The organism is Pseudomonas libanensis (genome assembly GCF_001439685.1).
GTDB lineage: Bacteria > Pseudomonadota > Gammaproteobacteria > Pseudomonadales > Pseudomonadaceae > Aquipseudomonas > Aquipseudomonas libanensis.
In genome coordinates this window covers 170,171-284,351 of sequence record NZ_JYLH01000007.1, presented here as the reverse complement: position 1 = coordinate 284,351, position 114,181 = coordinate 170,171, and the positions used below count along the sequence as shown (strand labels likewise).

Genomic DNA, 114,181 nt, shown 5'->3' with positions numbered 1-114,181 from the left:
GACCTTGTGCGGCTCCATCGCCATGGGTGTGGAGTTGCCGTCCAGCAAGGCTTGTAGGGTGATGGGGTAGGGGTAGCGTTCCCAGCCCAGGCCCTGGGTCATGCCGTTGACGGTGTAGTAGCCGGCGTGAGTGGCGGCAATGGCTTGTTGTAACGGCTGCTCCAGGGTCTGCGGGTGCATATTGGCGATCACATAGCGCGCCAGGTCCTGGCTGCTGGTCTTGATGCCGTAGGCTTCGCTGTCCAGGGCGCCGGGGCCGACGTGCACCGGTTTTTGCTGCTTGTCATAGCCTTGGGCATATTGGCTGGCCTTGTCGGTGCGCACGCTGACATAGGTGTTGGTCAACCCTAGCTTGGGCAGCAGGGTCTTCTCCATGGCAACGTTGAACGGCTGGCCCAGGCTTTGCGCGGTCAGGTAGCCGAACAGGCCGATACTGGGGTTGGAGTACAAGCGTTGTTCACCCGCAGCGTAAGTCGGCTTCCAGTGCTGGAAGTAGCCGAGCATGGTCGTTGCACTGTCGGACGCCTGCGGAAATTGCAGCGGCAGGCCGCCGGCGGTATAGGTCGCCAGTTGCAGCAGGCTGATGCGATCGAACGCGCTGCCGGCCAGGGACGGCAAGTACAGGCTGGCCTTGTCCGACAGCTTGAGCTTGCCGATGGCCTGGGCATAACCACCCAGGGTTGCGGTGAAGGTTTTACTCACCGAACCGATTTCGAACAGCGTGTTTTGGCTGACCGCGGCCTGGGTGTCCTTGGCGGCTACGCCGTAGTTAAAGTATTGCACCTTGCCCTGGTTGATCACCGCGACCGAAAGGCCGGGGATGTCTTGCTGTTGCATCAAGGGCTTGACGTTGCTGTCCACGACCTGGCGCATGTCTGTGGCGGCCATGCAACTGCCGGACAAGAGCAGCAACGCTGAAACCAGGTACTTGGGCTGATAGTTCATGGTGAATCGCTTCCATGTAAAGGTGGCAATGATGGGCAGGGCCTGCGCAGGCGTGGCAAATGTAGGTGGATTTCCGGGCGTCGGCAAACGATGATATCTCGCACCTGCCATTAGAAAAATTGGGGTAAGCCTTGCTGCGTTCCCACCTGCCGCTTAATGCCCTGCGTGCCTTCGAAGCGTCGGCGCGCCATTTGAGCTTTACCCGTGCGGCCATTGAGCTGTGCGTGACCCAGGCGGCCGTCAGTCATCAGGTCAAAAGCCTCGAAGCCCAACTCAATGTCACGTTGTTCAAGCGCTTGCCTCGGGGCCTGATGCTCACCAGCGAAGGCGAAACCCTGCTGCCGGTGCTGCGTGATGCCTTTGATCGCATTGCCCTGACGTTGGGCCAGTTCGAAGGCGGGCATTACCGTGAAGTGCTGACGGTGGGGGCGGTCGGCACCTTTGCGGTGGGCTGGCTGTTGCCACGCCTGGCGGACTTTCACAGTCGCTACCCGTTTATCGACCTGCGCCTGTCCACCCACAACAACCGCGTGGATGTGGCCGCCGAAGGCCTGGACTACGCGATACGCTTTGGCGCCGGAGCCTGGCACGGCACCGATGCGTGCCCATTGCTGGAGGCGCCGTTGACGGTGTTGTGCGTACCGCAGATTGCCGAGCAACTGCACAGCCCGGCGGACGTGTTGAAGCACACCTTGCTGCGCTCCTACCGTGTCGATGAGTGGAGCCTGTGGTTCCAGGCCGCCGGCTTGCCCATCGATACGCGGGTGCCGCGCAGTATCGTGTTCGACTCCTCGCTGGCGATGATGGAAGCCGCCCTGCAAGGCAGCGGCGTGGCGCTGGCGCCGGCGCTGATGTTTTCGCGACAGTTGGAGAGCGATGTGTTCCGCCAGCCGTTCGCGGTGGGGATCACCACCGGCAGCTATTGGTTGACGCGTTTGCAGTCGCGCAATGAGACACCGGCGATGTTGGCGTTCAAGGGGTGGTTGCGTGAAGAGGCGAGTGTGCGGTCACTGGGTAGGGGCGGTCACAGGGGACTTTTTTGAAGCTGCCCGCAACGGGTGCGAGCATTTCATAGCTGTGTTCGTCATGTTGCACGCACAGCCAGTAATCACCATAAGCATCGACGTGGTCGATTTTCCATACCAGGCCGCTCTCGAAGAGGAACCGATAGAAACACTGTTCCTGCAGGCTGATCTCGGCGTAAGGCACGCTGGTGATCTGGAGGCCGAAGTTCAGCCAGGTCAGGTTATGACCCTCGGAAAATTGCTCATTGAGCCCCAGACAAATCTCACATGTCATCTCTAGATGCTCTTCAATGCAGGGTGTCAGATCATGGCTGTGCCCGCAGCAAAAGCAAGTAGGGCATTTCTGATCAACTCAGTCCGGATCACACCTCGCGACCATGGGCGGCCGCGGCCAGTTGGCCGGTGTCGACGCGCACGAACACCGAGTCGCCGACGGCGGTGAGCACGCTGCCTGCATACACTTCGCAGACCACCCGGCTTTTGCGGCCGATTTCGCCTTCGACCCGAGCCCGCAGGACCAGGGGCACACCCATGGGCGTGGGCTTGATGAATTTGATCCCCAGATTGCCGGTGACGCAGTCGATGCGCGGCAGGCTGCCGGGTTCACGCTGTTCGGCGCGGTAGTGGTAGGCCATGGCGGTCCAGTTGGAGTGACAGTCCACCAGCATGGCGATCAGGCCACCGTAGACCAGGTCTGGCCAGCCGCTGTATTTAGCCTCGGGTTGATGCTCGGCAATGACGTGCACGCCATCGTCATCCCAGCGGCTCTTGATGTGCAGGCCATGGGGGTTGCTGCTGCCGCAGCCGTAGCAGATGCCTTCCGGCGCCGTGGTGTCCTGGAGAGAAGCGCTGTGCATGCAGAGTCCTTGTTATTTTTTGGGCGACGCTTCTATTTAGCAGGCCAGGGGTTAGCGAGCAAACTTCTTCGCCCCGGCCACGCAACCAATCACTGCCACCGTCACCAGCACCATGCCCAGGCTGACTTGTTCGTGCAGCAAACCCGCCGCCAGCGCCAGGCCGAAGAACGGCTGCAGCAACTGCAACTGGCCGACCGCTGCAATACCGCCCTGGGCCAGGCCGCGATACCAGAACACAAAGCCGATCAGCATGCTGAACAGCGACACGTACCCCAGGCTCAGCCACGCCGGCAGGCTGATGCCATTGAAGGTCGAAGGCGCCAGCAGCAGGCTCAGCGGCGCCACCACCGGCAGCGACGCCGCCAACGCCCAGCAGATCACCTGCCAGCCGCCGAGGCTGCGCGACAGTTTGGCGCCTTCGGCATAACCCAGGCCGCATACCAGCACGGCCAACAGCATCAATAAGTCGCCTGCAGGAGCGGCGCTCAAGCCTTGGGCCAAGGCATAACCCATCACCAACAGGCTGCCCAGGATCGAAAATAACCAGAACACCGGCCTGGGCCGTTCACCGCCACGCAGCACGCCGAACACTGCCGTGGTCAGTGGCAGCAGGCCGATGAAGACGATGGAGTGGGCCGAGGTCACGTATTGCAGGGCCAGGGCAGTCAGCAGTGGAAAGCCGATCACCACGCCAAGCGCGACGATAACCAGCGGTGCCCATTGCTGGCGTGTGGGGCGTTTTTCCTTGAATAACCCCAGCAGGCACAACCCCAGTAGCGCAGCGAGAGTGGCGCGGACCATGGTGAGGAACACCGGGTCGAATTCCATGACCGCCAGGCGCGTGGCCGGCAGCGAGCCGCTGAAAATCACCACGCCGATAAAACCGTTGATCCATCCCTGGGTGCTGCTGTCCAGAGTGGCGAGAGGAGAAGTGCGTTCCATGGGGGACCTGTCCGAAAATGGCAGTTGCGTGCTGGGCATCCTAGGATTGAAGATTAAGACAATCAAAAAATTGTCATGGATACATCCCTATGCCCCGTGCTCGCTACAAGACGCTGGTCGATACCTTCGCCGAGGCCATCCGCAGCGGCCAGATGCTACCTGGCACGCGCCTGCCCACCCATCGGCAATTGGCCGCCGAGCATGGCTTGGCGCTGGTGACTGCCAGCCGAGTGTACAGCGAGTTGGAAGCCATGGGCCTGGTCAGTGGCGAGACCGGTCGCGGTACTTTCGTGCGCGAGATTGCGTTGCCGCCGGGGCAGGGCAGTGGGCAGATGACGGTGGCGGCGGGCCTGCTGGATCTGAACTTCAACTACCCGTCCTTGCCGGGCCAAGCCGAACTGTTGCGCACGGCGTTGCGTCAACTGGCGCTGTCCGGCGACCTGGAGGCGCTGCTGCGTTACCAGCCCCATGCCGGGCGTGTGCATGAGCGCGCCGCTGTGGCGCGACACTTGTTGAACCGGGGGCTGACGGTGGATGCCGAGCAAGTACTGGTGGTCAGCGGCGCGCAGCATGGCTTGGCGGTGACCCTGATGGCGTTGCTCAAGCCTGGGGATGTGATCGCGGTGGATGCGCTGACCTACTCAGGCTTCAAGGTGCTGGCTGAAACCCTGCATCTGGAAATTGTCGCCATCCCGGTCACCGCCAGTGGCCCGGACCTGGACCACCTGCACAACCTGTGTCGCAGGCGCCCGGTACGTGCGGTGTACAGCATGCCGACCCTGCATAACCCGCTGGGCTGGGTGCTGAGCCTGGAACAGCGCGAGCGCTTGGTGGCGATTGCACGGCAGCACAACCTGATGATCATCGAAGATGGCGCCTATGCGTTTCTCGCCGACGATGCGCCCGCGCCGCTGGCGACGCTGGCCCCGGAGCGCACGGTGTATATCGGCGGGTTGTCCAAGAGCGTCGCCACCGGTTTGCGCGTGGGCTTTATCGCTGCGCCTATGGCTTGGGTCAACGGCTTGGAACGCACGATCATGGCCACCACCTGGAACGTGCCGGGCGTGATGAGTGCGATTGCGGTGGGCTGGCTCGAAGACGGTACGGTGGCGCAACTGGAGGCGCAAAAGCGCGCGGATGCCCAGGCTCGCCAGGCGTTGGCGGCACAGGTGCTGAGCGGTGTGAAGACCATCAGCCACCCGTCATCCTACTTTCTGTGGCTGCCGTTGGCGGAAGACGCCCGCGCCGATCAGGTCGCCATGACCTTGCAGCGCGCTGGCATCTCGGTTTCAACCGCCGAACCGTTCGCGGTCTCGGCCCAGGTGCCCCACGCGCTACGCCTGGCCCTGGGTTCGGTGCCCATGGCGGCGTTGCGTGAGGCGCTGGTGAAGGTGCGTAAGGTGGTGGCGTGGTGAGCGAACACCCTGCCACAGGGCTTGATTTGAAATACGGGCAAAATGTGGGAGCTGGCTTGCCCCCTATGGCGCCCGACAGCCGGCACCAATCTACCTGACGCCCCGGGATCCAACTGTGGGAGCTGGCTTGCCTGCGATGGCGGCCTGACAGTCAACACATTTGGATTGTGTACATATCCATTTCTGCGGTAACGGCCACTTAGGGTTCCGCCCTGACGGCGGCTAACCCGGCGTCCTGCCGGGTTACCCTCGAATTCAAGCCTGCGTTCGGCCAGCGTGGTTTAACGGGGCGCCTGAGATCAAGATCACAAGCAGATCAAGATCAAGAGCAGCTCGCTTCGCATCATGGTTACCTGAGGGGCAGCACATTCGACATCTCTGTCGATTGAACGGCCGCCATCGCAGGCCAGCCAGCTCCCACAGATTGACTGTGTTTAGCGGGCTACAAGCGGTGGCGTACGCGGCGGGATCATGCGCTTGTTGCCGGTGGCTTCAAACGCCGCGGCAAAGCGCAACAGTGCCGAATCGTCATAGGCGCGCCCGGCAAACGTCAGCCCCACTGGCATGCCGATATCCGCCATCACGCCCATCGGCACGGTGACGGTGGGCACGCCCAGGTGGCGGATCGCGAGGTTGCCGTTGGCTACCCACACGCCGTTGCTCCAAGCGATGTCGGCAGACGCTTCGTTCACATCGGCATCCGCCGGGCCCACATCGGCTACGGTCGGGAACAGCACGGCGTCGAGGCCGAGGTTGTCCATCCAGTCTTCCAGGTCGATACGCCGGGTTTGCTCGAGGCCACGCAGGCCATCGGGCAGGGTGCTGATCTGGTCCCATGGCGTGATGCCGCGTTGGGCCATGCGCACGTATTCGTCCATGCCGGCGGCCAGGTCGTCTTCACGGTTGGGCAGGGTGCCGGGGTCGTGGGGGAAGATTTTCGGCCCGTCTACATCGGCCAGGCGGTTCAGGCTAGGGTCATCGTTGGCGCGCAGGAAATCATCGAAAGCCCAGGCCGACAGTTCCCACAGTTCGTCGTGGAGGAATTCCTTGGAAACCAGGCCACGGGTAAACACCGTCGGTGCACCGGGGCGGTCGCCTTCGCAGTTGGACACCAGCGGGAAATCCACTTCGATCACTTCGGCACCCGCCGCTTCCAATGCCTGGCGCGCGGCTTGCCACAGTTCGATCACCGTGGCACGGGTGTGGATCTTTTGCCCGGTCGGCCCGCCGATACCCGGGTTTTCGCTGGTGCCAGCATCCGGGTCGGCGTTGATGTACATGCGCGGCACGCCAAAGCGCTTGCCGGCCAGGCTCTCGCTACTGGCTGCCAGCGCAGTGTACGAAGCCGGGCGCACCGAGGTGACGCTGGGGATCGGCACCCAGGGCTGCAGGCGCCACAGGTCGCCGCGCTTGTCAGGGTCTTGGGCCACCACCACATCGAGCACTTCGAGCAGGTCGGCCATGGTGCGCGCATAGGGCACCACGACGTCCATGGTCGGGGTCAACGGCCAATTGCCGCGCACCGAAATCACGCCGCGGGAAGGCGTGTAGGCACACAGGCCATTGTTGGAGGCCGGGCCGCGACCGCTCGACCAGGTTTCCTCGGCCAAGCCAAACGCCGCAAAGCTGGCGGCAGTGGCGGTACCGGCACCATTGGAAGAGCCGGAGGCAAACGGCGCGGTGAGGTAGTCGGCGTTGTAGGGGCTTTCGGCGCGGCCATACACGCCACGCTGCATGCCGCCATTGGCCATCGGCGGCATGTTGGTCTTGCCCAGGCAGATGGCGCCGCCGGCTCGCAGGCGTTCGATGGTGAAGGCGTCACGCTGGGCGACCAGCTTGGCAAACGCGGGGCTGCCGGATGCAGCCGTCAGACCCTTGACCAGATAGCTGTCCTTGGCGGTGTAGGGAATGCCATCCAGCGGCCCCAGGGTCTGGCCCTTGGCACGGCGCGCGTCAGAGGCCTCGGCTTCCTTGAGGGCGTCGGGGTTGCGTACCACGACGGCATTCAATGCGGTGGCGGTGTGCGGGCCATCGTAGGCATCGATCCGCGCCAGGTAGGCCTGGACCAGTTCAACTGCCGTGGTCTGGCCGGCTTCCAGCGCAGCGCGCAATTGGGCAATGGAGACTTCAGTAACTTGCATCACGTTTTTTTCGCCGCCTTCAAGTGGGGGTATGGCGGCAGTCTACGTACAGATATTTCACAAAACCAGCGCGGCATACTTCGTGTAGGCGGCGCGCAGGACATCTGGAGAAAGATGTCAGCAGGATTGCGAGCGGCAGCCTCTTATCGCTAAGGTGGCCGCGCTGATTAACGTTGCACTTCAAGGAAGAGACCATGCAAAAACCTTATATCGCCCTGGCTGCCTTGCTGGGATTTACCGTCTATACCGTGGCGACCATGCTCACGGCCGAACAATCACTGCTGGCATTTGGATGGGAACTGATGTCCAGGCCCGATACGGCGCAGGTGGTGATTGACCTGTATCTGATGGCAGTGCTGGCGTGTGTGTGGATGTACCGGGATGCGCGTGGGCGAGGGCGGTCGATAGGCTCGGTGTTGCCGTACTTTGTGCTGACGGCGGTGTTTGTGTCGGTGGGGCCGCTGCTTTATATCGTCATTAATGGCTTTTCTCGTCGGGCCATGAAGTGAGGTTTGTTGCTCCCGATATAGCTGTGTCGACTGTGAGGCTGCCTTCGCAGGCAAGCCCCACACATTGAGATCGCGGGGTTTCAGGTAGATAGGCGCCGATTCGCCACACATACCTACGACTATCGGCCCCGCAAACCGGTCAAACGCCTTTGGTCGACGGCAGCAGTACCGTCAGGATGCCCACCAGCGGCAGGAACGAGCACAGCTTGTATACGTACTCGATGCCGTGATGATCAGCGAGCATCCCGAGCAGCGCCGCACCAATCCCACTGAAACCAAACATCAGGCCAAAGAATATCCCGGCGATCATGCCCACATTGCCCGGCACCAATTCCTGGGCAAACACCACGATGGCCGAGAACGCCGAGGCGATGATAAAACCGATGACCACGCTGAGTACCGCGGTCCAGAACAGGTCGACGTAGGGCAGGGCCAGGGTGAACGGTGCGGCGCCGAGGATGGAGAACCAGATGACTTTCTTGCGGCCGATCTTGTCGCCGATCGGGCCACCGGCAAAGGTGCCCACGGCCACCGCGCCGAGGAACAGGAACAGGTACATCTGCGAGCTGGCTACCGACAGCTGGAATTTCTCGATCAGGTAGAACGTGAAGTAACTGGTCAGGCTGGTCATGTACCAGTATTTGGAAAACACCAGCACAGCCAATACCACCAGGGCGAAGGTCACGCGGCCTTTGGACAAGCCGTGGGTCGCCTGGCTGCCCTGCTTGAGCTTGAACAGGTTGAGGTGGTGGCGGTACCAGCGGCTCAAGCCGTACAGCACCAGGATGGCGAACACCGCAAACAGGCCGAACCAGGCAATGTGGCTTTGGCCGTAGGGAATAATGATGGCCGCCGCCAGCAACGGGCCGAAGGCGCTGCCGGTGTTGCCGCCGACCTGGAAGGTCGATTGCGCCAGGCCATAGCGGCCACCGGAGGCCAGGCGGGCGACGCGAGAGGTTTCCGGGTGGAAGGTCGATGAGCCAACGCCGACCAACCCTGCCGCGAGCAGAATCGCCGGGAAGCTGCCGACAAACGCCAGCATCAAAATACCGATCAAGGTGCACACCATGCCCGCTGGCAGCAGCCACGGCTTGGGGTGACGGTCGGTGTGATAGCCGATCCAGGGTTGCAACAGGGAAGCGGTCAACTGGAAGGTCAGGGTGATCAGGCCGACCTGGGTAAAGCTCAGGCCGTAGTTGGCCTTGAGCATCGGGTAGACCGACGGCAGCACGGCCTGGATCAGGTCATTGATCATATGCGCCAGGGCACAGGCGCCGAGGACGCGCATGACCAGGGGGCTTATCTGGGGCGTCGTTGTGGCAGCGGCGGGTGTCGCGGTAAGGCTCGACATGCAGGCATTCCATACAAGGCAGCAAACAGGGGCAGACAGGACTTTAGCTGGCAGCCATTTCTAATTGTTTCGAAAGCTATGCTAAATTCGAAGAAAAAGCCTGTCTCGCGCAATTCGGGCGGAAACCATCGCAAAAAGGGCAAAATGATCAGATCACTGGATAAATTTCTTCGGGATATCGATGAGGGCGACTGGGCTGTCATCAGCTCGGCTACCGATTATCCGGAAAACTGGGTGATCCCTGAGCACAGCCACAACAAGCATCAACTGCTGTACGCCATCGGTGGCGTCATGGTGGTGTATTCGGCCCTGCGGCAATGGACGGTACCGCCCAATCGTGGCTTTTGGATGCCCTGTGGTCAAGTTCACTCATTGCGCTGCGTGGGCACGTTGAAGATGCGCAGCGTGTTCGTGCGCCCGGACAGTTTCCCGAACCTGCCGACCGAGCCGAAGACGGTGACGGTTTCCCCGTTGCTGAGCGAGCTGATCAAGGCCTCGGTCAGCCTGAAACCGCCCTATGCCGAGGACTCACGCGATGCCCGGATCATGCACCTGATCCTCGATGAACTGGCCAACCTTCCAGCCTTGCCATTGTCCCTGCCACAGCCTGCCGACCCGCGCCTGAGCCAGATCTGCCTGGCGTTGCAGAACGAACCGGGAGACGCCTCCACCGTTGCGCACTGGAGTGCGCGCCTGGGGCTGGATCAAACCACCATCCAGCGCCTGTTCCGCAAGGAAACCGGCATGACCTTCGGCCAATGGCGCCAGCAGGCGCGGTTGCTGCTGGCGCTGGAGCGCATTGCGGTGGGGGAGAAGATTATCGATGTGGCGTTTGAGCTGGGGTATGAAAGCCCGAGTGCGTTTACCAGTATGTTCAAGAAACAGTTTGGCAGGACGCCGAGTCAGTTTTTCAAGTAGTGCCGTTTGCCATGGGCGCGTGAGCAGGGCGCCGGGATGTCAGGTAAGCCAGCAGCGTGGCGACTACCAGCAAGGCGGCGCTCAACTCGAAGGTGGCCTGATAACCGCTCAAGTCGAATGCCACACCACCGACGGTGGCGCCGGCGGCAATCGCCAACTGGATGATGGCTACCATCAACCCCCCGCCGGCTTCAGCGTCGTCGGGCAAGGTGCGCGCCAGCCATGTCCACCAGCCAACGGGCGCAGCAGTAGCCACCAGGCCCCAGCAGCCCAACAGCACGGTGGTGACAATCGCTGAACCGCCGAACTCCACCAGCGTAAAGGCGATGCCTGCCATGATCAGCGGGATGGCAATCAGCGTCGGGTAGAGATGGTGCTTGAGCAAATGCTCAATCAACACCGTACCCGCCAGGCCGGCCAGGCCGAGCACCAGTAGCATCAACGACAGGGTAGACACCTCGACCCGGGTCACGCCTTCCAGGAACGGCCGCAGGTAAGTGAACAGCATGAACTGGCCCATGAAGAACAGGCTGACGGCGCACATGCCCAAGGCCACCTTGGGTTTTTTCAGCAGGCGCAGTGCATTGCCGGTGTTTGCCGCGCCGCTGTGCTTGAGCGCAGGCAAGCTCAGCCATAGCCAGGCCAGCGCAATCACGGCCACTGGCACCACGCAAAAGAATGCGCCGCGCCAGCCAATCAGGCCGCCGAGAAAGCTGCCCAGCGGCGCCGCGATCACCGTCGCCAGGGCATTGCCACCGTTGACGATGGCCAAGGCCCGTGGCACTTGGGCGGGCTCGACCAGGCGCATTGCCGTGGCCGCCGACAGCGACCAGAAGCCGCCAATCGCCACCCCAATCAATGCGCGCCCGAGCATGAACACCGCGTAATTCGGCGCGAACGCTACCACGCTGCCGGAGACGATCATCAGCAGGGTCAAGGCCATCAGCAGGCGCTTGCGATCCATCCGCGCGGCAACCGCCGCGATGACCAGGCTGGTGAGCAGGGCAAACACCCCGGACACGGAAATACCCTGGCCGGCCTGGCCTTCAGTGATGTGTAAGTCAGCGGCCAGCGGTGTCAGCAGGCTGACCGGCATGAACTCGGAGGCGACCAACGCAAACGCCGCCAGCGACATCGCGAGCACCGCGCCCCAGCGTTGCGGTTGAGGGGTAACGGAACTCACTGCAAGTGGCTCTGGAAGAAGGTGATGAGCGTGTCAAACGGGATCAGTTCGACGCGGTCGTACAGGTCTACATGGCCGGCGTTGGGGATGATCAGCAATTGCTTGGGCTCGGCGGCGCGTTGATAGGCGTCTTCACTGAATTCACGGGAGTGCGCGTAGGCCCCGGTAATCAGCAGCAGTGGGCGCGGCGAGATCGTCTCGATATTGTTGAATGGGTAGAAGTTCATGAACTTGACGTTGCTGGTCAGCGTCGGCCGGGTGGTGGTTTGCGATGAGGCGCCCGCCGGGGTGACTTCGCCGCGAGGGGTGCGGTAGAAGTCGTAGAACTCGTCGCCGACCGGGTCGCCGGTAAGGCTTTGCGGCGTGCCACCGGTGTAGAGGGTCTCGCCGCCCTGGAACTCTACATAGCGCTGGTTGGCGGCCTGGCGCAGGATCTGCTGGCGCTGTTGCAAGGTCATGCCGTGCTTGAGGCCATTGCGGTTGGCCGCGCCCATGTCGTACATGCTGACGGTGGCGATTGCCTTGAGACGCGGATCGATCTTCGCAGCACTGATCACAAAACTGCCGCTGCCGCAAATGCCGATGGCACCGATGCGTTCCCGGTCGACCTGTGGGCGAGTGCCCAGAAAGTCCACGGCGGCGCTGAAGTCTTCCACGTAGAGGTCGGGCAACACCGCGTTGCGTGGTGTGCCGGCGCTTTGGCCCCAGAACGACAGGTCCAGGGACAGGGTCACGAAACCCTGCTCAGCCATTTTGGTGGCGTAAAGGTTGGCGCTTTGCTCTTTTACGGCGCCCATCGGGTGGCCGACGACAAGGGCTGCGTGCTTTGAGCCTGGGGCAAGGTGCTTGGGCACGAACAGCGTGCCTGCGACCTGCATGCCGTATTGATTGTTGAAGGTGACAGGTTCGGCCGTCACTGTGTCGCTGCTGTAGAAGTTATCCGCACCGTTAGACATATCGGCTCCAAATGAAGAAAGAGAAGTCACCAGCAAACCCAGGGCGAGCAAGAGGCGTTTCATAGGGATGTTCCTCGTAAAGTGTCCGCACATTTTCCGGGTGACGGCAGGGCTTCTATAGTGCATTTGAGTGGATTACTTGCCTGATCCTCTGAGTTTCAGTGCCAGATGACGACGCCCGTGGCTTGCGCGAGTAAAGTGCAATGAAGCACTGAGAGGGTCTGTCATGACGTCCACTCCCACCCCATTGAACGCGCTGATCCAATCGATTGGTTCGCGCACGCCGTCGCCCGGCGACTACGCCATGCCGATCCCCGGCCTGGGCTTTTATCGGCGTGAGCAACCCGCTGCGCCGGTGGTGTGCATGGTTGAGCCGTGCATCGTGCTGGTGGCCCAGGGCGAGAAGCAGTTGTGGGTCGGCGGCGAGGGCTACCCCTACGACACTTCCCGGTTCCTGGTGACGTCGCTGGACATTCCGGCCAATTCCGAGGTGCTGGCGGCCAGCCCCGAGCAGCCGTGCCTGGGGCTGACGTTCAAGCTGGACCTGCGCATGCTGGCCGAGCTGATCGCCCAGGGTGGCTTGCCGCCGGTGCGTGAACGCGCAGTCATGAAGGGCGTGGGGATCGGCACGGTCACCGACGGCATGCTGGCCGCATTCGCGCGCCTGGTGGCGTTGCTGGATGAACCCGAAGCGATTCCGGTACTCGCGCCATTGATCCAGCGCGAGATTCATTACCGGCTACTGAAAAGCGACCAGGCCGGCCGACTGCGCCAGATCTGCTCGGTGGACGGGCAGGGCTATCGGATTGCCAAGGCCATCGACTGGCTGAAGTTGAATTTCGACGCGGCCCTGCGTGTGGAAGAGCTGGCAGCGCGGGTGCAAATGAGCGCGGCGACCTTTCACCATCACTTCCGGCAACTGACCGCGATGAGCCCGCTGCAATACCAGAAATGGCTGCGTCTGAATGAAGCACGACGATTAATGTTGAACGAGCACCAGGATGTATCCAGTGCCGCGTTCAAAGTCGGGTATGAGAGCCCGTCGCAATTCAGCCGTGAGTACAGCCGGCTGTTTGGGGTGCCGCCCAAGCGCGATATGGCAACACTGCGGGGCAGGGCGAGTGTCAGTGATCCGCCGGGGTCAGATTAGCGTAGAAGATGCAGCCGATAAGCCGTGCGAACAGGCTCAGGGTTTCCGGCAAGTTGGGGTCATCGAACAGCATCGCCCGCGAGTCCAGCGCACACAGCGCTCCGAACAGACGGCCATCGGGCAGAAAGATCGGCGCGCCGGCATAGCTTTCGATGGCGTATTGCTTGACCACCGGGCGTGACGCAAAGCGGCCGTTCTGGCTGATCTGCGGGATGAACAAGGCTTGGGGGTCGATGCAGAACTCACTGCACAGGGTGGTTTCCAAGTCGAGTACATCGTCGACATTGATGCCCATTTGCAGAGGGTCGTAGGCCGAGCAGACCACCCATTCCAGGTCGGTAAATTTGGCGATGCCGGCAAATCTCATGCCGGTCAAGCGCGTGACCAGCTTGAGGATGTTGGTTGTAGCTTCGATTTCTGCGATAGCGGCGCGTTCGTCTGCGCTGAGTAACAACTGTGCGGTGACGCTTGGAAGCATGTTGAATACTCCAATGGCATGGCCGCTCGCAGCGGCCATGCACAGTCAGGTTTTAGTTAATCCGTGGATGCTGCTGCACCAGGTTTTCACGCTTGGCTTGCAGCGCGGCAATCTCGGCATCGATGTCTTCGATTTTCTGCTCGATATTGTCGTGATGTTCCTGCAGCAGCTCCTTGGCTTCCGCCATGTCGGAAGCCGCAGGTGCCGCACCGCGTAGGGGCTTGTTGGCGGTTTCCTTCATGGTCAGGCCAGTGACCAGGCCGACCACGGCGAACACCATCAGATAATAGGCGGGCATGTACAGGTCGTTGGTGCTTTCCACCAGCCAGGCGACGACGGTTGGCGTGACGCCGGCAATCAGCACCGAGACGTTGAATGCACTGGCCAGGGCGCTGTAGCGCAGGTGAGTGGGGAACATCGCCGGTAAGGTGGAGGCCATCACGCCGATAAAGAAGTTCAGCACAATGGCCAGGATCAGCAGGCCGCTGAAGATCAGCCCGGTCTTGCCGCTGGTGATCAGCATGAACGCCGGGATCGACAGGAACAGCAGGCCAATGCTGCCGGCGATGATGAACGGCTTGCGGCCGATCTTGTCGCTGACAAAGCCAATGAACGGCTGCACGAACAACATGCCGACCATGATCGCGATGATGATCAACACGCCGCTGTTTTCGGCGTAGTGCAGGTTATGGGACAGGTAGCTCGGCATGTAGGTGAGCAGCATGTAGTAGGTCACGTTGGTGGCCGCGACGATACCGATGCAGGTCAACAGGCTGCGCCAGTGCTTGGTGGCGATTTCCTTGAACGACACTCGCGGCCCGTGGGTCAGGCCTTCGCGATCGCCCTGTTCGAGCTTGTCGACGTGTTGCTGGAACGCCGGGGTCTCTTCCAGCGCATGGCGCAGGTACAGGCCGATCATGCCCAGGGGCAGGGCGAGGAAGAACGGCAGGCGCCAGCCCCAGGCTTCGAATTCCGCTTCGCCGAGCACGGTGGAGATCAATACCACCACACCTGCGCCGAGGACAAAACCGGCAATCGAGCCGAAGTCCAGCCAACTGCCGAGAAAGCCGCGCTTGCGGTCAGGGGCGTATTCGGCGACGAAGATCGACGCGCCGGTGTACTCGCCACCCACCGAGAAACCTTGGGCCATTTTGCACAACAGCAACAAAATCGGCGCCCAGATGCCGATAGAGGCATAGCCGGGAATCAAGCCAATGGCGAAGGTGCTCAGGGACATGATCACGATGGTGGCGGCGAGGACTTTTTGCCGCCCGTACTTATCGCCCAGAGCGCCAAAGAACAGGCCGCCCAATGGGCGAATCAGGAAAGGCACGGAGAAGGTGCCCAGTGCAGCGATCATTTGCACGCTGGGGGACGCGTCGGGGAAGAACACCTTGCCCAGCACATAGGCGACAAAGCCATACACGCCAAAGTCGAACCATTCCATGGCATTGCCCAGTGCGGCGGCAGTGATTGCTTTGCGCATCTTGCTGTCGTCGACAATGGTGATGTCGTTCAAACCGATGGGTTTGACGCGTTTTTTCCGTAGTTTCATGCGGGCCACTCTTAAAGCTGAACAGGGGAGGTGCCATCGCTACGATGGCACCACTCTGTCAGTTCAGATACAAGAGGACACGAAATAATTCACCGCTTTGTGTATTTTTTCTCGCATGGGATGAAACGTTGGGTTTTCGAGGCCTATGCATAACTAGCGGCAAAACAGATCAAATGTGGGAGTTGTCGAGCCCCGGCGAGGCTGCGAAGGCGGCGGTAATGTTGGCATTTATGTTGCCTGACCCACCGCCATCGCGGCCTCGCTAAAGCTCGAGCGCTCCCACAGGGGTTGTCATTGTCAGTCAGGCAAAACAGGGAAGTCATTCATATGCCAAGCAGCTATTCACGCCTCACCTACCGCCAACCACGGTCCGCTGATGTTCAGCGATTGCTCGCGATCTTCGGCGACCCGCAGACCAATTTGTTCAACCCCGCCGGGCCCATGCCTGATCTTGCGGCGGCCGAGCGCTTGCTGGCCCATTGGATGGAGCAATGGGCCAGTCACGGCTACGGCTGGTGGGCGATTGCCCGTAGAGAAACGCCCGGACACATCATTGGGTTTGGTGGCATTGCACCGCTCAACTATCTGACACAACGACGCGTCAACCTCGGCTATCGCTTTGCCGTCCAAGCCTGGGGGCAGGGCTACGCCACCGAGGTGGGGCGTGATGCGTTGGTGTTGGCGTTTGAAACCCTCGGTCTGCCGGAAGTCTTCGGCCTGGTACGACCCGACCATGTCGCGTCGATCCGTGTGCTGGAAAAGATCGGTATGCAACCTTTCGGCCTGTTGGACGACGTACCAGGCCAGGCACCTAGCCTGGTGATGCGGGTTTGTCATCCTACAACTGCTCAAGACTGACATTTCTTATACCCGTCTGATTCCTGGATAAACGGCACTTTTTCTGATTGACACTGCGTGGGCGTCCCGATATAAAAGTCGCAGTTGTACGACGACATATGACGTTGCATATGTCCTACCTAACAAAAATAAAAAGTGATGCCATGAATCTGAACGAGCCCATCAGTGCCCATCGTGTCGGCCAGGCAGTCGGCAGCTATCGCTGGACGATCTGCGCGATGCTGTTTTTCGCCACCACGGTCAACTACCTCGACCGCCAGGTGCTCAGCCTGTTGGCACCGCAACTCTCGACACAATTTGGCTGGAGCAACACCGATTACGCCAACATCGCGGCGGTGTTCCAGTTTGTCTATGCCATTTCCATGCTGTTTGCCGGGCGGTTCGTCGACAAGATTGGCACCAAGGCCGCTTACGTGGTGGCGATTGGGATCTGGTCCACCGGGGCGATCATGCATGCTTTCTCGGTGCCGATGGGCGAGGGCATCGCCGCGATCAGCGGGGCAATCGGCCTGGCTGTGATCCCGGTGTCGATTGCCGGTTTCATGCTGTCCCGCGCAGTATTGGCGATTGGTGAAGCAGGCAACTTTCCCATTGCGATCAAGGCGACTGCCGAATATTTCCCCAAGAAAGAACGCTCACTGGCCACCGGTATTTTCAACTCCGGTGCCAACGTCGGTGCGATCCTGGCACCGATCTGCGTGCCACTGATTGCCGGCCTGTGGGGCTGGGAAGCGGCCTTCATGGTCATCGGCATGCTGGGGTTCCTGTGGGTCGCGGTATGGGCCGCGGTATACGAAAAACCGGAACAGCAAAAACGCCTGTCGGCCGAGGAACTGGCCTATATCCGCAGCGATCAGACCGTACAACCTTTCACCCCAGCGCCTACAGGCGCCACCGCAAAGAAAGTCTCCTGGTTCAAGCTGCTGACTTACCGCCAGACCTGGGCGTTCGCCTTCGGCAAATTCATGACCGATGGCGTGTGGTGGTTCTTCCTGTTCTGGCTGCCCACCTACCTGTCGGCACAGTACGGCATGAAAGGCGCCGATATCGTCATGCCGCTGGCGGTGCTGTACAGCATGACCATGGTCGGCAGCATCGGTGGCGGCTGGTTCCCCAGCTACTTCATGGCGCGTGGCGATGCACCCTATGACGGGCGCATGAAAGCCATGCTGGTGATTGCGCTGTTCCCGCTGGTGGTGTTGCTGGCGCAGCCGTTGGGCTACCTGAGCTTCTGGGTGCCGGTGCTGCTCATCGGCGTGGGCGCCTCGGCGCACCAGGCGTGGTCGTGCAATATCTTCACCACCGTGTCCGACATGTTCCCGCAGAAAACCGTGGCCTCGGTGGTCGGCATCGGTGGCATGGCCGGTGGCCTGGGCGGCGTGGTCATGACCAAGATCGGCGGCTGGGTGTTCGACTACTACAAGTCGATCAACGACATCCACACCGGCTACATGATCATGTTTGCCATTTGCGCCCTGGCCTACCTGGTGGCCTGGAGCGTGATGAAGGCCCTGGTGCCGCGCCACAAAGAAATTACTGACTTGTAGTTGGCGCTTCAGGCACCGAAAGATTGGTGGCGGGTTTTGCACCCGCCAAAATGATACGCACCGCCATCACCACGCCGATCAGCACAGCAGCCAAGCCCGCGGTCTCCACGGGCGTCGGCCAGCGCTGATGAAACCAAAGGCCGAGCAGCGTGGCGAACAAGGATTCAAGGGCAATCAATTGACCGCTCAGCACCATGGGCAGGCGCCGCGTCGCTGCGTTCCAGGCCCACGCACCGACGACGGTGGACATCACCGCGATCACCAGGCTCCAGGCATACAATGGCCATGCCTGGCTCCAGCCAGCGCCAAGGGTTGGCAGCTGCAACAAGCCTAGCGCGTATATCCAGGGCAGCAGGCACAGCGCCGCGACGCCTGCACCTACCAGCATCAGGGCGGTCCACAGACCGGTTGCGCCGGCCGGCAGGCGCGCCAGCTGCTTCTGGTTGATCACGCTGAACCCCAGCCATAAGGCCACCGCACCCAACGAAAAGCACAGCCCGGCCAGCCAGGCACCGCTACCCAGCGAGGGCTGGTGCAGGCTGCTGATGTTGGCCAGCAACAGCCCCACCGTGAGGCAAGACAGCGGCAGCACCAACTGGCGCCAATGCAGGGTCTTATGGCTGGCGTTGCCTACCAGCGCCAGTAGCACCGGGACCATGGCAACACAGGCTGGCGTCAATACCGGGCCGCCGAATATCACGCCGGCGGCAATACAGACGCCATAGCCCAGGCAACCCAATGCGCCCAGTACCGCCGCGAACAGACGCTGGCCTGGGCTTAGCACAGGCAGTTGCGCCCGGCACAGGATCATCCAGACGATACCGAGCCCACCGGCTATCAAGAAGCGCACGGCCATCAGGTCGTAGAGGCTGTAGGCACCGGTGACGTAGGGCGCAATAAAATTCAGCGCCCAGCCGAGAGTGGCGACTACCGCGAATATCACGCCGATAGAAACTGAGGTTGGGGAAGTGCTCATCGGGCTGATCCATGAAGTAATGCATCCATGGTGCCCAGCCGCGTGGGTGTGCTACAAACGAGTTCTCGGCCTTGAATGCATAACCTCAGATTATGAATCTACTCGGCAAAACCCTACCGCCCCTTGCCAGTTTGTTGCCGTTTGAAGCGGCGGCGCGCCTGGAGAGTTTCTCCAAGGCGGCCGATGAGCTGTACATCACCCAGGCGGCTGTCAGCCGGCAGATTCGTGGGCTGGAAGACAACCTGGGGGTGAAACTGTTCATCCGGCGCAACCGTGCGGTGTTCCTCACGCAAGAGGGGCGTGAATTGGGGCGGGTGGTCAGCCTTGCGTTGCAAAGCATCAGTGATGGTGCGGCTAACCTGCGCGCCTCCCCGCAACGCAATCGGGTGGTGTTGCTGTGCCAGTTGTGCGAGGCGTTCTATTGGTTGATGCCGCGTTTGTCGACGTTTCACCAGCAATACCCGCAGATTGAAATCCAGGTGGTGACCTGCACGCGGCCTATCACCCAGTTCGATGGACACTTCGATGTGGCCCTGCAAAGTACCCGGCGCGCCAGTGGCGCCCATAGGCTGATGTTCACCGCCTCCGACGAGGTGTTCCCGGTGTGCAGCCCGGTCTACCTTTGCCCGGAACAGCCGTTATCGCTGTCTGAGTTACAGCCCTGCACGTTTTTGCACCACAGCGCCGAACCTCCGCACTTGATGGAGTGGGATGAGTGGCTGCAGGTGTTCGGCCGGGTGTTGGCCAGGGATGCGCGCAGTGCCAACTTCGACAGCTACCCGCTGATGTTGCAGGCCGCGGTGGAGGGGCACGGTATCGCCATGGGCTGGCGTCGTACCGCAAGCCGGCTGATTGACAGTGGGGCGTTGGTCCGGCCCTGTGCTGAGAGCGTGTTTTTGCCTGAGGCAATTTCGGTCTACAAGCAGCAAGGGGTGGGCAGTCGGGGCGAGGTCGAAGCGCTGCTGGCGTGGCTGCAAGCGCAATTGCACAGTGACGGCTGACAGGGGCGTCGCCACCCCTGTCATCTCCGGTTAACGGTTACGGGTGACTCGCCAAACCGTATTGGCCAGGTCATCGGCAATGATCAGCGCGCCTTTGGGGTCCACCGTCACGCCCACCGGGCGCCCACGGGTCTTGCCATCGTCACCGCGAAAACCGGTGGCGAAGTCGATGGGTTCGCCAGCAGGCTTGCCATTGCTGAACGGCACGAAGATCACCTTGTAGCCCACCGGATTGTCGCGGTTCCAGCTGCCGTGTTCGCCGACAAACACGCCATCGGCAAATTTTTCACCCATGGCCGGGATGGAAAAATCCACGCCCAATGCCGCCACATGGGAGCCCAGGCTGTAATCGGGCTTGATCGCCGCGGCCACCTTGGCCGAGTTCTGCGGTTGTGCCCGTGGGTCGACGTTCTGGCCCCAGTAGCTGTACGGCCAGCCGTAGAAGGCGCCTTCTCGCACCGACGTCAGGTAGTCCGGCACCAGGTCGGGGCCGAGTTCATCGCGTTCGTTGACCACCGTCCACAGTTGCCCGGAGCCCGGTTGGATGGTCAGCGCGGTGGGGTTGCGCAAGCCGGTTGCGTAGGGCCTGTGGGCACCGGTGGCCGCGTCGATCTGCCAGACCATGGCGCGGTCAATTTCCACTTCCATGCCGCGCTCGGTGATGTTGCTGTTGGAGCCAATCCCCACATACAGCTGGCGTCCGTCGTCGCTCACGGCCAATGACTTGGTCCAGTGGTGGTTGATCTGCGCCGGCAGGTCGGTGACCTTGACGGGCGGGGCGCTGGCCTTGGTCTGGCCGTCGGCGTAGTCGAAGCGCACCAGTGCGTCCTGGTTAGCCACATAGAGTTTGCCGTCGGCGAACGCCAGGCCATAGGGCGCGTTGAGGTTGTCGGCGAACACCGTCTTGAGCTCATAGGTGCCGTCACCGTCGGCGTCGCGCAACAGGGTAATGCGGTTGCCGCCCTTGACCTTAGTATTGCCCTGAGCCTTGATCACGCTGGCGATTACGTCCTTGGGCTTGAGCTTGGCCGCACTGCCGCCACGGCCTTCGGCCACCAGGATGTCACCGTTGGGCAGCACCAGGGTCTGGCGCGGGATCGCCAGGTCGGTGGCGATGGCGCTCACGCTGTAGCCTTCGGGCACCTTGGGCTTTTGCTCGCCCCACGGGGTGGGCTGCGCGATTTTCATGCTCGGCAACAGGCTGCTTTGTTGTTCAGGCAGTTTAGGGTCAGGGCCGCGGGCCTGGGTCTTGTCGCCTTCGCCACCACAGGCACTGAGCAGCAGGGCTGCGCTGAGCAAGGTCAGTGTATTGAGTGGTTTCATCGGGCAGCTCCTGAGCGCAGGTTGGTCAAGCCGATCCAGGTCGCGATGATCGCCAGCACAGTGACAATCGCTGACAGTATCAAGCCGGTGGGCATCATGGCGTAGGCGTCCTTGGCATGCTGGAACGCATTGACCAGCCCAAGCACCCAGGTGCCCAGCAACAGCAGGAAGTAAGCCACAGGGCGCCCGCCCTTATGCTCGGCGCGCACCAGGTTGACCAGCGCAAACAACAGGGCAAGGCCGCAGAACACCAGCGCCCCGGCGATCAGCCAAGAGGCGAAGTTGGCCCATTGGATCTGGTAGGTCTGGCCGTAGGCGATATCACTGAGCAAGGCCCCGAGAAACAGCGGCACGGTGCCTGCCAGCAAGGTCCCATGCAATGGGCCAGGTCTGACGACGGGGTAAGTGGGGAGGGTAGTCATGGGGTTGGCGGCTCCTTATCGTTCTGCACCCTGGGCTCAGGGCGCGCTGACTTCGCATAGGAAAGGAGCATGGCATTTGTAAGAAAGTTCACTGGGAGGTCGTGTCGAGATGTTTTTCGAACCATGCCGCATAGGGGGTATTGCTGCTGTTGCAGCGGTTGTAATCCGGAGCGCCATCGTGCCACCACGCCGGCCCACGCTCGCCCATGACCACAAAATAGCGGCCGTCCGGTGTGCTAAGCATGATGCCGATGCAGCACCCGCAGCACACCCCACAGCATCGACATTACAATTGCCATCCAACCGGCAAACAGGCTGAAGAGTGTCATTGCAAGGTTCATCACGGTCTCCCATTGCGTTGTCGTGTCTTTATAGGTGACCTCGCTTGCAAACCAGGATTCAACTGGATGTGTTTACGGCCGCGGCTGCATGATTCATCCTGCCGGGCCGACAAGAGGAAACGCCTTATGCCAACCCTGCATCTGCTGTGCGGCAAGATCGCCTCCGGCAAGTCCACCCTCGCCAAGACTCTGGCCGCCGAGCACCGGGCTATTGTGCTCAGCGAAGACCACTGGCTGGCCAGTCTTTACCCCGGTGAAATCCAGGCCATCGCCGACTATCTGCGCTGTGCCCAGCGGGTGCGCGGTGTACTCGGGCCGCTGGTGGTCAATCTGTTGGAATCCGGCGTGAATGTGGTCCTGGATTTCCCGGCCAACACCCTGGCCAACCGTGAGTGGTTGCTCGGCCTGGCCCAAACGGCCAAAGTGCCCCACCGCCTGCATTATCTGGAACTGGACGATGCCACCTGCCGTGCCCGCCTGCACGCGCGCAACGCTCAGGGCGAGCATGACTTTGCTGCGACTGACGCCGAATTTGACCTGATCACTCGCCACTTTAGTGTGCCGAGTGAAGAGGAAGGCCTGGTGATTGAGGTGCATCGCCCGTGACCCTCCTGCAAACCACGGGCGTCGATGCCGACGGGTTTATCCTCACCGTCGCCGATGTTCCCGTACAAATCGAGTTCCAGCCCGTGCTGGCGGATGTCTGCGCAACCCTGTTCCAGGCGGCGTTCGGGCTGCACGGGATTTATCTGTATGGCAGCGTCGCACGAGGCCAGGCCGAGGTCGGGGTTTCTGATCTCGACCTCTCGTTGATACTCAACGATCCCCCGGATGCCTCGGTGCTCGAGCAAATTGAAACAACCCGAATTGCCTTGGAACAACGGCATGCACAAGTGACCAAGATCGACTTCGATATCGGTCATCACGCTCAAGTGTTGGCGCCGGAAAATCGCAACAGTTGGGGCTTCTGGCTCAAGCATCATTGCCGGTGTGTAGGGGGCGAAGACCTTGCACGGTACTTCGAGCCGTTTCGCCCGTCCCGTGCCATTGCCATGGCGGTCAATGGCGACTTCGAGCAGGCGCTCACGGCGTATCTCGTGCGTATCGAACAGGCCGGCACTGAGCACGCACGTCATCGCCTGCAGCGTGAAGCATCGCGGGCCTTGATCCGGGCCACCCACACCTTGCGCGCAGACGATGCGCATATGTGGCCGCACACCCTGGAAGAGTACGTCGCGCTGTTTGTTCAGCAGTACCCCTCGATGCGCGTGCAAATCGCGTACTTCCTGTTTGAAGCGCGTAACCCCAGCGCTGAGTGCGAAGTGTTTTCCACGCGGCTACGGGCGTTTTTGAGTTGGATGGTTTCGGCGCTCAGGGAAAGGAATCAATCAAATGCGTGAACGCAAAGCCGCACGACTATTGGTGATAAGCCCTGCAAAGCAGGTGCTGCTGTTCCGCTTCGTGCATAAAGACGGCGCATTGGCTGGCAGGAATTACTGGGCCACCCCGGGCGGTGGCGTCGAAGCCGGGGAAACCTATCACAGCGCCGCGATTCGTGAACTGCGCGAAGAGACCGGCATCACCGTCAGCAGCGTTGGCGAATCCGTGGCAGAACGCAGTTTCCCATTGATGCTACCCGGCGGCGAAACCGTGCTGGCGGTTGAGCGCTACTTCGTGGTGCAGGCGCCCAGCGAGGCACTGTCCAGGGCCGAGTGGACGGCGGAAGAGACCCAGGTGATGGCGGATCATCGTTGGTGGTCGGCAGAGGCGCTACGCACTACGACGGACACGGTGTGGCCGCAGGCGCTGGTGGAAATGCTCGAGGAGACCGGCGCCTTCTAACCGTTTTCAGGTCGCAAGAACCGTTCGGGCCGGCAAGGCCTCAGGGCAGGGCAGACCCTGTCCTCCATGATCTCTTCGCTGGCAAGACGCCCCACTATGGCTGCCAGCGTCACACCAGGATGCATCGCGCAGACGTACACACCGTTGACGCCTGGCAATTGGCCAATGATCGGAATGCCATCGGCCGGTACGGGCCGCAGCCCAACGCAGGCTAATTGTGGCTCGATGAACGTGACCCCTTCGAGTTCGTCCGCAATAGCCTGGGCGGTGCGCCGAGCGATAGCGGCCGGCTGGTTTTCCGGGGCGTCGCCCAGATAGTCTTCGGCTGCCAGCCAGGTCCCCTCAGCACCTTCGCGCACCTCCATTGCAGGGTTGGAAATAAGCGTGCGCACGATGCCGGGTGGGGCGTTGTAGCGGATAAAGATCGCGGGGGAGGCTTCAATCGGCAGGGGCACACCCAACAGCTTCGTCAGCGCTGGGATCCCGGTGCCAGCTGCGAGCACCACCACGTCGGCATCGATGACGCCCAAGCTGGTTTCAACGCCGGTGACCTGTGAGCCCTGCATCCTGAAACCCAACACCCGAGTGTGTGTCAGCAGCGTGGCACCGTGGGCCTGGGCACCGGCAATCAACGCATGGGTGGTTTGCACCGCGTCGAGTGCGCCTTCTTCGGCTTTGAATTGGGCCTGCTCAGGCGGGTTTCTCAAACGCGGCTCAAGTGCCTGGATACGCTGACGAGTGATCCGTGAATCCGCCCCAGGCTGAATGTCTGCGCCGTAACACAGGGCGCCTGTCCAGCGTATCTTCACGGCGGGCAGCTCGCGCTCCAGGCGGTGATACGCGTCAATTGCGGCGCTGCGCAAAGCGGCAATGGGGTCGGGTGCGTCGTGGGTCGTGTTGAGCCACGCAAATGAGGTGGCCGTGACCCCGGACGCGACTTCGCCGGCCTCGAGCACCGTCACATTCGCGCCCTTGCCGGCCAGGTGATAGGCCAGTGAAGCCCCCACGATACCGGCACCAATCACCACAATGCGCTTGCCTTGATGCATATTCGCTTCCTTGTTAATGATTCGCCAGGATCTCGCTGGTCTGGAACACCCTGGCATAGCTTAAATCCTGCTCTACTCGAAAAGTTTCAAACTGCCTAGTATTAACTGACGTTTTTGTTGTAGGTGGTGTTTGCTCGCGAAAAAAAAGTGATACTTGGCTTCAAGATTAAATACGACGTGCTTAGTATGCATATGCTAAAGCGTGACTTTTCAGAAAGTAAAAAATTGCTAAAAAGCATCGTATAGATCGGCGAACATTTTTCCTAATAAATATCTGTTGTACTTGGTACGGTCAAATCTGAGTAGCGATGCCTCGCTAAATTGTAGTTCAAGTTGAGTATTGATTTTTGCTTCCTCGTAATCAGTTTTTGCCACAAAGAAATCAATTGCCTCCATCAAGAGAACCTCGTATCTCTCGTTGATAATGAAGGTTTTAAGGGAGTTTTGGGATTTGACACAATTGAGTGGCGCTGTCGCTGCCAACTTCACATTTTGAAGGTTGAGTGAAATGTCATCCAGAAGCCCTGAAGGATTCACAGTGCTGAAAAGCTGGAAAGTGATACTTTCATTGTCAAATAAAGGGTTTAGGTGAGGCGTTTGGTGAAAGTCTTCTTCGCCTTTGAGGCTGGAGTTGCAGCTTGAGCAGCTTGGTACAAGGTTGTACAGCGTTAGCGCAAGGTGAGGATACTGATCTTTCAAGAAGAAATGGTCTAGAGTAGGGCGAAAGGCACCGTCTTTGCATTCTATAGTGAATGCATAGGCATGATTGCAGTAAGGGCAAATCCTGGCTTTAGACTTTTTGCATAAGGTGTATGCGTTCCAAGTTCCATACTTGCTGATAAATCTATCATAGTTGAAGACCTTCTTTAGTTCTTTGAGTAGCCGAGTTTTTTGCCGACCTAAACGCTTGGTGTGGGCGCCAAGTATTGTTATGCTGCTCGAGATGTCTGTTAGTTTGTGCGAAATAATGAGCTTTCTTGTTTCGCGAACGAAATAGTATGCAGGCGTTTTGGGACCGCAAATACTAAGCTGTGAGTAAAGGAAATTACGGATTATTTTTTTTAGGTGGTCTGTGTGTTCGGTTTCGGCATTTGTCCAGTTTTCATTGATTGAGACTATCAATTTCTGTCCTTGGTATATTCGGAGATGCGTAAAATCTCGGCTTTTATAATGGAGTTGTCGATGCTTTCAACTATGAAGTTATCTAGGGTGGAATCTTGGCCCAGTTTTATGGCATCGATGGCGCTCTTTATTTTTGTGGATGCAAATTCCCCGATCGTTTTGGCGCCGAATGACTGATTGAGCAGGGTGTGTAACGGCGCCGCGAATGCGCTGGGGGTGATGCTTTCGCCGAAAGATTCCATTCTACAGATGAATTGTTTGGGGATGTCGGTGGCCAGTAATGGGGAGTGGGTGGCAATGATTAGCTGGAGCGAGCTGATTTGCCTTTGTTTTTTTAGATCAGACAATAATGAATTGAGCTGGCTTATATATCTGCGCTGCCACTCGAGATGCAGGAAGGCGTCACCTTCATCAATGAGTACCAGTAATTTGTCGATGCCTTTCTTGGCGTAGGCTGTAATTGCATCGGAGAGCAGTGCGAGTTGCGCTACCACTGCAAATTGTCCGGAACTCATGTTTTGAAAGCCGACATCGAAAAAATGATCAATGCCCGAGTTTTTCAAGAAAGATGCATCTTCAGAGGGCGCGAGGGCAACCTCGGCATACGCTTTGCTACCCGATGTAATATGCGCGGCGCGAAGGGTTAGAAATTTATCGATTGCGTCTACTTCTTCATAAAGGCGCTCTGCTTTTTCTGGGCGAGCCCCAATAAACCATGCGTCTCGTATACCGATGGCCTCGAAAACTATATGCTGAAACACGCGGTCGGGCGTTCGAGTGGTCAGGTAATATTCCAGTACTATGAAAAGTGCAAACAACGACTCTTTGTTTTTCGCGTTCTGCCGTAATTCACAATAAAGTATGTCTGCTGAAACGTCAATTATTCGCTTTTTGATTACGTCTTCTTCAATGGGCTCATCACTTTTCTCTTCTATCGAGAACGACGAAAACTCCAAGCTCATGACTGGTTTGGGGTTGCGTAAGTGATCGAAATACCTGAAGAGGTCCGGAAATAGTTCAGCGAGCTTTATCGGCACGTCATTGGTTTCGGATTTAACCAATAATAAATCAATCAGTTTTTTACAGGTATTTCTTATGTTAATGGTTTTGCTGACATAGATTTTAGGAGATATATCAAATGCACTAAGAATTTGAGTGTAAGGGCGAAGATCAAATGCTGAGATCGATTCTCCCCACTTAGGTGACACGTCCACAAAATTTCTGGTGGCGTGTACACGGCGCCCATGCTGGACTGGGGAATAGTAGATCACCCCCCATCGATTTCGCATCTCTTCGTATGTCAATTCTTTTTGTGAGTCAAGTATGACATCGCAGAAGTATCTCCCGAACCGTGAAGAAGGTAAAAATTTATCGATTATTTTTTTGAAAATAGTCGTTTTTCCTGAGCCGTTGTTTCCGATAATTAACGATATTGAATCTATATCGAAGATATTCGGTGTTCCGTCCTTTTCAAGGTTTAGGTTAATGACCCGATCGTCGACTTCAATTTTACTTATCATGATTTTATTCGGTTATTTGAGTTGTGGCATTATGCCATGCGTTGCTCCGTCGTGAAACGGCGCCAGTTGCGGTGTACAGCACCACGATCCTATTGGCATGATGCCTAATGTAAGCTGCAATTTCAGACGTGCGCTTTCCTGCGGCAGTGCGTAACGCTGGTGCGATATCTTGCGTTGTCTTAGGTATGAGCAGGGAACGACGAAGGCGAGGGGGCGACCGTTAGCACCGATCAGCAGCCCACACGCAAAACCCTGAGACTTCCCGGCGAAAATCTTCATAATGGCGGCCAATTTGTTTAGCTCGTTATTCTGGTGTGCCCGCATGGAAATTAAGGTCAACTTTCTCGACAACCTTCGGCTTGAAGCTAAGTTCGATGACTTCACGGTCATTGCCGACCAGCCCATCCGCTACAAGGGCGATGGTTCGGCACCGGGGCCATTCGACTACTTTCTGGCTTCGTCGGCGTTGTGTGCGGCCTACTTTGTGAAGTTGTACTGCCAGACGCGCAATATTCCCACGGAGAATATTCGCCTGTCGCAGAACAACATCGTCGACCCGGAAAACCGCTACAACCAGATCTTCAAGATCCAGGTCGAGCTGCCTACGGATATCTCCGACAAGGATCGCCAGGGCATCCTGCGTTCCATCGACCGTTGCACTGTGAAGAAGGTGGTGCAGGCCGGGCCGGAGTTTGTGATTGAAGAGGTAGAGAATCTCGACGCCGACGCCCAGGCATTGCTGATGCCCAACTCGACGTCTGAGGCCGGCACCTACATCGCCGGCAAGGACTTGCCGCTGGAGCAGACCATCGCCAACATGTCTGGCATCCTCGCCGGCCTGGGTATGAAGATCGAGATCGCTTCGTGGCGCAATATCGTGCCCAACGTCTGGTCGCTGCATATCCGCGATGCCCATTCGCCGATGTGCTTTACCAACGGCAAGGGGGCAACGAAAGAGGGCGCACTGGCGTCGGCGCTGGGCGAGTTCATCGAGCGGCTTAACTGCAACTTCTTCTACAACGACCAGTTCTGGGGCGAGGAGCTGGCCAATGCGCCGTTCGTGCATTACCCGGATGAGCGCTGGTTCCAGCCGGGCCCGGACGATGAGCTGCCGAGTGAAATCCTCGATGCCTACTGCCTGAAGATCTACAACCGCGATGGCGAGCTGCGCGGCTCGCACTTGTTCGATACCAACTCCGGTAACGAAGCCCGCGGCATTGTCTCGTTGCCGTTTGTGCGCCAGTCCGACGGTGAAGTGGTGTATTTCCCTTCCAACCTGATCGAAAACCTTTACCTGAGCAACGGCATGAGCGCCGGCAACACCTTGGCCGAAGCCCAGGTGCAGTGCCTGTCGGAGATTTTCGAGCGGGCGGTGAAGCGCGAAATCATCGAAGGCGAATTCGCGCTGCCGGACGTACCGGCCGAAGTGCTGGCCAAGTACCCGGGCATTCTGGCGGGCATTCAGGGCCTGGAGGCCCAGGGCTTCCCGGTGCTGGTCAAGGATGCGTCCCTGGGCGGTGAGTTCCCGGTGATGTGCGTGACCTTGATGAACCCACGCACCGGTGGCGTGTTCGCCTCGTTCGGAGCGCACCCAAGCCTGGAAGTGGCGCTGGAGCGCAGCCTCACCGAGCTGCTGCAAGGCCGCAGCTTCGAAGGCTTGAACGACCTGCCGCAGCCGACCTTCGAAGGCCAGGCGGTCACCGAGCCGAACAACTTCGTCGAGCACTTTATCGATTCCAGCGGCGTGGTGTCGTGGCGCTTCTTCAGTGCCCAGTCCGATTATGAATTCGTCGAGTGGGACTTCTCCGGCCAGGGCGAAGATTCCAACGCCCAGGAAGCCGCGACGCTGTTCGGCATCCTCGAAGGCATGGGCAAAGAGTCGTACATGGCGGTATACGAACACCTGGGTGCCACAGCCTGCCGCATTCTGGTGCCGGACTACTCGGAAATCTACCCGGTGGACGACCTGATCTGGGACAACACCAACAAGGCGCTGTTTTTCCGCGAAGACATCCTCAACCTGCACCGCCTCGACGAGGACGAGTTGCAGGCACTGGTCGAGCGCCTTATCGAAAGCGAGCTGGACGACTACACCGATATCACTACCCTGATCGGCATCGAGTTCGATGACAACACGGCGTGGGGCCAACTGACCATTCTGGAGCTGAAGCTGCTGATCTTCCTGGCCTTGAAGCAGTATGAAGAGGCCAAGGAATGCGTAGAGATGTTCCTGCAGTACAACGACAACACCGCCGAGCGCGGCCTGTTTTACCAGGCGATGAACGCGGTACTGGAGATGGAACTGGATGACGACCTGGAGCTGGCCGACTACGAAGCCAACTTCCGGCGCATGTTTGGCAATGAGCGCATGGATGCGGTGATTGGTTCGGTGGACGGCAGCGTGCGGTTCTATGGGTTGACGCCGACCAGCATGAAGCTGGAAGGACTGGATCGGCATTTGCGCCTGATCGACAGCTACAAGAAGCTGCATGCGGCGCGGGCCAACGTAATCTCGAGCTGATTGCGCATTCAATGTGGGAGGGGGCTTGCCCCCTCCCACATTTTGATCGATGTTTGGCGTTAGATGTGTGCCAGGGCTTGGGCCAGATCCGCGCGCAGATCCTCCACATCCTCAACCCCCACCGACAATCGCACCAGCCCATCGCCAATCCCCAACTGCGCCCGCGTCGCCGCCGGGATGCTCGCATGGGTCATGATCGCCGGGTGTTCGATCAGGCTTTCCACGCCCCCCAGGCTTTCGGCCAGGGCGAAGATTTTGACGTTTTCCAGAAAGCGCGTTGCACCGGCCAGGTCGCTGTTCAAATCCACCGAAATCATCCCGCCAAACCCGCGCATCTGTTGTTTTGCCAACTCGTGCTGTGGGTGGGATTTCAAGCCTGGGTAGTGAACACGCGATACCTGCGGCTGTTGTTCCAGCCAGGTGGCCAGGTCCAGGGCATTGCTGCAATGGCGCTCCATGCGCAGCGCCAGGGTCTTTACCCCGCGCAGGGTCAGGAACGCATCAAATGGCCCGGCAATGGCGCCCACCGAGTTCTGCAAAAAGCCCAGGCGTTCTGCCAGCTCAGGGTTGTCGCCCACAACGGCGATACCACCGATCACATCGGAATGCCCATTGAGATACTTGGTCGTGGAGTGCACCACAATATCGAAACCCAGCTCCAGCGGCCGCTGGATCCACGGGCTGGCGAAGGTGTTGTCGGCCACGCAGATAATCCCGCGGGCACGGCAGATACGCGCAACGGCGCGCAGGTCGGTGAGGCTTAGCAGCGGGTTGCTCGGGGTCTCGACCCAGACCATGCGCGTGTCGTCCTGCAACGAGGCTTCAAAGGCCGACAAGTCGCTCAGGTCGACATAGCTGAAACGGTGCCCGGCGCTGCGCTGGCGTACCTTGTCGAACAGCCGGAACGTGCCGCCATACAGGTCATTACCCGAGACAATATGTGCGCCGGCATCCAGCAGTTCCAGCACCGTGGAAATCGCCGCCAGCCCCGAGGCAAATGCAAACGCCTGGCTGCCGCCTTCAAGGTCCGCCACGCAGCGTTCCAGGGCAAAGCGCGTGGGGTTGTGGGAGCGCCCATAGTCGAAGCCCTTGTGTACGCCGGGGCTGTCTTGCAGGTAGGTGGAGTTGGCGTAGATCGGCGGCATCAGTGCGCCCGTGGTCGGGTCGGGTGACTGCCCGGCGTGGATCACACGGGTGGCAAACGCGCTGTTATCGGGCTGACTCATGCAAGGGATCTCCGTAGGTGGTTAAGCAGGTCGACGCGGGTGATCAGGCCATGGAAGCCTGAGGCGTCAGCAATGATGGCGACCAGGCCGCGATCCAGTTCGGCCTGCAATTGGGCCAGGCTGGCGCTGGGGGCCAGGGTGTGCAAGGTGTCGGTCATGGCGCTGGCGACGGTCATGGAAAAATCCGCGGCGTCGTGGTGCAGGCCCAGCAGGATGTCGGACTCATCGATGACGCCCACCAGTTGTTGGCCGTCTACCAGCACCGGCAGTTGCGACACATCCGCCAGGCGCATGCGCTGGAAGGCGGTGAGCAGGGTGTCATCGGGGCTGACGCTGATCACGCGGCCGTCTTCGAAGCGGCGGGCGATCAGGTCGCGCAGGTCGCCGTAATGCTTGTACTGCAACAGGCCGGCGTCGTTCATCCATTGGTCGTTGTAGACCTTCGACAAGTACCGCGTGCCGGTGTCGCAGACAAAGGTCACCACACGCTTGGGCTCGGTCTGCTCACGGCAGTAGCGCAAGGCGGCGGCGAGCAGGGTGCCGGTGGACGAGCCGCCGAGAATACCTTCGGCCTTGAGCAACTGGCGGGCGTGGTCGAAGCTTTCTTCATCGCTGATGGAGTAGGCGTGGCGCACACTGGAGAGGTCGGCAATCGAGGGGATGAAATCCTCGCCGATGCCTTCCACGGCCCACGAGCCAGGCGTTTCCAGCTGACCGCTGCGGCTGTATTCGGCCATTACCGAACCTACCGGGTCGGCCAGTACCATGGCCAACTCAGGCTGCACGCGCTTGAAAAAACGGGTCAGGCCAGTGAGGGTGCCGGCCGAACCGACGCCCACCACAATGGCGTCGACATCATGCTGGGTCTGCGCCCAGATCTCCGGCGCGGTGCTGGTCTCGTGGGCCAACGGATTGGCCGGGTTGTTGAACTGGTCGGCGAAGAAGGAATCCGGAATATCCTTGGCCAGGCGTGCAGCGACGTCCTGGTAATACTCGGGATGGCCCTTGCCCACATCGGAACGGGTGATATGCACCTCGGCGCCCATGGCCTTGAGGTGCAGAACTTTTTCGGTGGACATCTTGTCGGGCACCACCAGCACCACCCGGTAACCCTTGGCCCGGCCCACCAGCGCCAGGCCCAGGCCGGTATTGCCGGCGGTGGCTTCGATGATGGTGCCACCAGGGCGCAAGCGCCCGTCGCGCTCGGCGGCATCGATCATCGCCAGGCCGATGCGGTCCTTGATCGAACCGCCGGGGTTTTGTGATTCAAGCTTGAGAAACAACGTGCAAGGGCCAGTGTCGAAGCGGCTGACCTTGACCAGCGGTGTGTTACCGATCAGCTCAAGTACGGCAGGACGTGAAGGTGTGGGCATGTCGTCACCAGGTTACGGGATGGGCGTAGGGTAGGGGGACAGCAAAATGCATGACTTCGAACATAGGCCGGTATCGCCCAGGTCGCAACCTGGCGGTCCGATGCATGACTTTTTTTGGCGCATGGGTGATGGGGGGGGGGACTCAAAGTGGGCTGCCGACGCAGATCAAATGTGGGAGCGCTCGAGCTTTAGCGAGGCCGCGATGGCGGTGGGTCAGGCAGCACAAATGCCAGCAGTGCCGCCGCCATCGCGGCCTCGCTAAAGCTCGTGCGCTCCCACATCAGTCACCGGCAATGGCGGCTTCGATAGCCGCTATGTCGATCTTGGTCATGGTCATCATCGCCTCAAACGCACGCTTGGCGACGGCCGTGTCCTTGCTGGTCACGGCATCGACCAACAGCCGTGGCGAGATCTGCCATGACAAACCCCATTTGTCCTTGCACCAGCCGCAGGCACTTTCCTTTCCGCCATTGCCAACGATGGCATTCCATAACCGATCGGTTTCCTCCTGGTCGTCCGTGGACACCTGAAAGGAAAACGCTTCGCTGTGCTTGAACGCCGAACCGCCATTCAGGCCGATGCATGGGATGCCCATGACGATGAATTCTACCGTCAATGCATCGCCCTGTTTACCGGAGGGGTAGTCGCCAGGGGCGTAGTGCACTGCGTTCACTTTGCTGTCGGGGAAGGTCTTGGCGTAAAAAGTAGCCGCTTCCAGGGCATCGCCGTTGTACCAGAGGCAGACGGTATTTTTGTTGTTCATCGCAAGCTCCTCGGGTTGAAAGTGCATGAAGTCTAGACGATAGCCCCTGGTGTTTTTCCCGGTTTAAAACCGCTCATCCAGAATCGCCGGCAAGATGATGTCCTTGACGAAACTGGCCGAGGACAGGCTCAGCGTCATGCGCACCACTTGCACCACGTCATGCACGGGATTTGCTGGCGCCAACTACCATGGTTTTCATTACGCGTCTCCTTGACTAGGGGGCGTAGTTATAAGGCAGTTGGCGGGAGCTTTCCAGCTTGCGGCTCAGGCTTCAACGGCTTCCCGGCAAGTACGTAAACCAGCACGCCGCGAACGCCAGCCCAATCCCAGCACCATCAGCAAGCCGAGGCCCGCCATCAGTGCGCCAGCCAAGGAAATGGCCGGGTAGCCCAGCCCGGCGTTGATCACCGCGCCGCCCAACGCTGCGCCAATTGCATTACCGAAATTGAACGCGCCAATGTTCATCGCCGAAGCCAGGTTAGGCGCATCCTTGGCAGCCTCCATCACCCGCATCTGCAAGGGCGGCACCAAGGCAAAACTCGCGGCTCCCCACAGCAGGATCGACACGGCAGCAGGCAGCGGCCATTGCATCAGCACCGAGAAGGCCAGCAACACGGCAATCAACACCACCAGCGAGGTGATCAAGGTACGGTCCACCGAGCGGTCCGCAGACTTGCCTCCCCACACATTGCCCAGGGTCAGGCCGATACCGAACAGCACGAGCATCCCGGTGACGAAGTTGGTCGAGGCGTGGGTGACGTCACGCAGAATCGGTGCGATATAGGTGAACACCGTGAACATTGCACTGGAACCCACCACGGTCAGCGCCAACGCCGCCAGCACCGGCCCGCGCCCCAGTACGCGGATTTCCGCCATCAGGCTGCCACTTTTCGGCGCGGGAGCATTGGGCAATGCCCACCACAGCGCCGCCATCACCACTGCACCTAACCCACTGATGCCCCAGAACGCCGTGCGCCAACCAAAATTTTCGCCAAACCAGGTGGCCAGGGGCACACCGCCAATGGTCGCCAAGGTCAGCCCCAGAAACATCGCCGCGACCGCCCCCGCACGTTTCTCTGGCGCTACCACACTCGCGGCCACAATCGAGCCAATGCCGAAGAATGCCCCGTGGTTCAGCGACGTCACCAGCCTGGCGATCATCAAGGTCTGGTAGTTGGTGGCCAACGCCGAGAGCACATTACCCAGGGTGAAAATTGCCATCAGCCCGATCAGCAGGTAACGGCGTGGCACCCTGGCCGTGGCGAGGGTCATGATCGGCGCGCCGATCAGCACACCCATGGCATAGGCGCTCACCAACAGCCCCGCGGCGGGAATGGATACGCCAAGATCGGCGGCAATACCGGGCAACATGCCCATGGGTGCAAACTCCGTGACCCCGATGCCAAAGGCACCGATGGACAAGGCTACAAGGGGGGGATTGATACGCATGCTTGACTCCTCATCTGTGTGTCAAATGCTACAATCCAGGCTTTTGCAGCAGTACCCCTTGGTTGGGAACTACAGCTTTGCGCAGGAGGCACAAATGGACATCGGTGGTCGTTCGGGAGAGATGGAAGTGTTCGCCATGGTCGCCGAGCACGGCAGCCTGTCCGGCGCGGCTCGAGCCCTGGGGCTGACGCCATCGTCCATCAGCCGCATCATCACCCGCACCGAACGGCGCATCGGTACCCGGCTGCTGCTGCGCACCACCCGCGCCATCACCTTCACCGCCGAGGGCGAAGCCTACCTGCGCGGCGCTCGGCGCATCCTCGCAGACATGGCCGAAGTCGAAGACGCTATCACCGACCAAGGCGCCCCCCGTGGCCGCCTGCGAGTCAGCGCCGCCCTGGCCCATGGCCGTATGACCATCGTGCCGTTGATCGCCGCCTTCAGCGCCCGCTATCCCGCCATCGTCGTCGACCTGATGCTCGGCGATGAAGTCGTGGACATCCTCAGCGGCCAGGCCGACGTCGCCATCCGCTTCGGCCCCCTCGCCGACAGCCCCCTGACCGCCCGCCACATCGGCTCCACCGGCCAGGTTATCGTCGCCTCACCCGACTACCTGACGCGCCACGGCACCCCGGTTGTGCCGCAGGATTTACTCAACCACAACTGCCTGCGCTTCAACTTCCGCCGCGCGACGCCGAATTGGCCGTTTCGGATGGAAGGGCGGGAGTTTTCGTTGAAAGTGACGGGGACGATTGAGGGCAATAGTGGAGAGGCGTTGGCGCAGTTGGCGAAGCTGGGGGCGGGGATTGCACGGATTGGGGCGTTTAGTGTGGTGGAGGAGGTGAGGCGGGGGGAGTTGGTGGTGTTGCTGCAGGAGTTTAACCCGGGGGATGTGGAGCCGATTCATGCGGTGTTTGTGGGGGGAGGGGCGATGCCGGCGCGGGTTAGGGCGTTTGTGGATTTTTTGGTGGAGAGGCATGGGGTTTGACTAAGTGTAGGATTGGATCTCTTGGAGGGGGCGGCGGGTTTCGGCCAAGGGCCACCTGTCGACGTCCCTTAAGTAAGCGCTAGGTAAGGTAAATTTCGCGATGAAAAGCTGGATAGCTAATACGAAAATTAATGCACTGTTAGGTGCTAGCTCTCAAGAATTTGATGGCGTGAAGGTTAGGCGGGCCCTTATAGAATACTGCGACAGGTATCAAAGGATGTATCCTTTTGAAATCTTGGAAGAACCACTTGGGTTCCTGAAAAACAATATAAATTCAGATGGTAGATCTAGGGAGGTGCGAACGCTGCTTAGGATTGCCGCTGACGAATACTGCATCAGTTTAAACGAAATAGCCGATGCTCTTCTGGACCTTATAGACATTCGTGTCGTTACTACGGACCAAGCAAAAAAAATTATCAACCACGTTTTTGAAGCGTTTTCCTGTAATGAAAATCCCGAAGATTTCATCCCCAGAGAAGACGCTTACTTATGCAAGGTTCTATTTGCGATTACCTTACATTCAACTGAGATTCACCCTTCTCAAGCGAACTAGTGGCAGTTTAATGAGCCTAGTGTCCTTACGAATTCGTTCAATAGCTCCTCGGGCATTCCCCCGTGTTATATTTTGGTTTTGCGGACTGCCCACATACGTCTGATTCGCCAGGAGTGATAACTGATGCGTAGGCGAACAAATTTGCCAGGATAATCTCCCTTTCTATAACACTTTATAATGGTTTTATCGATTATAAGCCGGATTTTATCAGCCTCTTTAAGGATTTTTTCTGCGAGAAGTACATTGTCTCTCAAGCCTTTAACCCAGTCAGCGCTTCGAGCAATGATAGAAAGCCCATCCTCTAAGCCATATAGCTTATATCGGTAAACTGTTTTTGATTTGATAAGGTGCTTTTTGTTGTTGTCAATTTTGTTTTTGTAGTTTGCGATTGATGTCTCGAGTGTTAGGTTGTTTTTATGGGTCTTTAGTTTGAATTTTTTAACTAAAATATCCGCTGATGATAGTATTTCGTGCATATTTTCGCCGACACTAATCATGCTGTTTTCTAATAATATTCTAATGGATTCTTGACGCTTTATACGCTCATCTATTTTTTTTGCTGCAATAGTTCCGAATAAGCTGAGAGTGGCTGTAATGGCGGTCATCATCAAAGCGCCCAGGGCTGCAATGGTTACTATTGAGTCTTTGTTTGCGGAGAAAAATAATAAGATCTCTTGAGTTGTCAAATCGCACCCCAATAAATCTTAACGTAAGTGGGCGGCTCAAGTGACGTTTTTTCTGACTTCTGTGACTGACAAAGCTCCCAGCCCATGTTTAACTCCTTGTCCGACTTGGGTGTCGCAACGTAAATGCGACATGACTTAGGAGTACATTACTGCTGGATCAGCTGCATGTCCATTGCCCCGGTATTTGGCCGATTCTATTCTCTGCTGAACGTCTGCTATTGGCTGATTGCAGTCGATGAAATAATGCTCACTCTATCTCCACGCGCTGGCCGTTTTCACCCCAACGCGTGGAGATCATCCACTATCTAACGGTCGCGGCAGATTCAATCTCTACCTTGGAAACCTCCTCGCGCACCCGTCGTCCGATAACATCCATCAGGACACATCTGTCAATCAACGCCTAGGTTGTAATCGGCACGGATGGACTGAAGCTGATACGCCGCTCATCCCGTTTTTATGCTCCAGTTTCCCTCTGATTAGCCTCATCTCCTTCTTGTCGTTTTCCCGCACCATCTCGCTTTTTAAGCTTGCTGAAACGTTTCATCGAGTTTATAAAACCGCTACAACTCCAAGAAAGGCTACCGCCATGACCCCGCTCAAACTCCTCATCGCCCTCAGCACACTGTCCGCTGCCTCCCACGCCATGGCCTGGGATTACGTCCTGCTCGACACCGACAAAGCCGCCCAGAACTGGCAGGTCACCAGCCAGCAACTCGGCATACAAACCGACAAACCCTTCAGCGTTACCCTGCGCACCTTGCACGGTGGTCGGCAGGAGGGCGTCAGCATCGTCGATATCGATAACGGCACGATGAAGCTCTCGGTAGTGCCGACACGCGGGATGAACGTGTTGCAGGCCTCGGTCGGCGATGTGCGCATGGGTTGGGATTCGCCAGTCAAGGAGGTGGTCAATCCGTCCTTCATCGAACTCAATGGCCGTGGCGGCCTGGGCTGGTTGGAAGGTTTCAATGAGCTGGTCACTCGCTGCGGATACGAGTGGGTCGGCCACCCCGGCATCGACAACGGCGAATTGCTGACCCTGCACGGTCGCGCCGCCAACATTCCTGCGAACAAAGTCACCCTGCACATCGATGAAAAACCACCGTACGCCATCACTCTGCGTGGCGAGCTGAAAGAGCAGGCGTTCAAGAAGGTCGACTTCTCCGTCGCGACCGAACTGGTCACCGAGGCTGGCAGCGTGGTGTTCGCCCTCAACGACACTCTGACCAACAATGGCGACTATCCGAAGGAATACCAGGCGCTGTACCACAGTAACTTCAGCACGCCGTTCCTGGAGCAGGGCGCTCGTTTCGCCGCGCCGGTGAAACAGGTGTCGCCGTTCAACGACAAGGCCAAGGGCGAACTGGCCGACTGGCAAACCTACCGCGCACCCACCAAGGACTACGACGAAACGGTTTACAACGTGGTGCCGTATGCCGACGCCAAGGGCGATACGTTGACCGTGTTGCATAACAAGGCCGGCAGCCTGGGCGTTTCGGTAGGCTTCAATACGCAGACACTGCCGGTGTTTTCCCTGTGGAAAAACACCGATACCCAAGGCCAGGGCTATGTCACGGGGTTGGAGCCGGGCACGAGTTTTTCCTACAACCGCCGGTATCAGCGGCCACTGAACCTGGTGCCCACCATTGGGCCGAAGGAACACAAGCAGTTCCGCATCAGCTACAGCTTGTTGGCGGATAAGGCGGCGGTGGACAAGGCCTTGAAGCAGGTGAGCGAGATTCAGGCCGGGCGGGAGACTGAGGTGCGGCAGACGCCGTTGGTTGATTTGACCAAGGGGTAACACAGGCAGGATCGGTGCGGACGATATTGCAGCTCCTGGGCAACTTGTTCGCGTCTGATCCCTTCGGCTTGTTCAAGGTCAGCCAGCGTGCTCGACCTTGAGCGGTTGATCGGTATGGATGCGCTAAACCCACGCAGGGCTCTAGCCCGCATTGCGGGAAATCCCTCATTGCAGCGCTCCTATCCCCCTACTAGCATGAGCCTCGACACCCAGCCAGTTCAAAGGGAAAGCTCATGACCGCCCATCGCAGCAACGACAAGCAACCCACCCCGGATCCTGCAGAAAACAACGCGTTTTTCCCCTCTCCCTATTCCCTCAGCCAATTCACCTCACCCAAATCCGACCTCAGTGGCGCCGACTACCCCAACCCTTACAAGGGCGGGCGCTGGAAGGTCCTGGTGATCGGCGCCGATGAGCGTTACCTGCTGACCGACAACGGCACGATGTTCTCCACCGGCAATCACCCGGTGGAAACCCTGCTGCCCATGTATCACCTGGATAAAGCCGGCTTCACGTTCGATATCGCGACGCTGTCGGGCAACCCGGTGAAGTTCGAGTTTTGGGCCATGCCGTCCGAAGATGTGGAAGTGCAGGGCTTTTATGCCAAATACCGCGAGCAGTTCAAGCGCCCGCTCAAGCTGGCCGAGGTGATCGAGAATGCGCTGGGTGAGGACTCGGACTATATCGGCGTGTTTATCCCCGGTGGGCATGGAGCGTTGATTGGCTTGCCGCAGAGTGCCGAGGTGAAGGCGGTACTGGAGTGGATGGTCGCGAAGGACAAGTTCGTGATTTCGCTGTGCCATGGCCCGGCTGCGCTGCTTGCGGCGGGTGTGGGCGAGTCCAGGGATTCCTATCTGTTCAGCGGTTATAAGATCTGCGCCTTTCCCGATGCGCTCGATGCCACGACGCCTGACATCGGTTATATGCCCGGCCATCTGACCTGGAAATTCGGCGAGCAACTGCAAGCGCTGGGGGTTGAGATCGTCAATCAGGACATTACCGGTGCGACGCTGCAGGATCGCAAGTTGCTGACCGGCGACAGCCCATTGGCAGGCAACAATCTCGGTAAGCTGGCCGCGCAGGCATTGCTCAAAGCGGTCGCGGCGGGGTGACTGAGGCCACTGCGGAGAGGGCGATGCGTGCCGTTTTCGCGGTCGAGGCGGCGCAGACGCTGGAGGCTATCCAGCAGGCGGTGCGTGGTTTCGCCGAGGCCTACGGCTATGATCGGTTTGTGCTGTTTTCCGCCTCGTCAGCGAGTGAAGAGGTGGTGGAGCGTATCTATTGGGTGGAGGGCGATTGGTTCGGTAGTGGCCAAGGTGTGGATGCCCAGACCTATGTGCGTCGCTGCCCGATCACGCGCCATGTACTGGATAATCGCGAAGCCTTCTTCTGGATCAAGGTGCAGGACCAAGGCGGGGAGCGCTACCAAGTGGTTCGTGCACCAAGCGGCCCTGGCGTGCAAGGCCTGCAGGTGCCGGTGTTCGGTCCGCAAGGGCTCGAGGGTGCCATGAGCCTGGGCGGCGAGCGGGTGGACGGCTCGGCGCGAGTACGCCTGGGGTTGAGCATGGTCGCCACGGCGGCTTTTTTCTGCGCACGCAGGCTGCTTGAGCCGCCGGTGGCTGAATGGGTAGGCAAGCTTTCCCAGCGTGAGCGGGAAGTGCTGGCGTGGACGGCTGCCGGCCGGCGCCAGGCCGATATCGCGGCAACCCTTGGTTTATCGGAGCGCACCGTGGAGAATCACTTGCGCTCGGCGCGCCGGCGCCTTGGGGTGGCGACGACATCGCAGGCCGTCAGGATTGCGATTCGCAAGGGGGAGATTGAGGGTTGAAGAAGAGGTTTTTTGAAAACACGTTAATTAATACACGGTGACGGCCCACGACGCTTGTCCTGGGGCGGAGATTGGTAAAAACGTCGGGGCAGCATCGACATTTGAAAGAGTCAAACTTTGCGTGCCCAACTCCCGAACATCACATCGCCGATGTAGATGCCTGAAGAGGCTGAACGCTCCTGGTCCAAGCGCTCTTGCAGCGTTTCAATGTCGACGTCTTCTACACTGGCCACCCCTAATGCAGTGATCCGCGGTAAGCACGCTCGAACGATGGCGCCAAGGCTGTAGGGTGTATCAGGTGTTTGTATCAGGCATTCAGCCCGCACGCTTTCAACAGTCAAGCCTGCCTGTGTAAAAATGCCATGCAGATTAAAACCGATGTGCAGATCGGTCCCTTCGCGAGCAATCATTTCTTGTATCCAGGATTGCGCCCTTTTATGCAAAGGGAAGGGATCCAGGCTTGCAGGCACCATCGTCGTATCGTGCTCTTGAAAGACCACGATGCCAGTGGGGCGCAAGTACTTCGACAGCGCACGGATCGTCGCCACTGCATCCTTCTGATACATCAGGACACGCCGCCCAACGATTGCGTCAAAAGTGCCGAGAGAGTCTTGCAGTTCTGAAACATCACACTGCAGAAACTTCAGCGAAGGGTGGTTTCGTGATGCATTGCGCTGGCGTGCACTGGCGATGGCTGCGGCGTCACGATCGATTCCGATGATCTCTGCGTCATCCTCCACCAAATCACACAACAGAAATGAAACATCACCCGAGCCGCAGCCTACGTCCAGGATTCGCATCCCTTTTGCGATTCCTGCGTCGATCAGCAAGCGTGTGGTGAAGTCGGGTAGGTTGGTTGACATTACTAAGCCTCAATAAGTTTATAAGTAAGCGTAAGCTCTTATTGCCGTGCTTTTTGGCAGTGGGAGAAGGTTTCACCCAGCCAGTGGCGACTCTCCAATGCATGAAGCGTGAGGCTGGCAGTATGTGGACTGGGATGTCCGCTTCTGGCCGGTTAGCGAAGGTCTGACTTCGACCGTCGCTATGCATGATCAAACCTCAGTCTGCTCCGCCATCTCCAGGGCGTCATCGACCTCAATCCCCAGATATCGAACAGTGCTCTGCAGCTTCGTATGGCCGAGCAGCAACTGAACCGCCCGTAGGTTCTTCGTTCTTCGATAGATTAGTGATGCCTTCGTACGTCTCATTGTGTGAGTGCCATACATGGCTGGATCAAGGCCTACGGCTTTCACCCAGCCTTTGACGATACGAGCGTATTGACGAGTGGATAGATGGTCTGAGGTATGTAGCCGACTAGGAAAAAGACAGTCCTCGCTGCGTAGTTGTGCCTGATGTATCCATGCCACGAGAGCTGACCGTGTTTGCTCAGTGGTCTCAAACTGCACTGGTCGCTGCGTTTTCTGCTGCATCACCATGGCTCGTGATGATACGTGTTCGCCATGGGCGACATCGCGCACGCGGAGCTTGGTTAAGTCGCAGGCTCGAAGCTTACTGTCGATGGCCAGATCGAAGAGAGCCAGATCCCGGGTTCTTTCCGCAATTTGAAGCCTTACTCGGATGGCCCAGATATCTCTCAGTCGGAGTGGGGCTTTCTGCCCGACTAGTTTTCCTTTGTTCCAGGGCTGACGGCCGCAGGTAGCGATGATGTTCATAACAAGTCCTCCACGTGTGGAAAGACAAGGATGGCTAATCAGAGCGACGGTCGCTCACCGGCCAAGAGTACTCTCTTAGAGGGGTCTAAGAAGCCGGGGGGGAAATTAAGTGTAGGAAATTTCTCGCGCGCCCTTGAACTTTAATGAGCAACAGTTGTTCATAGGGGAGTTGCCTGTCAGAGGCAATTCTCGCAGATCACGTGCCGTTCTGGTGCATGCTGCACTCGCAGGAAGATTTCACAGGGATGCGAAATGAAAGTATGTTTCCGGCCTAAGGAGTACCTGGCCCGTTTCGGTACGTTGTACTTGCCTGTTAGAAAACTGCCACCGTCCCTTCATTCGGTGGCCGTATTGTTGTTCGGTTTGATCAGCAGTTTCGGCGTGCAGGCCGCTGACCCTCCCGCACCTGCCCAACAGTTGCTATTGCAGCAGGACCGCGAGCGAGCGTTGCGCGAGCAACTTGAGCCGTCGCCGGATGTGCGCCTTGAGGCGCCGCCCTCATCCTCCGCCGGGGTTTTGCTTGAGAAGCGCGAATCCCCCTGTTTCCTGATTCGTCAGGTCGTCTTGAACGGCGAGTTGGCTGAAGGTTTTCAATGGGCACTGCGCAGCGCCGATCCCAAAAATGACCCGGCCACCGGTCAATGTCTGGGTGCCCAAGGCATCAACCTGACGATGAAGCGAATCCAGAATGCAATCATCGAGCGCGGGTTTGTCACGACACGCGTGCTTGCACCGCCTCAGGATTTAAACAGCGGTGTGCTGCAACTGACCCTGATTCCGGGGCGCATTCATTCCATCCGCTTCGCCGAAGGCACCTCTACCCGAGCCAATGCCTGGAACGCGGTGCCTGCCAAAACAGGTGACCTGCTGAACCTGCGTGATCTTGAGCAAGCGTTGGAGAACTTCAAACGCGTGCCCACGGCTGAGGCGGATATCCAAATCGCCGCGGCCCAGGGGATGGACGCAAAGCCGGGCGACAGTGACTTGGTTATCGCGTGGAAACAGGCATTTCCCGTGCGTTTGAGCGTGTCGGTAGATGATTCGGGAACCGACGCCACAGGTAAATACCTGGGTTCGGCTTCGGTGTCGTTGGACAACCTGCTGAGCCTGAACGATTTGTTCTACGCCAGCTTCAACCACGACTTGGGCGGGGGGGACGCGGGTAATCGTGGTTCCAAGGGCCATACCTTGCACTACTCTGTCCCCTACGGTTATTGGCTGTTTGGCGTCACGTCCAGCGAGTATGACTATCACCAGACGGTCGCTGGGGCCAACCAGACTTACAAGTACACCGGAGAAAGCAAAAACAATGAGATCAGCGCGTCTCGCTTGCTGTATCGCGATGCCGTGCGCAAAACCACGCTCAAGCTCAGTGGCTGGACGCGCACTTCGCAAAACTATATCGACGATACCGAGATCGAAATTCAGCGCCGACGCATGGCAGGCTGGGCGCTGGGGCTGAGTCATCGGGAGTTCATCGGTACCGCCACGCTCGATCTGGGCACCAGCTATCGCCGGGGCACAGGTGCGCGCAACGCAATCGCTGCGCCTGAGGAGGCGTTTGACGAAGGGACCTCGCGTTCGCAGATCATCAACGCCGACGCGCAATTTTCCGTACCGTTTGGCCTTGCCACGCAGCGCTTGCGTTACACCGCGGCCTGGCGTGCGCAGTGGAACCGCACGGCATTGGTGCCGCAGGATCGTTTCTCGATCGGCGGGCGCTACAGCGTGCGCGGGTTTGACGGTGAAAACATTTTGTCGGCCGACCGTGGTTGGCTGGTGCGTAACGACCTCGGCCTGGCGCTGGGCAACTCCGGGCAGGAAACCTACCTGGGTGTTGACTACGGCAAGGTGGGCGGGCCTTCAAGCCAATACCTCATTGGTGATCATCTGGCCGGGTACGTGGTGGGGTTGCGCGGTGGCTACCGGCAAGTGTCTTACGACGTGTTTGTCGGTCAACCGATCAGCAAACCCAAGGGCTTCGAGACTGCCAGTACCACGGCAGGTTTCAGCCTGACGTGGTCGATGTGAGGGTTTGCCATGCAACTCGATAACCTTGAGCTGATCGCGCCGGCGTTCAGCGAAAAGCCATGGAACGAGGCCCAGGCGCTGGGTGCCGCCGTATGGCTGTGGATGCACTCGGCGAGCCATCGCGATGTGCCGCTGCACACCCTGAACGCGCTGCTGTTGCCAGCTATTGCCAACCGCCAGTTCATCATCGGCTACGAATCGGGGCGCCCGGTGTTTTACGCCGCCTGGTGTTGGTTCAGCGTCGAGGCCGAGCAGCGCTATGTGCAAAATCCTGCCATCAGCCTGCCTGCGCACGACTGGAACAGCGGCGAGCGACTGTGGTTCCTGGACTGGGTGGCGCCTTTTGGTCACAGCGCCCGCCTTGCACGCTTAGTGCAGCGCCATTTGTTTGCCGACAGCCGGTTCAGCGCTCTGTATCACCGGGGCAACGAGCGCGGGTTACGGATCAAGCGGTTTCAAGGTGCTGCTCTGGCGCGCTTGAAGTGGCCGATCGCGGCCGTTGCCCGCCAATCGTAGTACCTGCGGCATTTTAGAGCTTTCAAGACACAGGGATCGTCATGAACAAACACCTCTACAGGATCGTTTTTAACAAAGCCCGTGGCCTGCTGATGGTAGTGGCCGAAAACGTGCTGGGCAGCAAAAAAGCCTCAGGCACCAGGATCGGTGTCGCCCCTGTCGTCTTGAACACTGTGCTGACACTGCGTCCCCTGCGGTTCTCATTGATGGCGGCGTTGGGCTTGATCACATTGGCCTCGCCGCTGGCCTGGGGCGATATTGTGGCTGACCGTGGCGCTGCGCCCGGCCAGCAACCGGTGATTATCAACGCCGCAAACGGTGTGCCCCAAGTCAACATTCAGGCCCCGAGTGCGGCAGGGGTGTCACGTAACACCTACAGCCAGTTCGACGTTAATGCCCAAGGCGCGATCCTCAACAATGCGCGCACCAATACCCAAACTCAGCTGGGTGGCTGGATCGAGGGCAATGCGCATTTGGCCGGCGGTACGGCGCGGGTGATCCTTAATGAGGTCAACAGCAGCAACCCCAGCCAATTGCGTGGTTACATCGAAGTCGCCGGTGACCGAGCCCAGGTGGTGATCGCCAACCCGTCGGGCATCGCCTGTGACGGCTGTGGTTTTATCAACGCCAACCGTGCCACCTTGACCAGCGGCAGTGCGCAGATGCAGGACGGCCAATTGCAAGGCTACCGCGTTGAAAGCGGCAAGGTGGTTATCTCCGGCAAGGGCCTGGACGCATCGCAGACCGACTTTACCGATGTCATCGCACGCTCGGTCGAGGTCAATGCCGGTATCTGGGCCAAGGACCTGCGGGTGACCAGTGGCGCCAACCAGGTCAATGCCGACAATACCCAGGCGACGGTCATCAACGGTTCCGGCGATAAGCCCCAGGTCGCCATTGACGTGGCGCAGCTGGGTGGCATGTATGCCGGCAAAATCAAGTTGGTGGGTACCGAAGCCGGCCTGGGCGTGCGCAATGCCGGGCAAATAGGTTCGAGTGCCGGCGATGTGGTCATCAGCGCCGACGGGCGCCTGGGCAACAGCGGGCAAATCAGCAGCAGTCAGAACCTGCAGGTGGACAGCCAGCTGGGCATCGATAACAGCGGTTCGCTGTACAGCAAGGGCGCCGCGACGCTGTCCAGTCGTGGCGATATCAACAACCAAGGGGTGGTGGCTGCGCAGCAGGACTTGACCCTGACCGCCCAAACCATCGACAACGCCAGCAAGTCGATATTGGGCGCAGGTGTGGCAGCTGACGGCGCGGTCAGTGGCAATGGCGCACTGCGCGTCAGCGCCAGCCAGACGCTCAAGCACCAAGGCTCGGCGATTGCTGCCGGGGATCTGCAGTTGAGCGCCGAGAACCTTGACCTCAATGCGAGTAAGACCGCTGCGCACAATGTCATGCTTACTGCCCGCACGGGCGGCGCTGACTTAAGCGGTGCAGCGTTGGACGCGACAGGGACGTTGAGCACAGCGGTGCGACAAACCCTGACCACCGACAGTGCCAAAATCAACACCGAAGGTGTGCAATTGGCCGCCGGCAGCCTGTCCAACCGCCAAGGTGAAATCGTCCAGGTCGGCAAGGGCGCCACGGTGATTGCTGTGTCCGACAGCCTGGATAACACCGAAGGACGCATCGCCAGCAATGCGACCGACGTACGCCTTTCGGCGGCGCGCCTGTCCAATGCCAAGGGCAGGATCGAGCATGCCGGCACGGGCAGCCTGACCCTTCAGGGCCAGGCGCTGACAGGTGCCCAAGGCAGCCTGCAGAGCAATGGGCTACTGCAAGTCACCGTTGCCGACGCGGTACTGGACGGCGCCACCACCGTAGCCCGGCAGATTCAAATCGACGCCAACCAACTGTCCAATCGGCAGGGGAACATCCTGCAGACCGGCGCGGGCACGTTGCGCATCGACACCATGGGCCTGCTGGACAACACGGGCGCCACAGTGGCCAGTGACAGTGATATCAGCCTGACGGCTGATCGCTTGCTCAATCAAGGCGGCGCGGTTCAGGCGGCGGTGGCCGGCAACCTCAAGGTCACCGCGCATACGCTGTTGGACAACAGTGCGGGCACGCTGGCCGCAGCCAAGGGCGCACAGTTGAGTACCGGGCAGTTGCTCAACGCGCAAGGCAAGATCACTGCGGGCGACAGCCTCACGCTGTCCGGCGGGCAGGTGAACAATGACCACGGCACGCTGGCGGCCATCGGCGCACTCTGTGTCAGCGCCGACGCATTGCGTAACCGGCAGGGCACCGTGGGTTCGGTCGGCGGGCCGCTGGTGCTGACGGTGAGCCAGGGCGCGTTCGATAACATCGGCGGTGTGGTGCAGGCCCGGCAAGGCGTGACAATTACCAGCCTGGGCCTGAATAACGACGATGGGTTGATCAGTGGCGCGGCCTTGTTGCTCGACAGTGCCGGGCAAGGCCTGTCAAACCAGCGCGGCGCCATTATCGGCAGCGGCACCGTGGACCTGCGCAGTGGTGAGCTCAAGAACCAGGCCGGGCTTATCCAGGGTAGCGGTGCGATCACACTCGACACCCATGGGCAAACGTTGACCAATACTGACTCGGGCAGCGCCAATGGCATCCTCGGGCAGGCCGGTATCACGCTGCGCTCCGGCAACCTGAACAACAACGCCGGCTTTATCGGCAGTAAAGGCGACGTGGCGATCCATGCCGCGCAGGTCGATAACCTCGACGCCGGTGTACTCAGCAGTGAAAAGAGCCTGCTGCTAACCGCTGGCGGCCTGAGCAATCGCGGCGGCCAGCTGCAGAGCCTGGGGAACGCGCGGCTGGACATCGGCAGCGGTCACCTCGATAACGTCGGCGGCCTGCTGCGTGCCGGGGGCACCTTGACGGTCGATGCAGGACAGTTGGATAACCAGCAGACCCAAGGGAGCAACCAGGGCGTAGAGGGGCAGTCGTTAGCCCTGAACCTGGCGCAGTTGCTTAACCGCTCGGGTGCCATTCGTGCCGACCAGTTGCTGAGCGTCAACAGTACCGGGCAGTTGGACAACAGTGCGGGCCTGATCTCGTCGAGCAAGCAAGTGTCGATCAACGCAGACCAAGCGCTGCTCAACAGTGCCGGTACATTGATCGCCGGAGAACGGCTCGGCCTGACCAGCGCCAGCCTCAGTGGCGATGGCCGCGTGTTTAGCCTGGGCGACATCAGCCTCAACCTGGCTTCGGGGTTGGTCAATACCGGCAAACTGCAAGCCAACGGTAATCTAGAGGTGACCCTGCAAGGCACGCTTGACAACCAGGGTGGGGTTCAGGCCGGCAAGCAATTGCGGGTATCGAGCGGTGGGGTTGAAAACCGCGCCAACGGTGAGATCAGTGCCGCGCAATTGACCCTCGATGTGGGGGATACCCTGAATAACCGTGGCTTGATCGATGCCCAGATCACCCGAATCAATACCCAGGTGCTCAACAACCTTGGCAGCGGCCGTATTTATGGTGATCACGTATCCATTGCGGCGGGGCAACTGACCAATGATGTGGAAGATGCCCGAGCGGCCGTGATCGCCGCGCGCGAACGCCTGGACATTGGCGTCGGGACGCTGGTCAACCGTGAGCACGCCATGCTTTTCAGTGCCGGTGACTTGTTGATCGGCGGCGCGCTGGATGCCCAGGGCCAGGCCACCGGCCAGGCCGGGCTGGTGCATAACGCCAGCGCAAGTATCGAAGCACTCGGCGGGCTGAGCCTTAACAGTGCCGAGTTGCGCAATACCAACGAACACTTCAGCACCCAAGTGGTTGAGGTCAGCCGCGAAGGCGTCCAGGAGTTCCAGCACACCGGCTCTGCCAATCGCTATCGCCCGGATCAGATCTCACTCTACAACGACGAAGTCAGCCACTTGGTCAGCCCCGAGGGCGTGGCCGATAACTACAACCGCTACGACTACACTCGTACCACTACCCAGACCCAGATACTCACCTCGGACCCGGGTGAAATCCTTTCCGGCGGCTCAATGCTGCTGACCGCCAATTCGGTGTTGAACGACAAGAGCCGGATCATCGCCGGCGGCACGTTGGTGGGCACTATCGGACAGCTCAACAACACCGAAGTCACCGGGCAGCAGACGGTGACGGACAGTGGCACGTTCAGCCATTTGTATCGCATCCATCGCAAGGGCCGTGACCGTCAGGGCCGTTCGACAGCCGCCTACAACCCGGCCGCCAGCGTCACGGATATTTTCCTGCGGCCAACCCAGTACCTGCAAAACACCGCCCATACCGGCAGCGGCCTGCAACTCGGCACTCGCCTGACCAGTAGCGTCGATCAGGCTGCCGGCGGTGCCAGTGCGGCCAAGGTCAATGTGGGCAAGGGCCGAGCGCCTGGCCCGGTGCTGGAAGTGGCGGCGCTGCAAGCGACGGCGGCGGGAGGCGTAGGTGAGTCAATCCGTACCGGCGGGCTTAATGTGCAGGTGCCGGACAACAGCCTGTTCCACCTCAATCCCCAGGCCAACCCGAACTATCTGGTGGAGAGCGACCCGCGTTTCACCAGTTATCGTTCCTGGTTGTCTTCCAACTATATGCTGGATCGGCTGCAACTGGATCCGGGCCTGACCCTTATGCGGCTGGGCGATGGTTTCTATGAGCAAAAACTGATCCGCGAACAGATCGCCCAACTCACCGGCAGACGCTTCCTCGACGGCTACGCCAATGATGAGACCCAGTACCGCGCGTTGCTCGACAGTGCGCTGACCTACGCCGGCAAGTGGAAGCTGGTGCCGGGTGTGGCGCTCAGCCCTGAGCAAATGGCCCAGTTGACCAGCGACATCGTCTGGCTGGTGAAGAAGGACGTGACCCTTGCCGACGGCAGCGTGACGCAGGCGTTGGTGCCGCAGGTGTATGTGCGGGTGCGCGACGGCGACCTGGATGGTTCCGGTGCACTAATGGCGGGCAACGTGGTCGACCTCAAGCTACAAGGCGACCTGGTTAACCGCGGTACGATCGCCGGGCGCAGCGTGCTGGCGATTTCCGCCGACAACCTGCAGAACCTGGGCGGGCGCCTGACCGGTAGCGAGGTGGAGGTAAAAGCCCGCACCGACTTGAACAACCTCGGCGGGTTGATCGATGCCTCCACGCGCTTGAATACGGTTGCCGGTCGCGATATCAACATGGTGTCCACCACGCGCAACACCGAAAGTGCCCAGGGCACCGCCACGGGTATTTCGCGGGTTGCCGGGTTGTTTGTCTCCGATGCCAAGGGTGAACTGGTGGTGAACGCGGCGCGCGATATCAACCTGAGTGCGGCGCAGATCGTCAGTTCCGGCAAGGACGGCAAGACCACGGTGGTTGCTGGCCACGATATCAACCTGGGCACGGTGACCCAGAGCCGTGAACAAAGCGTGCAATGGAACGCCAGCAACTGGCGCAAGGACGCGAGCCGCACCGATGTCGGCAGTGTTATCCAGGGTGAGGGCGAGGTACGCCTGATCGCCGACAATGACCTCAATGCCCGAGGCGCCAAGGTCGTCAGCGAGCAGGGCGGGGTCACCGTTTCGACAGGCCGCGACGTCAATTTAAGCACCAGCCAGAGCTACAACTTTGTCGACGAGGCCCATAAGGTCACCGGCAGTAACAGCTTGTTCTCCAGCAAGACCACTACAACCCGCGACACCGTGAGTGAAACCCGCGCCCAGGCCACCACCCTCAGTGGCGAGACCGCGTGGGTCAAGGCCGACAATGACTTGAATGTGCACGGCAGTAACGTGGTCTCCACCAGTGGCACCACCCTAGTGGCCGGGCACGATGTGAATGTGGTGGCCGCCACCGACCAGCTCAGCGAACAGCACTTCAAGGAGGTCAAGCAAAGCGGGCTGTTCAGCGGTGGCGCCATCGCGGTGACCATCGGCAGCCAGCAGCGCAGCGACAAAAACCGTACCGACAGGGAAACGGCGGCGGCCAGCACCATCGGCACCACCGATGGCAACGTGAGTATCCTGGCCGGCAATGCCTACCGCCAGGTCGGCAGCCAAGTGACGGCGCCCAAGGGCGATGTGAACATTGCCGCGCGGTTGGTCGATATCCTTGAGGCCCGTGACCAGCAACACATCACCCAGGAGACCAAGTTCAAGCAAGGCGGCCTCACGATTACCGTAACCAACCCGGTGATCGAAGCCGTGCAGACCGCCCAGCGCATGAAAACCGCGTCCGACCGCACCGATGATGGCCGGCTCAAAACACTGGCGCTGGTCAACACCCTGATGGGGGCGGGCAACGGCTATATCCAGTATGACAAGGACCGGTCCATGGCCGGCGGCATCAATATCAGCATTTCGGCCGGCACCAGCAAGAAGGAAAGTAAAACCGAGCAGACCTCCAATTCGGCCGCCAGCTCGTCGGTGTTGGCCGGTGGTGATGTCAACATTACCGCGGCCGGCGCCGGCAAGAACAGTAACCTGACCGTACAAGGCAGCCAGATCACCGCCGGCCATGACGTTAACCTCAAGGCCGACGGCGCTATTGCCTTGCTGGCCGCGCAAAACACGGTGCTACAGCGCACGACCGAAAAGGGCAGCAACGCCAGCCTTGGGATTGGCATTGCCATCGGCGGCCAAACCACTGGCATCAGTTTTAACGCAGGGGCGTCCCAAAACCGCGGCAAGGCCGATGGCGATGATGTGGTCTGGAGCAATACCCATGTGGACGCCGGTAATAAGGTCTCGCTCGATTCCGGTGGCGATACCCGACTCAAGGGCGCAGTGGTGAGCGGCAAGCAAGTCACGGCCGATGTGGGCGGTGATTTCAGTGTCGAAAGCCTGCAGGACACCAGTACCTACAAGGCCAAACAGACTAGCCTGGGCGTGGGCGTGAGTATTTGCGTGCCGCCATTCTGCATCGGCTCATCGAGCTTCACGTTGAGTCAGAACAAAGGCATTCAGAAATCCAACTTTGAAAGTGTCACTGAGCAGAGCGGCATTCGGGCCGGCGACGGTGGTTTTGATATCCAGGTCAAGGGCAACACCCACTTGGTGGGCGGCGTGATCGCCAGCAACGACAAGGCGATTGCCGATAGCAAGAACAGCTTGAGTACCGGCTCATTGACCACCGCTGACCTGCACAACAGCGCCAAGGCCAGCGCCGACAGCAGTGGGCTCACCCTCAGCAGCGACTTTGTCGGCCAGGGCATGTACGGCGCCAGCAAGGCCTTGTTCAGCAACTACCTGGATGCAGGGAAGGCTTCGGACTCTTCCGAGGGCAACACGCTGAGCGCGGTGAGTGCCGGCAATATCCTCATTACCGATGCCTACCGCCAGCAGCAATTGACCGGCCGTGATGCCAGTCAAACCGTGGCCAGCCTTAACCGTGACACCGCCCACTCCCATGTTGGCGCCGAGCGTCAGGACCTGGACAAACTGCAGCGTACCGCCGAGGCGGAGCAGTCGATCAAGAATGAGGCCTATCGCCAAGGGGTGCAGTTTACCGATGAGGCGTATCGCACCATGTTCAAAACGCCGCCACAGATGTTGGCGCTGGAGCTGGATGAACAGGGCAATGTGAAGGAAGGCGCGGACCACAAGCCGTTGTTCCGTGTAGTGGGTGATGCAGAAAGGCAACATCTGCAGGCGGATGAAAACAACGTGATCAACGTAGCCCTCAATGGCATTTTCAACGACGACAAAGCCGCGGCTAAATACGCGGCTCAGCATCGCGACCCTGGTGCGACCGGGCCACAGTATTTCATGTGGTTTCCCAAGGCGGGCAATACCCTGTCGGAGCTGTTGATTGCCGGGTATCAGAAGGCGATGGATAACGACTTTTTCGGCTTGACCAACTACACCGCGGCCTCGCGCCAGCTGCAGCTCGACTATGGCGCCACTGGCTTGCACCTGACTGAACACAGTCGCGGCACTATGACCGGTGGCAACTCCCGACAATCCATTTACAACATGCCTGATGCTGCCGGGTTACTCAGCAAGACTACGGTGTATAACTTCGGTGGAGCGTTCAATGTTTACACCGCCGATGAACAGTTGGCCTTTTTGCAAAACCGTTCGGCCGTCACCGACCCAGTCGAACAGGCGAAGATGGTTCTTAAATACGAAGTTCATAACAACGACCCGGTGGGCAGGTGGTTCTTCATGGGCAATAACCCGGGTACTGGCGGCGTAATACCTGAGGGCAGCAGCTTGCTCAAGGAGTTGGGCAATGTCTTCACCGGTGATACGACCATGCACAGCTGTTATGGCAGTGGTGCGCAAGCCTGCGCAAGATATTGGCCGCAAGGCAAGCCGGTGCTGGTGCCTGTCAGCCCAAGAAAATAAGGAGATTGATCATGTGGCTTAAACCTATGGCATTGGCGCTGCTGCTTGCTACCCTCGTCACCGCCTGTTTCAGCGAGCCCTTTCAGCCCCCGGCGGCTGATGCGGACTTATGGGAGAAACCCGGCGCGAGCAGCAAGGATGTCTTGGCCTCCATGTTGGCTTGCGGTGAGAAGAATGGCTCCGGCATCGATCCCAATGCCAGCTTCCAGGAGCGGGCGCAGCGCTTTGTGTGTATGAAGCGCTCGGGCTACACCCGGCGTGATGGTTTTGACGTCTGTGCGTTGCGCACCCAAGAACCGTTGAAGGCCTGTGAGTCGGCGCAATGAAACCACAAAAAAACCGCCCTCTTTTTGAGGGTTCGTCACTCAACACGATAGGGACATCACCTGTGAAATATGCAATCTGCGCCACCTTGCTGCTGTTACTGAGCGGCTGTCTGACCATGTCGGGTGAGTACACCGTGACGGCTCAGGACGCCTCCGGCGCCCCGTTAACCAAGCTCGGCACGTTCACCGCCGAGGGCCATAACATTTACCCCATACGCAATGCGTTCTGCCTCAATGCGCCGGGGGCGACGGTCATCATTCGCGATGCCCGGACCGGCGAGGAACTGAGCAGCGAAAGTCCTTATCACTGCCGTTAAGCCTCAAAAAAGGACTTCCATGAGAGCGTTTCTGATAGCCGGCCTGGCCGTGGCCGTGAGTGGCTGCGGCAATATTTCCAATATCCGTGCTTACAACACGCCCTATGTTGAACCCACAGCAGGGGATACCGCACGCTTGCGCGTGATCACCAATGGCGTGGCGCGCGGTGTGCCGGGCCGTGACTGCATCGACTGGCGTGTGCCTGGCGCCGGGGTGATGGCCGTATCCGAATCCGGCTTTGCGGGTCAGAATAATGGCCGCAGCCTGGGCATGCCCGAGAGCAACCGCCGGGTGGAGGCGCAAGGCTCGGCGCGAAGCGAACTGAAGGTGCCGGCGAACAAGCCTTTTGCCATGAACTTCCAGAGTGAGGGCTATGTTTCTGGCGGCAATTCCTATAGCTGCAGGCAGAGCTTTCACTTCACCCCCAAGGCCGGGCAAGATTACGAACTGATCCTGCTGGACGGTGGCCAGTGCCTGGTCGCGTTGCAGCGCTTAAACCCAGCTGGAAAACCTGAAAGCGAGCCTGTTGAGAAGGCAGGGCTGTGTAGAGCATTGGATGCCTTTTAGCTTAGCGTATTCAGAATTCCAGCGATAGGTGGCTATCCGGACATTGCGGATAGTTCAAACCTAAACGTGAGCCGAATCAATGCGCATCGGGGGCGTGGCCTTTAGCCGACTTGACATACCAGGCGTATCCAAGAGGCAGAGAAGTGAGCCAGCTTGCACTTGCGGAGGAGGCAAGCTGGGCGAAACCAGAACCGAGTTGGTCGTCCGCTTTTGGCCGATAGCTGCCGCTTACTAACGACCATTTTCGACCGAGAGCGGACGCTCGGCCAACCGCTCTACCAACCTTACGAGATAACCGTCGGCATCCTGGACGATGAATTCTCGCTGGCCTACTTCTACATTTTCAGCCCGATACCAGGTGTCTTTGCATTCTCGATAGAGTGAAACACCAGCCTGATCAAGTTTTTGGATGACGGGGGCGACAGCTTCAATATCAATCTGTAGGTTCATGCCTCTTCCAAACGGCCTGCTCAACGGCGCCGTCAGCCATTGACCCGCGTGCGAATCAATCTGCTCAAGCATTACTTGAGCCCCATTCAAATCAAGGTATGCAAACCCATCTTCCGGGCGTTGATAAGCTACTTTGAACCCCAGGCAGGAAACCCAAAACGCCAAGCTGCTCTGCAGGTTGGTAACCATTAACTCCGGAACCAGTTTGTTACGTTCGAACATGAGATGACTTCCATTCCACAAGGCCCATTTTTGCAGGCGGACAGGTGTCAGTATCCAACCAATGCGCCGCGATTCAAATGTGGGAGGGGGCTTGCTCTCGATAGCGGCGGGTCAGCCAACATCAATGTTTGCTGGGCTGACGTCTTCGCGGGCAAGCCCCCTCCCACATTTGGATCGTAGAGTATCAGTTAGATAGCGGTCGGCTGTCAGGCTCCAAGGAGAGCAAGCTTACTCCCCTATCGCAGCAGCCCCGATAGCAAAATACGAAAGCTGGCGATTGCTTGCGTCGATGCCAGGTGTGGATCAGCCGAACTAGCGATCCACAGAGACGCATTCAAGGCTGCGCCGTTGACGAGGTAGGCAGTCGCCTGTGCATCCACGGGTTTGACGACGTTCTGATCGATCAACACCTGAATGCTGTGCATGGTGCTGGCAAGGCACGCGCTTTGGCTGGCGGCCCGCGCCGGATCGCCAAGAACCGCAGGGCCATCCAGCAGCACGATACGTTGAATTTCCGGTTCAAGTGCAAGCTTGATCCACTCGACGCACTCCTCAACGAAACCCTCCCACGGCGTATCTGCTGTTTCCACGACTGCACGTAGGCGCGCCGAGGATTCTTCGTCTATCTGGGCAATCACGGCTTCCAGCAGGCCTTTCTTGCCACCGAAGTGGTGATAGAGCGCGCCGCGTGTCAGTTCGGCATCCGCTGTCAGATCCTCCATGGCAGTTTCGGCGTAGCCCTTCTCTGCAAAGGCTTTGCGGCCTGCCGCGATCAATTTGCTGCGCGTTGATGCAATCATATCTGCACGTTTTTGTCGCGCCATCAGGCTCTCCTTACTAAATCATGAATGCATTGACATGCAGAGCGTATGTTAATACATTAATCGCATACATTTTGTATGTGAGTGCGGCGGGAGCTGCCTACTGCATCATTTGATCAACCTAAGCGCGAGAATGTAATGACAAACCTATCGAATCAGCAGGTCGTATTGGCGGCGCGTCCAGATGGAGACTTGAAGCCATCCGACCTACGTCTTGAGGATGTAGCCGTACCGATACCTGGCGAGCGCGAAGTTCTGCTGGAAACCATTTACCTCTCCATTGACCCTTACATGCGCTGGTGGATGAGGGCTGAAAAGTCCTATAACGATCCTATCGAGATCGATCAGGTCATCGTCGGTGCTACGGTGTCCCGTGTGAGGGCGTCCCATCACCCCGATTGGCAAGTCGGTGCTTGGGTATTGGCTTTTTCCGGATGGAAACGCTTTGCTGTTTCAGACGGCAGCGACCTGCGTCGACTTGATCCAGACCTGGCGCCGCCTTCCACCGCACTGGGCGTGCTTGGAATGACTGGTTTCACGGCCTATGCGGGCTTGCGTAACATTGGCAAGCCCAAGCCGGGCGAAACCGTAGTGGTTGCGGCTGCCAGCGGCGCGGTCGGCTCTATGGTCGGACAAATCGCCCGTCTACGTGGTGCGCGAGCGGTAGGCATCACTACCGGGGCGCAGAAGCTCTCTTACGTGAAGGACGAACTGCATTTCGATGCAGTGGCCGATTACAACGCGCCAGACTTCGCGGAACAACTGGCCAAAGCCTGCCCGGGCGGGATTGACGTCTACTTTGAAAGTGTCGGCGGAAAAATCTGGGACGCCGTGCTGCCGCTCTTGAATACTTACGCTCGCGTACCTGTCTGCGGGGTAATTTCTCAATACGAGAAACCGTCCGGTGCCCAGGAACACACCGATCGCCTCTCCAACACGATGGCGCAAATTATGGGCAAGAGCCTGACCCTGCGTGGTTTCATCCAGACGGAATATGCGCAAGAGCAGCTAGCTGATTTTCTTGAGGAAGCGGGCCAGTGGATCGCCGATGGAAAATTGAGTTATCGCGAACAGATTACCCATGGATTGCATACGGCGCCGCAGGCTTTGATCGACCAACTCAAGGGACGTAACTTTGGCAAGACGATAGTCCAGGTGGGTGAGGCGTAAACCGGTATAGCTGGAACTCTGCCCATTTCATGCCTCTGTCCTGGCTCCACAGCACGGTGTGCAGGGGCAGGGGGCTTTGTGCACTGATGTGCTACCAGGGTGACGTCGCGGCCAAGCCTCTATAAACCCGAGAAGTGATCCGGCAACGGTGGCGGGGTTTAAATGAATATTCTCAGCAGCAAAACGAGCTCATATCAGGACAGGGATGTTATGAAACGATTTGAGATTCAACAGATCGCGCAGCTTCCACCACAGATCCTGGCGCTGGAAAAAGAGGCCGTTGGTGAAGGTTTCAGGTTCCTCACACGGCTGATTACCGAGTGGCAATCCGGGGTAAACCGCTTTGATGCCCCCGGCGAGTGCCTGATGGCGGCCTATGTGAACCAGCAACTGATAGGCATTGGAGGTCTGTCAGTTGATCCATACGCTGGAAGTAATGCGGCTAGACTGCGACGGGTATACGTCGCAGCTTCGTCAAGGGGGCAACATGTGGGACAGACGCTAGTGAAGGCGCTTGTTGCACGTGCCGCTCTCAGGTTTCAGATCGTGCGTCTTTGCACTGATACGTCTGAAGGAAACGCGTTTTATACGCACTGTGGTTTCAAGCGAACAGATGATGCCCACGCCACCCATATCATGTTGCTTGGGGACACCTGAGGCGGGCAGTTATCGGCCTGCGGTCATTCACCAGGCCGAGTAATTCACACCGGTGCATAGGGACATCGTTATGCTCTAAGCTTGTCTCTTTCCAGTCAGCCAGGAAACGTTAATGGGAATCCGAGGAAAAGACCGTCAAATCGACAACATCGAGTTCAATGTCGTCGACATATCCCGAAGCAAGGACTTTTATGCAAGCGCATTCGATTGGAGCTTCGTGGACTATGGCACGACATATTGCGAGTTCAGCGACGGTCGTATGACCGGTGGATTCACCACGGGAGAACCGGTGAGGCCGGGAGGCCCCTTAGTCATTCTGTATGCCGACGATCTAGACCGAACCGAACTCAGGCTCAAAGCAGCGGGCGCGACGATCAGCCGTGAGGTTTTCTCATTCCCAGGTGGACGCCGTTTTCACTTCATCGACCCAGATGGCTACGAGCTGGCGGTGTGGTCAGCTGATCCTGAGTCTTAAGCCCTCGACATCATTGTGCATCGGCGCAGTTGAACCGCACACGCCGGGAACGACCGACTGTGCCTGGAAGTCTACCTGTATCCAATCATGGGTAAGGTATAGGGCAATGGACAAGACAATCACCGTGGATCAACTGGCTACCACTGACCTTGGATCCATCAATGAGATCTGGCTCGGCAGCACGCATACCCAGCTATGCCTATGGCGTGGCGAACAAGTATTCACCCACGAAATGCTCAGCGAGGGCACCCACGATCAGAACGTGCGACGCCTGTGCTTGCAGTTGGTCAACCCTGATGATCAGGCCGCAGTGGCCAGCGTTGAGTTGATCGCGCGCGAACGGCTGGAAAAGATGGGGAAGAAGGGCGAGTTTTATCCGGCTGAAGAGGTGGATACTCATCGATAAGTGGGCCGCTCTTTAGACTTTCACGCAGGGCGGCGAGTCCGGTTGGTGTCTTTGGATTTCTGGTATTGCAGCGGGCTCATCGTGGTCACTGCCTTGAAGCGATGATGCACGATTCGCAGTAAGGGCTATTTCGGATGGCCTGCGGCAGGAAACGGACATGATTCGCGTCACCGTGGTGTGCCCGGGTGCGTCCGACTGCCAGCCCACATTGAGCTGTCATGGGCAGAGGGCGGGCTTTGTTCCGAGGCCGTCGTTCATGAACGGCTGCTCTTGTCCGATTGCTGCAAGTTACTGAGGGCAGCAACCGGCCAAAAGCGGTCATTTGGCGATGTCTCAGGATTTAGAACAGAGATTATTCAAAAGAGGGGTGGGAACTTCGTTGGGTGTTGCATTAGTGGCGTCAATAACAGAGCTCGAACCCGCTGTCGAGAGTACCAGTTTCGGATATGTGATAACTATCGCGCAAAAGAAAATAAACGCTACAATTAAAAAAGTTACAAACCAAGCAGCTTTATCTAAGACTTTAGATTTTGGTTTTGCCTCCATTGTTTTATAGAGCCATATGAAATTGTATCCAGCGAGCATTATAATCACCACTAAAGCGGCCCAGGTAAAAGCGACAACAAAAAATCGGTGATCATAGGTTAACGCCGCCATTGCTTGCATTGTCGGAAGCGCCACAAGCATAGCAAGGCATAACGCCAGGTTTTTAAGGCCGTCAAAAAGAGTTTTAATGTCAACGATAAATGGCTTGCTGAAGAATGGCTCTACCTTGCGTATTACGAGGTTTTTTTTGATGATCAGAAAGTCTGCGCTGTTAACTTTGTTGACTTTTTCTCCCGTGTCTAAAAAATATGTTTTTTGCGAGGTGATAACCGTCTGTTCGCCTTGGCCTCTTGGCTCTTTAGTTTCCTTGGTTTTTTCAATGACGATGTAGGCTTCTTTTGATTTGGTTTTGGCTTTAAAGCGGTCGGTCTCAATAGCAGCTGTCATTTTGGTCTTCGCGTGTCAGGTTAGCAAGATGATATCGAATTGGCATTATAGGTGTTTAGGCTCTTATTTCCATATCCGCATTTGCTATTCTTTGATTCAATCCCACGGAAGTGAAGTTCAAACGCGGCTGCCGCCCGGCGTGACGGGTACATCGCCAATTATCAGTAAAGCGTGCGCAACCCGGCGAATTGCGGTATCGATATCGTGTGCTACAACTTCACGCCGGCGCTGGATTGGACCCGCACTGACCTTGCCTGGGCTTGGCTGATGGCGGTTGGGCGCTGTGCTTCGATCAAATCGCGTTTGCTGCTGCGCACCTCAGCCAGCCGCTTGATTGCAGCGTTGCAGCAGGATGAAGGAGTAATTCGATTGTGCTTCTACCCGACGCCTGTGTTTGCAGTGGGTTGACCCTGGCGTTCAAGCCCTGCGCGCAGTCAACAACACCGTCGCCGCCGCCGACAACAACGCCGCGCAGCAACGATTGAAGAGGCGCTTGCCACGTGGCTCGGCGAACCAGCGGCGCATATGCAGGCCCATATAGGCGTATGCGCTGATGGCGACCCATTCCAGGACCAGGAACATCGCGCCCAGCAGGGCGAATTGTGCGGTGATGGGTTGGCCTGGCACCACGAACTGGGGGAGGAAGGCGGTGAAGATCAGGATGGCTTTCGGATTGCCCGCTGCCACCAGAAACTCCTGCCTTGCCAGGGCCCACAAGCCCACCTTGTGTGTGGCAGTTTGCGCTTCCTTCTGCGGATCGGCCCCCCACAGTTGATACGCCAGATAAAACAGGTACGCCGCACCGAGCAACTTGATCCCGTAGAACAACAACTCCGACGTTTGCAGTACCACCGCCAACCCGGCGGAGGCGAGGGCGATCATGCCGGCGAAGGCCAGCAGGCGGCCGAGACCGGCCAGGCAGGAGGTGCGAAAGCCGTAGCGGGTGGCGTTACTCACCGACAGCAGGTTATTGGGGCCGGGCGCCATATTCAGGGCGAAGCAGGCGGGGAGGAAGAGGGCGAGGGTGGCGAGGTCCATGGCAGCTCCGAGTGGGTGGCAAAGGCATGAGCATAAGGCTACGCGGCGCGGTTGGACAATCCTCCCGTTGGCCCGGGGTCTTGTAATCTGGCTATGATGCTGCGACACCTATCACGGGCTTTCGAAACGGAGGAAACACCTTGCTGAGCATCGGTATCCTGGGCATCGGCGAATTGACTGAAAAAGTGGTGATCGGCCTGCGCCGTGGCGGTTTCAGTGGACGGGTGCTGCTGTCGCCACGCAACCATGAGCGCGCCCGGCAGTTGGGCAGGGCCTGGGCGGGTGAGGTTATGGCCGACAACCAAAGCGTGGTCGATCAGGCGGACCTGTTGTTCCTGGGGGTGCGCCCCGATGGGGTGGAAGGACTTTCCAGGGAGGTACGCCTCAAGCCAGGGCAAGCCCTGGTTTCCCTGGTCGCCCACAATCACCGCTGCTTCATTGCAGGACCTTTTACGTGTACGGGTAAGACGTTTCACTGATAGAATGCGATGAATTCTCATTAACATCTGTCTTATACCGTGCAACCTACTTCACCAGCCAATCGTCACGTGTCTCAATCCATAGGGCAACTCTACAGCCACCACCACGGTTGGCTGCAGGGTTGGTTGCGCAGGCGTTTGGGCAATGCGGCTGATGCGTCAGACCTGGCCCAGGATACGTTCGTGCGTTTGCTCAGCAGTGGGCCTGGCGAGCCGCTGAACTTCACAACTCCACGTGCGTATCTGGCCACTGTTGCCCATCGCCTGACCCTCAACCTCTACCGCCGCCGCTCACTGGAACAGGCCTACCTGGCTGCGCTGGCGCAAACCCCGGAAGACCTGGCGCCGTCGCTGGAACATCAGGCGCTGGTGCTTGAAGCCCTCGACGAGATCGACCAGGTACTTGCGCTCTTGCCGGCCAAAACCCGGCAAGCGTTCCTGATGTCACAACTGGAGGGGTATACGCAGGAAGAGATCGCCAGCCGGCTCGGTCTCAGCGTGCGTTCGGTACAGCGCTACCTTGCGCGGGCTCTGGAAGAGTGCATTGTGCTTGCCAGCCAGAGCGCGGCATGAATAACACGCCCATCGACCGGCGTATTGCCCGCGAAGCGGCCAACTGGTACGTGCGCTTGCAGAACAGCAACGCGTGCGCCGCCGAGCATGCCGCTGGCGCCGAGTGGCGGGCGCGGCATGCCGACCACGAACGGGCCTGGCAACTGGCCGAGCAGTTTTGCGGTCGAGCCCAGCAGCTTGCCGCACGTGCAGAGCGCGCAGCGCTTGAGCGCCCACGCGGCCTGGAGCGGCGGCAGGTGCTAAAGACTCTGGCGATGCTGATCGCTGCCGCTCCGCTGGGCCTTGCCGCCCATCGTGGGCTGCCATGGCGCGAGTGGCAGGCGGACGAGCGCACCGCCGCAGGCGAGCAGCGCACCCTGAACCTGCCGGATGGCGCGCAGATTCGCCTGAACACTGGCAGCGCGGTCGACATTGCCTACGACGACAGTGTTCGTCGCATACGTCTTATCGCCGGCGAGATGCTCTTTGAGATGCCCCATATGACTGCGGGGCGGCCGTTCATCGTCGACACCGCCGAAGCCCACATCGTCCTTTTCGGCAACCGCCTTATGGTGCGCCAATACCCGCAGCGCACTTACCTCGCCGCGCTGGACGGCACGGCCGTAGTGCGCCCGCGGATGTTACCCAGGGAGGAGGGCATGATGCGCCTGGCGGCCGATCGGCAGACCTACGTCAACAACCAGGCCGTGGAGCCTCCGATGGCACTGGCGCATAACCGTCTGGACTGGCTTGCCGGTGTGCTGCGCGCAGAAAAGATGCGCCTGGATGATTTCATCACTGAGTTGGATCGCTATCGTCCCGGCCTGCTGCGTTGCGATCCAGCCGTCGCCGGGTTGCTGATTTCCGGCACCTTCCAGTTGCGCGACACCGACCAGATTCTCCTGGCTCTCAGCCAGACACTGCCGGTAAGCGTCCTTTACCGCACGCCCTATTGGGTGACTGTCACCACGCGTAGAAACGCATAAATAAGCGTGTCGTGTTTTTGTCGAGCTACGTGTCCCTCTCATAACAACATCACTTTCATGGGCGGGGATGAACACATGGCGACGACGCTGGGCATGCAACCATTGGCGCGGGCGGTACACGCGGCCGCGCTGGGCCTGATCATTGCTGGCGGCGGCCTGACTTGCGCTACGCTGCTGGCCGCCGAGCAGGGCGCGCAGCAGAGCCGGGCCTACCAGGTGCCGGCCGGCAACCTGAGCAGTGCACTCTCTACCTTTGCCAGCCAGGCGGGTATTACGCTGCCGATCGAGCCTGGGATGGTAGAAGGTCTGCGCAGCCCTGGCCTGCATGCCGCCACCAGCGTGGACGGTGGCCTGCAGCAACTGCTCCAGGGCACCGGCCTGCAAGCCTCGGCGCAGGGTAATGGTCTCTACGTGTTGACACCGCAGGTGGCGGATTCAGCCCTCGAGCTGGGCGCGACCAGCATCACCGGCCAAGGTCTGACAGCCACGACCGAAAACAGCGGCTCCTACACCACCGGAACTATGCAGACTGCCACCAAACTGCCCTTGAGCCTGCGCGAAACGCCGCAATCGGTCAGCGTGGTGACGCGCAAGCGCATGGATGACAAAGCCATGACCAGCATCAGCGACGTGGTCAAAAGTGCTCCGGGGCTTTTCCTGAATAACTCCGGCGGTGCTGGACGGCCGACGTTCAGCTCACGGGGTTTTGACGTCGATAACGTCATGTACGACGGTTTTCCCACCAGCTTCCTCACCTATCTGCCCAGCGGCGAGGCCAACCTGGCGATGTATGACCGAGTGGAGATCGTGCGCGGCCCCAACGGACTGGCCCAGGGCGCCGGCAGCCCTGCGGGCGCCATCAATCTGGTGCGCAAGCGTCCGACCCCTCAATTTCAGGGCACGTTCACCGCCAGTGCCGGCAGTTGGGATGATTACTCCGGTACGCTGGATGTTGGTGGGCCGCTCAATAACAGCGGCACCCTGCGTGCGCGTACCGTGGTTTCACGGCAGGACGCCAAGAGTTTCCGCGACTCGGTAGAGAGTGATAATGATCTGTTCTACGGCGTGGTCGACGCCGACCTGAGTGAAACGACTACCCTGACTCTGGGCGGTTACCGGCAAAAGAGCCACACCAACTATATCTGGGGCGGATTGCCCATGGTCCGTGGTGGCGGTCATCTTGGACTGCCCCGCGACACTTTCCTGGGACAGGACTGGGAATACTCGGACAATCGCACCACCGGCTATTTCGCTACCCTGGAGCAAGGTTTACCCAACGACTGGACGCTGCGTGCGGCCGCCATGCAGTCCAAGACCGACACCGACGTGCTGGCCTCTTCGATCTGGGAATACAACCGTCGGTATCTTTGGACGGAGGCCATGGAACAGAAGGAAACCGGCTACGACCTGGCGCTCAGCGGCCCCTTCCAATTGCTCGGTCAACAGCATGACCTGACCCTGGGCGTCAGCAAGCGCAAGCTGGATTATCGCTCCGGCAAAGCCTGGAGCGCCTACACCGATGCTGGTATCAACCCTTTCACATGGGACCCACGTGGGCATGCCAAGCCGGATTACGTCAGAGGCAGTAATGGCCTTCCCGAAACCACCACCCAGGACAGCGTGTATGCCAGTACCCGTCTGCGCTTGACTGAGCCGCTCTCGCTGATCCTTGGTGGTCGTGTCGACTGGTATGAGTTTGACGACAGCGCAAACAGTGAAAGCAACTACAAGGTCACGCGCAATTTGACGCGCTACGCCGGCCTGGTCTACGACCTGGATACCCATCACTCGGTGTATGTCAGCTACACCGATATTTTCAAGCCGCAGAGCGAAAAAGGCGTCGATGCAAAAGCGCTCGTTCCTGTCGTGGGTGAGAACTATGAAGTGGGTATTAAAGGCGAATATTTTGACGGCGCATTGAATGCCAGCATGGCGGTTTTCCAGATTGACCAGAAGAATCGCGCCCAAGAACTGCCTGACATCAAAGGCTGTGGCTCGGGCCCGGCCAGCGCCTGTTATGAAGCTGCCGGCCTGGTACGCAGTCGCGGTATTGATATGGAAATCCAGGGCGCCCTCACCGATAACTGGCAATTGGCGGGTGGCTACACCTACACCCAGACCCAATACGTCAGCGATGCCAACGCGGCGCGCGAGGGCGAAGATTTCGATCGCAAGAAGCCGCGCCAACTGTTCAAACTCTCGACCATCTACACCTTGCCCGGTGAGCTGCAGCGTTGGCGCGTTGGGGGCGATGTCTACCAGCAAAGCCGCATCCGCACCTCGGGAGGCGCCGGTGCCACAGCCTGGAAAAACGAACAGGGCTCGTACACCGTGGTCGGTCTGGTAGCAGGCTACAAGGCCAGCGATCAATTGGACCTGCAGCTGAACGTCAACAACCTGTTCGACCGTGTGTACTACAGCAGCGTGGCCGATGGCGCCTATAACCCGTACGACATTTATGGCGACCCACGTAATTTGAAATTGACAGCGCGCTACAGTTTCTAGTGAAGCGCTCTTATCGCCCGATCAAGCCCTTAACCCCGTGGGGGGCTTACCGGTCGAGGGGAAGCCTCACGCTAAAGACTGTGCCCTGTTCTGCATCCGAGCTGACTTCGATGGAGCCGGCATGGGATGCGACGATTTCCGAAGCAATGAAGAGGCCCAAGCCCAATCCTTCTGCGGAGCCGAGATCGATTGCCGAGCGCTGTGAGAAACGGCCCATGGGGTTGAATATGAAGGGCAGCACGTCCTCGGGGATCGCCTCGCCATTGTTGTGTACGGTGAATACCGCGCAATCCTCCAAGGTTCCCAGCTCGACCTTGATAGGGCGTGTGGTATCCCCATGCTGTACCGCGTTGCTGATAATGTTGGAGAAGACTTGTTCCATTCTGGCGCCATCAAATTTGCCTGAAACCGCAGCCTTCACGTCGAACATGACATTGGCCTCAGGATGAAACGCCTGGATTTCTTCCACCACCCGCTGGCACAGCGGGGCGAGATCAATATCCGCGGTTTTTACCGGGATGCCCGGGCCCATCTGGCAGCGTGTCAGGTCAAGCAGGTCGCCCACAATCTGGCTCGCTCGGCGCACGCTGGTGTACATCTGGTTGGCGATTTTGTTGTCCCGGGCGCCGATGCCCTTTGAACGCCTGAGCACGTCGGCTCCCAGCAGGATCGCGCCCAACGGCGTGCGCAGGTCATGGCCGAGTATGCCCAGGAACACATTGCGTGACGCTTCGACCGCACGTGAATAGCTGGCGATGGACTCGGCGAGCGCCTGATCGATGGCCTCGTGGAACCGGGTCATGTCGTCGACATTGATTGGCGTGCCCTCGCTGACCTGCCTCATCCATTGGCTGACGACACTGGTTCTGAGTGCACGGTATTCCGAGACCATTTGATCAATCGTGAAACCGGCCATCAGGCGCGTGATTGCGTGGGTTTCAGCGGCGGTTTCCTGGTCATCGGCCGGAATCAGCCCTTGGGCCTTGGCGGTTTGCTCTCGCTTGGTCTGCGTGGTGCGCAAGTCGCTCACGATTGCCCGCAACATCTGCTCGGCATGATCGCGCAGCGCCACGCTATCGAGGTCCCCGCCCGGCGTCTTGATGGTTCTGGCGAAATCTTCCCAGGCTTGCAGGATCGGTTCGAGGTGCTCAAGGATGAAGTCGGGCAGGCGCATGTCTGGAGTCCTGGTAGGAGGCGAGGCGGGCAGAAAAGCGAGGCTGCGCAGGTAAGCATGAATGTCGGCAGTGTAGGAGGTTGTCGGTTGCTTTAATAGCTCGACCGGTGGCGTGCACTCTAGCCGCGGTCCAACTGTGGGAGGAGGCTTGCCTCCGATGGCGGCCTGACAGCCGACCTTGTGTAGATACCTATGGCCATCGGGGGCAAGCCCCCTCCCAGATTTTGACCCTCGTGTGTCTGGAGCTCTACTTAAGAATGAAACCTGCGCCCCAGCGCATCCAGCCGCACCGCAATCGGCGGCAGGCGTTCGCTGCTGCGGGCGAGGGTCTCGACGTCGTCGGCGGTGTTCCGGGCGATGGTTTGCACAGACTGCAAGCGCTCGACAATTTCCAGGTTCGCCGAGCTCTGCTCGCGGGTGGTGGTGACGATATGGCCGTTGAGTTGATCGATGTGGGCAATGTCCTGGCCCACGGCGTGAAGCATGTCCACCGCCAACTGGCTATCTTCCACACAGCGCTCAACGCCTTCGCGGCTGGCGTGCATGGCTTCGACGGCCTGGCGGCTGCCCTGTTGCAGGCCCTCGATGATGGTCTTGATTTCCTGGGTGGACAGGGCAGTGCGCTGGGCCAGGCTGCGCACTTCATCGGCCACCACGGCAAAGCCCCGGCCCTGCTCGCCGGCGCGGGCGGCTTCGATGGCGGCGTTGAGGGCCAACAGGTTGGTCTGGTTGGCGATGCTGCTGATCACTTCCAGCACCGAGCCGATTTGCTCGGCCTGCACGGCCAGGGATTGCACGGTGGATTCGGTGTCGTTGATGCGTGACGCCAATTGGCTGATTTCATACTGGGCGCGACCGACGCTTTCCTGACCGCGGACAATCTGCTGGCTGGCCTGGCTTGCGTGTTCCACCGCTTGTTCGACCTGCACCGTGATGTGACCGGTGGCGGCTTCCAGGCGCTGCATCGAACCGGTCATCTCGCCGATCTGCGCCAGTTGATGGTGCGCGCCTTTTTCCAGGGTGCCGCTGGCGGTGGCCAGTTCCTGGCCGAGTTGCCCCAGGCCGTGGGAATCGCGGGCAACGCCATCGATGAGGTGGGTGAGCTGTTGCAGGAAGTGGTCGAAACGCGTGGCCAGGGAGACTCGCGACTTGCCTTCGCCTTTGGCCGATTCCACGGTGAGCTGCGAGGTGACGGCGAGCATCTTCTCGAGCATTTCCTGGCTCTCGACCGCTTCGGCCTGGCTGTGCACCGCCAGGTAGAGCAGGGCGACGGTTTCCATCACCACGTAGAACGCATGAACGAAGATCATCGTCCAGCCGCCGTGATGCTCCATCACAAACACCGGAAAACCCTGATGCTGCAACGCGTGGAACACCAGGTGATGCGCGGCGATGGTCAGCGCCGCCACCAGGATCGGCAGCCAGTCACGGTAGAAGGTCAACACCGCCAGTAATGCGAAGATGCCGAAGTGGGCTTCGATCACCCCATGGGCCTGGTTGATGTGCAGCGCCGCCATCACCATCAGGCCGGCGCCCAGTGCACAGCGCATCACACGGGTGCCGCCGATGAGGCGGTAGAGCGCGGTCAGCACCACGCCGGTGCCGCCACCGACGATCAGCGCCTGTAGCCAGGTGTCATGCCAGAACGCCAACCCCAGGGAGAATAGCGACATCAGCCAGATCAATGCCAGCATGATGCGGTCGGCCTTGCGGTAGTGCTCAAGAAAACGTGGGCGGACGGGCATTCACTCTTACTCCATGAGGGTGGGGTGGCCGAGGTCGAGCAAGCACGCGGCGTGCCACGAAGGCCTGCCGCTGTGGAGTGAAGCAGATGTTCGGGATTTTTGCGGTTGCCAACGCTTTATCGGCGGACCTTTTGCGGACTTTAGAACGGCTGCCCGAACAGGCAGCCGCAGCAGCATGGGCGCTTAGAAGCTGTACTTGGCGGTCAGCATCATGTTGCGCGGAGCGCCATAGGAATCACCGCCATAGCTGGCGGAGTCAGCGATGGCCTGGTAGTACTTGCGGTCGAAGATGTTGTTGGCGTTGAGCTGCAGGTCCAGGTGCTGGTTGACCCGGTAACCGGCCATCAGGTCGGTGACGGCATAGCCGCCTTGCTTGAGCCGGTATTGGCTGCCATCTGCCAGTGCGATGTCGTTGTACATGCGGCTCTGCCAGGAAATGTTGCCGCCCACGCGAAGTTTTTCCAGCGGGCCCTGAAAGTTATAGCGGGTGGTCAGCTTGAACAGGTGCTCCGGGGTGTCGGTGTCGAACTGCTTGTTGACCTTCTGCGGGTTGGCGGCGTCCTTGATGGTGTGGGTGCGCGCGTAGGTATAACCACCGCCGACCTGCCAGTTCTCAGTCAAGGCGCCTTGCAGTTCGAAGTCGATGCCCTGGCTGCGGATTTCGCCCGAAGCTTGGTAGCAGGAGGCCTGCGGGCAATCCGGCACGACGATCTGTACGCCGCGGTTTTCCTGGTCGACGCGGAACACCGCCAGGCTCGCATTCAGCGCACCGCCCAGGTATTCGCCCTTGATACCCACTTCATAGTTCTTGCCGACGATCGGCTTGAGCGGGGTCGCGCTGGTGTTCTTTTCCTTCTGTGGCGTGAAGATATCGCTGTAGCTGACATACACCGAGTGCTGGTCGTCCAGCTCGTAGATCAGGCCGGCGTAGCGGGTGAGGTTGCGGGTGACCTTGTAGTCGCCGTCGCCATCGCGGTTATCGTAGTCGTACCAGTCCAGGCGCCCGCCGAGGATCAGCTTGAGCGGGTCGGCCAGGCTCAGGCGCGTGGTCAGGTAGAAACCATCCTGGGTGGTGACGTCGCGCGCGTTGTTGGTGTGGACGAAATTCGGCTTGCCGGCATTGAGCGGCCAGTTCATGTCGTACGGGCTGTAGTTGTGGGTGGTCATGTCGTAGATACGCTTGCTGGCGCCGACCACCAGTTCGTGGGTGCGCCCGAATGCCTGGAACGGGCCGCTGGCAAAGGCGTCGAGACCCGCCTGGTTTTCATCATAAGTGGCCTGGTACACCGTGCGGGCCAGAGTGTTGTCGGCCCAGCGCGACTGGTAGGAGCCGGAAAACAACGCATCCTGTTCGGAATAATTGGCGTTGACCTGAAGGTTCCAGTCATTGGCCAGGCGCTGGCGCAGCTCGGCGAATACCGTGTTGATTTCCTGGTCCTTGTTCTCCCAGTCGGTGCCCGGGTTGTAGGAGCGCGACAGGTTCAGGTGGTGACCATCCTGGCCGATCATCGATGAGCCCCAGAAGTAGTTGGTCTTGTCCTTCTGGTTCGAGAAACCGAGGGTAAGGCTGGTGTCTTCGCTCAGGTCGGCTTCGGTCACCGCATAGAACAGGCCGTGATCCTGCTCGGCTTTATCGATGAAACTGTTGGCATCGCGGTAGGAGGTCACGACCCGGCCGCGCCAGGTACCACTGTCGTTGAGTGGGCTGGATGCATCGAGCTCGCCGCGGTAGTCGTCCCAGCTGCCGGCGGCGCCGGTCAGGGTGACTTTCTGCTCATATAAAGGCCGCTTGCGGATCAGGTTGATGGCGGCCGATGGGTTGCCCGCGCCGGTGACCAGACCGGTAGCGCCGCGCACCACCTCGACGCGGTCGAACATCGCCAGGTTCGGCTGCGCGCCCACTGACGCGCCGTTATAGCCGCTGGGGATACCGTCATACATGAGGTTGTCGATGTCGAAACCGCGGGCGGTAAAGGCCTGGCGGCCAGGGCCGTTGGAGTAGTTCAGGAACAGCCCGGGCGTGGCGTTGACCACATCGTTGATGCTGGTCATCGCCTGGTCGTCCATGCGCTGGCGGGTGATCACGGTCACGGCCTGCGGGGTTTCACGCAGGGTCAGGGGGAGCTTGGTCGCGGTGCTCATCGAGCCAGTGGTGTACGACTCGGTGCCCTCGGTGGTTTGGCCAAGCTGCTGGCCGGAGACCTCGGTGGCGCCCAGTTCAATGGTGGCCGGTGCTTCGGCATCGGCGGCCAGGGCCGCGTGAGAGGTTGTCAGGCAAATGGCAATCGCCATCAGGCTGGGTGAAAAAACGTTGCCGCCGCGTTGTTGCACAAACATTGTTATAGGGCTCCCCAGAGGCCATCCGTGGCGAATAATAAATCTGTTGATAATTATTCGCATCAGTGTGGCAGATTGAATCCACAGGAAAAAGCCTTGGGGAAGAATTAGTTAACGGAGTTTTCCAGGAGTTGCGGGCCAGGCGTTGCATGGCGAGCCTCCCGGAGCTGGATGGATACCTTGCACTCAGTTGAACGCGGCAATGTATTTGGTCGGTGTCAGAAAACCCGCCGAGTTAAAGACTATGTACCGCAGTGGCCCCCGCATACACTGCGATACAAAGGCCGTTTTAGAACTCCATTCTCACGCCGAATGTGCCTTGGCGTCCGCGCAGCATATTGCTGTCCAGATTCTTTTCGGTACCGATCTCACCGTACAGGCTCACATCCTGTGCAACTTCCAGGGTAGCGCCAAGGCTGACATCCACCGTGGTGGATTTCTGCTCGGTGTCGATACGGGTCTCATGGTTGAAAAGCACGCTGTTGTCCCCGGCGCTGGCGTGCCAGACATTGGCCCTTACATAGGGCTGCAGCGGCATGCCATTGACCCTGTAGTCGCCGCGCAGGCGCACGCCCAGGCGCGTAGTGACATTGGTGTCGGCGTCATAGGAAATGTCTGAAATTCCATCGTTCTGGCTGTCCAGCTTGGTTTTGCCGACAATCAACTGCGCCTGGGGCTCCACGACCCAGTCGGCGCTGAGCGCCAGCGGCCAGCCGACTTCGGCGGAGGCGGTGACGTTATGCCCGCGGGTTTTCATCTTCACGCCACGGTCGGACTCGGTGTTGCCATCAAAGCGAGTACCCATCAGCACCAGGTCGAGATAAGCCTGGTTGGCGCCGATCAGCGTCCAGTAGGCCCCCAGGCTGTCGCCGCGCAATGTGGTCTTGCCGGCGTCCTTGTCCTCCCAGCCGCCGTTGAAGCCTTTCACATTGCCCTTGAGGCGGCTATGACCGACGAAGAAGCCGAGGCGTTGTAGCAGGCCGTTGTCCAGGCTGCTGGCGAACACATCGGTGCCCACTTGGAAGCCTGTCAGCGAACCATCCAGGGTAGGGCTGACCGCACCAGTGAAACTCTGGCGGCTGCTGTTGCCGTAGATCCGGCCCCAACCTGCCGGCAAGGCACCGGTTTGTTGTTGCCGGCTCTGGTCGCCCATGCGCTCGTGGTAGGTACCGAGCATGCCTTGCACGATTTGCTGGGCGGCGGGAAACAGCGCAGCGTACAGCGGCACTTCGGGACGGTAGAGCGGGATCTCCCTGTCGGTGGGGTTAGGTGGCAGTGGTGGGGTTTGAGCTACCGGTTCCGGCAACGGCGTGACCGGCCCTTCAGGTTCGGGCTGCGGCGTGGCTGGAATCGTGGAGCGCAGGTAGTAGTTTTCCCGGGTTCCGACCGTGGCCCCCCCTTTGTACAGGTAGTAGTCAAACGCCCCGGCGGTGACCGTGTTGCCCAGGGTAAAGGCCGTACCAGTCCCGCTCGCGCCATTGATCGCTTGCACCACTTGGATGCCGTCCTGCAACGTCGCGGCGCCAGCACCCCCAAGGTTGGTGACCAGCAGGCGTGTGCTGCCTTGCAGCGTGCCGCTGCTGACCACCAGTTTGTCGCTGGCCGAGTCGTCTGCCCCCAACACGGTTTGCAATGCCAGACGCCCGCCGTCGCCGGTGTAATTGCCGTTGATGGTCAAGGTGTCGCTGGCGGTGGAGCTGCCGGTGGTCATGTCGAGGGTGCCGCTGTTGGTCACATTGACCAGCTGGCCGGCGGTGAATGGGTCGATGCTGCCGGTGCCGACCAGCAGCGCACTGCTGCCATCGATGGACAGGGCACCGCTGCCGGTCGCGCTGTCTCCCAGCTTCAACGTGCCGCCCAGGATCATTTGCGAGCCGTTGCCCAGGCGGATGTTTTCCCATTGGGTGAAGAGGGCGGGGTCACCGACCTTGGTGTTGTCCAGGGTCAGGGTATCGATGCCCAGGCCCCCATCCAGCAATTGCGCCGCAGCCACCTGCGCTGCCACCAGCCCCTGAAGCAATGCGGTATCGTCGCCTTCCCCCATCAGCACGGAAGAATGCAGGTTGCCGCCGGACCAGACCAAGTCATCATTGCCGAAGCTGAGCAGCAGCTGCCCGTGGACGGTGCCACCGGAGATGACCACCTGATCGTTGCCGCCGCTTACGCTGATATTGCCGCCGATGATCGCGAGTCCCGAGATCAGGATAGTGTCCCTGCCGAAGCCGGTCACCAGGTTGCGGTCGATCGTGCCGCCAGACATATCAAAGAAGTTGTCGTCAAGTTTCATGTTGACGCGGCCAATCCTGCCCCCGGTCATCACCGCTCTGTCACCGTCGTCGAACGCGTCGATGATCCTACCGCCGCTCATCGAGAACACGTCCAGCCCGTCGCCCTGTTCCAGCGAGGCGATGGTGCCGCCGCTCATGGCAAAACGGTCGATGCCTGACCCCTGGGTGACAGCACCGGCCTGGCCTCCGGAAATCTGTGCGACATCGGCGCCCGAGCCCTGGCTGACCGACCCGGTGATACTGCCCAGGTTAAGCCGGAAAATATTGTTGCCGTCGCCTTGGTCGAGGCTGCCATCGATCCCGGCACTCGGGCCGTTCACATCGACCAGATCATTGCCGCCCCCGTACACCACATTTGCGCTCACTCTGCCGGTTGCGGTGATTTCAAGCGTGTTATCGCCGCCGTAATCGCTAAAGCCCGGCGCGGTGGCGCTGTCGCATTTGGAGGCGTCGTTGCCCGCCGTATTGTTGATGGTACACGCCCCATACGAGGCCAGCGGCCAGGCCGCCAGTACGATCGCTGAGGCAATGCCTGAGTACAACAGAGAAGTGATCCGTGTGCGCATGGTCGGCCCTCGCTTGAGCACAATGATGTCCCGGCACCTGGCACACCAGGCGCGGTTCAAAACCATGGCAACGACGAACGCGGTACGGATCAGGGACTACGGGTTACCTGCATCTGAAAACACCGGCCAATGCAAAGGGTTGGCATGGCTTTCTCGACTGCACCTTAACCTGTGCAGGACTTTTTGCACCTTAGCCGTAGATTTGATGGGCTGCTACTGTAAGAAATAACAGGTATAGACGAGTCAGCGTCTAGGCAAACACGATCTCGTAGGGCTCGCGTATACGCTCGAGCAACACTTGGACAAGCTTGGGCGGCAAACCGATCTGCGGATCGCCGACCAATTGGCTGGCATAGGCATGGGTCGCGTGCAGCTTGCGCGCCACGCTCCAGGTATCCAGGCGTACCTTGCGTGCGCGCTGCCAGGGGATCATGGAAGCCTCCCGTGCCGGCCAGTGCCAGGCCCAGACCGGCAGTTCATAGAGCTGTGCCCCCACCAGGTTGCAGGCCTTGGCGCTGGCGCGGCCGACGGCATCGTGATCGTCATTACCGTCGTGGCACCACGTGGTAAACACCCTGTCACCCGGCTGCAGGTAGCGTGCGATGAACTGGCTCATCGCCTGTTCGTGGGCGGCTAGCGCGTCATCGCGAAACCCGCCGCGGATCCATTTCAGGCTGTGCAACGGCATGCCCAGGCGGCGCAATGCTTCGGCGCTTTCCTGGGGGCGCACCACGCTCAAGCGGCTGGCCGGCCACACCTGGGAGCCGGGATGGCTGGCGCTGCCATCGGTGATGGAGATCAATTGCAAGGGGTGTTCGCGGGTACTGAGCAGTTGCAGCAAACCGCCGCAGGCCAGTACTTCATCGCCCGGGTGCGGGGCAATGATCACGACGCGTGCGCCGGGCGGCACCAGGTTGGCGAGTGCGATGGCAGGAACCTGTGCCAGCTGCGGCGCACTGTTCCAGATTTGCGCGGGGCCGCGACGGCCTTCGCTTAAGGAGGCAGGCTTCATGGGGGTGACATATCCTTGTCGGTTAATGCTGGGTCGTACCCCGTTGACGGGACGACGCTCTTGTTTTCACCCCAGGCTCCGCTGGGGTGAGTGCACGGCACGCCAACCCTGGCGTGCCGTGCAAGGCGTTATGAGCATAGACAAGGATCTGAGGCTTTTACACGTTGGCGTGTGGTTTTTTTACGAAACTTGCATCAGACTTTTCAAGTAGTCGCCGAACCCGCCCTGGGCACGGCAGTCCAGGCGATCGCAACGACTCGCCAGTGTTGCCACACTCATATGAACACCACTTCAAAAGGTTGCAGCAAGCGCTCCACCACATAGGGCGCCAGTACCGGTGGCAGGCCGATTTGCGGATCGCCTTCCAGTTGGCTGGCGAAGGCGTGGATCGCGTGGCGTTTGCGCGCCACGGCCTCGATGGTCAGCGGGATTTTGCGTGTCCGATGCCAAGGCACCATGTCGTCTTCAGCCGTGGCCCAGTGCCAAGTCCACACCGGCAGTTCATACAAGGTCGCGCCGACGGCCTGGGCCGCCTTGGCGCTGGCGCGACCTACGGCTTCGTGGTCGCAATGGCCATCTTCGCGCCAGGTGGCGAACACCACGTCGGTGGGTTTGAGGTGGCGCTGGATAAACTCGCAAAGCTGGGTTTCGCGCTCGGCCACTTTGCTGTCGGCAAACCCGGCACGCAGCCATTTCAAGCTGTGCAGCGGCAGGCCGAGGCGATGCAGGGCCTGGGCCGACTCCTGGGGGCGCACCACGCTCAGGCGCGCCACCGGCCAACGCCGGGAACCAGGATGGCTGGCACTGCCGTCGGTCACGGAGATCAACTGGATGGGCCGGCCCAGCAGTGCCAGACCTTGCAGCAAGCCACCGCTGCCAAGCACTTCATCGTCCGGATGCGGGGCGATGATCACCGCGCGATGCCCCTCGGGTACCAACTGCGCGACACTGATGTGCGGCAACTCGGCCAGCCGCGCCGAGGTTTGCCAGTGATTGAGCGACGCACCTTGGCCGACAATCGGATTGGGCTTCATAACGGCCACCTCCCTATGGGTTCGCCGGCAACCTGTTCGCCCAGGGCGGCAAGGTCGCGTGCAGCGGGCTGTCGAGTTCGGCAATGATCGCCAACGCATCGGTATGGCCTTCGAACAACTTGCACAGGCGCAAATCATGCCCCGCCACCTGCGCCAGCCTGCTGAAGCGGGCCAGGGTCTGGCCACTGCCGGGCAGCGGCAGTTGATCCAGACCTTCCTCCTGGAGTGCCTTCAGTGCGTCACCCAGGGCCTGCGTATGCGCATAACCCCGGTAGCCCTGAAGGAAACCGTGCAACGCCATCTCACACCTCGCCTTCACGCTGCAGCTCAAACAACAGCAGCGAGCGGCTGGTCACCGCGTATTCATGCTCGAAATCAAAGCGCTCCTGACCGCGTACCGCCGGATCGTTGGTGTCGAGCATGCATGTCCAGAACTCACCCTCTGGCACCGGCGGCAGGCGGAAATTGACCATGTCGTGATGAGCATTGACCACCAGCAGCAAGGTAGCGTCCGCACCGGCACGTCGAATCCCGGTTTCCTGGGCGCGGCCATCCATTAGCATGCCCAGGCAGCGGCCCTGGCTGTCTTCCCATTGCTCGGTGGTCATTTCGTTGCCATCCGGCGCCAACCAAGTGACGTCCTTCACGCCGATATCTTCGTTGTAGTCGCCGACCAGGAAGCGTCCACGGCGCAGGATCGGGTACGCCAGGCGCAACTTGATCAGGCGCTTGACGAACTTGAGCAGGGCCTTGCCGTCGTCGTCCAGGTCCCAATTGACCCAGCCGATCTCACTGTCCTGGCAATAGGCGTTGTTATTGCCATGCTGGGTACGGGCGAACTCGTCCCCGGCGACGATCATCGGCGTGCCTTGGGCCAGCAGCAGGGTGGCGAAGAAATTGCGCATCTGGCGCAGGCGCAGTTCGTTGATTTCCGGATCGTCGGTGGGGCCTTCGACGCCGTGGTTCCACGAAAGGTTGTTGTTGCTGCCGTCCTGGTTGTTTTCGTCGTTGGCCTCGTTGTGCTTGTCGTTGTACGAGACCAGGTCGTGCAGGGTGAAACCGTCATGGGCGGTGATGAAGTTCACCGAGCTGTAGGGCCGGCGCCCGCGATGGTTGAACATCTCGCCCGAGGCAGTCATACGCCCGGCGAAATCGGCCAGTTGGCCGTCGTCGCCTTTCCAGAACGCGCGCACGGTATCGCGGAAGCGGTCGTTCCATTCCACCCAGCCTGGCGGGAAGTTGCCCACTTGATAACCGCCGGGGCCGCAATCCCAGGGTTCGGCGATCAGTTTCAACTGGCGCAGTATCGGGTCCTGGCGGCAGGCGACGAGGAAGCTGTGGCGTTCATCGAAACCATCGCGGTAGCGCCCCAGAATAGTCGCCAGGTCGAAGCGGAAACCGTCCACATGCATCTCGGTGGCCCAGTAGCGCAGCGAGTCGGTGACCATTTGCAGCACGCAGGGGTGGCTCAGATCCAGGGTGTTGCCGGTGCCCGAATCATTGATGTAGAAGCGCTTGTCATCGGGCATCAGGCGGTAGTAGGAGGCGTTGTCGATGCCGCGCATGGACAGGGTCGGGCCGCGCTCGTTGCCTTCGGCGGTGTGGTTGTAGACCACGTCGAGAATCACTTCCAGCTTCTGCTCATGCAGGTGCGCGACCATCTCCTTGAACTCGGCAATCTTGCCGCTGGCCAAGTAGCGCGGGTCGGGGGCGAAGAACGCAATGCTGTTATAGCCCCAGTAGTTGGTCATGCCTTTTTCCAGCAGATGCTGGTCGTTGACGAAGGCGTGCACCGGCAGCAGTTCGACCGAGGAAATACCCAGCTGGCGGATGTGCTTGAGCACATCGTCTTCCATCAGGCCGGCGCAGGTGCCGCGCACCGACTCGCCCACCGACGGGTGGCGCATGCTGATACCGCGCAGGTGGGTTTCATAGATGATCGTACGGTCCCATGGCACCCGGACCGGTTGGTCGTTGCCCCAGGTGTGCGCCGGGTCGATGACCTTGCACTTGGGCACGAAGGGCGCGCTGTCGCGCTCATCGAAGCTGAGGTCGTCGTCCGGGTGGCCAATGGTATAGCCGAACAATGCCTCGGACCATTTGAGCTCGCCTACCAGCTGCTTGGCGTAGGGGTCGATCAGTAGCTTGTTGTGGTTGAAACGGTGACCATTGGCCGGGTCATAAGCGCCATACACGCGGTAGCCGTAAATCAGCCCGGGATGGGCGTCGGGCAGGTAGCCGTGGAAGATCTCGTCGGTGTATTCGGGCAGTTCGATGCGCTCCAGCTCTACCTCGCCGGCATCGTCGAACAGGCACAGCTCGACTTTGGTGGCGTTGGCCGAGAACAGTGCAAAGTTGACGCCCAGGCCATCCCAGGTGGCACCGAGTGGGAAGGGCAAACCTTCACGAATCCGCGACGGTTCATGTTCCTGCGTCGCTGTGGTTTTATCGGGTTTGCTCATTGAGTTGCTCCTGCAAAAAGTCTTTTTTCGGGCCGAGCGCAACCGTACTGACGGTGCTTCAGCGTATGACATGGGCGCAAACGGGCCTCCAGTACGGAGGCCCGAGGAATCATGGGGCGGGCGGTTTGGGCTTTTTCGGCGCGGCTGGTTTCTTCGCCGCAGGCTTTGCTGCGGCAGGTGCGGCCTTAGGCTTGGCGGCGGCCTTGGGCGCGGTTTTCGGCTTGGCGGCTGGCTTGGGCTTGCTAGGGGTCAGCGCTTCGGCTTCGGCCAACTTGCGCGCCATCTCCCAGTGACGGGCATCCTCGCCGTGTGGCTTGCCTTCGGACTCCCAGATCTGATGCGCCAATTCGCGAATGCGTTCCTCTTCTTTACTCATCACAAACTCCTCACAGAAAATGTTCAGCTTTCTTGATTATCAGGATTGATAAAGACATTGACCGGGAGATCCCCCAGGGCAGCGTTGATCAACAGCTCCTTGTTGGGTGTGACTGCGCGTGTTTGAAAAAGTCCCTTCCAGTTTTGTGTTGTGGCGGCGAACGGTAATTTAACCCGCGTGTCGCCCCAAACCGGCGCATTGATCTGGGGAAACATGCCATTTTCAAGCAGTTGATAAGGCCAACGTGGCACCACCACCACCAGCTGTTGGCCTTGATGTTGGCGATAGAACGCGACCACCCGCTCGGCATGCTGGCCGACCACTTCCAGGGCGGTATAGCTGCCGTGGCGGAACAACTCGGGACAGGTTTTGCGCAAGCCCAACACCTGGGCGATCAACGCCTGTTTGATACGCCCGTCACGCCAGTTGAACAACAGTTCGCCGATATCCGGTGGGGTATCGAGCGCGTGTTGGCGCGCAGCGAAATCCACCGGGCGACGGTTGTCCGGGTCCACCAGGCTGAAGTCCCAGAACTCATCGCCCTGGTACACATCCGGTACGCCCGGAACAGTGAGATGAAGCAAGGTTTGCGCCAGCCCGTTCAGGGCGCCGGCGGGGGCGATGGCTTGGGCGGCGCTGTTGAGCGCACTACGCAACGGCGCACCGGCTTCACTGAGTAACAGGCGCTTGAGGAACCCTTCGACACCTTGTTCATAGGCGTCGTTGGGGGCGCTCCAACTGCTCTGCAACTTGGCCTCGCGCAGGGCTTTTTGCTGCCACTGCCAGAGGCGTTGCTGATAGGCCTTCAGGTCTGGGTTGTGCTCCAGCGGCCAGCTGCCGAGCAGCACCTGATACAAAATCAGCTCATCACCCGCCGAGGGGCTGTCAGCATTTTCCCGTAAGGGCGCCGCCAGGCTGCGCCAGTGCTCTACCTGTTCGGCATACCAGGGCGCGCACTCGCTGAGCACCGCCAGGCGCGCACGGGTATCTTCGCCGCGTTTATGGTCATGGGTGGCCGTGGCCAGCAGGTTGTCGGGGAAGGCCTCCAGGCGCTGTTGATTGGCAACGTGAAAGTCCGCCAACGGCGCACTGAACTGTTCGGTACTGAAGCCCACATCATTACGCGACAGCAGCACCGCCGAGCGATAGAACGCGGTGTCTTCCACGGCCTTGGCGGCGGCGGGCGATGTCAGCTGCTGGAAGCGCACGCAGGCATGCTTGAGGATCTTGCGTTCACGGCCCACCGGGCGATTGCGCCAAGGCTGGCCGCCCAGCCATTTTTCCAGATGCTCAAGCACCGGCCAGTCGCCTTCGTTGAGGGTGCTGCGCGCACCGTCCATGGCCTGCTGAAATATCTTGTCGTCGGCCGCGCTGCGGCCCCTGGCGCTGATGTAGGTGCGGTACACCGGGAAATGCACGATCAATTCCTGCAAGGCCCGGCGGATGGCGCCCAGGGTCAGGTCGCGGGTCATCACATCGTCGCGGGCCACTTGCAGCAAGGCCTGGGCCACGCTTTCGAAGTCGCCGCCCAACGAGCCGTTGAGGATCTGCTGGCGCGCCAGCCGGGCCTCTTCGATAAACGCCGAAGGGCGTTCGCTGTGCCGCGTCCACAATTCGGCCAGCGGGGCAAAGCCGTCTGGGTGGTGTTGCAGCAGTGACAGTTGGTTCATGAACTCGTAGCCGGTGGTGCCGTCCACCTGCCAGTCTTCACGCAGGGTTTCCCCTTCACCGAGGATCTTTTCCACGAAGATCGGCAAATGGCGCTGGGGCGACAAAGCATCTACGCGGCGACGCAACTTACGGCAATAGCCCCGCGGGTCGGCCAGGCCGTCGATATGGTCGATGCGCAGACCGTCCACCAGGCCTTCGCTGATCAGCTCGAAGATCTTGCCATGGGTGGCTTCGAACACCGCCGTGCGTTCTACACGCAGGCCGCCCAGCTCATTGACGTCGAAGAAGCGCCGCCAGTTGATATCGTCAGCGGCGGTGCGCCAGCTGGCCAGGCGGTAGGCCTGTTGTTCGAGCAGATGATGCAGGCGCTCGAATCCCTCGGGCTGGCGACCATCGAAGGCGGCCAGCCGCTGTTCGATTGCCGGCAGAACTTCGGTAGCGCGTTCGGCCAGCGCTTGCTTGAGCCAGGCGGCTTCGGCGTAGGCGTCGTCCTGATAGGCGAGGGCGGCAAAGCGCTCGGCCAGCGGCTTGAGCCCCTCGTCGTGGCCAAGGATCAAGGCGTAGTCCCTTGGGCAGATCGGAAAACGATGTTCGTAGTGTTCGACGTAGAAGGCCCCGTGAGCGGGATCGAACTTGAGGGTCAGCGTACCGCTCTGCAGGGCTTCACCGTAATCGCTGCCCAGGAACGGCATGAGCAATTGGCCTTTGAGCAGGGGGTCGGGCGAATGCCACTGGATATCGAAGAATTCGCTGTAGGGGCTCAAGCGCCCCCACTCCAGCAGGTCCAGCCACCAGGGATTATCCGCACCGCCCACCGCCATATGGTTGGAAACGATATCGAGGATCAGCCCCATGTCGTGCTCGCGCAGGGCGGCGACCAGGCGCCGCAACGCCGCTTCGCCGCCCAGCTCCGGGTTGACACGGGTGGGGTCGACCACATCATAGCCATGCATAGAGCCGGCGCGGGCGCTCAGCAGCGGCGAGGCATACAAATGACTGATGCCAAGCTGGGCGAAATACGGCACCAACGGCACCGCGTCATCAAGGGTAAAGTCTTTATGAAATTGCAGGCGCTGGGTTGCGCGCAGGGGCAGTGCTTTCATCGGTCACGCTCATAAGCTTGGTTGCGCGCTACCGCCAGCAGTTCGAGGCGGCGCGCAGCACTATTATTGTCGAGCAGGCTGGCGGCCTCGCCTGGCAGGCGACGGCGCCAATTGGGGTGGGTGTCGAGGGTGCCGGGCAGGTTGGCTTGCTCTTGGATGCCCAGTGCGTCCTCCAGCGGCAGCAACACCAGTGGCGCGCGGGTATGCCCCAGGTAGCGCACACTGGCGTCGATCATATGGTCGGTGTCGTTGCGGATCTCATCGACAAAGTTCTGTGGGTCCTGACCCAAGGCTTGGCGCAGCGCCTGGCGTTCGTGCAAGCGGTGCTCGCTCCATTGCTCCACGGTCGGGGCGTCGATCAGGCCGAGTTGGATATTCCATTCGATATCGCGGCTGTGCCACCAACCGTTGAGGGTGGGTAAGTCGTGGGTGCTGGTGGTGGCCAAGGCGTTGTCAGGCCAGTCCAGGATCGGCTTGAATTGGCCTTCATGGTTCTGTTCGAACAGCAGCACGCGCATGCCCAGGATCGAGCGGGCGCTGAGCTTCTCGCGCAGGCCGTCGGGCACGGTGCCGAGGTCTTCACCGAGGACGATGGCCTGGTGGCGGTGGGATTCCAGGGCCAGCAGGCGCAGCAGGTCGTCCACCGGGTAATACAGGTAGGCACCTTCATGGGGCGAGGCACCCAGGGGAATGACCCACAGGCGCTGCAGGCCCATCACATGATCGATACGCAAGCCGCCGGCATGGGCGAAGTTGGCCCGCAGCATTTCGATAAAGGCACGAAAGCCGTTGCGCTTGAGGCCTTCGGGGGAGAACGCCGAGATGCCCCAACCCTGGCCCGCACGGTTGAGAATGTCCGGCGGTGCGCCGACGGTCAGGTCGGCCAGCAGCTCATCCTGGCGGCTCCAGGCCTGGCTGCCGCCGCCGTCCGCGCCCACCGCCAGGTCGGCAATCAGGCCGATGCCCATGCCGCTGCCACGGGCGGCTTGTTGTGCGCGCTCCAGGCTGCGGGCAATCAGCCATTGGGTGAAGGCGAAGTAACCGATCTCATCGCGGTTTTGCTCGGCAAACTGCGCGAGGGCCGGGCTTTGCGGGGTGCGCCAGGCTTCGGGCCAATGGCGCCAGTCGAGGTCTTCGCCGGCGGCGGCGCGCTGGGCTTGTATGGCCTCGAACCGGCAATGGTTTTCCAGGGCTTCGCCGCCGCACTGGCGGAAGCTCTGGAAGTCGGCATGCTGCGGGTGCGCGCCCTGGCGGAAGTCTTCATACAACGTACGCAACAGGCGTTGCTTGGCCTTGGCGGCGGCGGGCCAGTCGATCAGGGGCAGTTGCTCCAGTGCGTGCAGTTCGTCCGCCAGCCCGGCGGCTTCGATGGCATTGCGCACCTCACGCTCACCCAGGATGCACGCGGGCGAAGCATACAGGCTGTTGAGAAACAGGCGGCTGGACGGCGAGTAAGGGCTGAAACGTTCGGTGTCGGCGCTGAACATCGCGTGCATCGGGCTGATCGCCACCGCCTCGGCACCGCGCTCGGCGGCCGCGCGCACCAGATGCTCCAGGGCCAGGGTGTCGCCGAAGCCGCCATCGCCGAGGCGGCGCAGGGCATACAGCTGCGCGCTCAAACCCCAGGCTCGGGCGGGGCGGCTGTCCACCGCGTCGGCCACGCTGAAGCAGTGGGCGGGGGCAACGGCCAGGGTGAAAGTTTGCCCGTCGATATGTACCTGGTGGTAGCCGAGGGCGATCACACCGGGCAGCACGGCATCGCCGTCGAGGCGCAGCTCCAGGGTTTCACCGCCTTCGAGGCTGACGCGACACGGGGTGTCCGGTGCGAAGTAGCGCGCCAGGTCCAGGCCTTCACCGCTGTCGGTGGTCATCAACGGCGGCAGGTGGGTGTCTTGTTGTACTTGCTCAAGCTCGCGCAGGCTGGCGTCGATCTCGGCATCGGTGTCGGCCGGGTGCCCCAGCCCTTTGAGGACCGCACGCAGGGCATCGGCTTGCACATGTTGCGGGCGACCGTTGGCATCGATCCAATCGACGGCCAGGCCCGCGCGGCTGGCGAGTAGTTCCAGGTTCGCTTCGCTCAAAAGTGTTCTCCAGCAGGGGATAGGGAAACGCGGGCGCTGTGGGGTGGCAACTGCGCACCTTGCTCGGCCGGCGTTTGGAAGATGAGGTGTCGGGGCGCCGGGTGGTCGAGGGGCTGTTCGCCAAGGTTCAGGTCGATCTGCAACAGGCTGCCGTTGCCCAGGCGCCAACGCGCCGTGACGGCGCCCTCGGCCAGCACCTGTGCGCCCAGGGCCGTGGCGCCGGGCAGATGCGGCGCCACATGCAGGTGGCGCAGGCTCAGCAGGTGACGATAGAACTGGGCGTGGTCGTTCTCGACAAATGAAGGCATCGATTGCAGGAAGGTGGGCAATGCGTTGGGGTCGGGGATGCGCTCGCGTTGCTCGGGGTCGTGAAATGCGGCGAAATCGGCGAACTCATTGCGCCGACCTTCGCGCACCGCCTCGGCCAGTTCACCGTGATGGTCGGTGAAAAACAGGAAGGGTTCGGTGGCGTTAACCTCATCGCCCATGAAGATCATCGGAATCATGGGGCCCAGCAGCAACAGGGCGGTCGCCGCTTTCAGCGCCTGGGGCGAACATAGCTGGTGCAGACGTTCGCCCAGGGCGCGGTTACCGACCTGGTCGTGGTTCTGCAGAAACGCCACGAAGGCGCTGGGCGCAAGATCGGCACTGGGTTCGCCGCGTGCATGACCATGGCGGGTGGTGTCGCCCTGGTAGATAAACCCTTCGCCCAGGCAGCGTGCCAACTTGGCAGTGGGCTGTTCGGCGAAGTCGCTGTAATAGGCATCGGTTTCACCGGTCAGCAGCACGTGCAGCACGTTATGAAAGTCATCATTCCATTGGGCGTCAAAATCCTCCTCTAGCAGGCTGGCCTGGTTCAGCTCGTTTTCCAGCACCAGCCAGACGTGACGCCCGCTGTCCACCCGCTGACGCACTCGCTGCGCAAGTTCTTTCAGGAAACCGGGATTATCGATGGCGTGCACCGCATCCAGGCGCAGGCCGTCGAAGCGGTATTCCAGCAACCACATCAAGGCGTTATCGAGGAAGAAATCCCGTACTTCACGGCGTTCGAAATCGATGCCTGCGCCCCAGGGCGTGTGCACGTCTTCCTGGAAGAACCCCTGGGCGTACTGGCCCAGGTAATTGCCGTCGGGCCCGAAGTGGTTGTAGACCACATCCAGGATCACGGCGAGGCCGTGGGCATGGGCGCTGTCGATCAGGTGCTTGAGTTGCTCGGGTGAGCCATATGAGGCGTGGGGCGCGTAGGGCAACACGCCGTCGTAGCCCCAATTGCGTTCGCCGGGAAATTGCGCCAAAGGCATCAGCTCAATGGCGGTGATGCCCAGCTCGGCCAGGCGCGCCAGGTGCTTCTCCACCTCGGCGTAACCGCCCATGGCGCCAACGTGCAGTTCGTAGATCACCGCCGTATGCCAGGGGCGGCCATGCCACTGGCTATGGCGCCACTCATAGGCGTGCGGGTCAACCACTCGGCTCCAACCGTGCACATCCACGGCCTGGGCCCTGGACGCGGGGTCGGGCACCGCCTTTTCCCCATCGATGTTGAAGCGGTAGAGCGTGCTGGCAGGGCACGCCGCCTTTACTTCGAACCAACCATCTGCCTGGGGCAGCATGGCAATGGATTTCCCGTGTTCCAATTCAACGCTGACATGAAGCGCATCTGGCGCCCACAGAGCAAAACGCGTGTGTTGCGCGTCCAGCATGATTGCGCCGTGGGACGAGGTTTCCAGAGTCCGTGGTGGCATCTATGAAGCCCTCCCAATGATTATTTAGTCGATTTCCCCAGAGCCTTGGCCACCAGTTGTTCGTAGAGTTCGGCGTAGGGTTCTACCGCCTGACACCAGTTGAAAGGTTGGGTCATGGCGCAGCTGCGCATGGCGTTGAGCAGGCCAGGCAGGGCAAAGACCTTGAAGGCGCGGCTCAGGGCTTCCTTGTAGCTGTCCACAGTGGACTCGTTGAACAGAAAACCAGTGACGCCATTTTCAATTGTGTCCGCCAGGCCGCCGGTGTTACGTGCCACCGGCAACGAGCCGAAGCGCTGTGCATACATCTGGCTCAGGCCGCACGGCTCATAGCGCGACGGCATCAGCAGGAAGTCGCTGCCGGCGAACATGCGTCGAGCATCGGTCTCGTTGAAGCCAATGCGCACGCCTACCTGGCCCGGGAAGCGCAACGCCAGCTCGCGCATGGCCTGTTCTTCTTCCGGCTCGCCACGGCCGATGATCGCGATCTGGCCGCCGTTTTCGACGATGAAACCGGCGACCGCCTCGGTCAGGTCCAGGCCCTTCTGGTAGACCAGGCGCGACACCACAGCGAACAGCGGGCCGCTGGATGGCTGCAGCCCAAACAGCTCGCGCACATGGGCGGCGTTGATGGCCTTGCCTTCCCAGTCGCCGATATTGAAGTTGTGGGTCAGGTGCGTGTCGGTGGAGGTTTCCCAGCTTTCGTCGATGCCGTTGGGAATCCCGCTGAGCAGACCTTGCTGGGTCTTGCTGGCGAGAAACCCATCCAGGCCGCAGCCGAATTCCGGGGTGGTGATTTCCTGGGCGTAGGTGGCGCTCACGGTGGTGATATGGCTTGAATAGGCCATGCCGGCCTTGAGAAACGACATCTTGCCGTAGAACTCCATGCCTTCCTGTTGCAAGGCGTGGGGCGGAATGCCCAGCTCGGGCGTCGACGCCAGGCTCACCACGCCCTGGTAGGCCAGGTTATGAATGGTGAACAGCGTCGGCGTGCGTGACCCACGCCAGTGCATATATGCCGGGGCCAGGCCAGCGGGCCAGTCGTGGGCGTGCACCAGGTCCGGGCACCAGTGGATTTGCGCCAGGTTGGCGGCCATGTCGGCGGCGGCCAGGCCCAGGCGAGCGAAGCGAATATGGTTGTCGGGCCAGTCGCGACCGTTGTCGGCGCCGTAGGGCGTGCCTTCGCGCTCGTACAGCTCGGGGCAGATCAGTACATAGATGACCAGGCCGTCCTTGAGGTCCATGCGCCCGATCTTGCACGGTGGCAACGCGGCGTGGCCGCCCAGCTCACCGACAATGTGAATCGGGTTGTCGCTTTCCATCACCTGCGGGTATCCGGGGATCAGCACCCGCACATCGTGCAGGTGCGCCATGGCGCGGGGCAGGGCGGCGGACACATCACCCAGGCCGCCGGTTTTCACCAGGTCGGCGAATTCGGAGGTGACGAACAACACTTTCTTTCGATTCGGGTTCTGACTCACGATCGGCCGCACAGTGTTGGGCAGGTCGGCCAAAGACTTAGCCCCCCCTGCCGGCTGACTAAAACGCTCTCCCTGAGTATCTACTGCGGCACTGATCATAATGCACTCCCACTGTTGGTTGGCTAATGGCCCGCTGCCATCGGCTCCGATTGACCGCATCCTGCGGCCAGGCACACAAGCGCTGTACAAACTGGCAAGGCGTATGCCAGTTGCGGCTCAGGCTAAAAAAGATTGGATGGACGGGCATTTGGCGTGATGCGCGTATGCTCGTCCTTACCTAAAACTGGACCTGCGGCAGAGTTCGAAAGTTTCGATTTTTTGCGGGGTTTTTGTTTTGGAACGGACCCATCGGTCATCAGTCTAGGACAGATCCCAGCGCCTGTAGGGTTTTCAGCGGGATTTTGTAGGACAAAAAACTTTTAAGCTTAGGCTGCTGGCGATTAGCCTTCTCTCTTCGCAGGAGCGAGCTTGCTCGCGACGCACTCGAGAGCGCCGCGCGCACCTTGAAGGTCCGCGTTATCATTGGCGGTTTTCGCGAGCAAGCTCGCTCCAGGGGCAGGCTAAGCAGGCGCTCGCACTGATTTGGTGCGTCAGCCGAGTATACGAACGGGCACACCCTTGGCCCAGGCCTGGATGTCCTCGATCATCTGCTGATAGAACTGCCGGTAATTCTGCTCGCTCACATACCCGATGTGGGGCGTCGCCAGCACGTTGGGCAAGCTGCGCAACGGATGGTCAGCCGGCAGCGGTTCCTCGGCGTATACGTCCAGCGCCGCTCCGGCCAGGCGGCCGCTGCTCAGCGCCTGCACCAGGGCCTGTTCGTCCACAATCGGCCCGCGTGCGGTGTTGACCAGGCGCGCCGTCGGTTTCATCCAGCCCAACGCCTGGGTATCCACCAAGCCACGGCTGCGTTCACTGAGCACTAAATGAATGCTCAGGATATCGGCCTGCTCGAACAGTTCGCGCTTGCCGACCCAGGTGACCCCAGATTCTGCCGCCCGCTGCGGCGTAAGGTTCTCACTCCAGGCTATCACCCGCATGCCGAACACCTGGCCGAACCGGGCGACCTTCTGGCCGATACTGCCCAGGCCGAGAATTGCCAAGGTCTTGCCATGCAGGTCGCCGCCCAGGCCAACCTGCCAGCCGCCTGCGCGTAGCGAGTTGGCTTCGGCAAGCAGATTGCGCGTGGAGGCCATGATCAACGCCCAAGTCAGTTCCGGTGCCGCGTGTTTGTAGCTGTCGGTGCCGCACACCTGGATACCCAGGGCCTTGGCGGCGGGAATATCGATAGCCGCATTGCGCATGCCGCCGGTCACCAGCAATTTGAGCGTCGGCAGGCCTTGCAGCAGCGCCTTGTCGAAGGTTGAGCGCTCGCGCATCACACAAATCACGTCGAAGCCCTGCAGACGCTCGACCATCGTGGCGGTGTCGGCGGGGTAATCGTGGAGAAAATGCACCTGGCCCACGGCGTCCAGCACCGACCAATCCACCACACCCCTGGCTACATTCTGCCAATCATCCATCACTGCAATCTGTACCGACATTTACGCGTGCCTCGCAAAGGTTGGATCAAAGGGTTTTCAAACCCTGCAACAGCGCTTTATGAAACTGCTCCGGCTCTTCCATCTGTGGCGCATGGCCTAAGCCTGGGAATTCCACGAGGGTGGCGTGGGGAATCAGCTTGGCCACCTGCTTGCCCAGCACTTGGTAATTGCCAATCCTGGCCTTGACTGCCGGCGGCGCGACATCTTTGCCGATGGCGGTGGTGTCGCTGGTGCCGATCAGCAGCAAGGTGGGCACCTGCAAGTCCTTGAATTCGTAGTACACCGGCTGGGTAAAGATCATGTCGTAAATCAACGCCGAATTCCGTGCCACCTGGGTGTGCCCAGGGCCTTTGTTCAGGCCGACGAGCATATCCACCCAACGCTCGTATTCGGGTTTCCAGCGCCCGACGTAATAGGTGTCGCGCTCATAGTTGCGCACGCCGTCGGCGCTCATCTTCAACTCACGCTGATACCACTGGTCGACACTCTGGTAGGGCACGCCCAGGGCTTTCCAGTCTTCCAGGCCGATAGGATTCACCAGCCCAAGCTGCTCGGTTTGGGTCGGATACATCAGCGCATAACGGGTGGCGAGCATGCCGCCGGTGGAGTGGCCGATCACTGTGGCCTTCTGGATGCCGAGTTTTTCCAGCAATTGGTGGGTGTTGGTCGCCAGTTGCTGGAAGCTGTACTGGTAGTGGTCGGGTTTGCTGGAAGTGCAGAAGCCGATCTGGTCCGGCGCGATCACGCGGTAACCGGCCTCGTTCAGGGCCTTGATCGAACCTTCCCAGGTGGCGCCGCAGAAGTTCTTGCCGTGCATCAGCACCACGCTGCGACCGTTGGCTGTGCCTTTGGGGGGGACGTCCATGTAACCCATTTGCAGGGATTTGCCTTGGGATTGGAAGGAGAAATGCTGCAGCGGATAAGGGTATTGAAACCCTTGCAGCTCGGAGCCATAGGTGGCGGCGAACACGGGAGCGGCAGCGCCTGAAAACAGGCCAGCGACGCACAACGCACGGATAAAAGGCATGGGTTCCAGCTCCAAGAGAGATGACCGGATGCTCTTTGGAAGAGATTAACTAGGGATTAACACCCACTGCAGGGTCAGCGCTGCGAGCACGCCATAACGCACGCCTTTGGCCAGGGTGACCAGCAGTAGGAAACGCCACAAAGGCTCACGCATCACCCCGGCCACCAGCGTCAGGGGATCACCAATGATCGGCACCCAACTGAGCAATAACGTCCAATGCCCCCAGCGCGTGTAATGACTGCGGGCTTTGTCCAGTTGCTTGGCACTCACCGGAAACCAGCGCCGCTCCTTGAAGCGTTCCACCGAACGCCCCAGCAGCCAATTGACCACCGAACCCAGCACGTTGCCCAGGGTGGCGATACCCAGCAGCAGCCACAGGTGATAATGCCCGCTGAGCAGCAGACCGACCAGTACCGCTTCCGATTGCAAGGGCAGTAACGTCGCGGCGCCAAACGCCGCGGCGAACAGCCCCAGGTAACCCATCAGCACCGGTCAGTGTGCCGGGTACTCGGCCACCACTACGTCTTTACCGTCCCGGGTCAGGCCGATGACTTGATAGGCTTCGCTGCGACCCTCCACCTCCATGCCTGGCGAGCCCAGGGGCATGCCCGGTGCAGCGAGGCCGAGCAGATCGTTGCGTTTGCGCCGGGCCAGCACTTGCTCGGCGGGCACATGGCCTTCGACGAATTTGCCGTCGATCACTGCGGTATGGCATGAACCCAGACGTGGGGCCACGCCCAGGCGTTGCTTGACTGCGCTCATGTCTGCTTCGACATGGTCATTGACCTTGAAACCGTTGCTCTCCAAGTGGCTGATCCACTTTTTGCAGCAGCCGCAGTTGGCGTCGCGGTGCACATCGATGGGGATCAGGTCTGCGGCCTGGGCCAGGGTGGAGAGCAGGACGCAGGAAAGCAGGGCCAGTCGCAATGGGTTTTTCATCGAGGGTCTCACTGAAAGCGCGGCAATAAATCGGGCATTCTCCCTGCTTTTCGCATCGGGGTGACGCAGTAATGTTTCTAAATCATACGAAGCCGGGGCTTTCCAGCCGGCACTTGAGCTGATCCAGCGCGATGGCGGACAGCTTGGCAATGTGTTCGTGCAAGGTCGCGAGCTGCAACTCGGTCTCATACGTCAGTACGCGCTTGAACAGTGTGCCGTTACGATGAGGTTGCAGGAAATAATGGATAGCACCGTCCACAGCCAAGGAGGTAAACACGGCCCTGAACTCATTGGGGCAGCGGGCGATTTGCACGCGGTAACTCATGGGGACACGTATGCCCAGCAAGTCAATGGTTTCAGTAAAACGTGCACCGACCGGCACTGAGCCGGTGATGCCAGTGTCGGCATTGAGAGAGGTGGGGTGCCATTCGTGCCAGCGGTCGGGCTGGGTCACATAGACGTAGACGCTATCGACAGGCGCCTGGATGAAGCGCTCCTGACTGATCCGCTCCAAGCGGATCGAATGCTCAGTCGCATGCATGACACACCTCCTGTGTGGCGCGTTATAACACTGGAGCTCTCAGGATAGTCGACTCCCGCGCTTCGCACGGGAGTATTCAGAGCATTGATCAGCGTACTTTAAAGCGCCCCATCAAACTGATCACCCGGCCATTGGCCTCCAGCAGGCTCTGGGTATTGATTTGCGTGGTATGCCCGCTTTGTACCAGTTCGTCGACCATATGGCGGATCTGCACCATGCTGCGGTTGATCTCCTCGGTCACCGCGCTTTGCTGTTCGGCGGCGGTGGCAATCTGGGTGCTGAGGTTGTTGATATGGCTGACCGAACCGGCCATCTCATCCAGGCCGGTATTGACCCGAGCCGTGGCATCCGCTGCTGATTGGCAACTGGCCTGGGTGTTTTCCATGGCGGCGACCGAGGAACTCACGCCGGTGGTCAGGCGCGCCAGCATCTCGTTGATCTGCGAGGTGCTGGCCTGGGTGCGGGCTGCCAGTGCGCGCACTTCGTCGGCTACCACGGCAAAGCCGCGGCCTTGCTCGCCGGCACGTGCTGCTTCAATCGCGGCGTTGAGCGCCAACAGGTTGGTCTGGCCGGCAATGGCGCCGATCACGCCGAGGGTTTCGGTGATGCGTGCGGCGTCCTGGCGCATGTTTTCCACGGTGTGGGTGGCGCTGGCCACTTCACCGATCAACGCGCTGACGCTGGTGGAGGCTTCACCCACCACCACCCGGGAGCGGTCGGCATGTTCGTTTGCACGCTGGGTGAACGAGGCGGTCTCGGCGGCGTTTTGCGCCACGGTGTCGGCGGTGGAGCTCATTTCGGTGATGGCGGTGACGGTCTGGTCGGTTTCCGAGGCATGCCTGACCAGGATCTGGTTGGTATGGGCTGACGTTCGTTGCAACTGCTCAAGCCCGGACGACATGGCGCCGGTGGCTTGGGTCACTTCGCCGATCATGTTTTGCAGGTAAACGATAAAGCGGTTCACCGAGTGACCGATAGCGCCCAACTCGTCTTCGGCCCGGATGGTGATCCGTCGCGTCAGGTCGGCGTCGCCGGTAGAGAGGGCGTCAATATTGGTTTTCAGCGTTTTCATGCGCTGCACCAGTTGGCGGATGGCATAAGCGGCCAGCAGCACCAGCAGCAGCACCATGGGGATCTGCACCAGGGCCAGGCTGCCGAGCACATCATTGCGCTGGGCGGTGATCAGCGAGGTGGGCAGGGCGGTGGCGAGGAACCACGGCGTGCCCTCGATGGCACGCATGTAGAAGGTGCTGGCCACGCCCTGGTTGTCGAATTCACTGCGTTGCGAACCCTGGTCGCGATGGGTCAGGGCTTTGCTGACCTGCGCGGCGAAGGCCGAGGTGCCGGCCAGTTCGCTGATGTTCTTCAACACCACAGGGCTACTCAAGCGCGTGCTGTTGCTGATGATCTTGCCATCGGCCTCGACGATCAGCATTTGCCCGCCGATGTCTTTTTCCTTGCTGGCCACCAGCTCATTGAAGAAACCCAGGGTCACGTCGATGGTGGCCACGCCATAGGCCGCGCCGTCACGCTGGATCGCCATGGCGCAGTTGGTGCGCGGCTCCTGACTGGCATCATCCTTGTAGGCGGCGGCCCAGGCACATTGGCCGCGTGGGGAGGCGAGGCCGCCCTTGTACCAGCTCTGGTCGTAATAGTTGGGGGCCGGGTCGCTGTTCCAGAAGGTGTTGACCACCAGCTTGCCGGAGGCATCGCGGTGCCAGAAGGTGCTGTGCTTGTTGCGCCCCGGTGTCCGCTGATTGGGCAACGGCCAGATACCGCCGCCAAATACTTTCAGCTCGCCGTATTGATCCACCAGACCAGGCAAGACCTTGTCGATGGCATCGCTGTCGAGCAGGGGGATGGTCTGGGTGATGCTGCGTTGCTGGGCCTGGACCTTGTTCAGTTCGCCCTGGATCTGCTCGGCCACTTCGGCTACACGGTTGAGCACTACCTGTTCTTCGGTGTGCTGCAGCTTGGGCGCGACTAGTTGGCCGATACCCACCACGGTCAATACGAATAACACGAGGACAAATAGCACCAGGAACAGGGTGTAGCGGGCTTGGATCGAGCGCAGTGGGGGCATGGGGGGTCGTCCTTACGAAGCGTTATTGTCGACGTGGCTTTGTTAGAGCTTCGTCGGGCTATCGGCTTGGCAGGGAGAAGCTTTAGGTACGCTGGTGCAAAGTTGGACGGCGTGAGGGTGACCTTGTTTCGGTATTGGCTGGGGGTTGAGTGAGGGGCGATAGCATCGGTTGTCCTTCAGGTTGGTCGCAGAAAGTCTGACGGTGCGTCATGACTACTCTTGCGTGGAAGATCGGCCGAAAGGGTTCCTGATGGCGGAGAAGGGTTTGCGTCAATATTTGTGCCAGGCCTGCATCGACAACCTGCCAGGGTTGCCAGCGATGGTTTTCTGGCAATAGAAGGCAGCACCACTCACTCGCTTCTTAGCTTCGCAACTGATCTTTGCGGTAAGCACCAGGCTGCTGTCCGGTGGTTTTACGAAATGCCCGGGTAAACGCGGCCACCGATTGATAACCCACTGCCAAGGCCACATCCGCCACGGTCTGGTCTTGCTTGAACAACCGACATGCGTGGCGCATGCGCATCATCAGTAACACGTGCCCTGGCGATTGGCCGCACAGCTCGCAGAAGCGTTTAAAAAACGCTGACCGTGACAAACCGGTGCAGGCCGCCATGCTTTCCAGGCTCCAGGGCTCTGCCGGGCGTGCGATCAATTGTTCCAGCAGGTGTGCGAATGCGGGTGCCCGCCCCAGCGCTGCCAGGCCACCAAGGTCGGTATTGTCGAGCACTTGTTGGCGCAGCACATACAGAAACAGCAGGTGGCACAGGCGCTCAAGCAGCGCGGAAGAGGGCGCCGGCGTGCGGGCGCATTCTTTCAGAATCAACTCGAAAAGACTGCGCGCAGCGGTCAGCGACGGATCGCCGGCACGCAGGATGATCCAGCTGGGCAGGGTGTCGACAATCAGCGTTGACAGGCCAGGCTGGAAGTGAAAGAACCCGCACACCAGTCCCACCCCGTCCGTAGCGTCGCTGTCGAGGGGCAGCATCGGACGGCGCGGGCACGCGCGCGCGGCCGCCGCCATGGCTTCCCCGGACAGCCGATAGGCAAAATCGCGCAACAGAAACACCGCGTCACCATTATTCAGGTGCTGGGGCGTTGGTTCGCCGTCGATATGCAGCCAGCATTCGCCCTGCACAATCAAATGGAAGCTCGCCTGGGCCAGGCCGTGCGTGCTGGCGTGCCAATCGCCACAATAGCGGCCGACATGGAACAGGCTGGTGTTGAGTTCGAGGCTATCTAATAACCAATCGACAAGCACATCGGACGAATTCATCTAATGGAAAGACTCATGAGCAAGTAATCGCTACTTTAGCCTATTGAGCCGATTTTTTAGAACCAACAGACTGGGGGATGAACCCATCAGGAGACCACGCCATGTCCCGCGTAACCTTGCTCACCCCTCAAACCGCTCCGGAAGCGGCCAAGCCGTTCCTGGAAAATGCGCTAAAAACCTCCGGGTTTATTCCTAATCTGTTGGCCGTTTTGGCCAACGCACCGGCTGCACTGGAAACCTATATCACCGTCTCCGGCTTGAACGCCAAAGCCGAACTGAGCCTGGCCGACCGCGAAGTGGTGCAATTGATTGCCGCCACCACCCACGGTTGCGATTTCTGCGTGGCCGGCCACACCGCCGTTGCGCGCAACAAGGCCAAGCTGCCGGAGGAAGTAATCGAGGCCCTGCGCCAGCGTGGTGAGCTGCCCAATGCGCGGTATGAGACACTCGCCGCCTTTACCCGTGAAGTGATTGCCACCCGTGGCGATGTCAGCGACGCAGGTTTTGAAGCGTTTCGCGCCGCCGGCTACACCGACGGGCAGGCTCTGGAAGTGATCCTGGGGGTGAGCCTGGCAACCCTGTGCAACTTCGCCAACGTGTTTGCCCGCACCCCGCTGAACCCGGAGCTGGCGCAATACCGTTGGGAAAAACCGGCAAGCTGAAGCGGCCTTGGTCCACCTGCTGTAATAAGGAGATACATGAATGCTTGACCCAATCTTGAGCCGTTGGCTCGATGTTCAAGCGCAGGCCCTGGACGTGGGCAGTTGCGATCCACAGGAAGTGCTGCCACGCCTGGCAGAGGCCAATATCCTGAAAATCGGCGTGCCCACCCAACTGGGCGGCCTGGGCGGTGATGTGGCGGGTGCGGTCGAGGCCATTGCCAACGTTGCCAGCCATTCCCTGGCGGCGGCGTTTGTATGCTGGGGCCAGCGCTCGTTTATCGAGTATTTGTTGCAGAGTCCGAATGAACGGTTGCGCGAGCAACTGATGCCGGACCTGCTCAGTGGCAAGTTGGCCGGGGCAACCGGGCTGTCGAATGCAATGAAGTTCATATCGGGCATTGAGGCGTTGCAGATCAGCGCCGAGCCCAACGAGCATGGGTGGACGCTCAATGGTCGTCTGCATTGGGTGACCAACCTGCGCAAGAACGGGTTTGTCGCCGCGGCGGCCATTGAACATGCGGGAGGCGGTACGCCGTTTATCCTGGCGATCCCGGACTCAGTGGCAGGCTTGCAGCGTTCCCGCGACCTGGAACTGCTCGGTTTGCAATCGAGTAACACCGCCGCGCTTGGGTTGGAAGGCGTGGAATTGAGCCGCGACTGGTTGCTGCATGAAGATGCGCGCAAATTCCTGCCGGCCGTGCGCCCGGCGTTCCTGGGCTTGCAGTGCGGCATGTCGATTGGCTTGGCCCGCCGTTCACTGGCTGAGGTGGCCCACCACCTGGGCGCCAGTCGTACGGTATTGCGTGAAGAGTTGGAAGCATTGCGCCTGACCCTGGATCATCTGGTCACCGAGCTCAAGGCTGGCCTGCTGGCCGGGCGCTTTGCCGCCGACCCGGTGCCCTTGTTCAAGTTGCGTATCGCCCTGGCCGAAACGGCCGCCGGCGCCGTGCAGCTTGAATTGCAAGCCAGCGGTGGCAAGGCTTACCTGACCGCACACGGCAGCGGCTTCGCCCGGCGCTGGCGCGAATCGGCGTTCGTGCCAATTGTGACGCCAAGCCTGGTGCAATTGCGCACCGAGTTGCACCGCCAGGGCCAGCTATGAGCCAGGCGGTCATGACGGCCCGGGGAATTTGCCTGGGGTACGCCGGCGGGCCGGTGCTGCAAGGCTTCGACTTGCAGCTGCAGCCGGGCGAAGTGGTGTCGATCCTCGGTCCCAGCGGCGTGGGAAAGTCCAGCCTGTTGCGCGTGCTTGCCGGTTTGCAAGTGGCCCAGGGTGGCAGTGTGCAGGTCCTGGGCGAGCCACTGCGCGGTCCCCATCCCAGGGTGGCGGTGGCGTTTCAAGACCCGAGCCTGTTGCCATGGTTGAACCTGGAAAAGAACGTGGCTTTTGGCCTGGATTTCGCTCGCCAGCCGCACCTGGCCACAGAAGAGCGACGCCACCGCGTCGACCATGCGATTGCCGCCGTTGGCCTGGAACATGCGCGGCAACAGTTCCCTGCGCAGCTGTCCGGCGGCATGGCCCAGCGTACGGCGCTGGCGCGCTGCCTGGCGCGCCAGCCCCAGGTGTTGCTCCTTGATGAGCCCTTCGGCGCGTTGGATGAAGTGACCCGCGCCGATATGCAGCACCTGTTGCTCAAGGTCAATCGCGAACAAGGTTCGGCGGCGGTATTGATCACCCACGATATTGACGAAGCGCTGCTGCTGTCCGACCGCATCCTGCTACTGGGTAACCGCCCGGCGCGGACGTTGGGAGAATGGTATATCGACTTGCCGCACCCACGGGAAGAGCAGGTCGAGGCCATCGGCGCTCTGCGTATCGATATTCTCAAAACCCTACGGCAGGCAAGCCGCCCCCAATCCAACCCCCTTGAACAACAGGAGCTTAGCCATGTGTCTGGATGACTTGACCCACTCGCGCCGTGACTTTCTCAAACTGTCTGCCGTGCTCAGTGCCGCCGGCGCCTTGCCGTTGCTGAGCAGCCTGCAGGCCCGTGCCGCCAATGAGCCTGACGCGCCGGTACGCATCGGTTACTTGCCGATCACCGACGCCACGCCGCTGCTGGTTGCGCACAATAACGGCCTGTTCGAAGCCGAAGGCATCAAGGCTGAACGCCCGGTGCTGCTCCGCAGCTGGGCCCAGGTGATCGAGGCGTTTATCTCGGGCCAGGTCAACGTGATTCACCTGCTGTCGCCGATGACCGTGTGGGCGCGCTACGGCAGCAAGGTGCCGGCCAAAGTCGTGGCGTGGAACCATGTCGGCGGTTCGGGCTTGACCGTATCGCCAGGTATTACCGACGTGAAGCAATTGGGTGGCAAGTCGGTGGCGATTCCGTTCTGGTATTCGATCCATAACGTGGTGGTGCAGCAACTGTTCCGCGATAACGGCCTGACGCCGGTCACCCGAAGCACGGGGAGTGCCATTGCCGCCAATGAAGTCAACCTGATCGTGTTGCCGCCGTCGGACATGCCACCGGCACTGGCCAGCAAGCGCATCGACGGCTACATCGTCGCCGAGCCGTTCAACGCCCTGGCGGAGAACCTCAAGGTGGGCCGCGTGCAGCGCTTTACCGGCGATGTATGGCGCAACCATGCGTGCTGTGTAGTATTCATGCATGAGCATGACCTGACCAACCGCCCGGAGTGGTCGCAGAAGGTGGTGAACGCCATCGTCAAAGCCCAGGTATGGACCCGGGACAACCGCGAAGAGGCGGTGAAGTTGCTGTCCAAGGACGGCCCGAACCGTTACACGCCACATGCCGAGCCGGTGTTGAGTAAAGTCCTGGCCCCGGCTGCCAGCGATCGCGCTGGCTACCTCGCGGACGGTGCGATCCAGCACGCCAATTGGGACGAGCACCGCATCGACTTCCAGCCTTACCCATTCCCCAGTTATACCGAGGAGCTGGTCAAGCGCCTGAAAGACACGCTGATCGAAGGCGACAAGAAATTTCTCGCCGACCTTGATCCGGCCTTCGTTGCCAAGGACCTGGTGGACGACCGTTTCGTCCGTCATGCGATCGAAGCAGTGGGTGGCATGAAGACGTTCGGCTTGCCGGACGGTTATGAGCGGCACGAGGAGATTGGCGTTTGAACAACGGCAAAACTGGCGTGTGGCCAGGTTGGCTGCTCGGTATCAGTGGCCTGGCAGGTTTATTGGTGTTGTGGTGGCTGGGGGTAAAGGTGTTCGGCGAGGCCGATGGTTTGTCGGCGCGCTTTTCCCTGGAAGCCACCTTCAGCAGTTTGTGGGAATTGCTTGGGCGCAGTGAGCTGTATCTGCATATTGCTGTCAGCCTGAAACGCATTTTCGTCGGGTTGTTTCTTGCATTGTTAGTGGGTGTGCCGCTGGGGTTGCTGGTGGGCAGTTCGCGCAATCTGGAGGCGGCGACCACGCCGGCCTTCCAGTTTCTGCGCATGATCTCGCCACTGTCCTGGATGCCGATCGTGGTGATGCTGATGGGGGTAGGGGACCAGCCCATCTACTTCCTGCTGGCCTTTGCCGCTGTATGGCCGATCATGCTCAACACCGCAGCGGGCGTGCGTCAGCTGGACCCGCGCTGGTTGCAGTTGAGTAAAAGCTTAAGTGCCACGCGTTGGGAGACGCTGCGCCGGGTGATCATTCCCGGCGTGGTCGGGCATGTGTTGACCGGTGTGCGCCTGGCGATCGGCATCCTGTGGATCGTGCTGGTGCCGTGTGAAATGCTCGGGGTCAGCGCGGGGTTGGGCTATTACATCCTCGATACCCGCGACCGCCTGGCGTATTCGGAATTGATGGCGATGGTGGTGTTGATCGGGTTGCTGGGGTTTGCCCTGGATGCGTTTGCGCGATGGCTGCATCAGCGATGGGTGCACGCGGATTGAACGCCAGGGGAGCCAAAGCGATTTATCGGCTGTAACATAACCCTCCCTGTAGGACCGAGCTTGCTTGCGCTTATGGGGAGGTAATCTTGTTACATATCCAAGGTCCAGGAACCCGTCATGACCCAAAAGCAACGCTTGAAATACTCGATCCTGATTTCCCTGGTAGTGCTGGCATCGATGTTTGGCCTGTCCTATCTGCAGAATATCGGGGTGATCAGCGAAAAAACCTTCCAGTACCTGGCCATTGCGATTGCCGTGGTGGTCGTGGTTATCAACGGCATCATGCGCCGTAAGGTCAAGCCCAACTTCTGAGTCAGGCCCGACCCTCGAGCACTTTGGCAGCCTCTTCATGGAGGCTGTAGCTCTTGTCGGCATTCAACGTGATCACGCCCTCGCTGCACAGACGCTTGAGCACCTCACGCACACTGAGAAACGACAACGGGATGCCCAGCTCCAGCAAATGGCTGTGCACACCCCGCACCCCCAGGGTGCGCTGGTTGTCGGCAGCGGTGAGGAGGGCGTCGATGACCTTCAGCCGAATCAGGCTGGTGCGCAAACCGAAACACTTGAGCAAATGGCGAATGCGCTGGTTGCCCTGCTGTTCGGGCAGCTTGCCGAACGCTTGTGTGCTACTGCCGAAGTTGGAATCGGCAGTCGGTGAATGTCCATCCGTGGGCACTTGCGGGTTATACATGCATAAACTCCTTTTCAGAGCCGGATCAGAAAAAGATGGCGCTCTTAAGTAATAAGACGAACGAGGGGCGCAAATCATGAAACGGTGGATGTAGAAAATTTGTCGGTATCGGATTGGACACACCTCGACCGCCACTGATAATCGTCTCTGCCGACTAAATTACTCCTGGCTATTCGCGTTCTTACGGTGGGGTAACCATCCCTCGTAAGGGTGTTCAATTTGACTGTGGAGTCGGCGTGATTATTTCCAACGGGTTGTCCAGGGTATGCGTGGCAGGGCTGTTGCTGGGGTTGAGCCTGGCCGCATCGGCACGGGAACCAGTAACGCAGGCGTCGGCGGATATCCGGCGTACCAGTTACGGTGTACCGCACATTCGCGCTAACGATGAGCGTGGCCTGGGAGTTGGTATCGGGTACGCTTATGCCCAGGACAACTTGTGCCTGCTGGCTAATGAAGTAGTGACGGTCAATGGCGAGCGCGCCAAGTTTTTCGGCCCCGAACAAGCCACCCTGGAAGAACGCAACAACCTCGCCAGCGATGTGTTCTTCACCTGGCTGAATAACCCCGAAGCGGTGGCCTCCTTCTGGAAAGCGCAAACCCCCGAGCTGCAACAGCGCATCCAAGGCTATGTGGCCGGCTATAACCGTTATTTGAAGGAGCAGGGCGCCCCGGCACAATGCCAGGCAGCCTGGGTTCGGCCGTTGGTGGTTGAAGATCTTGTGAAGTTAACCCGCAGGCTATTGGCGGAAGGGGGTGTCGGCCAATTCGCCGAAGCCTTGGTAGGGGCCACACCACCCCAAGCCACCGCCAGTGTGCAATCCAGCGCCAAAGCCTTTGAACTGGCCACCGCCAACCAGCAGCGCTTCACCCTGGACCGAGGCAGCAATGCCGTCGCCGTCGGCGGTGACCGTTCCTTCAATGGCCGTGGCATGTTGCTGGCTAACCCGCACTTTCCCTGGGTAGGCGGCATGCGCTTTTATGAAATGCACCTGACCATTCCCGGCCAGTTGGATGTGATGGGCGCCGCCTTGCCGGGCTTGCCAGTGGTTAACATCGGCTTCAACCAGCACGTGGCGTGGACCCATACAGTGGACACGTCCAAGCATTTCACCCTGTATCGCCTGACCCTCGATCCCAAGGATTCCACCCGTTACCTGCTGGACGGCACGTCCATCCCCCTGGACAAGACGACTATGACGGTACAGGTCAAGCAGGCTGACGGCAGCCTCAAGGACGTGACCCATACGGTCTACAGTTCGCAGTTCGGCCCCGTAGTGCAATGGCCGGGCAAGCTCGACTGGGACAGCCACTACGCCTTCAGCCTGCGCGACGCCAACCTGGACAACGATCGCGTGCTGCAACAGTGGTACGCCATGAACCGCGCCGGCAGCCTCAAGGAACTGCAAACCTCGGTACACACGCTGCAAGGCATCCCCTGGGTCAACACCCTGGCCGCCGATGACCAGGGCCAAAGCCTGTACATGAACCTGTCGGTGGTGCCCAACGTCAGCGCCGCCAAGCTCGCCCAATGCAGCGACCCGCGGGCCGGCCTGCAAATGATCATGCTCGACGGCGCTCACAGCGCCTGTGCCTGGGACATCGACCCGCGTGCTGCCCAGGCCGGCATCTTCCCGGCTGATCAGTTGCCACAGCTGCAGCGCACCGACTATGTGCAGCACTCCAACGATTCCGCCTGGATGGCCAACCCCAAAGCGCCGTTGACAGGCTTCTCGCCGGTGATCAGCCAGGACAACATCGGCCTCGGCCCACGCGCCCGCTTCGCCATCCAACGCCTGCAATCCCTGGACAAGCACCCCATCAGCATCGCAGACCTGCAAGACATGGTGATGGACAACCAAGTGTATCTGGCGGGCCAAGTCATGCCCGACCTGCTGGCGTTCTGCGCCAAACACCTGGGCGCCGACGCCGCTGCGCTACAGCCGCTGTGCGCCAGCCTCAAAGACTGGGATCAGCACGCCAACCTCGACAGCGGCGTGGGCCTGGTGCACTTCATCAACCTGATGCAGCACCTGCAGCAAATTCCCGACGCCTGGCGTGTGGCCTTCGACCCGGCCCGCCCCCTGACCACCCCAACCGGCCTCGCCATCGACCGCGCACCCGTTGCCAAGGCCCTGCGTGAAGCCATGTTGGCCTCCAGTGCAGAGGTCAACAAACTTGGCCTGAAGCGCTGGGGCGATATCCAAGTTTCCGGCCAAATTCCCATCCACGGTGGCCCGCAGGAACTGGGTATCTACAACGCCATGCAAACCGTGCCCCGTGCAGACGGCAAACGCGAAGTGGTCAGCGGCACCAGCTACCTGCAAATCGTTACTTTCGACGACCAAGGCCCCAACGCGGTAGGCGTGCTGGCGTTCTCCGAATCCAGCAACCCGGCGTCCAACTATTCAAAGGACCAGACCCAAGCCTTCTCCGAGAAAAAACTGCGCCCACTGCCGTTCACTGACGCCCAGATCAAGGCCGATCCGCAGTACCAGGTCCAGACCGTGAAGGAGTAGGGCAGGCTTGCAACCCCTTGATGTCAAGACAGAATATTTTTTGAAATCAAGGGGTTGCAGGCATAGGCAAATGAGTACATAATGGCGCCCATCGAACGCAATGAAGCATTAAAAACTTCAATGTATTCAATGAGTTAGAGTAGAGGCGAGCTTCACATAGCCCACTCAAGTTTGTATGCGGTGAATGTCAGCAGCCAGGGCATTGATCGTTTGAGGCCGAGTAGCAAAATGGTTATGCAGCGGATTGCAAATCCGCCTACGCCGGTTCGATTCCGACCTCGGCCTCCACTCTTAAAGCCCCGTAGATCAATGGTCTACGGGGTTTTTTAATGCCTGCGATTTGAGAGCCGTTCCGCAACTTTTGGCATGCGTTCCGCAACCCCCGGCGTTTTGGGACGCGTTTGGGGGAGCGGATTTCGTCTGGTGGCGTGGGGTAATGGCGGGTTATTTCGTGGGTTTTACAATCTCGCCCACACGTCGATAGACTCTTTTGGTCATCTCTTCGGTGGAGTGTCCAAGCAGCCGGCTAGCGTGCGCCAGCTCGATCTCGCTGGCCGCTTTCGGGCGGATGTCCTTGAACTGGAACTGGCGGATCAGCACTGCCAATGCCGAGTCGCCGTCGGCGCCGGCCTTGATGGCCGCTTTCTCTCGGGCTTCGTCCCAGCGGTTGCGCAGCATCTGTTGGCTCATCCGAAGGCCGGATGTGTTGGTAATCAGCCTCGATGTTTTAATACCGCTGAGGGCCCGGCGTTCCTGTAGGTCATTGATAAACGCGCTCAACCCCGACTGAACACCTTCGTCTTCCAGCCGCAGGCGCAGCTTCTTGGCCGTCTTGCCCTGTTTGACCATCAGGAACCCGTCGACCAAATCAGTGGTTGCCACTTTCAAGACGTCGGCGGGGCGCTGCCCCGTCAAGTAAGCCAGTTTCATAGCGTCCTTGAGTTCCTGAACTGCTGAGTCGTACACGGCATTCCATACGATATCGCCCGCGTAATAATCCCGTGGTGTCTCCTTGTTGCGGCGCACACCGAAGCAAGGGTTTGCGTTGTTGGTCAGGCCCCACTCGCGGGCAATCGTGAACATGTGCGACAGCAGCGCGATTTCCCGGTTGGCCCTGACCTTTGCGGTCCTGGCGTCCCGATACTGCGCGACTACCTGGGGCGTGATCGAATCAATGGGGGCTTGCTCAAATGCCTTCCTGAGCTGTTTGAGTTCCTTCATGTTGTCGTCCTGGGTGCGTAAACCCTTGGTCGGGATGATCTCTTTCACATACCTGTCAAACAAATAGCCCAGCAAGTGGCTGGGCTTCGGTGCTGCTCGACGCTCCAGCCTTGCCCATTCCACTTTAGCCTGGTCAAGGTCGCTTCCCAGTGGGATTTCCTTGCGTTTACCCTCGGCATCCCTGCCGTTGTAGTAGTAACTGATCCACGTTTTTCCGCTCTTGCGCTTGTGGCTTCGTCGGAGCATGCGCGGGGGCAAGTCCCGGTTCGATGTGGTTTTCTGGCGCATTGATCAGCTCACATTCGCCAGGTCGAGCGTCCAGGTCTCAGCCGCAGGATTTACAGCGGAGGGTGTGACGCCCGCCAGCTTCATTCGGGCGTACACCCGGCCAACGATTGGGCGCCGGGCGCCGGTCAAAACATGCTCCCAATGGTTCTCGATTAACCATTGGATTTGCTTGTAAGGCATCTGATAGCCGGTGATGGTGGCCAGCTCTTCGTCGGTCAGGGTTTCGCTTTGGAATTCCATCATCATGCCTCCGCGGTCGGGCCGGCTGCATCAGTGCGAGCACGACGCTTACGAAATTCGTAAATCATGCTGCGCAGCTCTACGAGTGACTCCTGCAGGTCACCGCGGGCGGAGTCGATATTCTCAAGCAGCTCACCTTCGCCGTCGTCACCGCCCTCATCGACGGCCAGCAGAGCCAGGCCATATGCCTGGAACTTCGCCAGTACGTCATCTGCTGACGTTGCCATGTACTCGGCATGTTCGATGGCGTAGTCTTTTGGTGAGCGCTCCGGTAGCACCTGCGATACCGGCGCGAAGTGCTCGCTGTACAGTTCTCTACCACCCTCTGCCGGCTTGAGTGCAGTCACGGCGTCGATACGGTCCCAGATTTTCTTGCCGGTCTCGTCGCAGCTTTCGCGCCAGGGGCCAAGCCAGGTACGCCATATCTCCAACAGATTTACGGCGTCATCCACCCGCTCAATCGCTGCGTTCAGCAGGGCTTGCAGGGCGTCCCGCTCGGCACGGTATTGCAGGGCCTCTCTGTGTTTGCCATGGGCTGAGTTGGCGTTGATCTCGACGAAACGCTTCAGCTGCTCCAGTTGGCGCTGTAGGGCTGAGTTCTCCAGTGCTGTTCGCTCCAGCAGGTTCGCCAGTCCCTCAATGTGTTCTTTCTCGGTTCGGCCGATGTTGGGTTTGGCTGTTGCGAAGTTGCGCGAATAGTCGAGTGCCGCTTGAATGTTCGGTTTCATCACGCGATCCTCCGAAAACTTACGCACCAGACCCAGGGATTGGTGTCCCAGTCGCCGCCGACGGAGTTCCATAACCCGGAGAATCCGTGAATCTCGGCCTCTTTGAGCGTGTGACGTGACGGCGCGGTTTCCAGAAACTGCCTGCACATTTCAGCGTCGACCCCCTCAGCGATGCATTGCTCTGGCGTGATGTCCTGCAACCGCTCGACGCGCACGTCGGTGATCTCCAGCAGGATGCGACTGACCCAGCGCGGCATGTGAGTGGATGGGCGCAATTTCCCTGGGGTGATCATTTCGCATCCGGCCTGCCTAATAGCCCCATCTGCCGGGTACAGGATCGGCTCGCCCTGGCTCAGGTGTCGCGGCGCGAGCACGTCAACCTGTGTGTCAGCTATCCATGTCTCGCGCACCCACAGCCGGTCGCCAGGCTTGCCGTAAGGGCAGGCAATTGGGTATTCCATGCCTTCATGGTCAGACGTGAAGTCGCCAAACGCGTTGTATGGCCACCAGCCGTTGCCGTGGTCAAGCATCATGAAGCCGTCGGCGTGCGCCTTGGTCGCTTTCACCGCCCGGCGCGTGACCATCTTCCGGCCTTCCAGGATGGCGCGCACCATCGGCGCCGAGAACAGGATGGGAAGTTCTTTGGCCTTTATCATGCGGCCTCCGTGGAGCAAGATGCAGGTAGCGACAATGGTTTGTCACCTCCCCGAGCGATGCCAGCGTTCAAATCAACTTTCCTGCCCGCCAACATGCCCGCGATCTGGGCGTCAAGGTCGAGTTCGATATCTGGGGATTTGCGTGCCTTCCCGATGGTGATGTTTGATAGGTATTCCGCTATCAGCGCCTTGTCCTGGCGCTGTACTGCCACCAGCTCACGGCCATCACTTGTCGCGCTGGTGTCGTCTTCGCCCTGTGGGACCAATGCCAGAAGCTTTCCGTAGACCTGGGCAACCCATGCCAGGGCGAAGTGATCACCAGCCGTTTCTGCGGAGTACGAGCTGCGGTACTTGCCAGAGCGGACGCCGGCAGCGTACTGCTTGCGTGCTAGTTTTAGTTTGGTGAGCAAGGCTTCATAGGCATATAGGGCGATGTGCTGAGAGGGTGTCACTCCGATGAACGAAGCCCGCTCCACCACTCGATTCTTGGTTTTGCACCAATCTCTAACGCGCAGTGAGGAACAGTTAAAAACTGCGGCAACAGATGCGCTGAGTTGTTGGTCCCATGCTGGTCGGCGTTCGTTGCGTGAAAACTGTGACTCGACTTCGCCGACGTCGCTGAGCTTGACGTCCATCTCAGTCAAGCGGTATTCGCGCATCAGGGCCTGAGCTTGGCGAAGGGCCGTAGCCGCTTCGTTTTCATTGGCGCTCTGGGAGAGGGCAAGGCAGTGCTTGATCTTGCGGATCGCTCGCTCAAGTTTCTTTTCGTCGATGTGCGCGCTAGTCATTCCGCACCTCCCGATTGTTCGCGGTGTTCGCTTGTATTCGCCCCGGCAAGTTCATGGTCAAACGAAACTCGGAATCCCGCCGCATTGCGGTGGCCGCCGCCGCCGTATTGGCTGGCTATCTCCGATACGTCCATGCCTTCGTCCGTGCTGCGCAGACTAAAAACGCGCCCGGTCGGTGTGTCCCAATAGCAGGCGGCAAAAGGCTCGCCCTGCGCCATCAGGTGGCCGGCGTCACTTGTTAGCGTGTATGGCAGGCTTGCAGCGGGCACGTCGTGACCGCCAATCGTGAGGCGGCGTTTTGTGACGGCCACCAGCTCGGCCACGTCCTTATGATGTTTGCGCTCAATCGCCGCACCATCTGAGCGAAGGGACTGGACGTCGGCGGCCATCAACTGGTCCCAGACTTCGAAGTCGTACGAGTAGCTAAAGAGGTTTGCTTGAATCTCTCGGGTACCGTCCAACTTGAAGAGCCATAAGTCCCGGTCTTCGATATGGCGCAGTAGTTGTGGCGGCTCTTGGTCGGGGAAGTAGTGGTCCCAGGCGAGCATCGCGCCGCTGCGGTTCATATCAAAACAGCAAGCAATTGCCGGGCAATTATGTGTGCGGGCAAAATCGTGTGCTGTTTTCCAGCCGAGCAGTTGGGGGCCGCCGTCCTGGTAGGCATCCTCTTCAATGCCAGCGTGGAATTGCTCAAAGCGCACCAGATCGTCGGCAGCACTTTTGTGGTGGTCGAGCACGATGATGGTGTTGGCCGAGCGGGCAAGCGCCGATAGCACGTCGTACTTGTAACTGAAATCGACGATGACAACGTCTTTCCCGGTAACGTCTGGTGGCTCTTGACCGTAAACCCCTGGCACAAATTCGACATTGCTGCCGAGCGCCTTTCGAACAACCCATGCAGCGCCGAAGCCGTCAGCGCAATTGCCGTGGTAGATGCACATGGTTTTCATGCTGCGTCCTCCGCCACTGATTGAGTTGGGTAGGCTGACACCCACATTTTCGCGGCGAAGGCGATGAGGTCCCGCTGCTGTTTGGTTACTTTGCTGACCATTGTTTCGGTGCCGGGGAATGCTTGCCATGTTTCCACTGCGAGACGCAGCGTCGTGCCTACGTTGGTCAGCAGTTCATGATCTGCAAAAGTGCAGACTGATTTAGCCCGAGCTTGTGCTGCGTGGCGGAGTTTGATTTGGTTCTGGAGGTCATGCCTCAAGGCTTGAGCCTCTTGATGATGCAATTCATTTTGGCCATTTAAGCCCTTTGCAAGGCCGCGGGCGTAAGCTTTCTGACTGGCCTTGATCAGGTAGAACGCAGTTGCGATCCAGCCGATTAACAAGCCAATGACGATGATGGTGGTTTCGGTTTGCATGTGCTGTATGCCTCGTTAGAGCCCGCCGCCGGACAGTTTTGGTGAGAGGACGGCGGCGGGGTGTTGCAAAGAGTTAGCTAGAACGTTGCTTCGTAGAGCGGCACGTCGTTAATGGCGCCTTCGATCTTGGCGCGCACAGCGTTGTAGGCTTCCTCAAGCACCTTGTCTGCGCGTACCAGTTCAAACCACATCGTCAGGCGGCCTTCCTGAATGCGATAACGGAAGCGGGCTGGCACGCAGAACATTTCACCGCCCAGGAACGGTTTGAGCGCGATGAAAAACTCTTCCGGGATGCGTAGCTGGCCTGCCTCGCCGGCGCGCCCCTCGATTTCTTCGTTGTAGGTCAGCTGAACCTGCCCATTGTCGAGGCGGGTGCCTTGGCGGAACGTGATGTTCTTTTTGGCTTCCAGCGTGCGGCTGATTTCCAGCATGTCTGCGGCACTGGGGCTGTTGTTCTGCTCGGGGTGGTGGGTGATGTCCTTCACGTTGTCTTCAATGAATTCAGCGAAGGTCGCCTGGTCCATGCGCTTGCGGTCTTTATCTTTCCAGTTGCCCCATTCAACGGTGGTCGGGCAGCGGTACGTTGCGACGTGATCGCGCCAGGCTGGTGCGGCCGGGTCGTGGTAGTCGATGACGGCAGTGAAGGTGCGGCCTTCGGGGCCATTGCAAAACACGGCGGTGGCCTGAGTGGCAAAGCGGTTCACGTAGCTGATGAACGATTCGGCGTCGAGTACCGTGAGCTTCTGCTTGATGCGTGATGGCGCAGGCAGAAGATTTTCCAGGCTTTCGATATTTACACCGTTCGGTACGAGTGCAAGTGGTGCGGGAATACCTGGGACTTCCATTGGCTTGCCGAGAGATTGAGCCAGGGTGACCAGGTGCTGTAGGGCTTGTTGCATTGGATGTGCTCCAGTGGTTTGCGATTTGGTGAGAGGTTGGTGCTACGGCTGTTACTGGCTGACCTGGCGCAAGGCACCGGGCGCCGGATCGCCCTCGACGCTACGCAGCGGGATTTCCTGCTGGCGCGGGTCGCGGCGGGTGATGTTGCCTTCGGGCGTGAGGAAGAACAGGGACGTACCGCGAGCCAGAACAGGCTCTTTGGCCTTGACGTCGGCCTTCACCGTCATCTGGCCGCCGCCATCAGGCTTGTAGGTGAGCTTTATGGTCAAATCGCCGCCCTTGCCGGTCATGCGGATGGCGTCGATCAGGCTGTGCTGGGCCTCGGTTAGCTCATCCAGCAGGCCGCCGGCTTCGATGTCGCGCAGGGTGTCCACAAAGGGACGTGCTTTGGTGCTCATGTGCTGTGCCTCATTGGGTTATTGCCCCTGGTCGGCAGGGGCTACCGTTTGAATCAGGCCGCTTGGCTCGTCGCCTGGGCGTCGAGGTAGTCGGCAAGGTCGTGCAGATAAACGACAGGCTTGGCGCGTACGGAGCAGTGCAGGCGCTTGACTACCAGCTCGATCCGGCCTGCCTTGATTTCGTTGAGCAGGTGGCGGTCGGTGCGGATGTGCGTGAAGTACTGCTCACGCACGGCGGTCAAACTTGGGCAAGGCGTGGCGAACTGGCGCCGGAGTTGTTCCAGGGTGGTGGTCACGCGGATTCCTCCCCATGCCCCTCCTTTCGGGGCACCAGCTTGAGGCGGATCAGTTCGGCGAGACCTTCTTTGCTCTTGCCCTTGGCCGCTGCCAGGACGTTGCCCTTGGCGTCTGCAACGACGGCACCGTATGGATATTCCGGGCACTTGACCGGTGTCACGTAGGCGACTTGGCCGTCGGCGATCACTGCATCAACGCAGCGGAACACTTCGGCAAGTTCCACCGACACGCAGGGCAATGCCTCCAGCAATGCGACAGCTTCGGCTGAGGCGCCAATCAGGGTGGAGCGGCTGATCACTGTTGGATGGTTGAGGTACATCGGCACCAATTTCAGGGCGCCTACAGCGGAGTTGATGGCGGTGGGCTTCATGCTGCGGCGTCCTTCTTGGTGATAGTGATGTCCAGTTTTCTGGCGATCCACTCAACGCCCGCTTCCTTGACCATCACCACGGAATAATGGGTGTAGTTACGTAGTGCCGGATTCCAGCGGCTGCGTGGGTCGGAAAACAGGTAGCCACGCTCACGGTGAGCGCTGGCAAGGTCGCCGGATGAATTCAACACGCCCAGTTCCCGCAACCTGGTGCGGAAGGCGCGGGGCTTGAGTCCGAGCAAAGCGGCGGTTTGTTCCAGGGTGCGGTTCATGGCGGCAGACCTCAGGCGAATTGCTGTTCGCGACGTTTGTGGCGTTCACGTAGGCAGCGAAAGGTTTCATCCAGCGAGCGCAGGAACTCTTCGACGGTCCCGTCATTGCGCAGATATAGGTCGTTGTCGTTGGCTTTAACCCCTGTCTCGCTGATATGCGCGTTTACGGGTTCTGCGTTGCGGCGGTTGATGTGGATTACCGTGCCGCCGCGTCGGCGGATAAGGTCCGCTTCGTTCTCGAACCGAATATCGCTAACCACGAACCCAATCACCGCACCCAGTGCGGCAGTGATGTAGTCGAGGTTCTGCTCTGCGAGCATCACCCACACGTCCGGGTGGATGGTGTCGCGTGCCCATTCGGTGCCCATCGACTGCATCAGTTGACGCGGCGACCGGTCCAGCCAGGCCAGTGGTTGCTCCTTGCGGTCGCCTTCGAAGTCGGTAGGGTCGAGGTTGAAGATCGCCATCAGGCCATCGCGGAGCGGATCAGCGAACGCGTAGTGCTCCAGCAGGTAAGTGCCTACCAGGTGCTCGGCGGCGGTCGTCTTGCCGGAGCGTGCGCGACCAGTGAGGCCAATCAAAAGAGGCTTCATGCTGCGTTGCCTCCCCATGGACCCTGGTCATCGCTGGCGACGGCTGCGGGGGCTGGTGCAATGGTGGCGCGTCCCAGATTGACGATGACAAGAAGGCCAGTGCTGCGCTGGATACGCTCTACTGCGGCGGGGCTGGTCGCCGCCGCCGGGTGAAGGTAGACCGGGCAGCGGGTGTTGCTGTGCTGTGTCGTTTGCATGTCTCGTACTCTTTGGTGAGAGGGGTACGAACAAACAATACGCGTTTATTTGTTTTTTGGTCAACAGGAAAATTTGTAATTGTTTCTTTGATTAACAAAAAGCCCGCATTGCGCGGGCTTTTCGTACAACATTCGCTGTCAGCGTAAAACGGAATACCAGAAAATGCGGCCCAAAATAACTATCCCTTCCGTCTGAATCTGTTCCTCCGGGTACTCTTCATCTGGGTGCTCGTCCCTATTGAAGCTCCGCATACGTAAGCCACCGCGCGGTAGTCGGTAAAGGATCTTCACTCGGAGCTGCCCGTTTTGACTGATAGCGAAAATATCCCCGTCCTTTATGGCTGTCTTCCCTCGATCGACCCCGGCCAAGCTGCCATCAGGGATAACTGGAGCCATGCTGTTGCCGGAGACGACGATGCATACGATGTTGCTAGCGTCGACTCCAAGTGATTGTAGCGACGATTGACTAAAGCCAAGCTTTACCGTGCCGTGCTCTTCTATTTCCGTACGCCCAGAACCTTCGGGCTGTTCAACTTCCTTGAGCATGGGAACCTCGACTTCATTTTCAAGTGGAGGTCCGTCTTCCCATACAGCTATAGGGGCATCAATTAACTTGGCGTTGGATTGCTTCGCGACTGTCGATGAAAGCTCCCAGCTCTCGTCGAGCGCCTCCATAGGCATGCTAAGCACCTGGGCAATTTTCATAGCGTGCTTAGTAGTCTGAGACTTTCCGCCCTCGAATGCCGCATACACCTGTTGAGTGAGCTTTTTAGGCGGAACGAGTAGGGCTGTGACGCGCGTGGCGACATCCGCTTGAGTCAAATCAAGTTCTTCGCGGCGGGCTTTGAATTTCAGGGCCAGGCGGCTTGGGGTGGGGAGCTGTTTAGTCATCAAGCGAGGCTACAAAAAGTTTTGTATTTCATCAAACATAAAAAGATGTTGAGAGATAACAAAAATAGTTGTAATTTCTCGTTGTGATTTTAGTTCGAGGGTTGAGATGAGCATTTCGAATTCCATGCGTGAGGCGCTTGCCAAGGCCATCAGCCTTGCCGGCGGCCAGGCCGCGTTCGCGGTGCTGGTCTCGACGCCAGAGCGGAACGTCTCTCAACAGCTCGTCTCGTACTGGTTCAGAAGGGGCGAGCTTCCTGCTGAGATGGTATTGCGAGTCGAAAAACTGACCGGAGTCCCGAGAGACGCATTGCGTCCTGACGTTTTTTTGCTACCGGTCGACCTGCAAGCAGCTTAAAAAAGGCGCCGGGCCGGGGCCTCTCACCAAAGATCCCCCAGCCCGGCTACGACGATACACAGCACATGCACATCGGTCGTGGTCGTAGGATAGGGCGTGCCCGTTTCTATGGCTAGACCGTAAACGGAGTATTTACGGTTATGAGTCGAACAGAACAGTCACCGGCCATTGCGCCGGTTCTTTCACTTCGCAAGGCAATCTATCGTGCGGCGCATGATTACCGCGGCGGTGTCACCGCCCTGGCGCTCGATATGGTGATGGAATACGACAGCTTGCAAAAGAAGGTCAAACATGACTTTGAACAGCGCTGGCTTGATCCCGATGAGCTGGAAGAGCTGATACGGCTGACGGCAAATCCCTCGTTACTCGATGCGCTGATGCGACCTGCCGGTATGGTCTGGTACAAGCCGGAAGCGGCGGCGCCTACCAAGGAAGCCTTGCTGGCTGTCAGCAAGGTGTTGCACCGGACGGGCCTGTTTGTTTCCAGCATGCATGAAGGTGCTGCCGACAATATTTGGGAGCCGCATGAGGTTGAATGCCTGGAGAAGCACGGCGCCGATGTGATCCGTGCGGTGCTGGGCATTATGGCTGGGGCCAGGCAAGCAATGGAGGCCCGCCAGAATGACTGACATCATTGATATTGCCAACGATCAGGCCGAGTACTTTCTACAGGTCGCACTTGATCGCCGTCAGCGCCCGACAAGCGCCGTCAGTGCCCAGTTCTGTGAGGATTGCGACGAGCCTATCCCGTTACTTCGTCAGCAGACGATCCAGGGTTGTGCGACCTGCGTCAGTTGTCAGGGGTTGCGGGAGCGGCGGCGATGAGTGAGCAACCCACCAGCACAGCGATATCGTCCTGGGCGCGCCGCTACATCGAAACCTTTAACTTTGCACTGGTCCCTATTGACCCAGGCGAAAAGGCGCCCAAGGGCGTGGGGTGGAACAAGCCAGGCGGTTACATCACCGACCCGGCCGCCGCCGAAGCATTCTGGCAACGTAATCCCAACCACAACCTGGGCGTAGTGCTCGGGCCAAGTCGGGTTTGCTCGTTGGACGTTGACGATGTGCCGTGGACGCGGTTTGTGCTGTTCGACCAGATGGGCCTCGATTTAGATGCAATGGCGCTGGTCTATCCGACCATCGTGGGTAACCCATTGCGGTTCCGCGTGCTGTTTAAAATGCCGGATGACATGGAGCTGACGCGCCACTCGCTTTCCTGGCCCAATGAGAACGACCCCGATGGGTCGATTCACAAGGGGCTGCTGGCTCGGGCGAAGGCGGCGAAAGAGCAGGGGGACACCGCTGGTGAGGCGGCTGCAAAAGCTGAGGCCGACGAATACAAGCGGTTCACGGTGTTTGAGCTGCGGGCGGGCCTGGTGCAGGACGTATTCCCGCCATCAATCCATCCTGGCACTGGTAAGCCGTACACCTGGCGCACGCCGCCGAATGCAGCGGATGGCCTGCCGGTCCTAACCAATGAGCTGCTGAACATTTGGCAGAATTGGGACGTCTTCAAGCGCAACGCCGAAGCGGCGTGCCCATGGGCGCCAAAGCCAAAGAAGCCCGCCGCGAAACCTATCAAGCGCGCTCCACCTGCTGATGGCAAGCTCTCGGTGATTGATGAGTTCAACCGGTGCCACGATGTGGAAGAGCTGTTGCGCGCCCACGACTACATCAAGCGCGGTAACAAATGGCTGTATCCACACAGCAGCACCGGGCTGCCAGGTGTGACTGTCACTGACCGCAAGGTCTACTCCCACCACGGTGCCGATCCGCTTGCCAACGGTCACCAAAATGATGCCTTTGAAGTGTTTTGTCTGTTGGACCACGATGGTGACCAGTCGAAGGCAGTGAAGGACGCCGCCCGGATGTTGGGCATGCAGCATTCAACGCGGCCAGGTCCGCACGATCTTCCCCCAGCCCCATCTGCGGATGCAGTCGGGCAGGACTCTGGCGTGCCGAATGGCGAGGCCGCTCCGGCTGCTGACGGGGGCGCGGGGGAAGAGCTGACATATGAGCAGGTACTCCGGCGATACGTGCTGGTCGAGGGCACAACCCAGGTGTGGGACCTCGATAAAGCGCGGGCGATGAAGAAAACTGCGTTTGAGGCCCGTGTCGGTAAGCCCCTGGCGAAACAGTGGATGGATGACACCCAGAAAAAGCTGATCTCGGACGATAAGGTCAAAGAGATTGAGCAGGCCCGCAAGATGGCGGGCAAGAAGGGTGGGGCGCTGAACCTTGAGCCGATTGAGCGCTATGTCTATATCGACGGCACCAAGGATGTTTGGGACCGAGAGAAGAAGCGTCGTGTTCCAGAGGGGGCGGTCAAGATGGCCCTCGGCGACATGTACGGCATGTGGTTGAACAGCCCGGCTCGCCGTGTGGTTGACGTGGAGAACATCGTGTTCGACCCGACAATGACCAAAGATCCGAACGTCTATATCAATACCTTCGACGGACTGCCCATGGAACCGAGCCGCGATGACGCGGCGTGCGAGAACCTGCGGTGGTTGATCTCTTTCCTGTGCAACCACGATAAGTCGTCGAACGATTGGCTGGTGAAGTGGCTCGCGTATCCCTTGCAGCACCTTGGTGCAAAAATGGATACGGCGGTGCTGGCTCATTCCACCATGGAGGGCTCAGGTAAAAGCCTGCTGTTCGCTGATGCCTTCGGTTTGTTGTACGGGCAATACGCTGCCACGGTCGGCCAGACCCAGCTGGAAAGCAACTTCAACGCCTGGCAAAGCCGGAAGCTGTGGGCGGTGTTTGAGGAAGTGGTCAGCCGAGACCAACGTTACAACCAGGTGGGTAAGATCAAGCACCTGGTGACCGGCAAGACGGTGCGTATGGAGTCGAAGTTTATCAACGGTTGGGAAGAGGCCAACCACATGAACGCGGCGTTCCTAAGCAACGAGATTATGCCGTGGCCGATTGCTCCAAGCGACCGCCGAATGCTGGTGCTTTGGCCGATGGAAACGTTACCGGTTGAGCGGCAGAAGGCGGTTGGCCGGGAGTTGGAAAACGGCGGTGTAGCGGCGCTTTATGCGTGGCTGTTGTCCATCGACCTGGGCGACTTCGACCAGCGTACCAGGCCGCCCAGCACTGATGCCCGTGAGCGGCTGGTGGCGTTGAGTCGGGCCAGCTGGCAGACTTTCCTGTTCCTCTGGCAATACGGCGAACTTGGGCGCGATATGTGGGGCGCCTGCTTATCGACAGACCTTTACGCGATGTTCCTGGAGTGGTGCCACCGCAACAAAGAGCATGTGATGAGTCAGACGAAGTTCTCGTTGTTCATCAGCTCCGAGGTGGATAAGACCCGCGCCATCCCCTGGACCGACGGCAG

102 protein-coding genes, 1 tRNA gene and 6 pseudogenes (2 of these 109 cut by a window edge) are annotated in these 114,181 nt (G+C 59.8%); 45 read left to right on the top strand and 64 right to left on the bottom strand.

Annotation, left to right across the window (positions count from 1 at the left end; genetic code table 11):
* Positions 1-945, bottom strand: the 5' portion of a protein-coding gene (gene ampC, locus TU73_RS13805; protein WP_057012695.1) for a class C beta-lactamase. It extends 195 nt beyond the left edge of the window; only the first 945 of its 1,140 coding nucleotides appear in the window; its start codon is at positions 943-945; the stop codon falls past the left edge of the window.
* Positions 946-1,076: 131 nt separating this feature from the next.
* On the opposite strand from ampC, the gene TU73_RS13800 reads away from it, so the two are divergent.
* Complete coding sequence (locus tag TU73_RS13800; RefSeq protein ID WP_057012694.1) at positions 1,077-1,988, top strand: LysR family transcriptional regulator; 912 nt, start codon at positions 1,077-1,079, stop codon at positions 1,986-1,988.
* A gap of 344 nt (positions 1,989-2,332) precedes the next feature.
* On the opposite strand, the gene TU73_RS13790 is transcribed toward TU73_RS13800, so the two are convergent.
* Both TU73_RS13790 and TU73_RS13785 read right to left on the bottom strand, forming a co-directional pair.
* Positions 2,333-2,827, bottom strand: coding sequence for a PaaI family thioesterase (locus TU73_RS13790; protein ID WP_054897340.1), 495 nt, complete (start codon positions 2,825-2,827; stop codon positions 2,333-2,335).
* A gap of 51 nt (positions 2,828-2,878) precedes the next feature.
* Entirely contained in the window at positions 2,879-3,769 is an 891-nt protein-coding gene (locus TU73_RS13785; RefSeq protein ID WP_057012692.1) for a DMT family transporter, read from the bottom strand.
* An 89-nt stretch (positions 3,770-3,858) separates the two neighbouring features.
* Here TU73_RS13785 and TU73_RS13780 point away from each other — a divergent pair, with 89 nt between their 5' ends.
* Positions 3,859-5,184, top strand: coding sequence for an aminotransferase-like domain-containing protein (locus TU73_RS13780; RefSeq protein WP_057012691.1), 1,326 nt, complete (start codon positions 3,859-3,861; stop codon positions 5,182-5,184).
* A 434-nt stretch (positions 5,185-5,618) separates the two neighbouring features.
* On the opposite strand, the gene TU73_RS13775 is transcribed toward TU73_RS13780, so the two are convergent.
* Positions 5,619-7,328: an amidase gene (locus TU73_RS13775; RefSeq protein WP_057012690.1), complete on the bottom strand. Its 1,710-nt coding sequence runs from the start codon at positions 7,326-7,328 to the stop codon at positions 5,619-5,621.
* Between the two features lie 191 nt (positions 7,329-7,519).
* Here TU73_RS13775 and TU73_RS13770 point away from each other — a divergent pair, with 191 nt between their 5' ends.
* Entirely contained in the window at positions 7,520-7,834 is a 315-nt protein-coding gene (locus tag TU73_RS13770) for a DUF2834 domain-containing protein (protein ID WP_057012689.1), read from the top strand.
* A gap of 139 nt (positions 7,835-7,973) precedes the next feature.
* On the opposite strand, the gene TU73_RS13765 is transcribed toward TU73_RS13770, so the two are convergent.
* The gene (locus TU73_RS13765; RefSeq protein ID WP_057012688.1) at positions 7,974-9,185 is read right to left on the bottom strand and encodes an MFS transporter; all 1,212 of its coding nucleotides are present in this window, start codon (positions 9,183-9,185) and stop codon (positions 7,974-7,976) included.
* 144 nt (positions 9,186-9,329) lie between these two features.
* Between TU73_RS13765 and TU73_RS13760 the strand changes: the two genes are divergently transcribed.
* Positions 9,330-10,103: an AraC family transcriptional regulator gene (locus TU73_RS13760; protein ID WP_057012738.1), complete on the top strand. Its 774-nt coding sequence runs from the start codon at positions 9,330-9,332 to the stop codon at positions 10,101-10,103.
* Here the strand turns inward: TU73_RS13760 and TU73_RS13755 are convergent.
* Both TU73_RS13755 and TU73_RS13750 read right to left on the bottom strand, forming a co-directional pair.
* A complete protein-coding gene (locus TU73_RS13755; RefSeq protein WP_057012687.1) occupies positions 10,096-11,286 on the bottom strand; it encodes an MFS transporter in 1,191 nt (396 codons plus the stop codon). The two genes, TU73_RS13760 and TU73_RS13755, sit on opposite strands and share 8 nt — an antisense overlap.
* Positions 11,283-12,305, bottom strand: a complete 1,023-nt coding sequence (locus tag TU73_RS13750) for an alpha/beta hydrolase (protein WP_057012686.1) — start codon at positions 12,303-12,305, stop codon at positions 11,283-11,285. The genes TU73_RS13755 and TU73_RS13750 overlap by 4 nt, the downstream gene beginning before the upstream one ends.
* Before the next feature lie 163 nt (positions 12,306-12,468).
* On the opposite strand from TU73_RS13750, the gene TU73_RS13745 reads away from it, so the two are divergent.
* The gene (locus tag TU73_RS13745; RefSeq protein WP_057012685.1) at positions 12,469-13,392 is read left to right on the top strand and encodes an AraC family transcriptional regulator; all 924 of its coding nucleotides are present in this window, start codon (positions 12,469-12,471) and stop codon (positions 13,390-13,392) included.
* Here the strand turns inward: TU73_RS13745 and TU73_RS13740 are convergent.
* Both TU73_RS13740 and proP read right to left on the bottom strand, forming a co-directional pair.
* Positions 13,367-13,870 carry a GAF domain-containing protein gene (locus tag TU73_RS13740; protein ID WP_057012684.1) on the bottom strand — a complete coding sequence of 168 codons (504 nt, stop codon included), beginning with the start codon at positions 13,868-13,870 and terminating at the stop codon, positions 13,367-13,369. The genes TU73_RS13745 and TU73_RS13740 overlap by 26 nt on opposite strands.
* A gap of 52 nt (positions 13,871-13,922) precedes the next feature.
* Complete coding sequence (gene proP / locus TU73_RS13735) at positions 13,923-15,425, bottom strand: glycine betaine/L-proline transporter ProP (protein ID WP_057012683.1); 1,503 nt, start codon at positions 15,423-15,425, stop codon at positions 13,923-13,925.
* A 327-nt stretch (positions 15,426-15,752) separates the two neighbouring features.
* Here proP and TU73_RS13730 point away from each other — a divergent pair, with 327 nt between their 5' ends.
* On the top strand, positions 15,753-16,283 hold the full coding sequence (locus TU73_RS13730; RefSeq protein ID WP_057012682.1) for a GNAT family N-acetyltransferase: 531 nt from the start codon (positions 15,753-15,755) through the stop codon (positions 16,281-16,283).
* A gap of 143 nt (positions 16,284-16,426) precedes the next feature.
* The gene (locus TU73_RS13725) at positions 16,427-17,830 is read left to right on the top strand and encodes an MFS transporter (protein ID WP_057012681.1); all 1,404 of its coding nucleotides are present in this window, start codon (positions 16,427-16,429) and stop codon (positions 17,828-17,830) included.
* Here TU73_RS13725 and TU73_RS13720 read toward each other — a convergent pair.
* Positions 17,817-18,806 (bottom strand): DMT family transporter, encoded by a 990-nt coding sequence (locus tag TU73_RS13720; RefSeq protein ID WP_057012680.1) that lies wholly within the window; start codon positions 18,804-18,806, stop codon positions 17,817-17,819. The two genes, TU73_RS13725 and TU73_RS13720, sit on opposite strands and share 14 nt — an antisense overlap.
* A gap of 92 nt (positions 18,807-18,898) precedes the next feature.
* Between TU73_RS13720 and TU73_RS13715 the strand changes: the two genes are divergently transcribed.
* Entirely contained in the window at positions 18,899-19,807 is a 909-nt protein-coding gene (locus tag TU73_RS13715; protein WP_057012679.1) for a LysR substrate-binding domain-containing protein, read from the top strand.
* Between the two features lie 30 nt (positions 19,808-19,837).
* On the opposite strand, the gene TU73_RS13710 is transcribed toward TU73_RS13715, so the two are convergent.
* The 3 genes from TU73_RS13710 to TU73_RS28980 form a co-directional block, all read right to left on the bottom strand.
* A complete protein-coding gene (locus TU73_RS13710; protein ID WP_057012678.1) occupies positions 19,838-21,130 on the bottom strand; it encodes a PQQ-dependent sugar dehydrogenase in 1,293 nt (430 codons plus the stop codon).
* Positions 21,127-21,552, bottom strand: coding sequence for a DUF2231 domain-containing protein (locus tag TU73_RS13705; protein WP_057012677.1), 426 nt, complete (start codon positions 21,550-21,552; stop codon positions 21,127-21,129). Before TU73_RS13705 ends, TU73_RS13710 begins: the two co-directional genes overlap by 4 nt.
* Positions 21,553-21,640: 88 nt before the next feature.
* Positions 21,641-21,796 carry a hypothetical protein gene (locus TU73_RS28980; RefSeq protein WP_156421227.1) on the bottom strand — a complete coding sequence of 52 codons (156 nt, stop codon included), beginning with the start codon at positions 21,794-21,796 and terminating at the stop codon, positions 21,641-21,643.
* Between the two features lie 223 nt (positions 21,797-22,019).
* On the opposite strand from TU73_RS28980, the gene TU73_RS13700 reads away from it, so the two are divergent.
* The 3 genes from TU73_RS13700 to TU73_RS13690 are packed head-to-tail and all read left to right on the top strand — an operon-like array spanning position 22,020 to position 23,735.
* A complete protein-coding gene (locus TU73_RS13700; protein ID WP_057012676.1) occupies positions 22,020-22,499 on the top strand; it encodes a P-loop nucleotide/nucleoside kinase family protein in 480 nt (159 codons plus the stop codon).
* A complete protein-coding gene (locus TU73_RS13695) occupies positions 22,496-23,293 on the top strand; it encodes a nucleotidyltransferase domain-containing protein (protein WP_057012675.1) in 798 nt (265 codons plus the stop codon). Before TU73_RS13700 ends, TU73_RS13695 begins: the two co-directional genes overlap by 4 nt.
* Positions 23,286-23,735 (top strand): NUDIX hydrolase, encoded by a 450-nt coding sequence (locus TU73_RS13690; protein WP_057012674.1) that lies wholly within the window; start codon positions 23,286-23,288, stop codon positions 23,733-23,735. Before TU73_RS13695 ends, TU73_RS13690 begins: the two co-directional genes overlap by 8 nt.
* Here TU73_RS13690 and TU73_RS13685 read toward each other — a convergent pair.
* From TU73_RS13685 to TU73_RS13675, 3 genes are all read right to left on the bottom strand, one after another.
* Positions 23,732-24,784, bottom strand: coding sequence for an NAD(P)/FAD-dependent oxidoreductase (locus tag TU73_RS13685; RefSeq protein WP_057012673.1), 1,053 nt, complete (start codon positions 24,782-24,784; stop codon positions 23,732-23,734). The two genes, TU73_RS13690 and TU73_RS13685, sit on opposite strands and share 4 nt — an antisense overlap.
* 228 nt (positions 24,785-25,012) lie before the next feature.
* Entirely contained in the window at positions 25,013-25,906 is an 894-nt protein-coding gene (locus TU73_RS13680; protein ID WP_057012672.1) for a hypothetical protein, read from the bottom strand.
* Positions 25,903-27,426: an AAA family ATPase gene (locus TU73_RS13675; protein WP_057012671.1), complete on the bottom strand. Its 1,524-nt coding sequence runs from the start codon at positions 27,424-27,426 to the stop codon at positions 25,903-25,905. Before TU73_RS13675 ends, TU73_RS13680 begins: the two co-directional genes overlap by 4 nt.
* 322 nt (positions 27,427-27,748) lie before the next feature.
* On the opposite strand from TU73_RS13675, the gene TU73_RS13670 reads away from it, so the two are divergent.
* On the top strand, positions 27,749-29,947 hold the full coding sequence (locus TU73_RS13670; RefSeq protein WP_057012670.1) for an OsmC domain/YcaO domain-containing protein: 2,199 nt from the start codon (positions 27,749-27,751) through the stop codon (positions 29,945-29,947).
* Positions 29,948-30,006: 59 nt separating this feature from the next.
* Here TU73_RS13670 and TU73_RS13665 read toward each other — a convergent pair whose 3' ends face one another.
* From TU73_RS13665 to TU73_RS13650, 5 genes and pseudogenes are all read right to left on the bottom strand, one after another.
* Positions 30,007-31,173, bottom strand: a complete 1,167-nt coding sequence (locus TU73_RS13665; RefSeq protein WP_057012669.1) for a cystathionine gamma-synthase — start codon at positions 31,171-31,173, stop codon at positions 30,007-30,009.
* Positions 31,170-32,546 carry a pyridoxal-phosphate dependent enzyme gene (locus TU73_RS13660; RefSeq protein ID WP_057012668.1) on the bottom strand — a complete coding sequence of 459 codons (1,377 nt, stop codon included), beginning with the start codon at positions 32,544-32,546 and terminating at the stop codon, positions 31,170-31,172. The genes TU73_RS13665 and TU73_RS13660 overlap by 4 nt, the downstream gene beginning before the upstream one ends.
* 280 nt (positions 32,547-32,826) lie before the next feature.
* Positions 32,827-33,309, bottom strand: coding sequence for a VOC family protein (locus tag TU73_RS13655; RefSeq protein WP_057012667.1), 483 nt, complete (start codon positions 33,307-33,309; stop codon positions 32,827-32,829).
* Between the two features lie 63 nt (positions 33,310-33,372).
* Positions 33,373-33,477, bottom strand: a pseudogene (locus TU73_RS28975) (SDR family NAD(P)-dependent oxidoreductase); the annotation flags it as partial.
* 96 nt (positions 33,478-33,573) lie between these two features.
* Positions 33,574-34,758: an MFS transporter gene (locus TU73_RS13650; protein ID WP_057012666.1), complete on the bottom strand. Its 1,185-nt coding sequence runs from the start codon at positions 34,756-34,758 to the stop codon at positions 33,574-33,576.
* Positions 34,759-34,852: 94 nt separating this feature from the next.
* Between TU73_RS13650 and TU73_RS13645 the strand changes: the two genes are divergently transcribed.
* Complete coding sequence (locus tag TU73_RS13645) at positions 34,853-35,746, top strand: LysR family transcriptional regulator (protein WP_057012665.1); 894 nt, start codon at positions 34,853-34,855, stop codon at positions 35,744-35,746.
* A gap of 100 nt (positions 35,747-35,846) precedes the next feature.
* On the top strand, positions 35,847-36,299 hold the full coding sequence (locus TU73_RS13640) for a hypothetical protein (protein ID WP_057012664.1): 453 nt from the start codon (positions 35,847-35,849) through the stop codon (positions 36,297-36,299).
* A 65-nt stretch (positions 36,300-36,364) separates the two neighbouring features.
* Here the strand turns inward: TU73_RS13640 and TU73_RS13635 are convergent, their stop codons facing one another.
* Positions 36,365-36,985 (bottom strand): hypothetical protein, encoded by a 621-nt coding sequence (locus TU73_RS13635; RefSeq protein ID WP_156421226.1) that lies wholly within the window; start codon positions 36,983-36,985, stop codon positions 36,365-36,367.
* Between the two features lie 586 nt (positions 36,986-37,571).
* On the opposite strand from TU73_RS13635, the gene TU73_RS13630 reads away from it, so the two are divergent.
* From TU73_RS13630 to TU73_RS13620, 3 genes are all read left to right on the top strand, one after another.
* Positions 37,572-38,786 carry an aldose 1-epimerase family protein gene (locus TU73_RS13630; RefSeq protein ID WP_057012662.1) on the top strand — a complete coding sequence of 405 codons (1,215 nt, stop codon included), beginning with the start codon at positions 37,572-37,574 and terminating at the stop codon, positions 38,784-38,786.
* 233 nt (positions 38,787-39,019) lie between these two features.
* The gene (hchA, locus tag TU73_RS13625; protein WP_057012661.1) at positions 39,020-39,898 is read left to right on the top strand and encodes a glyoxalase III HchA; all 879 of its coding nucleotides are present in this window, start codon (positions 39,020-39,022) and stop codon (positions 39,896-39,898) included.
* 23 nt (positions 39,899-39,921) lie between these two features.
* Positions 39,922-40,614 carry a PA1136 family autoinducer-binding transcriptional regulator gene (locus tag TU73_RS13620; protein WP_231984788.1) on the top strand — a complete coding sequence of 231 codons (693 nt, stop codon included), beginning with the start codon at positions 39,922-39,924 and terminating at the stop codon, positions 40,612-40,614.
* Between the two features lie 110 nt (positions 40,615-40,724).
* Here TU73_RS13620 and TU73_RS13615 read toward each other — a convergent pair whose 3' ends face one another.
* Positions 40,725-41,477, bottom strand: coding sequence for a class I SAM-dependent methyltransferase (locus TU73_RS13615; RefSeq protein ID WP_057012659.1), 753 nt, complete (start codon positions 41,475-41,477; stop codon positions 40,725-40,727).
* 189 nt (positions 41,478-41,666) lie between these two features.
* Entirely contained in the window at positions 41,667-42,287 is a 621-nt protein-coding gene (locus tag TU73_RS13610) for a tyrosine-type recombinase/integrase (RefSeq protein ID WP_057012658.1), read from the bottom strand.
* Between the two features lie 252 nt (positions 42,288-42,539).
* Here TU73_RS13610 and TU73_RS13605 point away from each other — a divergent pair, with 252 nt between their 5' ends.
* The 6 genes from TU73_RS13605 to TU73_RS13580 all read left to right on the top strand — a co-directional run bounded on the left by TU73_RS13605 (position 42,540) and on the right by TU73_RS13580 (position 54,321).
* Entirely contained in the window at positions 42,540-44,318 is a 1,779-nt protein-coding gene (locus tag TU73_RS13605; protein ID WP_231984789.1) for a ShlB/FhaC/HecB family hemolysin secretion/activation protein, read from the top strand.
* Positions 44,319-44,327: 9 nt separating this feature from the next.
* Positions 44,328-44,834, top strand: coding sequence for a toxin-activating lysine-acyltransferase (locus TU73_RS13600; RefSeq protein ID WP_046068326.1), 507 nt, complete (start codon positions 44,328-44,330; stop codon positions 44,832-44,834).
* 41 nt (positions 44,835-44,875) lie between these two features.
* On the top strand, positions 44,876-53,110 hold the full coding sequence (locus tag TU73_RS13595) for a two-partner secretion domain-containing protein (RefSeq protein WP_057012657.1): 8,235 nt from the start codon (positions 44,876-44,878) through the stop codon (positions 53,108-53,110).
* A gap of 11 nt (positions 53,111-53,121) precedes the next feature.
* Positions 53,122-53,436: a hypothetical protein gene (locus TU73_RS13590; protein WP_057012656.1), complete on the top strand. Its 315-nt coding sequence runs from the start codon at positions 53,122-53,124 to the stop codon at positions 53,434-53,436.
* A 62-nt stretch (positions 53,437-53,498) separates the two neighbouring features.
* Positions 53,499-53,753: a hypothetical protein gene (locus TU73_RS13585; RefSeq protein ID WP_015371087.1), complete on the top strand. Its 255-nt coding sequence runs from the start codon at positions 53,499-53,501 to the stop codon at positions 53,751-53,753.
* Positions 53,754-53,772: 19 nt separating this feature from the next.
* Positions 53,773-54,321 (top strand): hypothetical protein, encoded by a 549-nt coding sequence (locus TU73_RS13580; protein WP_057012655.1) that lies wholly within the window; start codon positions 53,773-53,775, stop codon positions 54,319-54,321.
* 231 nt (positions 54,322-54,552) lie between these two features.
* Here TU73_RS13580 and TU73_RS13575 read toward each other — a convergent pair whose 3' ends face one another.
* Entirely contained in the window at positions 54,553-54,993 is a 441-nt protein-coding gene (locus TU73_RS13575) for a bleomycin resistance protein (RefSeq protein WP_057012654.1), read from the bottom strand.
* 236 nt (positions 54,994-55,229) lie between these two features.
* A complete protein-coding gene (locus TU73_RS13570; protein WP_057012653.1) occupies positions 55,230-55,817 on the bottom strand; it encodes a TetR/AcrR family transcriptional regulator in 588 nt (195 codons plus the stop codon).
* A gap of 135 nt (positions 55,818-55,952) precedes the next feature.
* Here TU73_RS13570 and TU73_RS13565 point away from each other — a divergent pair, with 135 nt between their 5' ends.
* The 5 genes and pseudogenes from TU73_RS13565 to TU73_RS29350 form a co-directional block, all read left to right on the top strand.
* Positions 55,953-56,984 carry an NADP-dependent oxidoreductase gene (locus tag TU73_RS13565; RefSeq protein ID WP_057012652.1) on the top strand — a complete coding sequence of 344 codons (1,032 nt, stop codon included), beginning with the start codon at positions 55,953-55,955 and terminating at the stop codon, positions 56,982-56,984.
* A gap of 210 nt (positions 56,985-57,194) precedes the next feature.
* Positions 57,195-57,641, top strand: a complete 447-nt coding sequence (locus tag TU73_RS13560; protein ID WP_057012736.1) for a GNAT family N-acetyltransferase — start codon at positions 57,195-57,197, stop codon at positions 57,639-57,641.
* Positions 57,642-57,753: 112 nt separating this feature from the next.
* Positions 57,754-58,116, top strand: a complete 363-nt coding sequence (locus TU73_RS13555; protein ID WP_057012651.1) for a VOC family protein — start codon at positions 57,754-57,756, stop codon at positions 58,114-58,116.
* 106 nt (positions 58,117-58,222) lie between these two features.
* Entirely contained in the window at positions 58,223-58,522 is a 300-nt protein-coding gene (locus tag TU73_RS13550; protein WP_057012650.1) for a hypothetical protein, read from the top strand.
* Positions 58,523-58,631: 109 nt separating this feature from the next.
* Positions 58,632-58,724: pseudogene (locus TU73_RS29350) on the top strand (oxidoreductase); the annotation flags it as partial.
* 131 nt (positions 58,725-58,855) lie between these two features.
* Here TU73_RS29350 and TU73_RS13545 read toward each other — a convergent pair.
* Positions 58,856-59,515 carry a hypothetical protein gene (locus tag TU73_RS13545; RefSeq protein WP_057012649.1) on the bottom strand — a complete coding sequence of 220 codons (660 nt, stop codon included), beginning with the start codon at positions 59,513-59,515 and terminating at the stop codon, positions 58,856-58,858.
* 116 nt (positions 59,516-59,631) lie between these two features.
* On the opposite strand from TU73_RS13545, the pseudogene TU73_RS28335 reads away from it, so the two are divergent.
* Positions 59,632-59,835: pseudogene (locus TU73_RS28335) on the top strand (mannonate dehydratase); the annotation flags it as partial.
* A 97-nt stretch (positions 59,836-59,932) separates the two neighbouring features.
* Here TU73_RS28335 and TU73_RS13535 read toward each other — a convergent pair.
* Positions 59,933-60,553 carry a LysE family translocator gene (locus tag TU73_RS13535; RefSeq protein WP_057012647.1) on the bottom strand — a complete coding sequence of 207 codons (621 nt, stop codon included), beginning with the start codon at positions 60,551-60,553 and terminating at the stop codon, positions 59,933-59,935.
* A gap of 140 nt (positions 60,554-60,693) precedes the next feature.
* On the opposite strand from TU73_RS13535, the pseudogene TU73_RS13530 reads away from it, so the two are divergent.
* From TU73_RS13530 to TU73_RS13515, 4 genes and pseudogenes are all read left to right on the top strand, one after another.
* Positions 60,694-60,972, top strand: a pseudogene (locus TU73_RS13530) (NAD(P)-binding domain-containing protein); the annotation flags it as partial.
* Positions 60,973-61,071: 99 nt separating this feature from the next.
* Complete coding sequence (locus TU73_RS13525; protein WP_057012646.1) at positions 61,072-61,605, top strand: sigma-70 family RNA polymerase sigma factor; 534 nt, start codon at positions 61,072-61,074, stop codon at positions 61,603-61,605.
* A complete protein-coding gene (locus tag TU73_RS13520) occupies positions 61,602-62,570 on the top strand; it encodes a FecR family protein (RefSeq protein ID WP_057012645.1) in 969 nt (322 codons plus the stop codon). Before TU73_RS13525 ends, TU73_RS13520 begins: the two co-directional genes overlap by 4 nt.
* 75 nt (positions 62,571-62,645) lie before the next feature.
* A complete protein-coding gene (locus TU73_RS13515; RefSeq protein ID WP_082642611.1) occupies positions 62,646-65,075 on the top strand; it encodes a TonB-dependent siderophore receptor in 2,430 nt (809 codons plus the stop codon).
* 46 nt (positions 65,076-65,121) lie between these two features.
* On the opposite strand, the gene TU73_RS13510 is transcribed toward TU73_RS13515, so the two are convergent.
* The 20 genes and pseudogenes from TU73_RS13510 to TU73_RS13415 all read right to left on the bottom strand — a co-directional run bounded on the left by TU73_RS13510 (position 65,122) and on the right by TU73_RS13415 (position 93,551).
* The gene (locus tag TU73_RS13510) at positions 65,122-66,249 is read right to left on the bottom strand and encodes a sensor histidine kinase (protein WP_057012644.1); all 1,128 of its coding nucleotides are present in this window, start codon (positions 66,247-66,249) and stop codon (positions 65,122-65,124) included.
* A 251-nt stretch (positions 66,250-66,500) separates the two neighbouring features.
* Positions 66,501-67,016: pseudogene (locus tag TU73_RS29630) on the bottom strand (methyl-accepting chemotaxis protein); the annotation flags it as partial.
* A gap of 1,161 nt (positions 67,017-68,177) precedes the next feature.
* Entirely contained in the window at positions 68,178-70,331 is a 2,154-nt protein-coding gene (locus TU73_RS13500) for a TonB-dependent siderophore receptor (protein WP_057012642.1), read from the bottom strand.
* 289 nt (positions 70,332-70,620) lie between these two features.
* Positions 70,621-73,185 carry an autotransporter family protein gene (locus TU73_RS13495; protein WP_057012641.1) on the bottom strand — a complete coding sequence of 855 codons (2,565 nt, stop codon included), beginning with the start codon at positions 73,183-73,185 and terminating at the stop codon, positions 70,621-70,623.
* A 250-nt stretch (positions 73,186-73,435) separates the two neighbouring features.
* Positions 73,436-74,197 (bottom strand): PIG-L deacetylase family protein, encoded by a 762-nt coding sequence (locus TU73_RS13490; protein ID WP_057012640.1) that lies wholly within the window; start codon positions 74,195-74,197, stop codon positions 73,436-73,438.
* Positions 74,198-74,472: 275 nt separating this feature from the next.
* Entirely contained in the window at positions 74,473-75,231 is a 759-nt protein-coding gene (locus TU73_RS13485) for a PIG-L deacetylase family protein (RefSeq protein ID WP_057012639.1), read from the bottom strand.
* Positions 75,232-75,271: 40 nt separating this feature from the next.
* Positions 75,272-75,532: pseudogene (locus tag TU73_RS13480) on the bottom strand (acyl-CoA dehydrogenase); the annotation flags it as partial.
* Position 75,533: 1 nt separating this feature from the next.
* Positions 75,534-77,693 (bottom strand): glycogen debranching protein GlgX, encoded by a 2,160-nt coding sequence (gene glgX, locus TU73_RS13475; protein ID WP_057012637.1) that lies wholly within the window; start codon positions 77,691-77,693, stop codon positions 75,534-75,536.
* Between the two features lie 109 nt (positions 77,694-77,802).
* Positions 77,803-78,069: a DUF2934 domain-containing protein gene (locus tag TU73_RS13470; RefSeq protein ID WP_057012636.1), complete on the bottom strand. Its 267-nt coding sequence runs from the start codon at positions 78,067-78,069 to the stop codon at positions 77,803-77,805.
* A gap of 23 nt (positions 78,070-78,092) precedes the next feature.
* A complete protein-coding gene (locus TU73_RS13465; protein WP_057012635.1) occupies positions 78,093-80,843 on the bottom strand; it encodes a malto-oligosyltrehalose synthase in 2,751 nt (916 codons plus the stop codon).
* Positions 80,840-82,924 carry a 4-alpha-glucanotransferase gene (gene malQ, locus TU73_RS13460; protein ID WP_057012634.1) on the bottom strand — a complete coding sequence of 695 codons (2,085 nt, stop codon included), beginning with the start codon at positions 82,922-82,924 and terminating at the stop codon, positions 80,840-80,842. Before malQ ends, TU73_RS13465 begins: the two co-directional genes overlap by 4 nt.
* Positions 82,921-84,666 carry a malto-oligosyltrehalose trehalohydrolase gene (gene treZ, locus TU73_RS13455; protein WP_057012633.1) on the bottom strand — a complete coding sequence of 582 codons (1,746 nt, stop codon included), beginning with the start codon at positions 84,664-84,666 and terminating at the stop codon, positions 82,921-82,923. Before treZ ends, malQ begins: the two co-directional genes overlap by 4 nt.
* Positions 84,667-84,686: 20 nt before the next feature.
* Positions 84,687-86,243: a glycogen synthase GlgA gene (glgA, locus tag TU73_RS13450; RefSeq protein WP_082642610.1), complete on the bottom strand. Its 1,557-nt coding sequence runs from the start codon at positions 86,241-86,243 to the stop codon at positions 84,687-84,689.
* A gap of 491 nt (positions 86,244-86,734) precedes the next feature.
* Entirely contained in the window at positions 86,735-87,688 is a 954-nt protein-coding gene (locus tag TU73_RS13445; RefSeq protein WP_057012631.1) for a D-2-hydroxyacid dehydrogenase family protein, read from the bottom strand.
* Positions 87,689-87,713: 25 nt separating this feature from the next.
* Positions 87,714-88,715, bottom strand: a complete 1,002-nt coding sequence (locus TU73_RS13440) for an alpha/beta fold hydrolase (RefSeq protein WP_057012630.1) — start codon at positions 88,713-88,715, stop codon at positions 87,714-87,716.
* A 45-nt stretch (positions 88,716-88,760) separates the two neighbouring features.
* Positions 88,761-89,204, bottom strand: coding sequence for a YqaA family protein (locus TU73_RS13435; protein WP_057012629.1), 444 nt, complete (start codon positions 89,202-89,204; stop codon positions 88,761-88,763).
* 3 nt (positions 89,205-89,207) lie between these two features.
* Positions 89,208-89,654 (bottom strand): DUF411 domain-containing protein, encoded by a 447-nt coding sequence (locus TU73_RS13430; protein ID WP_057012628.1) that lies wholly within the window; start codon positions 89,652-89,654, stop codon positions 89,208-89,210.
* Between the two features lie 82 nt (positions 89,655-89,736).
* Positions 89,737-90,195 carry an SRPBCC family protein gene (locus tag TU73_RS13425; RefSeq protein WP_057012627.1) on the bottom strand — a complete coding sequence of 153 codons (459 nt, stop codon included), beginning with the start codon at positions 90,193-90,195 and terminating at the stop codon, positions 89,737-89,739.
* 88 nt (positions 90,196-90,283) lie between these two features.
* Positions 90,284-92,278, bottom strand: coding sequence for a methyl-accepting chemotaxis protein (locus TU73_RS13420; protein ID WP_057012626.1), 1,995 nt, complete (start codon positions 92,276-92,278; stop codon positions 90,284-90,286).
* A 361-nt stretch (positions 92,279-92,639) separates the two neighbouring features.
* Positions 92,640-93,551, bottom strand: a complete 912-nt coding sequence (locus tag TU73_RS13415) for an AraC family transcriptional regulator (RefSeq protein WP_057012625.1) — start codon at positions 93,549-93,551, stop codon at positions 92,640-92,642.
* A gap of 101 nt (positions 93,552-93,652) precedes the next feature.
* Here TU73_RS13415 and TU73_RS13410 point away from each other — a divergent pair, with 101 nt between their 5' ends.
* The 6 genes from TU73_RS13410 to TU73_RS13385 all read left to right on the top strand — a co-directional run bounded on the left by TU73_RS13410 (position 93,653) and on the right by TU73_RS13385 (position 98,380).
* The gene (locus TU73_RS13410) at positions 93,653-94,213 is read left to right on the top strand and encodes a carboxymuconolactone decarboxylase family protein (protein ID WP_057012624.1); all 561 of its coding nucleotides are present in this window, start codon (positions 93,653-93,655) and stop codon (positions 94,211-94,213) included.
* A 40-nt stretch (positions 94,214-94,253) separates the two neighbouring features.
* The gene (locus tag TU73_RS13405) at positions 94,254-95,315 is read left to right on the top strand and encodes an acyl-CoA dehydrogenase family protein (RefSeq protein ID WP_057012623.1); all 1,062 of its coding nucleotides are present in this window, start codon (positions 94,254-94,256) and stop codon (positions 95,313-95,315) included.
* Entirely contained in the window at positions 95,312-96,115 is an 804-nt protein-coding gene (locus tag TU73_RS13400; RefSeq protein ID WP_057012622.1) for an ABC transporter ATP-binding protein, read from the top strand. The genes TU73_RS13405 and TU73_RS13400 overlap by 4 nt, the downstream gene beginning before the upstream one ends.
* Positions 96,102-97,301: an ABC transporter substrate-binding protein gene (locus TU73_RS13395; RefSeq protein WP_057012621.1), complete on the top strand. Its 1,200-nt coding sequence runs from the start codon at positions 96,102-96,104 to the stop codon at positions 97,299-97,301. Before TU73_RS13400 ends, TU73_RS13395 begins: the two co-directional genes overlap by 14 nt.
* A 17-nt stretch (positions 97,302-97,318) precedes the next feature.
* On the top strand, positions 97,319-98,068 hold the full coding sequence (locus TU73_RS13390) for an ABC transporter permease (protein WP_167347566.1): 750 nt from the start codon (positions 97,319-97,321) through the stop codon (positions 98,066-98,068).
* Positions 98,069-98,185: 117 nt separating this feature from the next.
* On the top strand, positions 98,186-98,380 hold the full coding sequence (locus TU73_RS13385) for a hypothetical protein (RefSeq protein WP_043047691.1): 195 nt from the start codon (positions 98,186-98,188) through the stop codon (positions 98,378-98,380).
* A 1-nt stretch (position 98,381) separates the two neighbouring features.
* On the opposite strand, the gene TU73_RS13380 is transcribed toward TU73_RS13385, so the two are convergent.
* Positions 98,382-98,762 carry a hypothetical protein gene (locus tag TU73_RS13380; RefSeq protein WP_057012619.1) on the bottom strand — a complete coding sequence of 127 codons (381 nt, stop codon included), beginning with the start codon at positions 98,760-98,762 and terminating at the stop codon, positions 98,382-98,384.
* A 236-nt stretch (positions 98,763-98,998) separates the two neighbouring features.
* Here TU73_RS13380 and pvdQ point away from each other — a divergent pair, with 236 nt between their 5' ends.
* Together pvdQ and TU73_RS13370 are read left to right on the top strand one after the other, a co-directional pair.
* The gene (gene pvdQ, locus TU73_RS13375; RefSeq protein WP_057012618.1) at positions 98,999-101,278 is read left to right on the top strand and encodes a bifunctional acylase PvdQ; all 2,280 of its coding nucleotides are present in this window, start codon (positions 98,999-99,001) and stop codon (positions 101,276-101,278) included.
* Positions 101,279-101,492: 214 nt separating this feature from the next.
* A tRNA-Cys gene (locus TU73_RS13370) sits at positions 101,493-101,566 on the top strand.
* A 156-nt stretch (positions 101,567-101,722) separates the two neighbouring features.
* Here the strand turns inward: TU73_RS13370 and TU73_RS13365 are convergent.
* The 15 genes from TU73_RS13365 to TU73_RS13295 all read right to left on the bottom strand — a co-directional run bounded on the left by TU73_RS13365 (position 101,723) and on the right by TU73_RS13295 (position 110,483).
* Positions 101,723-102,787 (bottom strand): tyrosine-type recombinase/integrase, encoded by a 1,065-nt coding sequence (locus TU73_RS13365; protein ID WP_057012617.1) that lies wholly within the window; start codon positions 102,785-102,787, stop codon positions 101,723-101,725.
* A 3-nt stretch (positions 102,788-102,790) separates the two neighbouring features.
* The gene (locus TU73_RS13360; RefSeq protein ID WP_057012616.1) at positions 102,791-103,027 is read right to left on the bottom strand and encodes a DUF4224 domain-containing protein; all 237 of its coding nucleotides are present in this window, start codon (positions 103,025-103,027) and stop codon (positions 102,791-102,793) included.
* A gap of 2 nt (positions 103,028-103,029) precedes the next feature.
* Positions 103,030-103,755: a hypothetical protein gene (locus TU73_RS13355; protein ID WP_057012615.1), complete on the bottom strand. Its 726-nt coding sequence runs from the start codon at positions 103,753-103,755 to the stop codon at positions 103,030-103,032.
* The gene (locus TU73_RS13350) at positions 103,755-104,411 is read right to left on the bottom strand and encodes a hypothetical protein (protein WP_057012614.1); all 657 of its coding nucleotides are present in this window, start codon (positions 104,409-104,411) and stop codon (positions 103,755-103,757) included. Before TU73_RS13350 ends, TU73_RS13355 begins: the two co-directional genes overlap by 1 nt.
* Entirely contained in the window at positions 104,408-105,199 is a 792-nt protein-coding gene (locus tag TU73_RS13345) for a DUF2786 domain-containing protein (protein WP_057012613.1), read from the bottom strand. The genes TU73_RS13350 and TU73_RS13345 overlap by 4 nt, the downstream gene beginning before the upstream one ends.
* Positions 105,196-106,149 carry a phosphohydrolase gene (locus tag TU73_RS13340; protein WP_231984791.1) on the bottom strand — a complete coding sequence of 318 codons (954 nt, stop codon included), beginning with the start codon at positions 106,147-106,149 and terminating at the stop codon, positions 105,196-105,198. The genes TU73_RS13345 and TU73_RS13340 overlap by 4 nt, the downstream gene beginning before the upstream one ends.
* Positions 106,146-106,565, bottom strand: a complete 420-nt coding sequence (locus TU73_RS13335) for a hypothetical protein (RefSeq protein WP_057012612.1) — start codon at positions 106,563-106,565, stop codon at positions 106,146-106,148. Before TU73_RS13335 ends, TU73_RS13340 begins: the two co-directional genes overlap by 4 nt.
* A gap of 77 nt (positions 106,566-106,642) precedes the next feature.
* The gene (locus TU73_RS13330; protein WP_057012611.1) at positions 106,643-107,464 is read right to left on the bottom strand and encodes a YfdQ family protein; all 822 of its coding nucleotides are present in this window, start codon (positions 107,462-107,464) and stop codon (positions 106,643-106,645) included.
* Positions 107,465-107,515: 51 nt separating this feature from the next.
* A complete protein-coding gene (locus TU73_RS13325) occupies positions 107,516-107,863 on the bottom strand; it encodes a hypothetical protein (RefSeq protein WP_057012610.1) in 348 nt (115 codons plus the stop codon).
* A 53-nt stretch (positions 107,864-107,916) separates the two neighbouring features.
* Positions 107,917-108,159 (bottom strand): pyocin activator PrtN family protein, encoded by a 243-nt coding sequence (locus tag TU73_RS13320; protein ID WP_057012609.1) that lies wholly within the window; start codon positions 108,157-108,159, stop codon positions 107,917-107,919.
* The gene (locus tag TU73_RS13315) at positions 108,156-108,530 is read right to left on the bottom strand and encodes a hypothetical protein (RefSeq protein WP_057012608.1); all 375 of its coding nucleotides are present in this window, start codon (positions 108,528-108,530) and stop codon (positions 108,156-108,158) included. Before TU73_RS13315 ends, TU73_RS13320 begins: the two co-directional genes overlap by 4 nt.
* On the bottom strand, positions 108,527-108,802 hold the full coding sequence (locus TU73_RS13310; RefSeq protein WP_057012607.1) for a hypothetical protein: 276 nt from the start codon (positions 108,800-108,802) through the stop codon (positions 108,527-108,529). The genes TU73_RS13315 and TU73_RS13310 overlap by 4 nt, the downstream gene beginning before the upstream one ends.
* An 11-nt stretch (positions 108,803-108,813) precedes the next feature.
* The gene (locus TU73_RS13305; RefSeq protein ID WP_057012606.1) at positions 108,814-109,395 is read right to left on the bottom strand and encodes a deoxynucleotide monophosphate kinase family protein; all 582 of its coding nucleotides are present in this window, start codon (positions 109,393-109,395) and stop codon (positions 108,814-108,816) included.
* A complete protein-coding gene (locus tag TU73_RS13300) occupies positions 109,392-109,592 on the bottom strand; it encodes a hypothetical protein (RefSeq protein WP_057012605.1) in 201 nt (66 codons plus the stop codon). Before TU73_RS13300 ends, TU73_RS13305 begins: the two co-directional genes overlap by 4 nt.
* A gap of 138 nt (positions 109,593-109,730) precedes the next feature.
* A complete protein-coding gene (locus tag TU73_RS13295; protein ID WP_057012604.1) occupies positions 109,731-110,483 on the bottom strand; it encodes a S24 family peptidase in 753 nt (250 codons plus the stop codon).
* A gap of 106 nt (positions 110,484-110,589) precedes the next feature.
* On the opposite strand from TU73_RS13295, the gene TU73_RS13290 reads away from it, so the two are divergent.
* The 4 genes from TU73_RS13290 to TU73_RS13275 all read left to right on the top strand — a co-directional run.
* Positions 110,590-110,838 (top strand): transcriptional regulator, encoded by a 249-nt coding sequence (locus TU73_RS13290; protein WP_057012603.1) that lies wholly within the window; start codon positions 110,590-110,592, stop codon positions 110,836-110,838.
* 140 nt (positions 110,839-110,978) lie between these two features.
* Complete coding sequence (locus TU73_RS13285) at positions 110,979-111,467, top strand: phage regulatory CII family protein (protein WP_057012602.1); 489 nt, start codon at positions 110,979-110,981, stop codon at positions 111,465-111,467.
* The gene (locus tag TU73_RS13280; RefSeq protein ID WP_057012601.1) at positions 111,460-111,663 is read left to right on the top strand and encodes a TraR/DksA C4-type zinc finger protein; all 204 of its coding nucleotides are present in this window, start codon (positions 111,460-111,462) and stop codon (positions 111,661-111,663) included. Before TU73_RS13285 ends, TU73_RS13280 begins: the two co-directional genes overlap by 8 nt.
* Positions 111,660-114,181: the 5' portion of a bifunctional DNA primase/polymerase gene (locus tag TU73_RS13275; RefSeq protein ID WP_057012600.1), read on the top strand. It continues 169 nt past the right edge of the window; the window shows 2,522 of its 2,691 coding nt (coding positions 1-2,522); its start codon is at positions 111,660-111,662; its stop codon lies beyond the right edge, outside the window. The genes TU73_RS13280 and TU73_RS13275 overlap by 4 nt, the downstream gene beginning before the upstream one ends.

Excerpts from the sequence above, each read along its gene's own strand:
- TU73_RS13790 (WP_054897340.1), bottom strand. The coding sequence starts at position 2,827 with ATGCACAGCGCTTCTCTCCAGGACACCACGGCGCCGGAAGGCATCTGC.
- TU73_RS13785 (WP_057012692.1), bottom strand. The coding sequence starts at position 3,769 with ATGGAACGCACTTCTCCTCTCGCCACTCTGGACAGCAGCACCCAGGGA.
- TU73_RS13780 (WP_057012691.1), top strand. The coding sequence starts at position 3,859 with ATGCCCCGTGCTCGCTACAAGACGCTGGTCGATACCTTCGCCGAGGCC.
- TU73_RS13770 (WP_057012689.1), top strand. The coding sequence starts at position 7,520 with ATGCAAAAACCTTATATCGCCCTGGCTGCCTTGCTGGGATTTACCGTC.
- TU73_RS13765 (WP_057012688.1), bottom strand. The coding sequence starts at position 9,185 with ATGTCGAGCCTTACCGCGACACCCGCCGCTGCCACAACGACGCCCCAG.
- TU73_RS13760 (WP_057012738.1), top strand. The coding sequence starts at position 9,330 with ATGATCAGATCACTGGATAAATTTCTTCGGGATATCGATGAGGGCGAC.
- TU73_RS13750 (WP_057012686.1), bottom strand. The coding sequence starts at position 12,305 with ATGAAACGCCTCTTGCTCGCCCTGGGTTTGCTGGTGACTTCTCTTTCT.
- TU73_RS13745 (WP_057012685.1), top strand. The coding sequence starts at position 12,469 with ATGACGTCCACTCCCACCCCATTGAACGCGCTGATCCAATCGATTGGT.
- TU73_RS13740 (WP_057012684.1), bottom strand. The coding sequence starts at position 13,870 with ATGCTTCCAAGCGTCACCGCACAGTTGTTACTCAGCGCAGACGAACGC.
- proP (WP_057012683.1), bottom strand. The coding sequence starts at position 15,425 with ATGAAACTACGGAAAAAACGCGTCAAACCCATCGGTTTGAACGACATC.
- TU73_RS13730 (WP_057012682.1), top strand. The coding sequence starts at position 15,753 with ATGCCAAGCAGCTATTCACGCCTCACCTACCGCCAACCACGGTCCGCT.
- TU73_RS13725 (WP_057012681.1), top strand. The coding sequence starts at position 16,427 with ATGAATCTGAACGAGCCCATCAGTGCCCATCGTGTCGGCCAGGCAGTC.
- TU73_RS13720 (WP_057012680.1), bottom strand. The coding sequence starts at position 18,806 with ATGAGCACTTCCCCAACCTCAGTTTCTATCGGCGTGATATTCGCGGTA.
- TU73_RS13715 (WP_057012679.1), top strand. The coding sequence starts at position 18,899 with ATGAATCTACTCGGCAAAACCCTACCGCCCCTTGCCAGTTTGTTGCCG.
- TU73_RS13710 (WP_057012678.1), bottom strand. The coding sequence starts at position 21,130 with ATGAAACCACTCAATACACTGACCTTGCTCAGCGCAGCCCTGCTGCTC.
- TU73_RS13705 (WP_057012677.1), bottom strand. The coding sequence starts at position 21,552 with ATGACTACCCTCCCCACTTACCCCGTCGTCAGACCTGGCCCATTGCAT.
- TU73_RS28980 (WP_156421227.1), bottom strand. The coding sequence starts at position 21,796 with ATGCTTAGCACACCGGACGGCCGCTATTTTGTGGTCATGGGCGAGCGT.
- TU73_RS13700 (WP_057012676.1), top strand. The coding sequence starts at position 22,020 with ATGCCAACCCTGCATCTGCTGTGCGGCAAGATCGCCTCCGGCAAGTCC.
- TU73_RS13690 (WP_057012674.1), top strand. The coding sequence starts at position 23,286 with ATGCGTGAACGCAAAGCCGCACGACTATTGGTGATAAGCCCTGCAAAG.
- TU73_RS13685 (WP_057012673.1), bottom strand. The coding sequence starts at position 24,784 with ATGCATCAAGGCAAGCGCATTGTGGTGATTGGTGCCGGTATCGTGGGG.
- TU73_RS13675 (WP_057012671.1), bottom strand. The coding sequence starts at position 27,426 with ATGATAAGTAAAATTGAAGTCGACGATCGGGTCATTAACCTAAACCTT.
- TU73_RS13670 (WP_057012670.1), top strand. The coding sequence starts at position 27,749 with ATGGAAATTAAGGTCAACTTTCTCGACAACCTTCGGCTTGAAGCTAAG.
- TU73_RS13665 (WP_057012669.1), bottom strand. The coding sequence starts at position 31,173 with ATGAGTCAGCCCGATAACAGCGCGTTTGCCACCCGTGTGATCCACGCC.
- TU73_RS13660 (WP_057012668.1), bottom strand. The coding sequence starts at position 32,546 with ATGCCCACACCTTCACGTCCTGCCGTACTTGAGCTGATCGGTAACACA.
- TU73_RS13655 (WP_057012667.1), bottom strand. The coding sequence starts at position 33,309 with ATGAACAACAAAAATACCGTCTGCCTCTGGTACAACGGCGATGCCCTG.
- TU73_RS13650 (WP_057012666.1), bottom strand. The coding sequence starts at position 34,758 with ATGCGTATCAATCCCCCCCTTGTAGCCTTGTCCATCGGTGCCTTTGGC.
- TU73_RS13645 (WP_057012665.1), top strand. The coding sequence starts at position 34,853 with ATGGACATCGGTGGTCGTTCGGGAGAGATGGAAGTGTTCGCCATGGTC.
- TU73_RS13640 (WP_057012664.1), top strand. The coding sequence starts at position 35,847 with ATGAAAAGCTGGATAGCTAATACGAAAATTAATGCACTGTTAGGTGCT.
- TU73_RS13630 (WP_057012662.1), top strand. The coding sequence starts at position 37,572 with ATGACCCCGCTCAAACTCCTCATCGCCCTCAGCACACTGTCCGCTGCC.
- hchA (WP_057012661.1), top strand. The coding sequence starts at position 39,020 with ATGACCGCCCATCGCAGCAACGACAAGCAACCCACCCCGGATCCTGCA.
- TU73_RS13620 (WP_231984788.1), top strand. The coding sequence starts at position 39,922 with ATGCGTGCCGTTTTCGCGGTCGAGGCGGCGCAGACGCTGGAGGCTATC.
- TU73_RS13615 (WP_057012659.1), bottom strand. The coding sequence starts at position 41,477 with ATGTCAACCAACCTACCCGACTTCACCACACGCTTGCTGATCGACGCA.
- TU73_RS13610 (WP_057012658.1), bottom strand. The coding sequence starts at position 42,287 with ATGAACATCATCGCTACCTGCGGCCGTCAGCCCTGGAACAAAGGAAAA.
- TU73_RS13605 (WP_231984789.1), top strand. The coding sequence starts at position 42,540 with ATGAAAGTATGTTTCCGGCCTAAGGAGTACCTGGCCCGTTTCGGTACG.
- TU73_RS13600 (WP_046068326.1), top strand. The coding sequence starts at position 44,328 with ATGCAACTCGATAACCTTGAGCTGATCGCGCCGGCGTTCAGCGAAAAG.
- TU73_RS13595 (WP_057012657.1), top strand. The coding sequence starts at position 44,876 with ATGAACAAACACCTCTACAGGATCGTTTTTAACAAAGCCCGTGGCCTG.
- TU73_RS13590 (WP_057012656.1), top strand. The coding sequence starts at position 53,122 with ATGTGGCTTAAACCTATGGCATTGGCGCTGCTGCTTGCTACCCTCGTC.
- TU73_RS13580 (WP_057012655.1), top strand. The coding sequence starts at position 53,773 with ATGAGAGCGTTTCTGATAGCCGGCCTGGCCGTGGCCGTGAGTGGCTGC.
- TU73_RS13575 (WP_057012654.1), bottom strand. The coding sequence starts at position 54,993 with ATGTTCGAACGTAACAAACTGGTTCCGGAGTTAATGGTTACCAACCTG.
- TU73_RS13570 (WP_057012653.1), bottom strand. The coding sequence starts at position 55,817 with ATGGCGCGACAAAAACGTGCAGATATGATTGCATCAACGCGCAGCAAA.
- TU73_RS13565 (WP_057012652.1), top strand. The coding sequence starts at position 55,953 with ATGACAAACCTATCGAATCAGCAGGTCGTATTGGCGGCGCGTCCAGAT.
- TU73_RS13560 (WP_057012736.1), top strand. The coding sequence starts at position 57,195 with ATGAAACGATTTGAGATTCAACAGATCGCGCAGCTTCCACCACAGATC.
- TU73_RS13555 (WP_057012651.1), top strand. The coding sequence starts at position 57,754 with ATGGGAATCCGAGGAAAAGACCGTCAAATCGACAACATCGAGTTCAAT.
- TU73_RS13550 (WP_057012650.1), top strand. The coding sequence starts at position 58,223 with ATGGACAAGACAATCACCGTGGATCAACTGGCTACCACTGACCTTGGA.
- TU73_RS13545 (WP_057012649.1), bottom strand. The coding sequence starts at position 59,515 with ATGACAGCTGCTATTGAGACCGACCGCTTTAAAGCCAAAACCAAATCA.
- TU73_RS13535 (WP_057012647.1), bottom strand. The coding sequence starts at position 60,553 with ATGGACCTCGCCACCCTCGCCCTCTTCCTCCCCGCCTGCTTCGCCCTG.
- TU73_RS13520 (WP_057012645.1), top strand. The coding sequence starts at position 61,602 with ATGAATAACACGCCCATCGACCGGCGTATTGCCCGCGAAGCGGCCAAC.
- TU73_RS13515 (WP_082642611.1), top strand. The coding sequence starts at position 62,646 with ATGGCGACGACGCTGGGCATGCAACCATTGGCGCGGGCGGTACACGCG.
- TU73_RS13510 (WP_057012644.1), bottom strand. The coding sequence starts at position 66,249 with ATGCGCCTGCCCGACTTCATCCTTGAGCACCTCGAACCGATCCTGCAA.
- TU73_RS13500 (WP_057012642.1), bottom strand. The coding sequence starts at position 70,331 with ATGTTTGTGCAACAACGCGGCGGCAACGTTTTTTCACCCAGCCTGATG.
- TU73_RS13495 (WP_057012641.1), bottom strand. The coding sequence starts at position 73,185 with ATGCGCACACGGATCACTTCTCTGTTGTACTCAGGCATTGCCTCAGCG.
- TU73_RS13490 (WP_057012640.1), bottom strand. The coding sequence starts at position 74,197 with ATGAAGCCTGCCTCCTTAAGCGAAGGCCGTCGCGGCCCCGCGCAAATC.
- TU73_RS13485 (WP_057012639.1), bottom strand. The coding sequence starts at position 75,231 with ATGAAGCCCAATCCGATTGTCGGCCAAGGTGCGTCGCTCAATCACTGG.
- glgX (WP_057012637.1), bottom strand. The coding sequence starts at position 77,693 with ATGAGCAAACCCGATAAAACCACAGCGACGCAGGAACATGAACCGTCG.
- TU73_RS13470 (WP_057012636.1), bottom strand. The coding sequence starts at position 78,069 with ATGAGTAAAGAAGAGGAACGCATTCGCGAATTGGCGCATCAGATCTGG.
- TU73_RS13465 (WP_057012635.1), bottom strand. The coding sequence starts at position 80,843 with ATGAAAGCACTGCCCCTGCGCGCAACCCAGCGCCTGCAATTTCATAAA.
- treZ (WP_057012633.1), bottom strand. The coding sequence starts at position 84,666 with ATGCCACCACGGACTCTGGAAACCTCGTCCCACGGCGCAATCATGCTG.
- glgA (WP_082642610.1), bottom strand. The coding sequence starts at position 86,243 with ATGATCAGTGCCGCAGTAGATACTCAGGGAGAGCGTTTTAGTCAGCCG.
- TU73_RS13445 (WP_057012631.1), bottom strand. The coding sequence starts at position 87,688 with ATGTCGGTACAGATTGCAGTGATGGATGATTGGCAGAATGTAGCCAGG.
- TU73_RS13440 (WP_057012630.1), bottom strand. The coding sequence starts at position 88,715 with ATGCCTTTTATCCGTGCGTTGTGCGTCGCTGGCCTGTTTTCAGGCGCT.
- TU73_RS13430 (WP_057012628.1), bottom strand. The coding sequence starts at position 89,654 with ATGAAAAACCCATTGCGACTGGCCCTGCTTTCCTGCGTCCTGCTCTCC.
- TU73_RS13425 (WP_057012627.1), bottom strand. The coding sequence starts at position 90,195 with ATGCATGCGACTGAGCATTCGATCCGCTTGGAGCGGATCAGTCAGGAG.
- TU73_RS13420 (WP_057012626.1), bottom strand. The coding sequence starts at position 92,278 with ATGCCCCCACTGCGCTCGATCCAAGCCCGCTACACCCTGTTCCTGGTG.
- TU73_RS13415 (WP_057012625.1), bottom strand. The coding sequence starts at position 93,551 with ATGAATTCGTCCGATGTGCTTGTCGATTGGTTATTAGATAGCCTCGAA.
- TU73_RS13410 (WP_057012624.1), top strand. The coding sequence starts at position 93,653 with ATGTCCCGCGTAACCTTGCTCACCCCTCAAACCGCTCCGGAAGCGGCC.
- TU73_RS13405 (WP_057012623.1), top strand. The coding sequence starts at position 94,254 with ATGCTTGACCCAATCTTGAGCCGTTGGCTCGATGTTCAAGCGCAGGCC.
- TU73_RS13400 (WP_057012622.1), top strand. The coding sequence starts at position 95,312 with ATGAGCCAGGCGGTCATGACGGCCCGGGGAATTTGCCTGGGGTACGCC.
- TU73_RS13395 (WP_057012621.1), top strand. The coding sequence starts at position 96,102 with ATGTGTCTGGATGACTTGACCCACTCGCGCCGTGACTTTCTCAAACTG.
- TU73_RS13385 (WP_043047691.1), top strand. The coding sequence starts at position 98,186 with ATGACCCAAAAGCAACGCTTGAAATACTCGATCCTGATTTCCCTGGTA.
- TU73_RS13380 (WP_057012619.1), bottom strand. The coding sequence starts at position 98,762 with ATGTATAACCCGCAAGTGCCCACGGATGGACATTCACCGACTGCCGAT.
- TU73_RS13365 (WP_057012617.1), bottom strand. The coding sequence starts at position 102,787 with ATGCGCCAGAAAACCACATCGAACCGGGACTTGCCCCCGCGCATGCTC.
- TU73_RS13360 (WP_057012616.1), bottom strand. The coding sequence starts at position 103,027 with ATGGAATTCCAAAGCGAAACCCTGACCGACGAAGAGCTGGCCACCATC.
- TU73_RS13355 (WP_057012615.1), bottom strand. The coding sequence starts at position 103,755 with ATGAAACCGAACATTCAAGCGGCACTCGACTATTCGCGCAACTTCGCA.
- TU73_RS13350 (WP_057012614.1), bottom strand. The coding sequence starts at position 104,411 with ATGATAAAGGCCAAAGAACTTCCCATCCTGTTCTCGGCGCCGATGGTG.
- TU73_RS13345 (WP_057012613.1), bottom strand. The coding sequence starts at position 105,199 with ATGACTAGCGCGCACATCGACGAAAAGAAACTTGAGCGAGCGATCCGC.
- TU73_RS13340 (WP_231984791.1), bottom strand. The coding sequence starts at position 106,149 with ATGAAAACCATGTGCATCTACCACGGCAATTGCGCTGACGGCTTCGGC.
- TU73_RS13335 (WP_057012612.1), bottom strand. The coding sequence starts at position 106,565 with ATGCAAACCGAAACCACCATCATCGTCATTGGCTTGTTAATCGGCTGG.
- TU73_RS13330 (WP_057012611.1), bottom strand. The coding sequence starts at position 107,464 with ATGCAACAAGCCCTACAGCACCTGGTCACCCTGGCTCAATCTCTCGGC.
- TU73_RS13325 (WP_057012610.1), bottom strand. The coding sequence starts at position 107,863 with ATGAGCACCAAAGCACGTCCCTTTGTGGACACCCTGCGCGACATCGAA.
- TU73_RS13315 (WP_057012608.1), bottom strand. The coding sequence starts at position 108,530 with ATGAAGCCCACCGCCATCAACTCCGCTGTAGGCGCCCTGAAATTGGTG.
- TU73_RS13310 (WP_057012607.1), bottom strand. The coding sequence starts at position 108,802 with ATGAACCGCACCCTGGAACAAACCGCCGCTTTGCTCGGACTCAAGCCC.
- TU73_RS13305 (WP_057012606.1), bottom strand. The coding sequence starts at position 109,395 with ATGAAGCCTCTTTTGATTGGCCTCACTGGTCGCGCACGCTCCGGCAAG.
- TU73_RS13300 (WP_057012605.1), bottom strand. The coding sequence starts at position 109,592 with ATGCAAACGACACAGCACAGCAACACCCGCTGCCCGGTCTACCTTCAC.
- TU73_RS13295 (WP_057012604.1), bottom strand. The coding sequence starts at position 110,483 with ATGACTAAACAGCTCCCCACCCCAAGCCGCCTGGCCCTGAAATTCAAA.
- TU73_RS13290 (WP_057012603.1), top strand. The coding sequence starts at position 110,590 with ATGAGCATTTCGAATTCCATGCGTGAGGCGCTTGCCAAGGCCATCAGC.
- TU73_RS13285 (WP_057012602.1), top strand. The coding sequence starts at position 110,979 with ATGAGTCGAACAGAACAGTCACCGGCCATTGCGCCGGTTCTTTCACTT.
- TU73_RS13280 (WP_057012601.1), top strand. The coding sequence starts at position 111,460 with ATGACTGACATCATTGATATTGCCAACGATCAGGCCGAGTACTTTCTA.